Consider the following 114676-nt stretch of genomic DNA (forward strand, 5'->3'; position numbering starts at 1 on the left):
GATGGCGGGACCGGCGATGCCGCCGCCGGCGGCGGCGATACCGGCGGCGGTCAGAACGGTCTTGCGGATCAGATCGGTACGCATGATGAGTGCCTCTCTGTTCAGGATGTTCGCGCGGCACGGGAGGTCGCACGGGTGTCGCACTGGTGAAGTCGTGACGGGGTGCCCAGCGGCGTGGGCCTGCTCGGGCGGTCCGGGGTGCAACGGTGGGGCCGGTGCGGCATTTCGCCTGGGCCCCGGTTTTCCGGGAGTTGCCGCGGCGTGGGAGCTGCGGCGGCCCGAGGGTGTAACGGTCCGGGCCGGCTGGTCATTCCGTCGAGCGTCGGGGTGCTGGCGCGGCCCCATCTTCAACGACCCGGCTCCCGGCGTGATTCCAGAGCCGGGGTGGCCCGGGACGCGGGACGCCCACCCGATAACGGATAACTCATCCTGAACCACCGTGCATCAAGCCGGACAATATGGCCGAATGAGGCTGATCAGTGAGGTGGTCGACCCGGCTGCACTGAAGTCGCGGTAACCGAAGCCTTGGACACCCCGACTTCAATGACCCCGAGTTGACCATGCGCCGCGCCGGGGCGTTTTCCGCCGGGGCGAGGGGGAATGCGGGCGGTGGTTCCCGGGACCGACCGCGGAAGGAGCGCCGGGTGTCGCAGCACGGGTTGCCGACCGTCGCGCTACGGCCCACGCCGGTCGCCGACGCACCGCTTTACTGCGACGCGCGGGAGTGCGGCTTGCAGGGCGACGGGGTGACCAACGACCAGCCGGCACTCTCCGCGCTCGTCGACCGCCTCGGCGCCGGGTACGCCTCCGACGGCCGGCCCCGGGTCATCTACTGTCCGCCGGGCATCTACTCGATTCGTGACGCGGGCACCATCTGGCGCAGCGGGGTGTCACTGATCGGGGCGGGCCCGGCGGCGACCCGCTTCGTACTCAGTAACGAGGGGAATCGGGCCGATCCGACGCCGCTGGCGTACTGGACCACGGTCCAGCACGGCGCGGGTCGGGACCGGCACATCGCCGACTGCACCTTCGCCGATTTCCAGATCGACGGCTCCGGCGTGGCGATGGCCGAGTACAGCTACCTCGCCAAGGGGCTCGGCCTCCAGTACGTGGTGCGGGGAGTGTTCCGCAACCTCTACATCCACCACACCGGAGCGACCGGCCTCGGCTGCGACTTCCTCCAGGACAGCCTCATCGAGGCCTGCGTCGTGGTCGGCTGCGGTCGGCTGGACAACGGCGAGGAGATCGGCGGCGCCGGAATCGGCGTCGGCATCGGGGGCTGGGGTGAGGTGGAGCGGCTGACCATCGCCAACTGCACCACCGTCGGCAACGGCACCAACGGCATCTTCCTCGAGCTGCAGAAGGACTACTGGCCACCGCCGCGCGGGTTTCGCATCATCGGCTGCCACAGCCAGGCGAACCGGTTCGGCATCTCGGACTGGGGCGCGGACGGTCTGATCGTGTCGGCCTGCACACTGACCGGCAACCTGGAGGCCGGCTTCGACGTCTCCGGCAACGGCACCGCCGGGGCCGCCGGTCGCGGCGGGCTGGTGACCGACTGCGTCATCGACCGCAACGTCGGCGACGGGGTCAGCATCGGCAACACGCCGGGTCCGTACACCGTGCGGGGCAACCGGATCAGTGGCAACGGGGCGTACGGCCACCACCAGCACGCTCTCGGCCGGGTCTACCCGGGTCGCGCCGAGCACGTGGTCATCGACAGCAACGAGATCTGGGACAACGGCCTCGACGGGATCCGGATCGACCGTCCGATGGCCGACGCCGTCGTCGTCAACAACCGCATCCGCAACAACGGCCGGCGGCGCGCCCCGGCCGGTTCCGGCAGCGGCGAGGCGGTGCGGTACGGCCTGCGGGCCGTGACGGACCGGTCGGCGCGCTGGCCCGCCGACGGTCACCGGGGAAAGGTGGTACGGGTCGGCCCCCGTACGGCGGTGGTGGCGGGCAACACCGACACGGAGCTCGCCCTCGCCGAGGTGCGGCCGGACGCCAGCAGCGGCTGGAGCGCGGACGTTCCCGCCCCCGGGGCGAGGTACGAGCTGCCGGGGCCGCCGCCCGTCCGGGCCGGCATCACGGTCAACGCCGCCTTCGACTCGGCCACGGTGCGCGGTAACCGGATCTGGGACCACCGCGACGAGCAGGGCCAGACGTACGGGCTCTGGATCACCTCGGAGGGCAGTTGCGTGGACTGCCGGGTTCAGGACAACGACTTCGCCGGCAACGCCGAAGGCCCCCTGCGGCTGGACACTCCGCCGATCGGGGGCCGCTGGGAGGGCAACCACCACGACGAGGGGTGAGCCGGCTCGTTCAGCGGAGCTCGTCGCCCTGGGCCGTGGCGTCCGCGTGCCGGGCGAGCAGCCGCGCCCGGATATCCTCCGGCGTGTACGCGCGGCGGCGCCGCTCGGCGCGGGCGATCACCACCCCGGTGGCCGCCACGCCGGCGAGACCGGCCAGCCCGAGCACCTTCCACCACCGCATCCGTCGCCGCATCGATCTAGGGTAGACGGTTATGAGCGTCAGCCTCGACGAGGCGGTGGAGCTGACCCGCACCGGTGACCTGTGGGTCTTCCGCGGCCGCAGCGTGCCGGACCGGGCCATCCAGCTCACCACCAACAGCCCGGTCAACCATGTCGGCATGGCGGTGGTGCTGGACGACATGCCGCCGCTGATGTGGCACGCGGAGCTGGGCAGGTCCCTGCCGGACCTGTGGTCCGGCGGTCACCAACGCGGTGTGCAGCTGCACGACCTGGCCGAGGCGGTGCGCGTCTGGGCCAACCGCTACGGGCAGCGCGCCTGGCTGCGCCAGCTCGACCCGCCGGCGGACGCCGAGATGGAGAACGCGGTGCTGCGTACGGTCGCCCGGCTCGACGGCACGCCGTTCCCGTCGACCGCGCAGCTGGCCTGGCGGTGGCTGCGTGGCCGGCTGCCGCAGCTGCCCCGGGCCGGCCGTGACCTGCTGCCGCGCGCCGATGGCGGCAGGACGCCCCGACCGGCGACGGTCCCCGACCGGGCGCTGGAGACGGCGTACTGCGCCGAGGTGGTGGCGGTGACCTACGAGGCGATGGGTCTGCTGCCGGCGGGTCGGCGTCCGAACTGGTACGACCCGGGCCGGTTCTGGAGCGGCGACGACCTCGGTCTCTCCGGGGCCGCCCGCCTCGGCGCCGAGATCGAGGTGCGGGTGCCGCCGCGCTGAGGTTTGACGGCAGCGGCGACGGGCAACTGCTTCCGCCGTGAGAGCCTCCACCGATCTCGGTACGCTGAGCGACTTCTTCGACCGGTACGGAGCGGCGCTGACCGCCGGCGACGTGCCGGCCCTCGCCGGCTGCTACCGGAATGCGGGCCAGTGCTCCGGCCTTCAGGCCGGGGGTGAAGGCCCGCGCTGGGAGGGCCGTCGGGCTCGAGCAGTGCCTTAAGTGGGACGGTTCTGCTGCTCGATGTACTGCTTCACGACGCTCAACGGTGCCCCGTCGACGGAGCCCGCAAAGTACGAACCCGACCAGAGCTTGTTTGCCCGGTAGTAGTGCCGCGCCAGGTCGGGGAACTCCTGTCGCAGCCGGCGTGAGGAGACGCCTTTGAGGCTGTTGACCAGCCGGGCCACGGCGACCTTGGGCGGGTAGTTGACGAGCAGGTGGACGTGGTTGTTTGCGCCGTTGAACTCGACCAGTTCGGCTTCGAAGTCTCGGCACACGTCCCGCAGGATCTCTTCCATGCGGGACAGGTGCCGGTCGGCGAACACTTTGTGCCGGAACTTCGTGACGAAAACCAAGTGAACGTGCATCGCGAAAACACAGTGTCTACCGGTACGGATATCGTCGATGTCAGTCATAGACCAACATGATACTGTGCTTATTGTGCAGCTCCGGTACCAGTTCCGCGTCTACCCGACGCACGGCCAGCAGATCGAGCTGGCCAGGGCGTTCGGGTGCGCGCGGGTGGTGTTCAACGATGGGCTGCGCCTGCGGCAGGAGGCCCGCGAGCAGGGCTTGCCGTACGTCTCGGACGCCGAGCTGTCGAAGCGGATCATCACGCAGGCCAAGGGCACGCCGGAGAGGGCGTGGCTGGGCGAGGTGTCCAGCGTGGTGTTGCAGCAGGCCCTCGCGGACCTGAACACCGCGTACCGTAACTTCTTCGCCTCGATCACGGGCAAGCGCAAGGGCCGTAAGGTGGCCCCGCCCCGGTTCCGGTCGCGTAAGGACAACCGGCAGGCCATCCGGTTCACCAAGAACAGCCGGTTCCGCGTGCTAGACAACGGCCGGCTCAGGTTGCCGAAGATCGGCGACCTGCAGGTGCGCTGGTTCGGATCTTTGCCGTCGGACCCGTCGAGTGTGGCGATCATCCGGGATGCGGCAGGCCGGTACTTCGCTTCGTTCGTCGTGCAGACTACGGAGGACGAGTCGTTGCCGCCGGTCGCCTTCGAGGTGGGCATCGACCTGGGTTTGACGCACTTCGCGGTCATGTCGGACGGCACGAAGGTCGCGGCACCGAAGTTCCTGCGCCGCGCGGCCCGCAAGCTCAAGCGGCTGCAACAGGACTTGTCCCGCAAGCAGCGCGGGAGTCAGAACCGTAAGAAGGCCGTGGTCAAGGTCGCGCGGGCGCACGCCCGGGTGGCCGACACCCGGCGGGACTGGCAGCACAAGCTGTCCACGACATTGATCCGCGAGAACCAAGCGATCTATGTCGAGGACCTGTGCGTCGTCGGTCTCGGCCGGACCCGGCTCGCCAAGTCTGTGCACGATGCGGGGTGGACCAGTTTCACCGGCATGCTGGAGTACAAGGCCGCCCGGTACGGGCGCGCCTTCGGCCGGGTGGACCGGTTCTTCCCGTCCACCCGCATGTGCTCGGTGTGTGGCCGGATCAACGAGAAGATGGCGCTCAACGTCCGAGCGTGGGACTGCCCTTGCGGAGCAGCCCACGACCGGGACGTGAACGCGGCCATCAATGTCAGGGCCGCTGGACAGGCGGACCTCAACGCCCGTGGAGCGCACGTAAGACCGGGACTCATCCCGGCGGCGCGCAACGAAGCGGGAACCCACCCGGACGCCGCGTGTTCCACGCGCAGCGTTGCGGGAATCTCCGTCCTTTAGGGCGGAGAGGATGTCAACTGCTGCGCGGCACCGACAGCGGCCCGCTCATCTGTACCGTCGTGCGCACCGGCTGACCGGAGCGCATCCGCCGTCCGGACGGTTGGTCGCTCGCACCGAGCTGCCGTTCCCCTCCCCTCTGAGGCTGACTACGCTGGCGGGTCGGTTCAGGGGAGGGGACACATGCCTGTGCGGCCTGCCGGCGCGCCGGAACCAGGGAACGCGCCCAAGCTGGTGGCATCGGTGCCGTGGGTCGTCGTGCTGCTCGGCGTGCTCACGTTGGCGGTCCTCCTGCTCGTCGCGTCCCTCTCCTTCCGGGTCCGTGAGCCGGAACCGGCCGCGGCCTCGGTGCCTCCGCTGGTGCCACCGGTCTCCCCGGCTGCGACAGCCCCCTCCGCCTCGGTCTCGCCCACGCCGAAGGCGAGCCGCTCCCGCAGCGACGTGCGTCCGTCCCGGAGTGAGCGTCCCCCGGCCACCGTCACGTCGCCGTCCCGAACTTCGTCCGCGCCGCGGTCGAACCAACCGGAGTCGGTCGACGGCGGGGCGTTGACCGCCACCTACCGGGTGCGGGACGCCGATCGCGACGACGTCGCCGCGGAGTTGGTGCTGCGCAACGGCACCGGCCGGGCCGAGCCGTGGCGGGTCGAGCTGACCTTCACCGGCCGGGTCCGGAACCTGCGGGTCGTCGGCGCGCCGGTCTGGGTGGTGCCCCGGGGTGACGGACGGTACGTGCTGCGTGGCGTCGGGCCGCTCGCGCAGGGGCGCAGCGTCGAGTTGGGCCTGCGGTTCAGCCGGGACGACCGCGACGACCAGCTCAGCGGTTGCAGGGTGAACGGCGGCGACTGCGCCCTCGACTGACCCGTTACGCTCCCCCGGGCGACCACCAGAGGGAGAGACATGTCCGGCACGGGTCAGGGCGCACGACACAGACATGGCAGGGCCGTGGCGTCCTCGCCCTGGATCGTGGTCTTCGCCGGGGTGGTGGTCATGGTGGTGCTGCTGGTCATAGTGCTCGGCACCTACCGGGGCCGTTCGGACGCGGAGGTGCCGCGGGGGCTGGAGGTCGGCGCGCCGATGCCGACGCCGCCCTGGCTCTCCGCGTCGCCGACCGGTTCGGCCTCTGCCGACTCGACCGGCGGCACGCGTTCGCCTTCGTCGTCGCCTTCGTCGTCGCCGACGCTCTCGTCGACCCCGTCCGCGCCGGCGTCCCCGCCGAGCCCGTCGTCGGTGCTCCCCGGCTCGCCGTCGGTTCCCGCGAGTCCGCGGGTCTCCACCGCGCCGCCGGCCCCGCCGGCGCCTCCGGCCCAGCCCGAGCTGACCGGCCGGTACCGGGTCACCAGCACCTTCAGCGGCGGCTTCATCGCCGAGGTGCAGGTCAGCAACGAGTCCGGGGCGGGTCAGGAGTGGCAGGTCCGGCTGGGCTTCTCCGGTGGTCGGGTGACCACCGCCTGGGTGGTGAACGCTCCACAGGGGAGATTGCGCGAGAACGACGACATCTACACGTACAGCGGCGGGGCGGATCTCGCGCCGGGCCAATCGGCGCGCCTCATGTTCCATGTGGAGCGGGCGGAGACCCGTCCCGCCGAGTGCGCCGTCAACGGCGTCACCTGCGGCGGTCTCTGATCCCGGTTGCCGGAAGGGGTCGGTGGCGTGCGCCGCCGGCCCCTTTCGCCGTTCTTACGCAAGGCTGCTGCCATGTTCCGGCGGTGCTTGCAAGGTCTTGCAATGCCTTTCAGTGGGGGCTAGCGTGCGGGCCAATCCACGACCAGAGGAAGGCCGTCGATGGAATCCCCGCCACCACCGCGCAGGGCCCTGCTCGCCCTCGTCGCCCTGCTCGCCCTCACCCTCGTCGGTACGCCCGTCGCTCTCCGCCAACTCGGGCCGACCCTCTCCGCCGGGGCGACCCGCGTCGACGAGACCGCCGCCGGCGCGGTGCAGTGGCGCGGCGAGCCCTCCGCCGAGGCCCTCCTCGCCGCCGGGGCCGACGACGCCCGCGCCGAGCAGTTCTACTTCGTGCTGCCGGACCGCTTCGCCAACGGCGACCCGCGCAACGACCAGGGCGGACTCGCGGGCGACCGGCTGCGCACCGGGTACGACCCGAAGGACAAGGGCTTCTACCACGGCGGTGACCTCAAGGGCGTGCTGCGGAAGCTCGACTACATCCAGGGGCTGGGCACCACGGCGATCTGGCTCGCCCCGGTCTTCAAGAACCGTCCGGTGCAGGGCAGCGGAGCCGACGTCTCGGCCGGCTACCACGGCTACTGGATCACCGACTTCACCCAGGTCGACCCGCACTTCGGCACCGACGAGGAGCTGAGGACGCTGGTCCGCCTCGCGCACCAGCGCGGCATCAAGATCTACCTCGACGTCATCGTCAACCACACCGCCGACGTGATCAAGTACGCGGAGGATCGGTACGCCTACGTCGACAAGGCGACCACCCCGTACGCCGACGCGCAGGGCCGCGCCTTCGAGGACCGCAACCACGCCGACGGCAGCCGCGACTTCCCCCCGGTCGACCAGAGCTCCTTCCCGTACACCCCGACCTTCGCCACCCCGGCGGACGCGGCGGTGAAGGTGCCGGCGTGGCTGAACGACGCCACCATGTACCACAACCGGGGTGACTCCACCTTCACCGGCGAGAACAGCGAGTACGGCGACTTCTTCGGCCTCGACGACCTCTGGACCGAGCGCCCCGAGGTGGTGCAGGGCCTCACGAAGGTCTACGGCGACTGGATCGGCAAGACCGGTGTGGACGGCTTCCGGCTCGACACCGTCAAGCACGTCAACCTGGACTTCTGGCCGCAGTTCAGCCAGGGCGTCGAGCGGGCCGCCGAGCGCGCCGGCAAGAAGGACTTCTTCATGTTCGGCGAGGTGTACAGCGCCGACCCGGAGATCACCTCCGAGTACGTGCGGCGCGGCGGCCTGCCGGCCACCCTCGACTTCGCCTTCCAGGAGGCGGCGCGCGGCTACACCGCCGGCGCCGGCTCCGCGAAGGCGCTCGCCGACGTGTACGCCCGCGACGACCTCTATGCCGCCCGGGACACCGACGCCAACCGGCTGACCACCTTCCTCGGCAACCACGACATGGGGCGGATCGGCTCGTTCATCGCCGCCGGTGGCACCGACCCCGCCACCCACCTGCGCCGCGACCAGCTCGCCCACCAGCTGATGTTCCTCACCCGCGGCCAACCGGTCGTCTACTCCGGCGACGAGCAGGGCTTCACCGGACCGGGCGGGGACAAGGACGCCCGCCAGGACATGTTCGCCTCGGCGACGGCCGACTACCTCGACGACGACCTGCTCGGCACCGACCGCACCCACGCCGACGACCAGTACGAGCCGAACCACCCGCTCTACCGCACCATCGCCGAGCTGGGCGCGCTGCGCCGCACGCACCCGGCCCTGCGCGACGGCGTCCAGGTCACCCGGTACGCGGCCGAAGGACCCGGCGTCCTCGCGTTCTCCCGGATCGCCCCGAGCGAGCGCATCGAGTACGTGGTGGCGGTGAACAACGCGGACACCGCGCAGACTGTCACCGTGGACACCTGGTCGGCCGGCACCACCTTCACCGGCGTCTACGGCGCCTCCGGCACGGCCACGGCGGGCGCGGACGGCAGGCTGACCGTGACCGTCCCGCCGCTCGCCGCGGTGGTGCACCGAGCCGGTATGCCGATCCCGCAGCCCGGCCGTGCGCCGTCGGTCACCATCACCACGCCCGCGCCGGACGAGGCGGTCGCCACCCGGGCCGCCGTCACCGCCCAGGTCACCGGCGACCCGCTGGCCACCGTCACGATCGCCGCCCGGGTGGGCGACGGAAAGTGGACGCTGCTCGGCACCGCCCGGCGGGCGCCGTACACCGTCCACCACGATCTGACCGGGCTGGCCGGTGGAACGCGGCTCGAGTACAAGGCGGTGGTCCGCGACGGGCGGGGCCGCACCGCCACGGCCCGGTCCACCGCCGCCGTGGGCACCCCGGCGCAGGACGCCTCGCGGGACTGGGCGGTGGTGCACTACCAGCGCCCCGCCGGCGGGTACGACGACTGGCGTCTCCACGCCTGGGGCGACATCGACCCGGCGTACGTCACCGAGTGGCCGCAGGGGCAGCCGTTCGCCGGCGAGGACTCCTACGGACGCTTCGCCTGGGTGAAGCTCAAGCCGGGCGCGAGGTCGGTCGGCTTCCTCGTGGTCGACGAGGACGGGAACAAGGACGTCGCCCAGGACCGGACCATCGACGTGACCCGGACCGGCGAGATCTGGGTCAAGCAGGGCGATCCGGCGATCTACCCGACGCGGCAGGCGGCCACCGGTGAACCCGATCCACCGGTGGAGGAGGGCACCGCGGTCATCCACTACCGGCGGGCCGACGGCAACTACGACGGCTGGGGGCTGCACCTCTGGGACGGCGCGGCGCACCCGACCGAGTGGTCCGACCCGATGGAGCCGACCGGCTTCGACGCCTTCGGCGCGCTCTTCCGGGTACCGCTCGCGGCCGGTGCGACCGGACTCAACTACATCCTCCACAAGGGAGACGAGAAGGACCTCCCCGACGACCAGCGGCTCGACCTCACCGGTGCCGGACGGGAGTTCTGGCTGCTCGCCGCCGTTCCGGGCCGGCTGCTGCCGCCGACCTCCACCGCCGGCGGCGGGGAGCTGGACGTCACCAAGCAGCGGGCGCACTGGATCGACAGGTCCACCGTCGCCTGGCAGACCGGGCCCACCGACGGCAAGCGGTACGCCCTGGTGGCCGCCCCGGCCGGCGGCGTGCGGGTGGTCGACGGCGAGCTGGTCGGGACGTACACGACGCTGCCACTCGACGCGCGGCGCAACGGGCTGACCGAGGCCCAGCGGGCGGCGTTCCCGCATTTGTGGGCGTACCGGAGCTTCGCCCTCGACCGCAAGGACCTGGCAAAGGTGCCGGCCGCGCTGCGCGGCCAGCTGCTGGTCACCGAGCGGGACGCCGAAGGGCGGCTGCTCTCGGCCACCGGCGTGCAGCTCCCCGGCGTGCTCGACGACGTGTACGCGCCGGCCACCGAGGCGCGCCTCGGTCCGACGTACGCCGGCCGGACACCGACCCTCTCGGTCTGGGCCCCGACCGCCCGGACGGTGGCGTTGCAGCTCTTCGAGACGCCCACGGCCCAGCCGCGAACGGTGGCGATGAAGCGGGACGACCGCACCGGCGTCTGGTCCGTGCGCGGCGCTCGGGAGTGGACCGGGGAGTTCTACCGCTACCAGGTGCAGGCCTGGCAGCCGGCGACCCAGCAGATGGTCACCGCCTCGGTCACCGACCCGTACTCGGTGGCGCTGGCGCCGGACTCCACGCACAGCCAGCTCGTGGACCTCGCCGATCCGGCGCTCGCCCCGCCCGGCTGGTCCGGGCTGCGCAAGCCGGCGGCCGTGCCGCCGAGCCGGGCGCAGATCTCCGAGCTGTCGGTGCGGGACTTCTCGGTGGCCGACCCGACCGTGCCGGCCGAGCGGCGGGGCACCTTCCTCGCCTTCACCGAACCGTCGAGCAGCGGAATGACGCACCTGCGGGCCCTCGGCGACGCCGGGGTGACCCACCTGCACCTGCTTCCGGCGTTCGACTTCGCCACCATCCCCGAGCGCCGCGCCGACCAGGCGCAGCCCCCCTGCGATTTGGCGGCGCTGCCACCGGACTCGGAGGAGCAGCAGCGCTGCGTCGCGGCGGTGGCCGGCTCCGACGGCTACAACTGGGGGTACGACCCGCTGCACTACACGGTCCCGGAGGGCGGCTACGCCGTCGACCCGGCCGGGGCGGCCCGGACCACCGAGTTCCGCCGGATGGTCGCCGGCGTCAACGGCGCGGGCCTGCGGCTGGTGCTGGACGTGGTCTACAACCACACCTCGGCCGCCGGCGTGGACCCGAGGTCGGTGCTCGACCAGATCGTGCCCGGCTACTACCACCGGTTGCTCGACGACGGCACGATCGCCACCTCCACCTGCTGCGCCAACACCGCCCCGGAGCACGCGATGATGGGCAAGCTGGTGGTGGACTCGGTGGTCACCTGGGCGAAGGCGTACAAGGTGGACGGCTTCCGCTTCGACCTGATGGGCCACCACCCGAAGGCGAACATCCTGGCCGTACGGGCGGCGCTGGACCGGCTGACCCCGGCCCGCGACGGGGTGGACGGCAAGTCGGTCCTGCTCTACGGCGAGGGATGGAACTTCGGCGAGGTCGCCGACGACGCCCGTTTCGTCCAGGCCACCCAGGCGAACATGGCCGGCACCGGGGTCGGCACCTTCAACGACCGGCTCCGGGACGCGGTGCGCGGCGGCGGCCCGTTCGACGCCAACCCACGGTCGCAGGGCTTCGCGTCCGGCCTCTTCACCGACCCCAACGGCGACCCGGTCAACGGCAGCGCGGAGGAGCAGCGCGCCCGGCTGCTGCACCAGCACGACCTGATCAAGGTGGGGCTGACAGGAAACCTGCGCGGCTACCGGTTCACCGACTCGGCGGGGGAGCGGGTCACCGGCGCCCAGGTCGACTACAACGGTGCGCCGGCCGGCTACACGGCGGCCCCCGGGGAGGCGGTCACCTACGTCGACGCGCACGACAACGAGATCCTGTACGACGCGCTGGCGTACAAGCTGCCGCAGGGCACCTCGGCCGCGGACCGGTCCCGGATGCAGGTGCTGGCGTTGAGCACCGTGGTGTTCAGCCAGGGCACCGGGTTCGTCACCGCGGGCTCCGAGCGGCTGCGCTCGAAGTCGCTGGACCGCAACTCGTACGACTCGGGTGACTGGTTCAACCAGATCCGCTGGGACTGCGCCCAGGGCAACGGGTTCGGTGCCGGCCTGCCGCCGGCGGCGGACAACCAGGACAAGTGGTCGTACGCCCGACCGCTCCTGGCCGATCCGGCGCTGGTGCCGGACTGCGCGGCGATCGGCGTCACCGACGCCCGCTACGCCGAGCTGCTCCGGATCCGAGCCTCGTCGCCGGTCTTCGGGCTCGCCACTGCGGAGCAGGTCCAGCGGCGGGTGGCGTTCCCGCTCTCCGGCGCCGCGGAGACGCCCGGCGTGCTCACCATGACGCTGGACGGCCGCGGGCTGGATCCGCATTGGTCGTCGGTGACCGTGGTCTTCAACAGCACCCCGCAGACCGCGACGCAACGGTTGCCGGGACTGCAGGGTGCGGACGTGTCACTGCACCCCGTGCTGCGCGCCTCGGCGGACCCGGCGCTGCGGACCGCATCGTTCGATCGGGCGAGCGGCACGTTCACCGTGCCGGCTCGCAGCGTGACGGTCTTCGTGCAGCGATAGGGCCTGTGTCGAAGTCCCTGGCCGGCCTGCGGCGGGCCCAGACGACGACCGGCGGCGTCGGGGATTCGTCCGGATACAACACCGGTATCCGAACGAATCCCCGCCTTGCCGGACCGCCGCCTGGACTCCGCCTCGGCTCGACCGACGACTTTGACACACGCCCTGGTTCGCACGGGTCGGCCCCCCGCCACCTCCGGTGGCAGGGGGCCGACCTTCTCCGTCGCTGTCTCGCTGTCGTGTTGCTCAGTCGAAGCAGTCTTCGACGGTGTTGGCGCAGTTGGTGGGGTCGTTGTCGGAGATGGTCGAGTCGTCGTCGAGCTTGACCTTTCCATCTTCGTTGAAGATGCCGCCGGCGATCCCCTTGTGGTGCTTGTCATCCTTGTCGTTGCCGTTGTCGGCCTTGTTCTTGGTGACCTTGGTGTTGGTCAGGGTCACCTTGCCTTCGTTGTTGTAGATGCCGCCGCCGTTCTTGCCGGCGAAGTTCTCCTTGATCTTGGTGTCGCGCAGGACCAGGGTGGCGCCGAGGTCCTTGTGGTCCTCGCCGTCCTCGTGGTCCTTGTCCTTCCACCAAGAGCCCTCCCAAGAGGTCGGGCCGGCCATGCTGGCGCCGTTCTGCCAGTCCTTGTTCTCCTTGTCCTCGAACGGCTTGCCGTTGAAGACGCCGCCACCGAAGCGGCCCGCGCTGTTCTCGAAGATCTCACTGTCGGTGACGGTGGCGGAGGCGCGGTTCTCCTCGTCCTTGTCCTTGCCGTTCCAGGAGTTGCGCTTCTTGTCGTCGCTGCTGACGTTGTAGATGCCGCCGCCGTCCTTGTGGGCCTTGTTCTTCTCGACGACGCTGTTCTTGACCGTCAGGACGGTGTCGACAGCGGCGATGCCACCACCGTTCTCGCCGGCGGTGTTGTTCTTGATGAACGTCCAGCGGACCTCGACGAAGCCGTCGTTGCTGGACAGGCCGCCGCCGTTCTTCTTGGCGGTGTTGCCCTCGATCAGGGTCTTCTCGATCGTGACGGTGCCGGCCTTGTCGTCCTTGCGGTCCTCGTCGTGCTTGTCCTTGCCGGACTCCTCGCCGTGCCAGCCGCCACTGGTGAGGTTCGTGCTGTCGTGCTCGTCCTTCTTCTTGTCGTGCTCGTCCTTCTTCTTGTCGCTGTGGCCGTTGGCGATACCGCCGCCGTCCTTGCCCGCGGTGTTGTTGCTGATGCGGGACTCGGGGCCCTTGCCGTCGCCGGAGCCCTTGACGTCGAGAACTCCGGCGTTGAAGATGGCGCCGCCGTCCTCTCCGGCGTGGTTGTTGTCGAAGGTGCTGCCCTCGGCCTTGACCCGGCCGAAGTTCGCGACAGCGCCGCCGTTGTTCTTGGCGCTGTTGAGGACGAACTTCGCGTTCACCAGGTGAGCCTCGCCGCCGCGTTCGACCAGCATTCCACCGCCGTCGCCCTCGTGCTCCTTGCGGTCCTCGTCGTGCTTGTCCTTGTCCTCGTCCTTCTTGTCCTTGCCCTCCCACTCCTTCTTGTCCTTGCCCTCCCACTCCTTCTTGTCCTTGCCGTCCCACTCCTTCTTGTCCTCGGCCGGCTTGGTGGACGTGGCGGCCGGAGCAGCAGCCTCGGCCGGAGCCGCAGCCTCGGCCGGAGCCGCAGCGGGAGCGGCGGGCGCCTTCACGGCCGCAGCGGGTGCCGCAGCCTCGACCGCGGCCGGAGCCGCAACCTCGGCCGGAGCCGCAGCGGGAGCGGGAGCGGCGGGCGCCTTGACGGCCGCAGCCGGAGCCGCAGCCTCGACCGCGGCCTCGACCGCAGCCGGAGCGGCAGCCTTGGCCGGTGCGGCGGCCGGTGCCGCGGCCTGGGCCGGAACGGCAGCCTTGGCCGGTGCGGCGGCCGGTGCCGCGGCCTCGACCGCAGCCGGAGCGGCAGCCTTGGCCGGTGCGGCAGCCTTGGCCGGAGCGGCCGCCGGAGCAGCCGCCGGAGCCGCGGCCTGGGCCGGAGCGGCAGCCTTGGCCGGAGCCGCGGCGGGAGCGGCCGGCGCGGCCGGAGCCCCACCCCAGCTCCCGGACTGGTCGCCGGGAACCCACTTCTTCGGCGGCTCCTTGTCCTTGTCGTGCTTGTCCTTGTCCTTGTCGTCCTTGCGGTCTTCGCCGGCGGCACCGTTGCGGACCGTGACGTCCTTCAGGGTCAGGTTGCCGCCGTCGGCGACCCGGAAGATCCGGAAGCCTTCCTCGGCTTCCCGCTTGATCGTCGAGCCGTTGCCCTCGATGGTGATGTCCTGCTTGATCGTCGGCAGGCCCGCCTCGGACTTCTTGTCGTTCTTGTCGAGTTCGTAGGTGCAGTCCTTGGCCAGCTTCAGCGTCCCGCCGTCGTCACGGTTGGCGAGGTCGAGGGCCTCGATGAGGTCATCGTCGTCGCACTTCACCTCCCGTACCTCGTCGCGGTCGTCCTTGTCCCTGCCCTTGTCGTCCTTGTCCTTGTCATCCTTGGCCTTGTCCTGGCCGTCGTCGCTCAGCTGGGACGTCGACCACTTGACGTCGGCCAGTCGGTGCGCGCCGGTCACCCCGGTGGTGGCGTACGCGACGCCGGTGAGGCCGACCGCTCCCGCGAGGCCCGCAACGCCTGTGACGAGCCAGAGCCGGCGCCGGCGGAACGGCGAGTTCTTCTCGCCGGTCGCGTCATCGTTCTTGCGAAGGTGGTTGGACATCGGAGCTCTCTGCCCTCTCCTTGTACCCAGACAAGGTCGCTTCGCCATGGCGAGGCGGCCTTCGCTACAAATCGGTTGTAGCTGCTGAATAAGACCGTATGGGAGAGTTGTTCACGATGCGGGCGAACCTGAGATAAGCCCACATTCGGTATGCACAGCGCGGACGACACCAGTCGGGACGTCCAAGCCCTGCTCGGCATGACTGGTGCTCGGAACGCGCCGGTAGCGAAAAGCTCCTGGATGCCGTCAGGGCGTGGCCGGTGGCGGAAAGCTCGTGGCGGATACCCCGGAGGGGCAAGGGTGATGGTCGGGCACGCTCGCCGCAGTGCCGGGCAGATGGCATCTCGCGGGTCGAGCGGACCGCCGGCCGGGCAGGTCCGGCGTGGAAGGGGCGGGATCAGGCCACTACGCCAACGGGCCCCACCGCCGGCGTCGTAACGACGAGATGCGTCGCAGACGTCGGCGGGGGGCCCGCTGTGGTCGTAGGTGCGGGGTCAGCTCGGCAGGCGCGGACCCGCCTCCCGCTGCTCGGCCAGCCAGGTCTCCACCTCGTCGGCCGCCCGGGGCAGGCCCGCCGACAGGTTCACCGCGCCGGACGCCGTGACCAGTACGTCGTCCTCGATGCGGATGCCGATGCCGCGCAGCTCCTCGGGGACCAGCTCGTCCTCGGGCTGGAAGTAGAGCCCCGGCTCCACGGTGAGCACGTAGCCCTCGTCGAGCGTGCCCTCGCGGTACTTCTCCTTCGAGGCGTTGGAGCAGTCGTGCACGTCGATGCCGAGCATGTGCCCGAAGCCGTGCAGCGTCCAGCGCCGGTAGACCGTCGAGTTCTCGTCCATCGCCTCGTCCACGCTCACCGGCAGCAGGCCCAGGTCGGCCAGGCCCTCGGCGAGCACCCGCATGCAGGTCCGGTGGACCTCGCGGAACTCCACCCCCGGCTTGATGAAGTCGATGCCGGCCTGCTGCGAGGCGTGGACGATGTCGTAGACCTGGCGCTGCAGCGCCGTGAACCGGCCGTTGACCGGGAGCACCCGGGTGACGTCGGCGGTGTAGAGGTTGCGGTTCTCCACGCCCATGTCCATCAGCAGCAGGTCACCCGGGCGGGTGGTGCCGTGGTTGTGCACCCAGTGCAGTGTCGTGGCGTGCTCCCCGGCGCCGACGATCGAGCCGTAGCCGACGTCGTTGCCGTCGTGCCGGGCGCGCAGCGCGAAGACACCCTCCAGCAGCCGCTCGGAGACCCCCCGGTCGGCCGGGAGCACCCGCGCGACGTCCTCGAAGCCCCGTACGGTGGCGTCGATCGCCTCCTGGAGCTGGGCGATCTCCCACTCGTCCTTGACCAGCTTCAGCTCGGAGATCGCGATCGCCAGCTCGCGGTCGCGGGCCGGCTGACCGTCGGCGCGCGGGCCGTCGTAGGGGCGCACGGCCGCGTCGACGCGGGGGTCGAAGCCGCGCAGCACCCGGGTACGCCGGGGCGCCAGGTCGGCGAGGGTCACCTCGAGCTCGGCGAGGTCGGCGGTCGGCAGACCCAGCTCGGTCGACTTCTCCGCCAGCGTCGGCCGGCGGCCCACCCACAGCTCACCGTGACGGCTGCGGAAGAACTCGTCGTTCTGCCGGGACGAGCGGGGGCGCATGTACAGCGTCGCGTCGTGCCCCGAGCCGTTCGGCCGCATCACCAGCACACTGTCCGGTTCGAGATCGCCGGTCAGGTAGGCGAAGTCGCTGCCCGGGCGGAACGGGTAGGCCGTGTCGTTGGCGCGTACCTTCTCGTTCCCGGTGGGGACCACCAGGGTCTCGCCGGGGAAGGCCGCGGAGAGGGCGGCTCGGCGCGCGGCGTGGTTGGCCGACGCCGGGAGGGCGGAGACCGCCAGCTCGCTGTCCCGCCAGCCCTGCCGCATGAAGGACAGAAACGCCTCAGGGAAGGCCGGATCGTGTGATTCGGTACCGTCCGTCGGCTTACCGGCGGCGCGCTCCTCGGTCATGCTGCGGTTCCTCTCGCGTCGATGCTGGTGCCGACGGTACCTGCGCGTCGGGGCCCTCGTGAACCCGCGGGCAGGGGCGCCCGCCCGGGCCGTCGCGGCGCCCGGCCGCGGCCGTCCGGATCGCCGGACGGCCGCGACGGCCGTTCGCCGCGCGTGAAAAGATGGCGACCATGTGCGGACTCCTGGCCTTCTTCAGCGCGCGCGGTGACGCCGGCGCGCACCGCGACCACATTGCCGGCGCGTTGGAGTGCCTGCACCACCGCGGCCCCGACGAGACAGGGGTCGAGCTGGTGGGCGACGCGTCCGGCCGGTACGCCGACGCGGTCTTCGCGCACAAGCGCCTGGCGATCATCGATGTGGCGTCCAGCCACGAGCCGCTGCCATACGCGAACGGCCGCTACCTGCTGACCTTCAACGGTGAGATCTACAACTACATCGAGCTCCGCGAGGAGCTGGTGCGGGACTTCGGGGCGCAGTTCGCCACGGCCGGTGACGGCGAGGTGATCGTGGCCGGCTACCACTACTGGGGCGAGCAGGTGCTCACCCGGCTGCGCGGCATGTTCGCCTTCGTCATCTGGGACCGGCAGGAGCGCAAGGCGTTCGGCGGTCGCGACTACTTCGGGATCAAGCCGCTGCACTTCCTGGAGACGGCGGACGGGCTCTACCTCGCCTCGGAGAAGAAGGCGCTGCTGCCCTTCGCGCACTCGAACTACGAGGGCGACGCGGGCGTCGACGCGGCCAACCTCAGCCACTACCTGACCCTCCAGTACGTTCCCGAGCCCGGGACGCTGCACAAGGGGATCCACCGGGTCGGGTCGGGGGAGTACCTCACCTGGACCCCGGGTGGCCGGATCGAGGTGCGCCGCTGGTACCGGCCGGTGTTCCGGCCCGCCCCGGTGCCCGACGAGCAGAAGCTCTTCCACGAGATCCGGGAGACGCTGCGGGAGAGCGTCCGGATGCACATGCGCTCGGACGTGCCGGTCGGCTCGTTCCTCTCCAGCGGCATCGACTCCACGGCGGTCGTGGCGCTGGCCCGGGAGTTCAACCCGAACATCCTCACCTTCACGGTCGGCTACGACGTGCCCGGGTACTCGGAGATCGACGTCGCCCAGGAGTCGGCGCGGCACCTCGACGTCACGACGATCCCGACCAAGATCGGGCCGCAGGACATGATCGAGGCGCTGCCGAAGATCGTCTGGCACCTCGACGACCCGGTCGCCGATCCGGCCCTGGTACCGCTCTACTTCGTGGCGAAGAAGGCCGCCGAGCACGTCACCGTGGTGCTCTCCGGTGAGGGCGCGGACGAGTTCTTCGGCGGTTACACGATCTACCGGGAGCCGCTCTCGCTCAGCTCGGTCAACGGCCTGCCGGGCGGGGTGCAGAAGGGGCTGCGGGCGGTCTCCAAGGCCATCCCGCAGGGGGTGAAGGGTAAGAGCTTCCTCGAGCGCGGCACCACTCCGCTGGAGGAGCGTTACTACGGCAACGCCCGGATGTTCACCGAGGAGGAGAAGCAGCATCTGCTGCGCCGGTACGACCCCTCGGTGCGCTACACCGACGTCACCGCGCCGATCTACGCCGAGAGCACCGAGCTCGACGACGTCACCCGGATGCAGTACATCGACCTCTACACCTGGCTGCGCGGCGACATCCTGGTGAAGGCCGACCGGATCTCGATGGCGCACTCGCTCGAGGTGCGGGTGCCCTTCCTCGACCGTGCGGTCTTCGACGTGGCGGCGAAGATCCCGGTGGACCTGAAGCTGCCGCCGCGCTCCGACGCCACGAAGTACGCGATGCGCCAGGCGTTGCAGGGCGTGGTGCCGCCGGCGATCGTCAACCGGAAGAAGCTGGGCTTCCCGACCCCGACGCGGGTCTGGCTGCGCGGCGAGATGTACGAGTGGGCGCGGCACGTGCTCTCCACCTCGGGCGCCGGTGACCTGCTCGACCTGTCGTACGCGCTGCGGCTGCTCGACGAGCACAAGCGGGAGGTGGCGGACCACTCCCGCAAGGTGTGGACCGTGTTGATCTTCTGCATCTGGCACGCCATCTTCGTGGCGAAGACCCTCGACCCGGGCATCCAGCGCAACCAGTCTGCGCTGCTCACGAAGCCCGTGGTCGGTTCGATGGTGCGCTGACCGGCCGCGTTCACCAGGACAGTCGAGAGGTTCGGGTCCCTGCGGACTCGAACCTCTCGACCGTCCACGGTCGGATCACGCCGGTCAGAGCAGCTTCTCCAGGGTGATCGGCAGCTCGTACATGCGGCGACCGGTCGCGTGGTGGACGGCGTTGGCTATGGCGGCGGCGGCGCCCACCACGCCGATCTCGCCGACTCCCTTGATCCCGATCGGGTTCACCACGTCGTCGTGCTGCTCGATGGTGTCCACCACCACGTCCGGCGCGTCGGCGTTCACCGGCACCAGGTAGTCGGCGAGGCTGGAGTTGGCCCAGCGCCCGAGCCGCGGGTCCATCCGGGTGGCCTCGAGCAGCGCCTGCCCCAGCCCCCAGAGCATCCCGCCCATGAGCTGGCTGTGCGCCAGCTTGCGGTTGAGCACCCGCCCCGGTGCGAAGACACCGACCATCCGTCGGACGCGGACCACACCCAGCTCCGCGTCCACCACCACCTCGGCCATCTGCGCCCCGAAGGTGTGGATGCCGTACCCGGCGTCCTGCGGGGGCGGGTTCCAGGTGCCGAGCACCTCCACGTCCGGGGTCATCGTGCGGTGCAGCAGGTCGGCGTAGGTCTCGCCGACGTCGGGGCGGTCGGAGAGCACCATCTTGCCGTCGCGCACCTGCACTCTGGCCGGATCCGCGCCGTGCAGCGGAGAGTGGTCGTCGGCGACCGCGCGGCGGATCAGCTGGTCGCGCAGCTCGCAGACCGTCACGTGGACGGCGGAGCCGACCGCGCTGGTGCCGGCCGAGCCCACGGCGGCGGTGATGTTCGGCAGGTCGCTGCTGCCGCCCACGAACCGCACCCGCTCGGGCGGGAGGCCCAGCGCGTCCGCGGCGACCTGGGTCATCGCGGTGAAGACTCCGGTGCCGAACTCCGAGACGCCCGCCTCGACCACGGCCGTGCCGTCGTTGTAGAGCCGGGCCTTGGCGCGCTGCGGGTTGACCGGCTGGGTCACCGGGTAGAGCGCGCTGGCCATGCCCGTGCCGACCAGCCACTGCCCCTCCCGCCGGGACCTGGGCTGCGGGTCCCGGTCGTGCCATCCGAAGAGCTCGGCCGCCCGCTGGTAGCACTCCCGTAGCCCGCTGCTGGACCACGGGTTCCCGCTCGACGGGTCGGTGTCGGAGACGTTGCGCATCCGCAGCTCCAGCGGGTCGACTCCGACCCGTTCCGCCAGTTCGTCCATCGCGCACTCGAGCGCGAACATGCCGCTCGCCTCGCCGGGCGCGCGCATGAAGGTGGGGGTGATGGTGTTGCCCCGGACGAGGTGGTAGACGCCCTCGTAGTTCGGGTTGGTGTACGCCACCGCCGCGCTCTGCAACGACGGCTCGGCCCAGTCGTCGAAGCGCGAGGTCAGCGAGTACTTGTGGTGCCGCAGCGCGCTGATCCGCCCGTCGGCTGCCGCGCCGATGGTGATCTGCTGCTCCTGCTCCTCGCGGTGCCCGCAGGAGGTGAACATCTGCTCCCGGGTGAGCGCCAGCCGGACCGGGCGGCCCACGTGCCGGGCGGCGAGCGCCGCGAGGGTCGGGTGGTGCCAGACCATCGCCTTCGAGCCGAAGCTGCCGCCCACGGCGTGGCTGACCACCCGGATCGAGATCGGTGGCAGGCCGAGCAGTTCGGCGACGGTGAGCTGGACGGAGTTCGGCCCCTGGGTGGAGTCGTAGATGGTCAGCCGGTCGACGTCGTCCCAGACCGCGGTGCTCGCCGACGGCTCGATCGGGTTGTGGTGGTTGGGCGCGAAGCGGTAGGTCGCCTGCACGCACACCTCCGCCGCGGCGAGCGCCTTCGCGACGTCGCCGCGGGAGTTCTGCCCCGGCAGCAGGCCGCCGAAGATCCGTTCCGGCACGTACGCCCGGTCGCGGTCCTGGTCGAGCAGGGTGGTCGCCGGTGTGGTCTCGTACTCGACCCGGATCAGCGTGGCGGCGTGGTCGGCGCGTTCGATGGTGTCGGCGACCACGACGGCGATCGGTTGGCCGCCGTAGTGGATGCTCTCGTCCTGCATCGGGAAGAAGCTCTGCCCGGGTGCCGCCAACCCCGCGAGGGAGGGGAGCAGGCGCGGCACGGTGGCGACCCGGCCCATGTTGCGGTGGGTGAGCACGGCCAGCACGCCCGCCGCCCGCTCCGCCTCGCTGGTGTCGATCGCGCTGATCCGGCCGCTGGCGATCTTCGAGTTCACCACCACGGCGTGCGTCAGGTTGGTCACCTGGACCTCGGCCGAGTACCGCGACTCGCCGCGTACCTTGAAGCGGCCGTCCACCCGGTTGAGGGTGGCGCCGATAGCCGGGCTCATGCCGATCCCTCCCGCTGCGTCATCTCCGTCAGGGCGCGCACGATGGTGCGCTTGGCAAGCTCGATCTTGAAGGCGTTCATTCCGTGCGGCACCGCCGTCGCCAGCTCCGCCTCGGCCGCGCGCGTGAAGGAGTCGGTGGTGGCCGGCGCACCGTCGAGCGCCGCTTCGGCGGCGCGTGCCCGCCACGGCTTGGTGGCCACCCCGCCCAGGGCGAGCCGGATCTCCGTGATCCGGCCGTCGACGACCGACATGGCGACCGCGACCGCCGCGAGCGCGAACTCGTACGACTCCCGGTCGCGGATCTTGATGTACCGGGAGTGGGCCGCGACGGGCAGCGGTGGCAGGTCGATGCCGGTCACCAGCTCGCCGTGGCTGAGGGGGTGTTCCCGCTCCGGGGTCTTGCCCGGCAGCAGGTAGAAGTCGTCGATCGGGATGCTGCGCTGCCCGGCCGGACTCTCGGTCTGCACCACCGCGTCGAGCGCCATCAGGGCGACTCCGAGGTCGGACGGGTGGGTGGCGATGCAGCACTCGCTGGTGCCGAGCACCGCGTGGCCCCGGTTGACCCCTTCCATGGCGCTGCACCCGGTGCCGGGGGAGCGTTTGTTGCAGGCCACCTCGGTGTCCCGGAAGTAGGTGCAGCGGGTCCGTTGCATGAGGTTGCCGGCGACGCTCGCCATGTGGCGTAGCTGCGGTGAGGCGCCCAGCACCAGTGACTCGCTCACCATCGGGTAGCGCCGGCGCACCGTGGGGTGCTCGGCCACGTCGCTCATCCGGGCCAGCCCGCCGAGTCGCAGGCCGCCGCCGGGTAGCTCCTCGACCTGCTTCAGCGGCAGGTCGTTGATGTCGACGAGGCGGCGGGGCTGCTCGACGTAGATGCGGAGCAGGTCGACCTGGTTGGTGCCGCCGGCCAGGAAGGCGCTCGTGGGGTCGGCGGCGACGGTGCCGATGGCGGTTCGGACGTCCGAGACGCGGGAGTAGCTAATGGGCCGCACGATCGCCTCCCTGCTCGTCCCGGACCCGCCGGATCGCGGCCCGGATGTGCGGGTACGCGGCGCAGCGGCAGAGGTTGCCGCTCATCCACTCCTTGATCTCGTCGTCGTCGCCGGCGTGCCCCTCGGTGAGCAGCGCGACGGCGGACATGATCTGGCCGGGGGTGCAGTAGCCGCACTGGAAGGCGTCCAGGTCCAGGAACGCCTCCTGCATCGGGTGCAGCGCGTCGCCGTCGGCCAACCCCTCGATGGTGGTGATCTCGCGGTTCTCGCAGCTGATCGCGAGCGTCAGGCAGGCCAGGACCCGGCGCCGGTCCACCCAGACGGTGCAGGCTCCGCACGCGCCCTGATTGCAGCCCTTCTTGGTGCCGTGCAGGTCGAGCCGGTCCCGGAGCGCGTCGAGCAGGCTGACCCGGGGCTCGATCGACATCCTCCGGTTCTCTCCGTTGACCCGCAGGCGGACCTCGACCTCGTCCGGGCCCCGGACCACCGCGCTGTCCGGGGTCGGCGTGGTCTGGACAGCCTGTTGAGACTTCACCAACTCGCACCCCCTCGTCGTCGTTGCGACCATATATTCCGGATAGGACTGATTTAGTGGGCATAGTCGGACTTAACCCGTCCGGCGGTGCCGGGCAGGCGACGCCCCGAGGGTGAGGTGGTGCGGGTGCGGGATGCCTTCGACGAGCTGCACCGGCGTTGGCGGGCCGGGGAGGCGGTGGCGCTCGCCACGGTCGTGGCCACCTGGCGCTCGGCCCCGCAGCCGCCCGGCGCCGCGATGCTCGTAACCGCCGACGGCGCGGTCACCGGCAGCGTCTCCGGCGGCTGCGTCGAGGCGGACCTCTACGAGCGGGCACGCGAGGTGCTCGCCGGTGGTACGCCCGAACTCATCCGTTACGGCGTCAGCGACGACGACGCGTTCGCCGTCGGCCTGACCTGCGGCGGAGTGCTGGAGGTCTTCGTCGAGCGGATCGAGCCCATCGGCTTCCCGCAGCTCGGCACGGTCGCCGGGGCGCGCCGGAGCGGGGCGCCGACCGCCGTCGTCACCTGCGTCGGGGCCGACGCCGGCGACGAACCCGGCACGGCTCCCGCCGATCCGGCGGGGCGGCTGGGCCGACGGCTGGTGCTCGCCGGGGAGCGGGTCCTCGGCTCGCTCGGCAGCGAGCGGCTGGACGCCGCGGCCGCCGCGGACGCGCTCGGACTGCTCACCGCCGGCCGCAGCGGAATGCTCCGGTACGGCTACGACGGGCAGCGCCGCGGCAGCGGGGTCAGTCTCTTCGTCGCGGCGTACACCACCCCACCCCGGATGATCGTCTTCGGTGCCATCGACTTCGCCGCGGCGGTGACCCGGATCGGGGCGTTCCTCGGCTATCGGGTGACGGTCTGCGACGCGCGGTCGGTCTTCGCCACCGCCCGGCGCTTCCCGGAGGCGGACGAGGTGGTGGTCGACTGGCCGCACCGCTACCTGCAGGCGGAGCTCGACGCGGGCCGGATCGACGGGCGCACGGCGATCTGTGTGCTGACCCACGACCCGAAGTACGACGTGCCGGTGCTCGCGTTGGCGCTGCGCCGGCCGATGGCGTACGTCGGGGCGATGGGCTCCCGGCGTACCCACGACGAGCGGCGCAAGCGCCTACGCGAGGCGGGGGTGACCGTTGAACAGCTCGCCCGGCTCGCCTCGCCGATCGGGCTGGACCTCGGTGGTCGTACCCCCGAGGAGACCGCGGTCAGCGTGGCGGCGCAGATCGTCGCGGACCGTTGGCGGGGCAGTGGACGGCCGTTGGCCGAGCTGGCCGGACCGATCCACGGCCCCGGTCAGGCGGATCGCGCCGTGGCGGCCGGGTAGCGCTCGACGAGGTGCTCGCGCCCCGGTGGCGGCTCGTAGGGCTCCGGCCAGAACTCGGTGATGACGCTGATCAGGCCCGCCTCGTCCAGGTCGAAGAAGGTCACCGCCGGCAGCTCCTCGGCGTCGGAGGTGGCGGTGATCCAGCTGGCGACCCGCGCGCCGGCGCCGGTCACCCGGGTCACCGAGAACCGCCACCGGCCCGGGTACTCCCGGTTGAACTGGAGGTACGCGTCGCGGCCCCGGATCCGCTCCCGGCTCTGCGGCAGGTGGTAGACCACGTCGTCGGCGAGCAGCGCGCCCATCCGCGCCCAGTCCCGGCTCTCGCACGCGGCCCAGTACGTCAATACCGTCTCTTCGACATTCGCCACGGTGCGCACTGTGCCAGCCTGGTACGACAAGATCTCTCCGAGCGTGACGTCGGGCGCGGGTGACCCCGTTCCGTCGGGCGGCGCGGCGGCCTGCGACAACGGGAGGGACCGGAATGGGATACGCGATGGTGCTCGGTGAGGCACTCGTCGACCTGATCGAGACCGAGTACGACGGGGCGCCGGTCTACCGGCAGGCGATCGGCGGCGGGCCGCTGAACGTCGCGGTCGGGGTGGCCCGGCTCGGCGGCGCGGCGCAGTTCGTCGGCTCGCTCGGCGACGACGCCCTGGCCGGCCGCATCCGTGACTTCCTCGCCTCGGCCGGCGTCGGGCTCGACGGGGTGGTCACCGTGCCCGCGTCGACCGCGCTCGCGGTGATCACGCACTCGGGCGCGGAGCCGGACTTCCGCTTCTACGGCGAGCCGCCCTCGTACGGGCTGCTCGACGTCGACGACCTCGACGTGGCCCTGGTGGAGGGGGCCGACGTGCTCTACTGCGGGTCCGTGGTGCTGCTCCGGCCGACGGTGCTGGCCGCGGCCCGACGGGCCTGGTCGCTCGCCTCCGGCCTGCGGGTCTTCGACCCGAACGTGCGCCCGCGGCTGCTCGACGGCACGGCCGCGCTGACCGAGCTGCGCGAGGTGGTGGCCGAGTTCGCCGCCGGCGCGCACGTGGTCAAGCTCAGCGAGGCCGACGCCGCGCTGCTCTATCCCGGCGAACCGACCGAGGGCGTCGCCGCGTACCTGCGGGAACTCGGTGCGGCGACGGTGGTGGTGACCCTCGGGGCCGACGGCGCCCTGCTCGCCGCCGCCGACGCGGACCCGGTCCGGGTGCCGGCGCCCCGGATCGACCCGGTGGACACCACCGGCGCGGGCGACTCGGTGATGGCGGCGATCATCGCCGACCTGCTCGTGGGCGGTGAACCGGCGGAGCCTGCGGAGTGGATCGAGCGGGTGGTGTTCGCGCTGCGCGTCGCCGGGCTGGTCTGCGAGTCGCCCGGTGGGGCCACGTCGATGCCGACCCGCGACGCCGTCCTGGCCCGCTTCGCCGACTGAGTCGCGCCCTCCCGGCGGCTGGGCACGCGAGCGGGTCGCGGCCGGATCGGTGTGGTGCGGGCGCGACCCGGTGGACGGTGGCCTCAGTCGGACGCGCGGCGGGTCAGGGTCAGGACGGTGCCGAGGGAGAGCACGACGGCGCCCGCGACCACCGCGGCCATCGGCACGCCGCTGCCCTCGCCGCCGAGACCGACCAGCGGGGCGGCGAGCGCCCCGATCACCGACTGGACCGTGCCGAGCAGCGCTGCCGCGCTGCCGGCGTGCCGGGGATGGCGGTCCAGCCCGAGCGCGGTGCTGTTCGGCGCCACCATGCCCAGCGAGGCGACGAAGACGAAGAGACAGGCCGCCACCGTCCACGGGCTGCCGACCACCGCACCCGCGAGCAGCCCGGCGGCGGCCACGGTGCCGACCATCAGGGTGCGCGTCAGCAGTGTCCGTGGGCCCGAGTGGTCGAGCAGCCGCGCGTTGGCCTGGCCGAGGGCGACCAGGCCCAGCGCGTTGAGCCCGAAGATCAGGCTGAAGGTGGTGTCGGAGACGCCGAAGACGTCCTGGAAGACGAAGGACGAGCCGGAGATGTAGGCGTACAGCCCGGCGAAGGCGAGCGCCTGGGTGAGCACGTAGCCGACGTAGATCCGGTCCGTGGCGAGCATGCGCATCGTCCGCACGGTGCTGGCCAGGCCGGCGCCGTTGCGCCGCTCGACCGGGAGGGTCTCGGGCAACCGCCGGGCGACCGCCACGGCGAGCAGCAGGCCGATCACCGCGAGGACGACGAAGACCGCCCGCCACGAGCCGAACCGCAGCACCAGGCTGCCGATGCCGGGTGCGGCGACCGGGGCGACGCCGAAGATCAGCGTGAGCTGGGAGAAGTACTTCGCCGCGGCCCGGCCGGAGTGCAGGTCGCGGACCACCGCCCGCGCCACCACGACGCCCATCCCGCCGGCGAAGCCCTGCGCGAAGCGCGCCACGGCCAGTGCCGAGGCGTTCGGTGAGACCGCGCAGACCAGGGAGAACAGGGCGTACGCGAGCACCCCGGCGAGCACCAGCCGGCGCCGCCCCAACCGGTCGCTGAGCGGGCCCGTCACGAACTGTCCGACGGCGGTGCCGACCAGGCAGGCGGTGAGCGAGAGCTGGATGTGCGCCTGATCCGCCCCGAGGTCGCGAGCCATGGCGGGAAACGCCGGCAGGTACATGTCCAGGGAGAGCGGCCCGAACGCGGTCAAGAGGCCGAGCAGCGCCACCAGGCCCGCACCGCCGCGCGCCGGCCCGGCGTTCGCCTCGCGGCCGCCCGACGGCGGTGGTACGGGTGTGTGCGCGACCTGGACCACGGTTCTCCCCCCAGCACGGCGACTCCAGCGGGTAACCTTAGCTCTGTAGTCAGAGGTATTTCCCCGTGAGGAAGGTCATGTCGAGCGAGAGCATGGCGCGGCTGGGCGCGCTCGTGGGCGATCTGCACCGGTTGCTGCGCCGCTCGGCGACCCGGCGGGCGAACCGCGCCGAGCTGCCCGACGCGCAGGCGGAGCTGATGCTGCTGGTCCACGCGCACCCGGGCGTGAGCGTCAAGGAGGCGGCCGCCCGGATGCGTACCGCGCCGAACACCGTCAGCACGCTGGTCCGCGACCTGGTCGCGGCCGGACTGGTGCTCCGCGAGCGCGACCCGGTGGACGGCCGGGTGGCGCGGCTGCGGAGCACCGAGGCCGCGCGGCAGCGGATCGCCGACCACCACCGGCACCGGGTGGCCCTGCTCACCGACGCGCTGAACCAGCTCGACCCCGAGGCGCGGGACGCGCTGACCGCCGCCGTGCCGCACCTGGAGCGCCTCGCCGAGCTGCTCCGCGAATCCGGCTGACCGCCCGCTCAGCCGCCGGTGGCGTCGAGTTCGGCGTAGCCCCGGCGGATCGCCGTCAGCGCGGCCTCCGGGCCGAACGGGGCGTCGACCGCGAGCCGTTCCGGGGCGACCCCGTCGCGATACCCCTCCCGGATCAGCCCGGCCAACTCCGTGAGCTGCCGGTGCTGGCTCCGGACGAACTCCACGCCCACCGGCCGGCCGTGCCCGGGGATCACCACCGTCGCCGCTGTGCACAACCGCAACAGGTCGGCCACCGCGTCCGGCCAGCGCAGCGGGTACGCGTCCTCGAACGCGGGCGGCCCGCTCTCCTCGACCAGGTCCCCGGCGACCAGCACCGCCGCGTCGGGCACGTGCACCACCAGATCGCCGTCGGTGTGGCCGGGGCCGGGGTGACGCAACAGCACCCGCCGGCCGCCCACGTCCAACACCGTCTCCACGCGCACCGAGTGGGTCGGGGCGAGCAGCACGGTGTCGGCCAGCCCGGGGGCGAGCGCCGGCCAGTCGGCCGACACCTCGTCGTACGCCTCCCGGCGCAGCCGGTCCGGGTGCTCCCGCAGCGCGGTGGTCACCCGCTCGTGCGCGTAGACCGGGCGGGGCGGGGCCGCCGCGAGGACCGCGTTGCCGAAGCAGTGGTCGAAGTGGCGGTGGGTGTTCACCACCGTCCACCCGGCGGTCGTCACCGCCCGGGCGGCGGCGGCGAGTTCGGCGGCCTGACCGGCGGTGGAGAGCGTGTCGACGAGCAGGGCGGCGCCGTCGCCGACGACGAGCGTGACGTTGACGTCGAGCACCGGCTCGTTGAGGACGTGCACCCCGTCGGCGACCTCGACGAAGCTGCCGGTCATGCGGTGCGGGTCACCCGCTCCACGAAGCGCCGGCGGTCGACGAGCATCCGCTCCACGCGCCCGTCGGCCACCACCTCCTCGCCGTCGGTCACCCGCACCTCGAACACCAGCCGCCGCCCGTCGACCTCGGCGAGCCGGGCCTGCGCCTGCACCCGCCCCCCGACCGGGGTGGCGGCCCGATGGTCGAGCTCGACGCGGATCCCCACGGTCGTCATGCCGGCCGGCAGGCTCCGGGCGGTCGCGGCCACCGTCGCCGCCTCGGCGAGCGCCAGGACGCGGGGCGTGCCCAGCACCGGCACGTCCCCCGAGCCGACCGCCTGCGCGGTGTCCGCGTCGGTGACGGTCAACTCCACCCGGGCGCTCAGCCCCGGCGCGATACCGGGCTCGGGCTGTTCCTGCATGGCCCACAGCCTAGGTGCCGGGCGGCTCGGGGGCCATGCCCGCGACGGGCGGACGGCCCCGGAGGCCGACGCCCTCCGCCCGGGTCCGGCGACCGGCTGCGCCGACGCGCTGGTGGCTGGCGTCGGTCGATGTCCCGCCCGCCGTTAACCTTGACCGCGATGGCCGTCGTGACTGACCCCCAGCCCCCCGCCCGGACCGACCCGTCCCCGCCGCCGGACGGCGGGCGTCGCCGCCTGGTCGCCATGACGATCTGGGCGGTGGCCTTCGTCGCCGGCTGGCTCCTGATCGGGCTCCCCACCGACCCGGCGTACGCGTTCCTCTGGATCTGGGCGGCCACGATCGCCTGGCACTCGTCCCGGCCCTGGCGCAGCCACCTGCGGTTCGCCCGGGACTGGGTGCCGGTGGTGCTGCTCTTCGCCGTGTACAACCTCTCCCGCGGCTTCGCGGACAACGGCGCCACCCCACACGCGTACGAGCTGGTCGCCGCCGACCGCTTCATGTTCGGCTGGGCGACGGGCGGGCAGGTGCCCACCATCTGGCTCCAGCAGCACCTGTACCGGCCCGAGGTGCAGTGGTGGGACGTCGCGGCCAGCTGGGTCTACTTCTCCCACTTCGTGGTCGCGCTCAGCGCCGCCGCGGTGCTCTGGCTGCGCAACCGGGCGCGTTGGGGGGCGTACATGCGGCGCTGGGGCTTCCTCTGCGCCGCGGGGCTGGTCACCTACTTCCTCTACCCGGCGGCCCCGCCGTGGTGGGCCGCGCAGAACGGCCTGATCGAGGAGGTGGCCCGCATCTCCACCCGGGGGTGGAAGGAGTTCGGCATGCACGGCGCCGGCAACCTGCTCAACGCCGGCCAGATCGCCTCGAACCCGGTGGCCGCGATGCCGTCGCTGCACACCGCCTGGGCGCTCTTCGTGGTGCTGTTCTTCCTGACGTCCACCCGCAAGCGCTGGTGGCCGCTGCTGCTGGCCTACCCGCTGGCGATGACCTTCACCCTGGTCTACTCGGGCGAGCACTACGTGATCGACGTGCTGGTCGGCTGGGCGTACGTCGGGGTGACGTTCCTCGTCGTCGGTCTGGCCGAGCGATGGTGGGCCGCCCGACGGGCCCGCCGGGGACCGGCCGATGCTCCGGCGACGGGCGGTGGCCCGACGCCGACCGACGACCGTCCGGCCGCTGGGAAGCCGCCGGCCGGCGACGCCGCGCCGGCCGCCGACCCGGCCCAGGTCCGGATCACCGGCTGAGCCGGTTTCCGGTCAGCCGGTGACCCGGCGGGCGGCGTGCGTGCGCGCGGCCAGCTCGGCGGCGAGCGCCCACGCCTCGGCGACGTCACGGGACTCGGCCGCCGCACCCGAACCGCCGGCGGTGTCCGCGTGCACGGTGGCGAGCCGCAACCAGCGCTGCAGCGGCCCCTGCACCACGCGCACGCTCTGGATCCGGGCGTACGGCACGACGGTCAGCTGCCGAGTGAGCAGCCCGGAGCGGACCACCACGACCCGTTCGTGCAGCCCGGCGCCGAGGGCGTTGCGCCCGAGGGGGTGCAGCCAGCGGGCCCGCGACGGCGGTGGGGTGAGCGGCAGCCCGGTCAGGCGTACCCCGGGCAGCACCTCGCCCACGATCAACTCGGCGGTGCGCAGGTCGCCGACGGGCAGCAGCCGGTCCGGACGGTTGCGTTCGTCGCCCTCGCCGACCGAGTAGCCGGCCACCTCCAACCGCAGCCGCAGCCAGCCCTTCATCCGCCAGAGCAGCGGCCAGGTGGCCCGTACGGTCTGCACCCGGTGCAGCGGGACGGTCTGCGCCCGGGTCTCCAGTAGGCCGTTGCGTACCCGCAGCGTCCCGTCGTCGCGCGCGATCCGGAAGTTCCAGTCGTCGAGGACCCGGCGGACGGGTTGCAGCACCACCCCGGCCATCGCGGTGAGCGTGCTCGCCACCGCGATGAACGACCAGGAGTCCTCGGAGAGGAACTGCACCACCACGAACGCCACGCCGAACGGCAGCAGGAACGCCTGCGGGGTGAGCAGCTGGCTGACCAGCAGATCGTTGTTGCGCACGGTGTGCAGCGCCCGGCCGGGCGGCACCTGGGTCGCCGTGGTGACCGGCTCGGCCGGAGCGGCTACCGCTTCGCCGGGGGTCGGCGCGACCGCGGGCTGCCCGGCCTGGCCGGCGAGGGCCAGCAGTCGGGCCCGCAGCCCGGCCGCGTCGGCCACGGTGAGGTACGCCAGCGGCGCCTCGGTCTTGCCGCCGCCGACCACCTCCAGTCGTAGCTCGGCCAGCCCGGTCAGCTGGGCGAGCAGCGGCCGGACCACCTCGACGGCCTGCAACCGCTCCAGCGGGATCGCGCGGGTACGCCGCCAGAGCAACCCCTCGTACACCCGCAGCTCCCGGCCGACCACGTGGTAGCCGGTGTTGTACCAGCTGATGATCGAGAGCACGGTCGCCCCGAGGGCCAGCGCGACCACCAGCGCGGCGAACCAGCCGAAGCCCACCCGGGACAGGGTCGACCAGGAGAGGCCGGCGATCACCACGACGAGCGACTTGGCGCCGTGCAGGGCGGGGCTCAGCGGGTGCAGTCGCTGCCGGGGCTCCACCGGGTTGCTCCAGGCCGGCGGACCGGGTCGGACGTACCCGCCCGGCCCGGCCGGCTGCGGCGGGCCGTAGGGCCCCGCGGGCCAGGTTCCGCCGGGGTACGGCGCCGACCCGGGGTACGACGGCGCGCCCGGGTACTGCGGCGCGCCCGGGTACTGCGGACCACCGGGGTACTGCGGCGCGCCCGGGTACTGCGGAGCGCCCGGGTGGGGCGGGGGACCGGGGTAGGGCGGGGCATCCGGGTACGGCGCAGCGCCGGGGTACGGCGCGCTCGGGTATGGCGGGGCGGCGGGGTATGTCGTCGGCGGAGCTGCGGGTGCGGATGCCGGTGGTGCCGTCGGCACCGGCGGGGCCGGCGTGCCGGCGGGCGGCGGCTCGGGGGGCGGCGCGGGTGGGCGGGCGGCCGGCTCGGCCGGTCCGTCGCTCATCGGGCGCGCTCCGGGGCGACCGGCCACGGGCCGGAGTGGACGATCACAGCCCCTCCGCCCGATCCTCGCCCAGGGCGGTGAGCCGGTCGCGCAGCCGGGACGCCTCGGCCGGCCGCAACCCCGGCACCCGTGCGTCGCTCGCCGCCGCGGCGGTGTGCAGCTGGACGGTGGCGAGGTCGAAGGCGCGCTCCAGCGGCCCGGCGCTGACGTCGACGAACTGCATCCGGGCGTACGGGACGATGGAGAGCCGCCGGACCAGCAGCCCGTGCCGCACCAGCAGATCGTCGGAGCGCTCGGCGTAGCCCCAGGCCCCGACCGCGCGGACGATCGAGACGGCGCGACCCACCCCCAGCAGCAGGACGACCGCGAGGGCGAGCCCGAAGATCCAGTGCCCGCTGAGGACCCAGCCGATCACCACGCCCACCCCGACGACCGCCAGCACGGCGGCGAGCCGGAGCAACTCGACCCAGATCAGGTCCCGGGAGATCGGCTGCCAGCGGACGGTCTCCGGCCACGGCTCCAGCGGTCCCGCCGACGGTCGGCCCGGCCCGGACGGGAGGGGGCCCGGCACGGCCGGCGGCTGGTGGGACTCCGCGGCGCTCACCGGGGTGTTCCGTTCTGCGCGCTCACGCTTCGAGCGTAGGCGATCCGGCCAGTGGTACGACCGCACGCAGGAAGCCGCGTGCGTCGAGAAAGTCGCCGAGCGTCTCGCGGTGCGCGGGGCAGGCGAGCCACGTCTTGCGCCGGTCGGGGTCGTGCAGTCGGGGATTGTTCCACCGCAGCTCCCACGTCGCGGGCGCGTGGCATCCCTTGGCCGAGCAGATCAGCGGCTCGTCGGTGGGGAAGGGAGTGCTCATCCCGGCCAGTCTAGGGTGGCGACGGGAGAGAGAGGTTGAGCGCCGGGCGGCCACGGGGGGAGCCGCCCGGCGACGGGTGAATCGTACACGCGCCGGTGCCCTTTCTGTCCACCCCGAAGGTGGCGATCCGGTCGCTCAGGACGCGGTGGCGGAAATCGCCTTCTCCCCACCTCGGTACTCAGCCGGGCATGCGAGTCTTGACACGCACCACGCCGCGACAACCGATCATGCTGTGGAGGACCGGTGGCCCAGCCGACCACGCCCGACGCCCCGACGCCGAACGGAACAGCACCGCAGGCGCCCGCGCCGGTGACCACCCCCGCCGAGGACGCGACCCTGCTCGAACGGGCGCTCTTCGAGATCAAGCGGGTGATCGTCGGGCAGGACCGGATGGTGGAGCGGATGGTCGTCGCGCTCCTCGCCCGCGGTCACTGCCTGCTCGAAGGGGTGCCCGGGGTGGCCAAGACCCTCGCCGTGGAGACCCTCGCCAAGGTCGTCGGAGGTTCGTTCGCGCGGGTGCAGTTCACCCCCGACCTGGTGCCGGCCGACATCATGGGCACCCGCATCTACCGGCAGTCGAGCGAGAAGTTCGACACCGAACTCGGTCCGGTCTTCGTGAACTTCCTGCTCGCCGACGAGATCAACCGGGCGCCGGCCAAGGTGCAGTCGGCGCTGCTCGAGGTGATGAGCGAGCGGCAGGTCTCGATCGGTGGGGAGACCCACCGGGTGCCGGACCCGTTCCTGGTGATGGCCACCCAGAACCCGATCGAGCAGGAGGGTGTCTACCCGCTGCCGGAGGCGCAGCGGGACCGCTTCCTCATGAAGATCGTGGTCGGCTACCCCACCGACGCCGAGGAACGGGAGATCGTCTACCGGATGGGGGTGGCCGCGCCGGAACCGACGCCGGTGTTCAGCGCCACCGACCTCGTCACGCTGCAACGCAAGGCGGACCAGGTCTTCGTGCACAACGCCCTGGTCGACTACGCGGTCCGGCTGGTGCTCGCCACCCGAACCCCGGCCGAGCACGGCATGCCGGACGTCGCGCAGCTCATCCAGTACGGTGCCAGCCCGCGCGCCTCGCTCGGGCTGGTCCGGGCCAGCCGGGCGCTGGCGCTGCTCCGCGGCCGGGACTACGCGCTGCCCCAGGACGTGCAGGACATCGCGCCGGACATCCTGCGCCACCGGCTGGTCCTCAGCTACGACGCGCTCGCCGACGACGTACCGGCCGACCACATCGTCCACCGCGTGATGGCCACCATCCCGCTGCCCTCGGTGGCGCCGAGACAGCAGGCGACGCCGACGCCCGTCGCGCCGCCCCCGGCCGCCGGATGGCCCGGGCAGCACCCGTGACCTCAGCCACCCCTCGTCCCGCCCCCGCCGACCGGTCGGAGGCCGTCCTCTCCCGCCTCCAACTGCTGGTCACCCGCAAGCTCGACGGGCTCCTGCAGGGCGACTACGTGGGACTGCTGCCCGGCCCCGGCAGCGAGGCGGGGGAGTCGCGTGAGTACCGCCCCGGCGACGACGTACGCCGGATGGACTGGCCGGTGACCGCGCGTACCACCACCGCGCACGTCCGACGGACCGTCGCCGACCGGGAGCTGGAGACGTGGCTGGCGGTGGACCTCTCCGCGAGCCTCGACTTCGGCACCGGGAGGTGGCTGAAGCGGGACGTGGTGGTGGCCACCGTGGCCGCGATGGCCCACCTGACCGTGCGCGGCGGCAACCGGGTCGGCGCGGTGATCGGCACCGGAGCCGGGGCGGCGCCCGCCGGTCGACGTCGCGGCGGTCCACCACCCGCCGGTCCCGGTGTACTGACCCGGATGCCCGCCCGGTCCGGGCGCCGGGAGGCCCAGGGCCTGCTCCGCGCGGTCGCCGGCACCGAACTGAGGCCGGGCCGCAGCGACCTGGGCGCCCTGATCGAGATGCTGAACCGGCCGCCCCGCCGGCGTGGTCTGGCGGTGGTCGTCTCCGACTTCCTCGCCCCGCCCGCGCAGTGGAGCCGGCCGCTGCGCAAGCTGCGGGTACGTCACGACGTGCTGGCCGTCGAGGTGGTCGACCCGCGTGAGCTGGAGCTGCCCGACGTGGGTGTACTGCCGGTGGTCGACCCGGAGAGCGGCGAGCTGCACGAGGTGCAGACGGCCGACCCGCGGCTGCGCCACCGTTACGCCGAGGCGGCCGCCGCCCAGCGCGCGGAGATCTCCGCCGCGCTACGGGGCGCCGGGGCGGCGCATCTTCGCCTGCGTACCGACCGAGACTGGCTGCTGGACATGGTGCGTTTCGTGGCCGCGCAGCGGCACACCCGCACCCGAGGGACGACACGATGATCCGTTTTGTGCAACCGTGGTGGCTGCTGGCTGTGCTGCCGGTGCTCGCCCTCGCCGCGTTCTACGTGTGGCGGCAGCTGAACCGCCGCGCGTACGCGATGCGCTTCACCAACGTGGAGCTGCTGCGCACCCTCGCGCCGAAGGGCCTCGGCTGGCGTCGGCACGTGCCGGCGACCGCGTTCCTGCTCTGCCTGCTCGTACTCGCCACCGCGCTGGCCCGGCCGGCCGTGGACACCAAGGAGCCGCTGGAGCGGGCGACCGTCATGCTCGCCATCGACGTGTCGCTGTCGATGCAGGCCGACGACGTGGCGCCGAACCGGCTGGAGGCCGCCCAGGAGGCGGCGAAGCAGTTCGTCGACGAGCTGCCGGAGAGCTACAACCTGGGGCTGGTCTCCTTCGCGAAGTCGGCGAACGTGCTGGTGCCGCCGACCAAGGACCGGGGCGCGGTGACCGGCGCGATCGACGGGCTGGTGCTCGCCGAGGCGACCGCCACCGGGGAGGCCGTCTTCACCAGCCTGGAGGCGATCCGCTCGGTGCCCGCCGACGGTGCCGCCGGCATCCCGCCGGCCCGGATCGTGCTGCTCTCCGACGGCTACCGCACCGCGGGGCGCGCCGTGGAGGAGGCGGCCGCGGCCGCGCAGGCGGCGAACGTGCCGGTCTCCACCATCGCCTTCGGCACCGACGGCGGGCAGGTGGACATCGGCGGGCAGCTGCAACGGGTGCCGGTGGACCGGTTGGCCCTGGCGGAGCTGGCCGAGACGACCGAGGGCTACTTCTACGAGGCGGCCTCGGTGACCGAACTGAAGCAGGTCTACCAGGACATGGGCAGCTCGATCGGGTTCCGGACGGAGCCTCGGGAGATCACCCAGTGGTACGCGGGTGTCGCGCTGCTGCTCGCGCTCTGCGCCGGGGCGCTGAGCCTGCTCTGGTCGTCCCGGATGCTGTGACGGCCGGCCGCCCTCGTGATCGGCCGGGACGGTTGTGTCTCGGCCGACCACGAGCACGGCGGGTCGAGGAGCGGTGCGCGAACGCCGACGTGATCGGTCGGTGCCCGGCGAGCGTGATCGATCAGCGCCCGGCGAGGACGAAGAGGACCGCCACCCAGACGGCGGCGAGGGTGAACCCCAGCGGGGCGACGTAACGGCTCATGGTCGACTCCGAGTGGCGACTGGACAGCCTCGGGCGCGCCGGGGCGGTCGGGTGGGTCAGGACGCGCACACGAACTCGTGACCGGGGGGCTCCCGGCCGCCTCGGACGACGGGCGGCACACGACGTCACCCCGACCGGAGAGCCGGGTGTGTGACGTGCGGGAGCGAAGCTGGGTCAGCTCACCTGCTGAAGCCGTGGCTCAGCGGGGCTGACGATCGGCCCGGCCACGACTGGGAGGATCGCTATCTCGCACAGCGATCACCTCCTGCGGTCGGCGGGGCTCGGAACGATGAACATCATATACCCGGGCGGAGAGAGGCTCACATCCGGCGGGTGCCTCCGGCCGGCCCACCGGCCGGGCCGAGGTGGCGGGGCCCGCCGGGCGCCGGGAGCCGCCCGGAGAGGTCGAGGTGGCGGGGTCTACCGAGCGCCGACGGCCCCCCGGCCGGGTCGAGGTGGCCGGGCCCACCGAGCGCCGGTGGACGAGCGCCGCCAGCACCAGGACGAGCAGCGGCAGCCAACCCGCGCGGGCCAGTAACCAGCGCGGGCCGTCCGGGGCGGTGTGCAGCCCGGGCAGCGCTCCGCCGACGTGCGCCGCGAGCGCGGTGACCCCGACCAGGACGGGCTGGTGGCAGAGGTAGATCCGCAGCGCGTACCGGTTCACCACCTCGACCGCCCGGGCGGGCCGCGGCCGGCGGGCGAGTCGCAGCAGTACCGGGCGGGCGAGCAGCCCCAGCCCGATCTGGGTGACCGCCAGGCCGACCGCGAACAGCGAGGGCGGGTTCAAATTGGACATCGCCGCCCCGGGCACCCCGACGGCGCTGGCCGGGTATCCGGCCGAGATCAGGGCGGCGACCGTCCCCACGCCGCAGGCCGCCAGCGCGGCCGCCGGTCTGCGGCCGGTGAGCCGCCCGTCGGCGTACGCCAGGCCGAGCAGGTAGGGCACCGCCCAGGCGGCCAACAGACGCACCGGCAGCAGACCGTCGACCGCCGGCAGCAGTCGGTCGGCCAGGTCGGCGCCGGCCACCGCGGCGACCGCCGGCACGACGCACCACCACGGCCCCCACCGGCGTACGGCCGCCCGCAGCGGGCCGGTCAGCGCCACCAGGGCGCAGAGTGGCAGCAGGAACCACAGGGGACTCACCGCGAGGGTCAGCGCGACGGCGAGCGTGCGGTCCGGGACACCGGCCACGGTCGCCGCCAGCAGCACCGCGGCACCGCTGCCGAGCAGCGCGACGGCGGGCAGCACCAGCCGGCGCAGGCGGCGGGCGAGCCAGCGGCCCTGGCCGCCCCGGTACCGGGCGGCCGACCGCGCGGAGGCGTACCCGGCGGTGAAGTAGAAGAGGCCGAGCGCCTGCAGCACCCAGGTCGCCGGTGCGAGGGCGGGCATCGCGGCGAGCGGGCTGGCCTGTCCGAGGGACCCGTCGTCGGTGAGCACCAGACCGGTCACCAGCCAGTGCCCGAGCACCACGGCGGCCACGGCGTACCCGCGCAGCGCGTCGACGGGCCAGTCCCGGGTCATCGGGCCACCCCGGTCGGGCCGGCGGCGGCTCCGGTGAGCACGACCGCCGCCACCGCGGCCAGCGTGCTGGTGCCCGGGACGAGGTAACCGTCGTGCCCGTGCACGTCGGCGGCGGGCAGGGCACGGGCGCCGAAGTCCGGGTCGGCGGGGCGTCGGCCGTGTCCGAGGCCGGGCAGCCGCACCGGTGGTACCCGACGAATCCAGTCGTCCGGGGCCTCCGCCGCCCAGATCCGTCGGCCCGGGCCGAGCCCGGCGGCCCGATCCACTCCGGTGCCGACCCCGCCGAGGGTGACCACGTCGGTGACCTGGGCCGGCGCGTGGTCGACGGCCAGCCCGGCGACGAGCGCGCCGTAGCTGTGCCCCACCACCGTCACCGTGGCCGACGGGTGCTGTGCGGCCAGCCCGCGTAGCGTCGCCCGCAGCGCGGCGGCGCCCCGGTGGGCGGGGGCCGGGCCGGCAGCGGCGAGCACACCGTCCGGCGCGTCGTAGCCGAGCCAGGCCAGTACCGCCACCCGGGCGCCCGGATCCGCTGCCCGCACCGCTTCGTGCAGCGCACGGGCCTGCCCGGCGAGGGCGCGTCGGGCGATCCCGCCCAGTCCCCGATCGAAGTCGGGCAGCGTGGTGCCCACTCCCGGCACCAGCACCGCGATGCGGTCGGCCGTGTCCAGGTCGCCCAGGACCTCGACGGCGCGGCCGTCACCACGGGGGTCGAAGACCAGGAACCGCCGTCCCTGGGCCGCCCAGTCGGCGTACGGCGGGCCGGCGGCGCGCATCGCCGCCGCGGTGACCGGGTACGCCTCGACGAAGCCCGCCGCCGTGCCGGGCGCCGGTCGGCCGAGGAGCAGGCCGGCGCCGAGCAGGACGGCGAGCGCGGCTCGGGTGGGGTCGGTCCAACGCATCGTGTTCTCCCTCCGGTTGTCGGAGGGGAGAGTGCACGGGGGAGAGCGGGGCGAGCGTCAGCCTGGGGTGGGATTCCCGCCCCGATACTGCGGGGCTACTCGCCGGCGGCGACCAGACCGGTCTCGTACGCCAGCACCACCGCCTGCGCCCGGTCCCGCAGGTGCAGCTTCATGAGGATGCGGCCCACGTGCGTCTTCACGGTCTGCTCGGCGACGACCAGGTCGGTGGCGATCTCCTGATTGGACCGGCCGCGGGCGATCAGCCGCAGCACCTCGGTCTCGCGCGGCGTCAACGCGGCCAGCTCGGTGGGGCGGGGCCGGTGTCGCTCCGGGCGGGCCGCGAACTCGGCGATCAGCCGGCGGGTCACCGCCGGGGCGAGCAGGGCGTCTCCGCCGGCCACCACCCGCACCGCGTGCACCAGGTCGGCGGCCGGCGCGTCCTTGAGCAGGAAGCCGCTCGCCCCGGCGCGGAGCGCCTCGTAGACGTAGTCGTCCAGGTCGAAGGTGGTGAGGATGAGCACCCGGGGCCGCTGCGCGGGCCCGTCGCCGAGCAGTTTGCGGGTGGCGGCCAGCCCGTCCAGCACCGGCATCCGGACGTCCATCAGCACCACGTCGGGGTCGAGCCGCCGGGTGGCGGCGACCGCCTGCGCGCCGTCCGCCGCGTCGCCGACCACCAGCAGATCCGGCTGGGCGGCGAGCAGCGCGCCGAAGCCCTGCCGCACCATCGCCTGGTCGTCGGCGATCAGCACCCGGATCATGACGTCTCCTCCTCGTCGGCGTACGGCAGCACCGCCTCGACCGCGTAGCCGCCGTCGTCGAGGGGCCCGGCGGTGAACGTACCGCCGAGGGCGACGGCGCGTTCCCGCATGCCGGTCAGCCCGTGCCCGCCGCCCGCCCGGTCCGCTGCGGCCGGCGCGCCGCCGGCGGCGTTCGACACCCGTACCGTCAACCGTCCGTCGTGGGCGCGCAGCGTGACGCGCACCGCTGCGCCGGCGGCGTGCCGGGCCGCGTTGGCCAGCCCCTCCTGCGCGATCCGGTACGCGGCCAGCCCGACCGGTGCCGGCAGGTCGGCCGGCGCGCCGTCGTCGAGGGTGACCGTCATGCCGGCGCGCTGGGCGGCCGCCACCAGGGCGGGCAGCTCCGGGAGGTCGGGTTGTGGCGCGGTGCCGGCCTGCTCCGTCTCGCTGCGCAGCACGCCGAGCAGCCGCCGCATGTCGGTCAGCGCGGCGCGGGCGGAGTCGGCGATGGCGGCGAACTCGTCGCGTGCCGGGCCGGGCACCGCGTCGAGCCGGTACGGAGCGGTCTCGGCCTGCACGGCGATCATCGACATGTGGTGGGCGACCACGTCGTGCATCTCCCGGGCGATCCGGGTGCGCTCCTCCAGCACCGCCCGCCGGGCCTTCTCCAGCTCGCTCAGCTCGGCCTGCTCGGCCAGCGCCCGCCGGGCGTGCGTGTTGTGCCGCACCAGGTCGCCGACGATGAGCAGCACGACGAAGAGCAGGATGATGGCGACCTGGTTGGCCGGTGGGACGAAGATCCAGACCGGGATGAGGCTGAACAGGCCGATCCAGACCAGCACGGCGCGGTCGACCCGGGCGGCCACGACGATCAACACGACGAGGATGACGAGGACCTGGGTGGGGTTCCACGGCCAGGCCTCCGTCGACTTCCGGTTGAAGGTGCCGAACAGCTGCCCGACGAACATGACCCGCCAGGCCCAGAGCGGACGGGTCCGCAGCAGCGGCAGCGGCGCGACGGTGAGGATCGCGATCAGCCAGGCGGTGCCGACGGTCAGCTTCCGCGATTCGAGCAGGAACAACACGGTGATCAGCGCCAACCCGACCAGCGCCAGCAGCCCGACGGTCCGCGCGACGGCGGCCACGCGGGGCCAGCGCCGCAGCGGCGGGCGGAGCGCGGGGTAGTCCGGCCCGGCCACGGCGCGGCGGAGGGCCGCCACGGCGGTGCGGACGGGACTGCGATCCATCCCACGCAGCGTAGTTCGACGGGGTGTTCCGGTCGTGCCCCCACGGAGCCACTCCGTGGGTCGTACCCAGGTGTGACACGGCACTCCGGTTAGCGCTTACCTGCCGGTAACGCCTAGGCTCCGTCCCGTCCGCGCTCGCGACGTCGCAAGGGGGAATCGTGGCCCGTACCGTGCTGGTGACCGGTGGTAACCGGGGGATCGGACTGGCCGTCGCGCAGGCCTTCGCCAAGCAGGGCGACAGGGTGGCGGTGACCTACCGCAGCGGGGAGGCCCCCGCGGGCTTCTTCGGTGTGCGCTGCGACGTCACCGACGCCGAGTCGGTGGAGGCCGCCTTCACCGCGATCGAGGCGGAGCTCGGGCCGGTCGAGGTGCTGGTCGCCAACGCCGGCATGACCGACGACACGCTGCTCCTGCGGATGTCCGAGGAGCAGTTCACCAAGGTGCTCGACACCAACCTGACCGGTGCCTTCCGCTGCGCGAAGCGCGCCTCGACCAAGATGCTCCGCGCCCGGTGGGGCCGCATGATCTTCGTCTCCTCGGTGGTCGCCCTCGCCGGCGGCGCCGGTCAGGTGAACTACGCGGCCAGCAAGGCCGGCCTGGTCGGGGTGGCCCGCTCGATCACCCGCGAGCTGGGCAGCCGCAACATCACCGCGAACGTGGTGGCGCCGGGCTTCATCGACACGGACATGACGGCCGTGCTCTCCGACGAGCGCAAGGCGGAGATCCGCAAGTCGATCCCGGCCGGCCGGATGGCCCACCCGGACGAGGTCGCGTCCGTGGTCACCTGGCTCGCCGGGGACGGCGCCGGCTACGTGTCCGGCGCCGTGATCCCGGTCGACGGTGGCCTGGGCATGGGCCACTGACCCCGATCACCACACAGGACGGAGGAACCCGGCATGTCCGGACTGCTGGCCGGTAAGCGGCTGCTGGTCACCGGCGTCATCACCGACGCCTCGATCGCCTTCTCGGTGGCGAAGCTCGCGCAGGAGAACGGGGCCCAGGTCGTGCTGACCGGCTTCGGACGGCTCTCCCTGGTGGAGCGGATCGCCAAGCGGCTGCCCGAGCCGGCCCCGGTGATCGAACTCGACGTGACGAACACCGAGCACCTCGCCGGACTCGCCGACAAGGTGCGCGAGCACGTCGACGGCCTGGACGGGGTGGTTCACTCGATCGGCTTCGCCCCGCAGAGCTGCCTCGGTGGCGGCTTCCTCGACGCGCCGTGGGAGGACGTGGCCACCGCGGTCCACGTCTCGACGTACTCCTACAAGTCCCTGGCGGTGGCGGCGCTGCCGCTGATGTCCCCGGGCGGCGCGGTGGTCGGCCTCACCTTCGACGCGACGAAGGCCTGGCCGGTCTACGACTGGATGGGCGTGGCCAAGGCCGGGCTGGAGTCCGCCTCCCGTTACCTGGCGATGCACCTCGGTAAGCAGGGCATCCGCAGCAACCTCGTCTCGGCCGGCCCGCTGCGCACCATGGCCGCGAAGTCGATCCCCGGCTTCGAGCAGTTCGAGGACGCCTGGACCGAGCGCGCCCCGCTGGGCTGGAGCCTCACCGACCAGGAGCCGGCCGCCCGCGCGTGCCTGGCGCTGCTCTCGGACTGGTTCCCGGCCACCACGGGCGAGATCGTGCACGTCGACGGTGGCTACCACGCCCTCGGCGCCTGACCGGGCGTAGGGTGCCCCCGCCGCGACCGGGGGCACCCGTTGGCGGGGCCGTCGTCGTCGGCGTCGGGCCGCGGGGAAGAATGGGAGCCATGGCGTACGACGCGGTGCTACTTGTCGGTTTCGGGGGGCCGGAGCGGCCCGAGGATGTGCTGCCGTTCCTGCAGAACGTCACCCGGGGTCGTAACGTGCCGCCGGAGCGGCTGGCCGAGGTCGCCGAGCACTACCAGCACTTCGGCGGGGTCTCCCCGATCAACCAGCAGAACCGCGACCTGCTCGCGGCGATCCGTGCCGACTTCGTCGCGAATGGTGTGGATCTTCCGGTCTACTGGGGCAACCGCAACTGGCACCCGATGCTCGCCGACACCGTGACGCAGATGCGCGACGACGGGATCACCAACGCCCTCGCCTTCGTCACCAGCGCGTACGGCGGCTACTCCTCCTGCCGCCAGTACCAGGAGGACCTCGCCGCGGCCCGCGCCGCGGTTGGCCCGGACGCGCCCATGATCGAGAAGCTGCGCCAGTTCTGGGACCACCCGGGCTTCGTCGAGCCGCACACCGACGCGGTACGTGCCGCGCTCGGCCAGCTCGACCCGGCGAAGCGGGAGAGCACCCGGCTGGTCTTCACCGCGCACTCGGTGCCCATCTCCATGGCGGCCAGCGCCGGTCCGCACGGCGGCCGCTACGAGGCGCAGCTGCGCGAGACGGCCCGGCTGGTGGCCGCGGCCGCCGCGCCCGACCTTCCGTACGACCTGGTCTGGCAGAGCCGCTCGGGCCCGCCCCAGGTGCCGTGGCTGGAGCCGGACGTCAACGATCACCTGGCCGCGCTCGCCGAGGCGGGCACCACGAGTGTGGTGGTCAGCCCGATCGGCTTCGTCTCCGATCACCTCGAGGTGGTCTGGGACCTGGACACGGAGGCGCGGCAGACGGCGAAGCGGCTCGGGCTGGACTTCGCCCGGGCGGCCACTCCCGGTGTCGATCCGCGCTTCGTCGCCATGGTCCGGGAACTCGTCGCCGAGCGGACCGACCCGGACGGGGCGAAGCTGCGCCGACGCCTCGGCGAACTGCCGCTCTGGGACACCTGCCCGGCGGTCTGCTGCGTACCGCCGCGCCGCCCCTGACCTCGATCCGCCCCCGACCGATCCCCTGGGAGCACCTGATGCTTGACCGTAAGCCCGTGGAGAGCTGGCTCACCGACATGGACGGTGTGCTGGTGCACGAAGGCCAGCCCGTGCCCGGCGCGCCCGAGTTCGTCAAGCGGCTGCGCACCTCCGGCAAGCCGTTCCTGGTGCTCACCAACAACTCGATCTACACCCCGCGCGACCTGCAGGCCCGGCTCAGTCGGATGGGGCTGGACGTGCCGGAGGAGGCGATCTGGTCGTCGGCGCTGGCCACCGCCCAGTTCCTCGGCGAGCAGCGCCCGGGCGGCACCGCGTACGTCATCGGGGAGGCGGGGCTCACCACGGCGCTGCACGCGGTCGGGTACGTGCTGACCGACTTCGCCCCGGACTACGTGGTGCTGGGGGAGACCCGCACCTACAGCTTCGAGGCGATCACCAAGGCGATCCGTCTGATCAACGACGGGGCGCGGTTCATCTGCACGAACCCCGACGTGACCGGTCCGTCGGTCGAGGGCGCGCTGCCCGCCGCCGGCTCGGTCGCGGCGATGATCTCCAAGGCGACCGGCATCGAGCCCTACTTCGTCGGCAAGCCGAACCCGATGATGATGCGCTCGGCGTTGAACACGATCAACGCGCACTCGGAGAGCACCGCGATGATCGGCGACCGGATGGACACCGACATCCTGTGCGGCCTGGAGGCCGGTCTGGAGACGATCCTCGTGCTGAGCGGGATCAGCACCCGGGCCGAGACGGAGCGCTACCCGTACCGCCCGTCGCGCATCGTCGACTCGGTGGCGGACCTGATCGACGAGATCTGACCGGGCCGGTCAGCACCGGCCCCGGCGGATCCTGATCACGTCTTCTGCGGCAGAGTCCGTCGCCGTCGCTCAGGGACGCAGCGGGGCGTTGCAGGCGGCCACCAGGGCCTGCCGGCACGCCGTGGTCAGCGGGCGCAGCGCGGCGTCGCGCTGCTGGGCCTCGTAGTTGTTGATCGCGCCGCCCGGAGCCGCGTGACCGGCCAGGGCGAGCACCCGGTCCAGGACGGCGGCCCGAGCGAAGAGCCGGCGGGCGCGCGGGTCGAAGCCGGGCGGCAGGTCGGTGGCGCCGTCGGGGCGGCGCAACGCCTCCAGCGCGCCGGCCAGTTCGGGCCGCCACTGCGCCACGTCGAGGCGGGTCAGCGCGGCGGTCGTCTCGGCCAGCGCCGCGGCGAGTTCGGCCTCCGCCTCGGCAGCGCCGGGGAGGGTCAGCGAGGCCGCCGGCGCGTTGGCCGGCAGCGGGTAGACCTGCCAGAGCACGGTCTCGAAGGTGTCGCCGGAGCCCGAGGTGTGCGAGCGCACCTGCGGGATCAGCCCGAGGCTGCCGGCCACCACCGCCTCGCCGACGACGAGCGCAGCGCCGGTGAAGTCGCCCGGACCGGGCAGCCCACGCGGATCGCCGGGGGCGGGCAGCACCAGACGGATCTCGTCAGGCGACATCTTGGCCAGGACGGGCAGCGCCTCGCCCAGCGGGACGTCGGTCCAGGTGCCGGGGGCGTCCGCGACCAGGTGCTCCTCGACACCGGCGATCGCGTCCGCGACCTCGTCGAAGGGCACCAACCCGGCGCGCCACGCGCGTACCCAGGCAACGAACCGGCTCGACCGGCGGGGCGTCAGCGTAGCCGCGCCCGTTGCGGGGGTGGACATGCCGAAAGGGTACGTGGTGACGACCGGCTGTGTCTCGGCTGCCGGTGCGGCGGCGTGGCCTGCGCCGAACTGCCCGCTTCGCCGCCTCCGTGCCGACCCGTCAGGTCCCGTCGATCATGCGCTGATGCCGGACCGTCGGGACCGTTTCGTCCCTGTCGTCCGGTGCTACGGCGCGCCGGGAACGGTGTGGTGCCGGCCGGTGGCGTGCGCCGGGGCCGGTGTGTCGGCGTGTCGAGCGCCGGGGCGGCGGCTAGCGTGATCCACATGGCGCGGCGGTACGAGAGCGACGTGTTGGCGGGGAACTGGCGGCGGCGCAAGGTCGTACCGGAGGTCGACGCGGAGCCCGACCTGGTGGTCGAGGACGCCGACTCCGGGTTCTGCGGCGCGGTGGTGGGCTTCGAGTCCGGTGCGGTGGTGCTGGAGGACCGGCACGGTCGCCGACGCAACTTCCCGCTGTTGCCGGCCGCGTTCCTGCTCGACGGGGAGGCGGTGACCCTGCGGCGCCCGGTCCGGACGCCGGCCCCCGCGCCGCGCCGCCGTACCGCGTCCGGCTCGATCGCCCTGGAGAACGTGCAGGCGCAGGTGGCGAAGGCGAGCCGGATCTGGGTCGAGGGTGTGCACGACGCCGCGTTGGTCGAGCGGATCTGGGGCGACGACCTGCGCATCGAAGGGGTGGTGGTCGAGCCGCTGGACGGCATCGACGCCCTCGACGCGGAGGTGCGCGCGTTCGCCCCGGGGCCGGGTCGACGGCTCGGTGTGCTCGTCGATCACCTGGTGCCGGGTTCGAAGGAGAGCCGGATCGTGGCGAAGGTGACCTCGCCGCACGTGCTCGTGACCGGCCACCCGTACGTCGACGTGTGGCAGGCGGTGAAGCCGGCCGCGCTCGGTATCGCGGCGTGGCCGGTGGTGCCGCCGGGCCGGCCCTGGAAGGAAGGGGTCTGCGCCGCGTTGGGCGTGGCCGAACCGGCCGACATGTGGCGGCACATCCTGTCCCGGGTCGACAGCTTCGCCGACGTGGAGACGCCCCTCATCAACGCGATGGAGCGTCTGATCGACTTCGTCACGGAGCCCGCGACCGACTGAGCCGCCGGCCTCGGCTGCGCCGGTCACTGGAGCCCCGGCGCCGCCTGCGGTGCGACCGTCCGCGCGGCTGAGGCCCGCGGTCAGGGCTCCTGGTCGGGCGTGCGGGTGAAGACGAAGGTGGCGATGTCGAGCGCCACCACGGCGCCGGTGTCGTCCCGCAGCACCGAGAGGACCTCCCCGTGCTCCGGGCCGGCGCAGCCCCGCCACCGGTCCGGCCCCTCGGCGACGAACCGGTTCTTCCGCTCGCCGCGCATGAGCACCTCCAGCTCGCCGGCGGCCTCGTCCCAGCGGACGTCGAGGGGCACGCCCATCCACCACCAGCGGCCGGTCACCTCGATGACCCCGGTCGCCGGGGCCACGGCGGTCGGCTGCCAGGGGGGCGGGAGCGGCGGTTCGCTGTCGAGCACGGTGGTGAGGATCCGCCGCCCGAGGCTGCCGATCCCGAAGCCGTACGCGTTGGCGTAGCCCACCACGGCGGTACGGCTCGGCCGGTGCACCGCCAGGGCGGAGACGTAGCCGGGCATCGAGCCGCCGTGGCCGACGTAGACGCGATCCCCGTCGCGGTAGAGCTCCAGCCCGAGGCCGTGCCCGCCGGTCCACGAGTCGAGGTCGCTCATCACCACCGGTGCGCACATCTCGGTCAGGGTGGCCGGGGCGAGCACCTCGGGCGCCGGATCGGCGAGGAACGCCGCCCAGCGGGCGAGATCCTCCACGGTGGACCAAAGCTGCCCGGCGGGGGCCATCGCGCCGGTGTCGGTACGCGGCTCCTCGCGCAGGGTGCCGTGCCACGGGTGCACCACGTACCCGCGCGCGAACGGCTCGGTCGCCGAGTAGGTGGTGCGCCGCAGCCCCAGCGGGTCGAGGATCCGCCGGCGGAGCAGCTCGGCCCAGGGCGTTCCCGTGCTCCGCTCCAGCACCCCGCCGAGCAGCCCGTACGCCAGGTTCGAGTAGTGGTACGCGCGGTGCGGCGGGTACGCGATCTTGGCAGCGTCCACCCCGGTCAGCAGGGTCGCGAGGTCGGCGCCCTCGGCCCGCTCCCACCACTGGCCCTCCGGCTCCCGTTGCAGGCCGCCGGCGTGCCCGAGGAGCTGGCGCAGGGTGAGCGCGCCAACGCCGGTGCCGGGCAGGTGCTTCTCCAGCGGGTCGTCGAGGCTGAGCCGACCCGCGTCGCGCTCCTGCATGGCGAGCGTGGCGGTCATCGTCTTGCTGATCGAACCGATCCGGTACTGCAGGTCCGGGTGGGCGGCGGGGTTCCCGCCGGCGGTGGCGACGTGCGCCAGCGACCCGTCGCGGACCACGCCCATCACCAGCGACGGCGTACGCCCCGTCGACTGCGCCTGCGCGACCAGGAGGTCGACCTGACGGGCGGTGCCGGGCAGCAGGGTCACGGGTTCTCCTCGCTCGCGGGGGGGTGTGGGCGCGGCCGGGTGGCCCGGCGCGGACGCCGCCGAGCTTACTGATCATCGCGGGGCAGCCGCGCGTGCATTTGCGTGTCACGATCGAGGGGTGGACGCCGTGCTCTGGATCGTGTTGGGTGTGCTGCTGGCGGTCGCCGAGGTCTTCACGACGACGCTGTTCCTGATCATGTTCGCGGCCGGTGCGTTCGCCGCGGCCGGTGCTGCGGCGCTCGGCGCGCCGACACCCGTGCAGGCGCTGGTGTTCGCCGGGGTCTCCGCGCTCACCTTGACGGTGGTCCGGCCGGTGATCCGGCGGCACCGACGCTCGGCGCTGGAGAGCGGCGAGCAGCCCTTCGGGGTCGAGGCGATCGAGGGGGCCACCGCGCTGGTGCTGGAGCGGGTGGACGCCGAGCACGGCCTGGTCAAGATCGACGGCGAGTTGTGGACCGCGCGGTCGTACGACGCGACGCAGTCGTTCGACCCCGGTCGGCGGGTGCGGGTGATCAAGGTCCGGGGCGCGACCGCCCTGGTGTGGCAGGACGATGACGTTACGTCCGGCGAATCGCCGGAAGCGGGAGGGTGACGGGAATGACAGCGATAACCGTGCTGGTGATCGCCGTGGCGTTGATCGCCGTGGTGACGCTGGCCAAGGCGGTGCGGATCGTGCCGCAGCAGCGCCAGGACGTGGTCGAGCGGCTGGGGAAGTACAAGCGGACCCTCAACCCGGGCCTCAACCTGCTGGTGCCGTTCATCGACGCGGTGCGCACCAAGGTCGACATGCGGGAGCAGGTGGTCAGCTTCCCGCCGCAGCCGGTGATCACCTCCGACAACCTGGTCGTCTCGATCGACACGGTCCTCTACTACAAGGTCATCGACTCGGTCCGCGCGACCTACGAGATCTCCAACTTCATCCAGGCCATCGAGCAGCTGACGGTCACCACGCTGCGTAACGTCATCGGCTCGCTGGACCTGGAGCGCGCGCTGACCAGCCGCGAGGAGATCAACCGGCACCTCTCCGGGGTGCTGGACGAGACGACCGGCCGCTGGGGGATCAAGGTCACCCGGGTCGAGATCAAGGCGATCGAGCCGCCGCCCAGCATCCGCGACTCGATGGAGAAGCAGATGCGCGCCGAGCGGGACCGCCGGGCCGCCATCCTCAACGCCGAGGGGCACAAGCAGGCGCAGATCCTCACCGCCGAGGGTGAGAAGCAGGCCGCGGTGTTGCGCGCCGACGGTGACCGGCAGGCCCGGATCCTCCAGGCCGAGGGTCAGGCCAAGGCGATCCGTACCGTCTTCGACGCCATCCACCAGGCGAACCCGAGCCAGAAGGTGCTCGCCTACCAGTACCTCCAGGCCCTGCCGCAGATCGCGAACGGCACCGCCAACAAGGTCTGGATCGTGCCGGCCGAGCTGACCAAGGCCCTGGAAGGGATGGGCGGCGCGCTCGGCGGGTTGAGCCGGATGGTGGGGGACGAGCCCGTGCCGGAGGCGGCTGAGCACGCGAGCGCCGTGGAGCGCGAGGCGGCCGAGGCCGCGCAGGCCGCGGCGGCCGCGGCCCAGGAGATCCACGACGAGGTACGTGTCGCCGAGGCGCAGGCCACCGGTGGCACCCCGCAGGGGCTGCCCGCGCCGGAGCCGGTCACGCCGGCGAACCTGGTGAACGACCCGGCCGACCAGCGCGAGCGCGGCTGAGCGAACACCTCGCACGCGGGCCGCCGGGCTGATTCCCTCGGGAAGCAGCCCGGCGGCCCGCTCTTTTGGGCCGCCTCTCCTCGGCTCGTTCGGCCGGGGCTCTTCGGCTTGATCGACTCGACCTCGGTGAAGTCGGGGTGTCGACGTGTCTGGGACACCCCGACATCCGGAAAGCCGAGTTGATCAAAGCCGGTCGCGGACCCGGTGTGCCCGGCTCGAGGAATAACGCGAAAACCCCTCATTCCTGCCCGGATCGCTGCCACGATCGGTCCGAGGACGGGTGGTGACCAGGCATCGGGGCGCCCCGGCGTGTCCCGCACCGCTCGTGGGAGCGAGGTGGCGCATGAAGGACCCGGCGAAGCGGATATGGTCCTCGGCCCCGGTGCGCGGCGCGCACGACCCGACCGGACCGCTCGGTACCCGGCGTACCGGCGGTGGGTTCGGGGTGCTGCCCTTCGCCGGTGAGCCGACCCCGGCGGGACCGGCGACCAACGCGAGCTGGGCCTGGTCGGTACGCCGGTTCGCCCGCGCCGCGGTCTGGCTGCTGCCCGCCTACGCCGTCCTGTACGGCGTGGTCGCGATGGCCAGCGACGGCGGGGTGGGCAACGACCCTTACCCGGCCGACGGCCGGCCGCTCTACCTGGTCGGCTGGGTGGCCGCGATCTGGCTCGGACTGCTCGCCCTGCTGGCCCTCACCGGGCTCCTCGCCGCGACCCGCAGCCGCCGGGGCGCCGCGGCGGGACTGCTGGTGAGCATCGCCGGCACGGTCCTGATGCTCCCCTTCGCCGGGCTGGAGGAGCAGACGCCCGTCTTCGGCACCACCGCCCGGATGCTGGTGCTGATCGGCGCGACCTTCTACAGCATCGGTTGGTTCCTCACCGGCTGGGCGGTGTCCCGGTCCGGCACGTTCAGCATGGGCGACGGGGTGATGCTGATGATCGCCGCACCGCTGCTGGGCCTCGGCGGCGCGCTGGTCGGCTCCCTGCAGACCTTCGGCGCGATCTTCGTACTGATCGCCGGGATCGGCATCGGCTACCGCTCGGGCCGGCTCGTGCCGCGGGAGATCGTCCGTGACGCCGCCTCCGCGAGCGTCGCCACCGCGACCCCACCCCCCACCGCCCCCGGCGGCGGCCCCCTCTCACCCGCCTAACCCCCCGGCCCCCTGTCCCCGGTGATCATGAGGTTGACGGGGGATTCGATCTCCAGGAGGCCCGTCAACCTCATGATCACCGCGCAAGGTGGGGTGGGAGGTTGCTGGGGGGAGGCGGTGAAGTTCCTGACAAACCGACCCGCAGGGTGGTCGGTTGATGGCTTTCGTGGCAATCCTGGGGACCATGGCCCCTCTCCGTTCGCCGCTCTCCCGGCTGTTCACCGTGCTGCTCGCCGGGGTGCTGGCCGGCCTCGTCCTCGCGGTGGCCGCGCTCCCCGGCAACCTGCTGTTCGGGCTCGTCACCCGGTCGGCGCTCGGGGCGTACGCCGCGCTGCCGGACGCGCTGCGCACCCCGGCCACGCCGCAGCGCTCCTACCTCTACGCGAACGACGGCAAGACGTTGATCACCACGTTCTACGACGTGAACCGCACCGACGTCCCGCTGGCGGAAATCGCCCCGGTGATGCGGCAGGCGATCGTGGCGGCCGAGGACCGGCGGTTCTACGAGCACGGCGGCGCCGACCTGCGCGGCCTCTTCCGCGCGGTGGTGGCGAACGTCAAGGGCGGCGGTACCGAGCAGGGCGGCTCCACGTTGACCATGCAGTACGTCCGCAACGTGCTGAAGACGGACCCGACCCGCACCGCCGAGGAGCGCGCGGAGGCCACCGAGCAGACCGTGGGCCGCAAGCTCCAGGAGATCCGGTACGCCTCGGCGCTGGAGGAGACGCTCAGCAAGGACGAGATCCTCAACCGGTACCTGAACATCGCCTACTTCGGCTCCGGCGCGTACGGGATCGCGGCCGCCAGCCAGCGGTACTTCGGCAAGGATCCGGGGCAGCTGACCCTCGCCGAGTCGGCCCTGCTCGCCGGTCTCGTGCAGTCGCCGGACGCGTACAGCCCGATCGACGGTGACCGGGACACGGCGCTGACCCGCCGGTCGTACGTGCTCGACTCGATGGTGCAGACCAAGGCGATCACCGCCGAGCAGGCAGCCCAGGCGAAGGCCGAGAAGCTCGTCCTGCACCCGACCGCGCAGTCCAACGGCTGCACGGCCACCGCGCAGGGGCACGACGACTGGGGCTTCTTCTGCGACTACCTGCGCCGCTGGTGGCTGACCCAGCCGGCGTTCGGCGCGACCACCGAGGAGCGGGAGCAGGCGCTGCGTCGCGGCGGCTACACGGTCGTCACCTCGCTGGACCCGAAGATCCAGGCGACCGCCCAGAAGCAGGCCACCGACGTTTACGGGTACGACAACAAGAACGCCCTGCCGATCGCCGCGGTCGAGCCGGGCACCGGCCGGGTGCTGGCGATGGCGGTGAACCGGCACTACAGCCTCGCCGCGAACCCGCAGGGGCAGGAGAACCACCCGAACACCGTGAACCCGCTGGTCTCCGGCGGCGGCGGGGTCGAGGGTTACCAGGCCGGCTCCACCTTCAAGCTCTTCACGATGCTCGCGGCGCTGGAGGCGGGCAAGACGCTCTCCACCGGCTTCGACGCGCCCGCGAAGCTGCCCACCCGGTACCCGGACAACGGCGAGGGCAACTGCGACGGCCACTGGTGCCCGGCCAACGCCAACCCGGACTGGATGGACGGCTACCGGATGATGTGGGACGGCTTCGGCCGCTCCGTCAACACGTACTTCGTGTGGCTGGCCGAGCAGGTCGGCCAGGACAAGGTCGTCGAGATGGCGCAGCGGCTCGGCATCACCTTCCGCGCCGACGCGGATGCCCGGTTCGCCGAGGAGAACGCGGCCAGCTGGGGGTCGTTCACCCTCGGCGTCGCCGCGACCACGCCGCTCGACCTGGCCAACGCGTACGCCACAGTGGCCTCCGAGGGGATGTACTGCAAGCCGCTGCCGGTGATGTCGGTGACCGCACCGAACGGCGAGCGGGTCGCGGTCGCCGACCCGTCCTGCAAGCGGGTGCTGGACGCCGACGTGGCGCGGGCCGCCACGGACGCGGCGCGGTGCCCGGTCGGGCAGCAGTCCGCGTTCGGGCAGTGCAACGGGGGTACGGCCACCTCGGTGAACGACATCCTGGGCGGCCGTCCGGTCGCCGGCAAGACCGGTAGCTCGGAGGAGAACGCGACCGAGACCTTCGTCGGCTTCACCCCGCAGGTCGCCGTCGCCGGTATCGCCGCGAACCCCGACGACGCGACCGTCTCGGTGGGCTCCGCCGTGCAGGGCAAGGTGATCGACGCGGTCGCGCACGTGATCTCGACCGCGGTCAAGGGCAAGCCGGAGAAGGACTTCACCGCGCCCAGCCAGGAGCTGGCCGGCGATCCGCACCGGCCGGCGGACCGGCCGCCGGCGCGGCGGGAACGCACCGACGACCGCCAGCGCGCGAACGACCCCGGCTCGCTGCTGGAGCGGTGGCTCGCCGGCCGCGGCTGACGAAGAGAACTCGGCCGGATTCGGGTGCGGTCGCCCTCGCCACGGGGCGGCGACCGCACCCGAAGCCGTATCCGGGCGACCTGGCGTGCGTGATCGCCACGGCCCTGACGAACACACCAGAAGCCGTCCCGGCGAAATCTTGGAAGAAAGTTCGGCGGGGGTTGTCGGATCCGCCTCGGCGGCTCCGACCACTCGGTGAGCACGCCCGTCGGGGGCGTACGCACCGAGGGAGCACCAACATGCGCGAGATCGTCTACTACGTGCACCAGTCCGTCGACGGCTACATCCACGGCCCGAACGGTGAGTTCGACTGGGCGCAGATGGGGCCGGAGCTGTCGGCGTACTCGTCCGAGCTGAACGAGCGGGCGGGCGCCTTCCTCTACGGCCGCAAGGTGTGGGAGCTGATGTCCTACTACTGGCCGCGGGTCGAGTCGATGTCGCAGGACCCGCACGACCTTGCCTTCGCGCCGGTGTGGCGGAAGATGCCGAAGATCGTGGTGTCCCGGACGCTCACCGAGGCGGCCGAGGGGGCCCGGGTGGTGGGCGCCGGGGACCTCGCTGCCGAGATCGGCGCGCTCAAGGCGGAGCCCGGCAAGGACCTCCTGCTCAGCGGCGGCTCGAAGCTCGCCGCGGCGCTGACCGGGCTCGGCCTGATCGACGAGTACGCGATCGTGGTGCATCCGGTGGTGCTCGGCGGCGGCCAGCCGGTCTTCGTGGACGTCGAGCGGCTCGGCCTGCGCCTGGCGGAGAGCCGTATCCTCGATGCCCGTTCGGTGCTGCTGCGCTACCGGCGTGGGGAGTGACGCGACGGGCGACCCGTGGCGGGGGCACGAGTGGCGGCGGGCGGCGTGAGGTGCGCCGCGCCGCGCCGGTCGCCGTCGGGTGGCCCGGCGGGCGTCCGGCAGAATCGTCGGGTGCCCGTCCACGAGATCACCGACCCTGACGACGAGCGGATCGCCGACTACCGGGCGCTGACCGACGTCGAGCTGCGTACCCGCTGGGAGCCCCCGCACGGGCTCTTCATCGCCGAGGGGGAGCTGGTGCTGCGCCGGGCGCTGCGGGCCGGCTACCCGGCGCGGTCGTACCTGGTCGACGCCAAGCGGGTCGATCAGCTCGCGGACCTGGACGTCGGGGACGCCCCGGTCTACGCGGCGAGCCAGCAGGTGCTGGAGAAGGCGACCGGCTTCCACGTCCACCGGGGCGTGCTGGCGTCCTTCCGGCGCCGGCCGCTGCCCACGGTGGCGGAGGTGCTGGCCCAGGCGCGCCGGATCGCGATCCTCGAGGACGTCAACAACCACACGAACCTCGGCGCGATCTTCCGGGGCGCGGCGGCGCTCGGCATCGACGCGGTGCTGCTCTCGCCGACCTGCGCCGACCCGCTCTACCGGCGCAGTGTCCGGGTCAGCATGGGCGAGGTGTTCGCGGTGCCCTACGCCAAGTTCGAGCGGTGGCCGGCCGGCCTGGAGCAGGCTCGGGAGGCGGGCTTCACTGTGCTCGCCATGACGCCGGCGCCGGACGCGGTACCGATCCAGCGGCTCAGCCCGGCGCAGCGGGAGCGGGCGGCGCTGCTGCTGGGCGCCGAAGGCCCCGGCCTCACCGCGGCGGCCCAGCGCGCCTCCGACGTACGGGTGGTCGTCCCGATGCGCCGGCGCGTGGACTCGTTGAACGTGGCGGCCGCCGCCGCCGTCGCCTTCTGGGAACTGGGCCGCGACGACCCGCTGTGAGCGGCCGCCGTCAGCGTTCGTCGCCGGTCAGCAACCGGTGCCGGCCGAGGGTCCAGCCGAGCAGTGGCCCGCTCGCGCCGTCGCCGCCCTCCTCGGGCGCGCCGGGCGGACGCGCCGGGCCTCGGCGTTCGCCGGCGGCGATCCGGGCCAGGTCCGCGAGCGCGGGGCTCAGCCGGTCCCGGACGTCCGGCGCGACCTCGTCCAGCTTCCGGCGCAGCCCCTCGACGGCGAGGGCCGGATCGCCGGCGCCCGGTACGGAGAGGAAGAAGACCAGCTGCCGCCAGGCGTACGCCACGTCCTTGACCGTGCGCAGCGGACGCGGGTTGTGCCGGAGCCGGGCGGTCAGGTGGGTCACCACCGTGAACGTGCGGTCTGCCAGCGCGGTCCAGCCGGCGGCCGGTCGTACCCCCACCGGCCCGACGAGGGTGGCGAGGTTGTGCGTGGTGAGGATCTGGGCCTGTTCGATGATCATGCCGTTCGCCGCCACCCGGTGCCAGCTCGGCCCGGTGCCCGCCCGGATGGCGCAGAGCGCGTCGAAGCCGGGAGAGGTGGCCGTGCCCCGGCCCTCCTGACGCCGTACGTCGTCCGCTCCCGGCAGCGCCGCGTAGTCGATGTCGTAGTAGCGCGCGTAGAGGCTGTCGGCCAGCAGGTCGCCGGCGAGCCGGGCCGCGGCGGCGTACTTCGCCGAGAAGGTCCCCTCGAAGATGTCGGTGGCCAGCTCCTCGACCCACGGCAGGCGTCCGCCGGCCTCCCGGTCCAGCGCGACCAGTTCGCGGACGAGGGGGTTGGGCAGCAGGGTGGCCGGGAAGCCGTCCAGCGCCAGCTCGCCGAGGCGCCGCAGCGCGCTCGTCGCCGACGCGTGGGTGCCGGCCAGGGCTGAGCGGTGACCGGCGACCGCACGGACCCAGGGCAGCTCGTCGAGGCGTACCTGGTGCTCGAGGTTGGTCAGGAGCAGCGACCGGCGGTTGCGGAACGCCCGGTAGGTGGCGGCCGTCAGCGATCGGAGCGCCTCGTCCGGGTATGACGCGGCGGTCGCCGTGGCGGCGATCTGCGGTACGAGCCGGGCGAGCACCTCGGCCGACGGCACCACACCGGCGGCGATCAGCTCGGCGACCGTGCCGGCGAGCGCCCGCCGGACCACCCGGCGGATCGGCTCGGCGATCCGCGCGCCCGCCGGTACGCCCGACCACGCGGCCTCCTCGGGGGTGATCGGGCCGGTCACCGCCTCGACCGACCGGATGCCGCAACCCGGCGGGAAGACCGCCAGTCGGTTGACCACCACCCGGGCCAGCGTGTGCAGCATCGGTCCGGCGGCGTCGGCGGACTGGCGTTCGCGCAGGGCGGCGTGCTCCGGTGAGCCGGGCCGTCCGCGTCGGCGCACCATCGAGTCGACCGCGTGCTGAAGCAGCCCGCGGGCCCGGGGGGAGAGCGGCCGGCCGGCCACCGCCTCCTCGGTCGCCGCCCGGAGGATGGCCAGGTTCTCCTTGGGCCGGCGGTGCTTGCCGCAGTGCGGGTGCGCGGCGGCGAGCCGGTGGTAGCGCTCGACGAGTGCGGCGGCCCGGTCGCTCCAACCGGCGGGAGTCCGCGCACCGACCTGGCCGTCCCGGGCCGTCTCCAGCCAGAGTTCGAGCAGTTGGTCCGCGAACGGGTTCCAGACCGTCAGCGCCTCTTGCATCGCCGCGACCCGGCCGTTCGGCTTGCGCCGGGCGAGACGCTCGCGTGCCGCACCGGCGGTCTCCCGCCAGACCACCTCCGGGCCGTACGCCGGAGCGTCGTCGGGCGCCGGCGTGAAGCGCAGCCGGTGGGCGTGCGGGCGCAGCTCGTCGACGAGTCCGACCGCCGCCGTCTCGTCGCCGGCGCGGAGCAGCCACGCCACGGTCAGCAGGGCGGCCTCCTCCGGCGTCTCCACCCGGTAGGCGCCGCTCTCCAATAGCACCGACAGCTCGGCGAGTCCCGCCTCGGTGAGGTGGTACGCGAAGAGGGCGTCACGCTGGGCCGGTACACCGGCGCGTCGGGCCAGCTCGGCCTCGTACGGCCGCAGCGGCCCACCGGCCACCGCCTCGCCGGTGGCGAAGCCGCCCCGCACGACCTGCGGCGTCGCCCAGAACGGCAGGTCCGCCACCGGCTGCCGGGAGCCCACCGATACGCTGCCGCCGGCGATCCGGCGCAGCACCGCGGACCATCGCGCGAAGCGCTCCCGGGCGCGCTGCCGCGTCTGTGCGTCGGGGTGGCTGCCGGCCGTCTCGGCCGCCCGCGCCAGCTCTGCAGCGGGGTAGCCCACGCCGATCCTAAACTTGTTCTCGTCCATCGCCAGCGTGGCGGGTTCCGCCCCCGCGCCCTCCGGGTCCCGAGCCCGGCGCTCTCCTCATTGAGCTACACGCTGTCGCCGCCACGCGGCACGGTACCCGAACCAAGATCGTCCGGGACGCGACGATCGTACCGGTGCCGCTGCCCCGTGGGCTGCCCGATTTCCCGCCCGGCCGGCTCCGACCCGGGCGGGAACGGCAGCGGTGGTTACCGTCCTCGGCGTCACGGACGGTAGCGTGACGCCCGTGTTCCCTACCGTCCGTGAGGTTCTCGCCCTCGACCCGGTCCGCCACGGCGCCCCACGCCTGGTGGCGGGGGAGGCCGGACTCGACCGGCCGGTGCGCTGGGTGCACGTGGCCGAGGTGCCGGACATCGCCTCGCTGCTCGGCGGCGGCGAGCTGGTGCTCACCACCGGGATCGGGCTGCCCGCCGACGACGCGGGCCTGCGCGCGTTCATCGGCGACCTGGCCGACGTGGGCGTCTCCGGCCTCGTCGTCGAGCTGGGCCGCCGGTACCTCGACGGGGTGCCCCGGGTGATGGCCGCCGCCGCCGAACGGCGTGGACTGCCCCTGGCCGAGCTGCGGCGGGCCACCCCGTTCGTCCGGATCACCGAGGCGGTGCACGGGCTGATCGTGGACGCCCAGCTCACCGAGCTGCGCGCCACTGAGGAGATCCATCAGCGGTTCACCGAGCTGTCGGTCGAGGGAGCCGGGCCGGGCGAGGTGGTCCGGCAGGCGGCGGAGCTCTCCGGCTGTCCGGTGGTGCTGGAGAACCTGTCCCGGCAGGTGCTCGCGTACGACCCGGCGGGGGAGAGCGCCGAGCTGCTGCTCGACGGCTGGGAGCAGCACTCCCGCCGGATCCGGCCGGCCGGGCGGACCGCGTACGACGCGGACAGCGGCTGGCTGGTCACCGAGGTCGGGGCCCGGGGGCAGGACTGGGGTCGCCTGCTGCTGCGTTGGCCGGCCGGCGGCGACCTGGCGACCGTCCGCCCGCGGCGCAGCGCCGCCACCCCGGAGGCCCTGCTGGGGCGCCCGTCGCCGCAGTTCGTCCCACCGACCCGGCTCACCATCCTGGTCGAGCGGGCGGCCTCCACGCTGGCGTTGGGCCGGTTGATCCGCCGGGACGCCGAAGGGCTGGAGCGGCAGATGCACCGCACGCTGCTCACGGCGCTGCTCGACCACTCCTGGCCGGTCGACGAGGTGGCGCTGCGGGCCAAGGCGCTCGGCGTGCCGCTGGAGCGGAGACATCTCGTCGGAGTCATGATCCGGTTCCGGGTCGACGGCGCAGCCGGGGAGAGCACGCCGGCAGGTGAGCCGGGCCCGCCGACCGCGCCGGCCCGGTTGCGTGATCTCGCCGAGGCGGTGGAGCACGCGCTGCGTGAGGCGCGGCTCGCCGCCCTCTCCAGCGCGGTCGACGACCACGCGGTCGGCGCGCTGGTCGCCCTGCCGGACGCCGCGTCGGAGGAGAAGGCGCTGGGTGCTTTCGCGGCCGCGCTGCGCCGGGCCCGCCTCGACGGGTCGACCGGGGCCCGCGTGGAGGGGGCGGCTCGTCCCGACGGGGCGGGCCGCGGCGACGGGGTGAGGTCGGAGGCGGGGTCCCGGATCGACGGGCCGTCCCGGGCCGACCTGCCCCGCCAGGCTGGGCGGAGTCCGGTCCCCACTCCGGCCTACCCGGTGATCATCGCGGCCGGGTCGTGCGTGGGCAGTCTCCGGGAGGCTCGACGCTCGCTGATCGAGGCCCGGCAGATCGCCGACGCGGCCCGGCGGGACCGCCGTGATCTGTCCATCTTCCGGCTGCCGCAGGTCGGACTCGCCGGGCTGCTGCACCTGCTCCGGGACGAGCCGCGGGTGCAGACCTTCGTCGAGCGGGAGCTCGGCCCGCTGCTCGGCTACGACGCCCAGCACCCTCGGGAGCAGCTGCTCGACACGCTGCGCGCGTACCTCGAACAGGGCCGCAACAAGTCGGCGGCGGCCGCCGCGGCGCACCTGTCCCGACCGGCCTTCTACGAGCGGCTGGCCCGCATCGGGCGCATCCTCGACGTCGACCTGGACTCGGTCGACGCCTGTCTCAGCCTGCACGTCGCCCTGCTGGCCCTGGACGCCGTCCGCACCCCCTAACCCACCCCCACCCCCACCCTCACCCGGCCCGGCCCGCCCGGCGGCCTGCCCGGTTGATCATGAAGTTGTTGCCCTTCGGTCCGGCGTGTCCGGGCAATAACTTCATGATCAACGCGGCGAGGCGGAGGGGGCGCGGGAGGGGGGGCGGGGTCAGGAGAGGGTGGTCAGGGCCTTGGCGTAGGCGGGGGGGATGTGGTTGGGGCCGCCGCCGGGGGTGAAGACGTCCGAGGTGGCGACCACCGACCAGGCCGTGTCCGGTACGGCGTCCACCAGGGCGCGTACCACCGGGGCGTCGCGCCACTGCTCCTGCTCGGCGAGCAGGCCCAACGCCACCACCGACTCCTCCACCTCGCCGACGCACTCGAACGGCTTGTGCCCGTCCACCCCGAGCAGCTCGCGGTAGCCGGGGATCTGCGTCTCGTCGGCGAGCAGATCGCCGCCGAAGATGTGGGTGATCCGCTCCCGAGGCATGAACGGGGCGAGAGCCAGGAAGACGAATCGGCACTTCGGGCAGTCCCGGCACCAACGGTCGCTCGGGTCACGCAGCTTGAACGCCGCGTTGCAGCTGGTCACCACATCGTCGTAGCGGTCGATCCCGGCGAAGAGCCGGGCGATGTGCAGCTCCGACAGCGGCCGCAGCAGGGAGAAGTAGGGCTCGGCGAGCCCGGCGTGCTCGGTGAGCGCGGCGCGCAGTAGCCCCTCGGCCTCGACCCCCTTGGACCACTGGTGGTTGATCTCGTGACCGTTCCAGATCAGGTTCGGATCTGACGCGGAGCGCTCGTTGGACATCACCACCGGCCCCAGCCCGTGCAGCACCGACGTCGCGACGGCGATCAGCGAGTTGATCGCGGTGACGGGGATGTGCCCGTTGCGGGCGCCGGCGGCGTTCAGCTCGAAGAGCACCGGGTCGATCCGGCGGCGGGCGGCCAGCGGGGCCAGCCCCGACGCCTCGTTCACCGAGACGATCACGTGGTTCGGGTTGACCGAGAACGGCACCGGGTCGAAGCCGGCCCGGCGTAGCGCCTCCAGGCTGACGATCGAGTCCTTGCCGCCGCCGACCGCCGACAACGGTCGCCGGTCCGAGTTGTCCAGCGGCGCAGCCGGCTTGACCGACCCGTCCGGGACCTCCGGCGTGAGCTGCAGCACGTGCCGCAGCTGGTTGCGGTACGCGTACTCCCCGAGGCCCTTGGTGTAGACGGCCGTGACCAGCTCGACGGCGGCCGGCCCGAGCGGCGCCGGCAGCACCAGCCGGCCGGGGGCGGCCGTCTTGTAGTAGCTGACTCCGGCGACGACGTGCAGGAGTTCGAGCACCCGACCGAGCGCGGCGACCGTCTCGTCGGACGGCGGCGCCTCCGGCAGCGGGAGCGTGACCACCTCGGTGAAGCGTTGCTCGCCGGCCGGACCTGTCAGAGCGTAGTCGAACAACACCTCGCCGGTGGAGAGGTCGATCGAGTAGGACGGGAATGCGAAGGCGTCCATCCGCCGCAGTTGCTCGTAGCGCACACGCCATACTAGGCCCTGGTTCGTCCGGCCGTGCCCGGCTGTGCCGGACCCGTGCCGCGACACCCGGCCCGTCCGGTACCGCCGACACCCCGGAGGAGATCACCTGTGCGCCTGTCTGACCTGCGCGGACGTTCCGTAGCCGTCTGGGGGACCGGCCGGGAGGGCCGGGCGGCGGTGACCGCGATCGCCGCGCACGGCCCGGCCGCGCTGGTCGCCGTCGACGACAGCGCCAACTTCCTCTCCCTGCCCTGGGACGGGCCGCTGGCCGAGGCCGCGCCGCTCGTCACCGGCGAGGAGGGCTTCGCCCGGCTCGCCGCCGCGGACGTCGTGGTCCGCTCACCGGGCGTGCCGCAGACCCACCCGTGGCTGGTCGAGCTGCGCCGCCAGGGCGTGACGGTCACCCAGGGCACCGCGCTCTGGATGGCCGACCACGGCGACCGGACGGTCGGGGTCACCGGCAGCAAGGGCAAGAGCACCACGTCGAGCCTGATCAGCCACCTGCTGAACGCGGTGGACCGGCCGAACGTCTTCGGCGGCAACATCGGCGTGCCCACCCTGGACCTGCCCGAGGCCGACCTCTACGTGCTGGAGCTCTCCAGCTACCAGTGCAGCGACCTGACGGACTCGCCCCGGGTGGCGGTGGTCACCGCGCTCTTCCCCGAGCACCTCGACGCGCACGGCGGCGAGGCCGAGTACTACCGGGACAAGCTCAACCTGATCGCGTACGGGCCGCGGACCGTGGTGGTCAACGGCAACGACCCGCGCCTCGCCGTCGAGCTGGGTGACCGGGCGGCCATTCGCGCCGGCCGGTCCGACACCGTGCACGTGGCCGCCGGTCCGGACGGCGCGCCCTGGTTCCACCTCCGGGACCAGCCGCTCTTCCCGCGCGCCGTGCTGCCGCTGGTCGGTCGGCACAACGAGGGCAACCTCTGCGTCGCGCTCGCGGTGCTCGACGCGCTCGGGGTGGACGTCGTCGCCCGTAAGGACACGCTCGCCGTGGCGGTGGCCGAGTTCCAGGGGTTGGCCCACCGGCTCACCGAGATCGTCGACCCGTCCGGGCTCACCTTCGTCGACGACACCCTCGCCACCAGCCCGTACGCCGCCATGCACGCGATCGACGCGTACGAGGGGCGCCCGCTCACGGTGATCGTCGGCGGCGCCGACCGGGGACTCGACTTCAGCCCGCTGCGCGAGCACCTGGCCGAGCGCGAGATCACCGTGATCGGGATTCCGGACAGCGGTCCCCGGATCGTCGAGGCGCTCGCCGGGTTGCCGAAGGTGCGCACCGAGACGGTCGACGAGCTGGCGGACGCCGTCCGGCTGGCCCGGGAGGTGACCCCGGTGGGCGGCGTCGTGCTGCTCTCGCCCGCTGCGCCGAGCTACGGCCGGTTCCGCAACTTCGAGCACCGTTCCGAGGTCTTCGCCGAGGCGGTACGCGACACCGCGCGGTGACGGTAGGCGGCAACACGCGGTGACAGTAGGCGAGATCGCGCGGTGACGGTGTGCGACACCGCGCGGTGGTGCCGAGCCGATCGGTCAGGCCTCCAGCACGGTGAGCCACTCGCCTGTCCTCGGGCGGTAACCGTGCCGCTCGAAGAGTCCACGCAGGATCGCCGGAGCGTGTCCGGCGCCGTAGACGATCGCCACGTCGATCGGCTCCGCGGCGCGGGTACGGACCAGTTCGGAGAGGGCGGCGAGCAGTCGCTCGTCCCGGGTGCCGCCGAGCGTGCGCTCGAGCCGCTCGGTGAAGTCGTCGTCGGCGTACAGCTCGTCCCGGGCGCTCGGCAGGTCGTTCATCTCGACCTCCGGTGACAGCAGCATCTTCCGGCCGCCGACGAACTGGGCGACCGCCACGAACGGAACGGCACACCAGAGCAGGATCCGGTAGCGCAGCGGCATGGCCCGCCAGTCCTGGGCGAACTCGGCGGCCGTCAGGTCCGGGTTGATCAGCTCGACGCCGAGCGACCGGTACGGGATGTTGTCGACCACCAGCCCGGAGCGCTTGTTGGCGGGCATGACCCGGTACGAGAGCGTGATCGCCCAGCCGAGGACCGATCGTCCGCTGACGCCCTCGACGACGAGCACGTCACAGCGCCGCAGCCGCTCGGTCACCGCCGCGTAGAAGTGCGGGCTCGCCACGTGCAGCATGGGGAAGAGTACGAACTGCAACTCGCTGCCGGGGCGCCGGAGACGCACCACCGCCGAGCGGGTACCGATGATGCTGTGCTCGATGATCTGCATCCGCGCCCACCTCGCCAGCTCCGAGGGCTGTCCACCGTAGGCCGGACGAGCAATCGGCCACCGTGGGCCGGACGAGCAATCGGCCACCGTGGGCCGGACGCGCAATCGGCCACCGTGGGCCGGACGCGCAATCGGCCACCGTGGGCCGGACGCGCAATCCGGCCGCCGTCCCGGGTGGCGTCCCCCGGCTCGCGGAGCGCGGATCCTCGGGCCGGTCAGAGGGCGGTGTGCAGGGCGCGCATCGAGCGGATGGCCGAGCGGATTTCCTGGAGGTAGCGCCCGGGCGTGAGCGTGGGTTCGGGCAGCCGGGCCGGGTCGGGCAGGGCGGGGTCGACGCCGATCGTGTCGATCCCGGCGCCGTACGGCACCGCGAGGGTGCGCAGCGCGTCGCAGTGCTGGAACGGCACGTAGTTCGGGTGGGTGACCAGCAGCAGTTGGTCGCCGGGGGAGAGCCGGGCGTGGCCGGCCCAGAAGCGTTGGGTGTCGGCGGTGTGCGCGCGGCGACGCTGTGGTTCGCTGGACGGGGCGGCCAGTACCCGCACGGGTGGGGCGCCGGCCGGGTGGTACGTCCGTGACGACCAGGAGTGGTGCGGGTGCCCCGCGTCCACGCCGTCTTCCTCGGCCGGCCGGGTGACTCCGAACGCGAGCCGCACGGCCGCGTCGAGCGCGTCGACCTCGGTGTCGGCTCCGACCACGCTGGCATCGGCGAGGATGCTCCGCTCCGCTTCGGAGAGTGGGCGGAAGCTGCCCAGCACCGCCACCTCGCCGGCCACCCCGACGCCGTGGCGGAGCAGGTGCGCCGCGTACGCCACCCGCCGCAGGCAGGCGTGCGCCAGACCGCCGAGCACGAGCAGGTGGGCGTACCGGGGCAGGGCGGGTCGGGCGGCCCGCACCAGGCCGAGCGCGGTCGCCGCGTCCCGCACGAGCCGCGCGGTCGACGGATCGAGGGCCGGCTCGCGGGCGTCGGGCCGCTCCCGGCCGCCCCGGAAGTCCCAGTGCGCGGCGGAGAAGTCGTCCAGGCCGGCGAGGACAGCGGCGAGGTCGCCGGTCGGCCAGCGGCCGCCGAACCGCCCGACCAGTCCACGCAACGGTGCGGAGCCGATCCACGCCGCGATGCCGTCGACGATCGCGCCGGGGTCGGCCGGCGGAGTTCCGAAGGCCAGCGGCAGCGGCACCGTCTCGGTGCCGACCAGGGTGGACCGGGACGGGAGGGCGGGCCCGGGCGACGGTGGGACGGGCGGCTCGGGCACGGCCCGAATCGTACCGGCCGGCGCGCCGCCATCGGCCCCTACGCGGCCGCCCCGGTGGGGGCGCGATCCGCGAGCACGGGGTGGCGCGAGGACCGGCCCGTCAACCGGCCCCGGCCATCCCCGCGAGGCGGCGGGCGAGCAGCGCGGCGGCCTCCCGCAGCTCCGGAGGCTCCAGCACCTCGGCCTCGAAGCCCAGTTGGGCGATGTGCGCGGCGAGCCAGTTCAGGTTCTCCCCGCCGACGACGAGCAGGCACCACCCGTCGCGGTCGTCCTCGACCCGCCCCACCTGCGGCGGCACCATCTCCCGCACCCGCTCGGGCGGCGCGTGCACCCGGACCCGGGCGAGATGCCGGTACGGCGAACCGGTCACCGACCGCTGCACGTAGGCGACCGGGTCCGGATGCTCCCGCGGCCGGAAGCGCCAGGTCGTGGCCACCGCCTCGCGCATCCGGTCCAGCCGGAAGGTGCGCCAGTCGTCGCGGTCGACGTCCCAGGCCATCAGGTACCAGCGGCGGCCGGTGGTGACCATCCGCACCGGTTCGACAGTGCGCTCGCGTTCGTCGCCGTCGCGCCCGGCGTAGCGGAACCGCACCCGTACGGCGTCGCGGCAGGCCCGCGCGAGCGTCACCAGCAGCTCCGCGTCGATCTCGACTCCGGGGCCGACGAGGGTCTCGGTGGCGCCGTGGACCGCCCGCACCTCCGCCCGCAGCCGGGACGGCATCACCTGGTCGAGCTTCGTGAGCGCCCGCAGCGCCGCCTCGCCCGCCCCGGCGACGGTTCCGCCCGACGCCAGCCGTAGGGAGACGGCGGTCGCGATCGCCTCCTCGTCGTCGAGGAGGAGCGGCGGCAGCCGAGTGCCCGCGCCGAGCTGGTAGCCGCCGCCGACACCGGACGTCGCGTGCACGGGGTAGCCGAGCGCGCGTAACCGCTCCACGTCGCGGCGCACGGACCGGTCGGTGACCCTCAGCTCGGCGGCGAGTTCGGCGGCGGTCCAGGAGGGGCGCCGCTGCAGCAGCGCCAGCAACCGCAGCACCCGCTCGGTCGTTGCCTCAACGGTCACGCGGTCATCGTTCCACGGATCACGGAACGTTCCTGTCCGCAATCTGGCGGAGGCTGCAACCATGACCGACCAGACCTGGAATTCCAGGGTCCGGGACCAGCTCGCCTGGCACTGGACCAACCAGCTGAGAGAGCGCCTCGACGGACTCACCGACGACGAGTACCTGTGGGAGCCGGTGCCGAGCTGCTGGAGCGTGCGCCCGCGCCGCGCAGGCGTCGGGCCGGTGCCGGTCGGGTCCGGCGCGACGACCATCGACTTCGCGATGCCGCAGCCCGACCCGGCACCGTTCACGACGATCGCCTGGCGGCTCGGGCACGTGATCGTCGGCGTACTCGCGGTGCGCAACGCCGCGCACTTCGGTCGCGCGCCCACCGACTACCAGTCGTTCGAGTACGCCGCGACCGCGTCCACGGCGCTGGCCCAGCTCGACACCGAGTACGCCACCTGGCGCACCGGGGTCGAATCGCTCGGCGAGACCGGCCTCGACCGCCCGTGCGGAACGGCGGAGGGACCGTACGCCGAGCGGCCCCTGGCGGAGCTGGTGCTGCACGTCAACCGCGAGGTGATCCACCACCTCGCCGAGGTGTGCCTGCTCCGCGACCTGTATCTGCACACCCACCGACCGACCCGGCAGGAGGCGAGCTGAGATGGCCCGCGACATTCAGATCACGTTCGACTGCGCCGACCCGGCCGCGCTGGCGGCGTTCTGGGCCGAGGCCCTCGGCTACCGGGTGCAGGAGCCGCCCGCGGGCTTCGAGTCGTGGGAGCAGGCGCTGGAGGCGATGGGTGTGCCACCGGAGCGCCGCAACGACGCGTCGGCGTTGGTCGACCCCGAGGGCGTCGCGCCGCGGCTGTTCTTCCAGCGCGTGCCGGAGCGCAAGCAGGCCAAGAACCGCGTGCACCTCGACGTGCGAGCCGCCCCGGGGCTCGAGGGCGAGGCGCGGATGGCGGCCCTGGAGGCGGCGGCCGAGCGGCTCGTCTCCCACGGTGCGACCCGGCTCGAGCGCCACGAGCCCGCGCCCCCGCTCGGCGCCGGTCACATCGTGCTGGCCGACCCGGAGGGCAACGAGTTCTGCCTCGACTGATCGGCCGCGCCTCGGGGCCCCCGCCGGTGAACTCTGCGGCGGGGGCACCGCTGTCCCGAGCTGTAGGCGTCCGGCGTGGGCCGGGGGCGGTGCTGGTGCTGTCGTATGACGTGGCGAGTCAACCCGTGGTCCGATGTGCGGGCCGACGGTGGGGCGCAGCATGACTCCGGGAGTGACATCGACGTTGGTGATCGGAGTGGGACGTGCGGAAGACAGCCTCGGTTCTCGGTCTGGTTCTCGGCCTCTACCTGGTGGTGCGGGCGATCGCCGAGCCTTTCGTGATCGACATGGGTGATCCCGCCACCTACCGGCACGACTGGGGTGGACCCAGCCTGGCCGGGGTTCTGCTGGTCCACTGCGGCCCCGGTGTGGTCGCGGCCGTCGTCATCGCGGTGGTGCTGCTACGGCGTGGCAGGGCCGGCCGGATCCGGGGGTGAGCGAGGCTCGTCGTGGGTTCGCCGCGGTGGGCGCGCGGCGCGTCGGCGGGGCGAGGGCCGCCCGCATCGTGCGCCTGGATAACGGTTCGGTGCCCAGGTATTGCAGTACGCGCCCGGCTGTCGTAGAAATTCTTCAGCAACAATCTGTGAACTGAAGACAATCAACAGCCCCCCCGCCCTCGTACGGCGGCCGCCCACCCCCACCCACCGACGGCCGCCCGGCCCGAACCGAGGAGAGAGCATGAACAGGCGTGACATCCTGCGGCGGACCGCCGCCGCCGGCCTGCTGGCCACTCCCGCCGCCGGTCTGCTCGCCGGCTGCGCCACCGGTGGCGGTGGCGGCGACAGCGACGCGGAGACGTACAAGGGCACGAAGAGTGACCAGAACCCGCTCGGCGTCAAGGAGGACGCCCCGCTCGAGGTCGTGATCTTCAACGGCGGCTTCGGCGAGGAGTACGCCAAGTCCCACGAGGCGATGTACAAGGAGAAGTACCCGAAGGCGGAGATCAAGCACTCGGCGACGCAGGAGATCAACAAGACTCTCCAGCCGCGCTTCGTCGACGGCACCCCGCCCGACGTGGTGAACAACTCCGGCGCCGGCCAGATCGACTTCAACGGCCTGGTCTCCCAGAACGCCATCGCCGACCTGGGCGACGTGCTCAACGCGCCGAGCCTCGACATCCCCGGCAAGACGGTCAAGGACACGCTGCTGCCGGGCGCGGTCGAGGTCGGGTCGTACGACGGCAGGTTCCTGGTGCTGAACTACACCTACACCGCGTACGGCATCTGGCACTCCACCAAGCTCTTCGGCGACCGCGGCTGGCAGTATGCGAAGACCTGGGACGAGCACATCGCGCTCTGCCGGCAGATCAAGGCGGCGGGCATCGCCCCCTGGACGTACGCCGGCAAGCACCCCCGCTACATGAGCTGGCCGCTGATCGCCACCGCGATCAAGTTCGGCGGTCCCTCCGTCGCCACCGCGATCGACAACCTGGAGCCGAACGCCTGGAAGTCGGACGCGATGAAGGCGGCGGCCGACGCCTGGCACCAGATCGTCAAGGACAAGTACATCCTGGACGGCTCGCCCGGCCTGGACCACGTGCAGTCGCAGACCGCGTGGTGCCAGGGCAAGGCCGCCTTCATCTCCTGCGGCTCGTGGCTGGAGAGCGAGCAGAAGAAGGTGACCCCCGAGGGCTTCAACATGACCGTCCAGCCGACGCCGAGCCTCGGCAGCAGCGACAAGCTGCCGTACGAGGCGATCCGCGGCACCGCCGGCGAGCCGTTCATGGTGCCGGCCAAGGCGAAGAACCTGCCCGGCGGCCTGGAGTACTTCCGGGTCATGCTCTCCAAGAAGGGCGCGCAGGACTTCACCCGCAAGGTCGCCAGCCTCACCATCGTGGCCGGCTCCACCGAGGGCATCGAGCTGCCGTTCGGTCTCGACACCGTGGTCAAGGCGCTCGACGCCTCCGGCAGCAACGGCTTCAACTGGGTCTACAACAACTACTACCGCAAGCTGGAGCGGGAGCTCGTCGACGCGGCGTGCGGCGAGTTCTTCAGCGGCCGGATCGGCCCGGCGGAGTTCCTCGACCAGTGCCAGCGGGGCGCCGACTCGATCGCCCAGGACAGCTCGATCAAGAAGTACAAGCGGGCCGCGTGACGTCCGACCGGTGGGGACCGACGGTCCCCACCGGTCACCGCTTCCGGGAGTAGGTCCAACTCGTGAGACATGGCAAGTACCCGCTGATCGTGACGTTCCTGGTGCCGCCGCTGCTGCTGTACCTCGTCTTCGTCGTGTCGCCGTACCTGCAGGCCTTCCAGATCTCGACCACCGACTGGCTCGGCTACTCCGCCGAGGCCGACCCGGTCGGCCTGGCCAACTTCGAGGCGCTGCTGCACGACGGGCGGGTCTGGAACGCGCTCAAGAACAACGCGTGGCTGCTCGCCGTGGTGCCGGTGTTGACGATCGGGCTCGGTCTCTTCTTCGCCACCATGCTCAACATGGGCGGCCGCAAGGGCCGGGCCGGCGTGACCGGCGTACGCGGTACGGCGGTCTACCGGATGGTCTACTTCTTCCCGCAGGTGCTCTCGGTGGTCATCATCGCCCTGCTCTGGAAGGAGGTCTACCACCCGAACAGCGGCCTGCTCAACGGCACCCTCCGCGCCGTCGGCCTGCCCGCGCCGACCTGGCTCGGCGACCCCCGTACGGCCTTCTGGTGCGTGCTGGCGGTGATGGTCTGGGCCAACGTGGGCTTCTACGTGGTCCTCTTCGGCGCGGCCATGTCGGCGATTCCCCGCGACATCTACGAGGCCGTGCTGCTCGACGGCGCGTCCCGGTGGACGACCCTGCGCCGGGTCACCATCCCGCTGCTCTGGGACACCGTGCAGGTCGCCTGGATCTACCTGGCGATCGCGGCGCTGGACGGGTTCATCCTGATCCAGCAGATGACCAACGGCGGCCCCAACTTCTCCTCCGACGTCATCGGCCTGCGGATGTACGAGACGGCCTTCGGCAGCGAGAGCAAGTTCGGGTACGCCTCGGCGATCGGCGTGGTGCTGTTCTTCCTGACCCTGTCGGTGGCGGTACTGGCCCTGCGGGCCGCCCGGCGTGATCGGATCGAGTACTCGTGACCATTCTCGACAAGCCCGCCTCCGAGGGCGCCGCCGCCGACGAGCGGCGGGTGCCGCGAGACCGGGCGTTGCGCGGCGAGTCCGGCGCGGCGAACGTCTTCTCGCACGGCTTCCTGCTGCTGTGGGGTCTGCTCACCGTACTGCCGCTGCTCTGGATGTTCATCAGCTCGTTCAAGAGCGACGTCGAGATCTTGGCCGACCCGTGGGGGCTGCCCGGGGCGCTGCGCTTCGAGAACTGGGCCCGGGCGTGGACCGAGGCGCACATCGGCCGCTACTTCCTGAACAGCGCCATCGTGGTGGCCGGCTCGCTCACCCTGACCATGCTGCTGGGTGCCGCGGCGGCGTACGTCTTCGCCCGGTACGAGTTCCGGGGCCGGCAGATCGCCTACTACCTCTTCGTCGGCGGGATGATGTTCCCCGTCTTCCTGGCCCTCGTGCCGCTCTTCTTCGTGGTGCGCAACGCCGGTCTCTTCGGCACCTGGACGGGTCTCATCCTGGTGTACGCGGCCTACTCGCTGCCGTTCACGGTCTTCTTCCTGACCGCGTTCTTCCGGACTCTGCCGACCACGGTCGCGGAGGCGGCGCTGATCGACGGGTGTGGCCACTTCCGGCTCTTCTTCCGGGTGATGTTGCCGATGGCTCGACCGGGAATGATCAGCATCGCGATCTTCAACTTTCTGAGCCAGTGGAACCAGTTCATCCTGCCCCAGGTGCTCATGCAGGGCGACGACTCGAAGTGGGTGCTGGCCCAGGGGCTCACCGCGCTGGCGGTCAGCCAGGGCTACCAGGGCGACTACAGCGGGCTCTTCGCCGGTCTCACCATCGCCACCCTGCCGGTGCTGGTGGTGTACGTGATCTTCCAGCGTCAGGTGCAGTCCGGCCTGACCGCCGGCCAGCTCAAGTGAGCGCGGGGCCCGCTCGCACCACGAGCGGGCGTCCTCTCGCCCGCCGTCGAGCGGCGTCGGCCGACAATGTGGACGCGAGCTGACCGAATCCGATCCTCCGTGCCGGCGCGGGCGCCCGGCGGAAGGTCAGGGGGTCGGGGCGATCATCAGAGCGTGCAGCGCGGCCGGGTCGGCGACCTCGGGCAGGTCCCGGGCGGCGAGCCAGGCCGCGGCGGCAGCCCCGTCGCCGGCGGGGCGCAGTGGCGCGTGCGGCCAGCGCCGGGCGGCCTCGGCCCGTACGGCGGCGGCGAGCGGCGTGTCCCCGGTCAGCAGCCCCCCGCCCAGCACGAGCGGGGTGCGGATGCCGGTCGGCCGGATCCGCTCCACGCTGCCGATCAGGTGGGTGGCGGCCGTGGCGATCAGCTCGGCCGCCGCCGGCTCGCCCACGGCCGCGGCGGCGACCACGGCCGGCGCCAGCCGGGCCAGCTCCACCGGGGGACGGCGGGTCACCACCTGGATGAGCGTGTCGACCGTGTCGCGGGGGCGGGCCGCCACCTCGGTCGAGCCGAGCAGTTCGGTGAGCACCTGCCGGCCCAGCGCGTCCGGCGGGTGGCCGCGATCCAGGTCGGCGAGCAGCCCGCGGACCGCCTCCCGGCCCAGCCAGAAACCGGAGCCGGCGTCGCCGAGTAGCCAGCCGTGCCCGTCCGCGACGCGGTCCAGCCGCAGGTCGTGGACCTCGGCGGCGATCGCGCCGGTGCCGGCGATGAGCACGGTTCCGTCGGGTTCGGCGGTGCCCGAGGCGTACGCCACCAGCGCGTCGCCGTGCACCGCGTACGGGCAGCGCAGCCCGGCCTCGTGCCAGGCCCGGTCGAAGGCCGCCCGCCCGGCCGCGTCGGCGAGCAGCCGGCCGGCGCCGGCGAGCCCGATGGCGCCGGCGCGTACCCGGGCCGGATCGACGTTCGCGAGCGCGCCACGCAGCGCGGCCAGCACTTCGGCGGCCGCCCGTTCGGCGCCGTGGCTGGTGGGGTTGCCGCCGCCGGCCCGACCGGTGCCGAGCTGTCGTCCGTCCAGGTGGAGGGCGGTGGCCCGAGTGGACGTACCTCCGACGTCGAGGCCCACCACCACGGTTCCGGACATCCGCACCCACCCCTTGATCGATGTGGCATTCATGCTGGTCGTCGAAGCGGGCGGGGGCAAGCGCCGGAGGGTGCCCCTGACCGGCGCAGGAGGTAACAGTTTGAAAACTTCGCCCACAGTCTTGACATGGAGGGGCCTTCAGTAAGAACTTTTACCACTATCAGTTAACAGTCTTTTCGAAAGGCGTCCCATGGTTGATCACGAGGTGGACACCTCCGCGGGGACCGCGGTGGTCGACGCCGACGCGTTCGACCGACGGGGCGTACGCGCCGCCGCCAGCGACGGCGTGCTCGCCCGGGTCCGCACCGGCCTCGCCGAGTTGACCGGGGCGCTGCGCCGGGTCGCCGAGCACGTGCTGAGCGACCCGGAGGCCGCCGCCCGGTCCACCATCGTGGAGCTGGCCGAGCGGAGCGGCACCTCACCGGCGACCGTCACCCGGTTCTGCCGCGCCATGGGCTTCGAGGGCTACGCCGACCTGCGCCTGGGCATCGCCGCGGAGACCGGGCGGGCGCGCTCGGCCGGTTGGACCGTCGACATCGGCCGGGAGATCCAGCCCGGCGACCCGCTCACCCGGGTGCTCGACCAGGTCATCGCCGCGGACACCCGGGCCATGCACGACACCGCCGCGCTGCTCGACCTCGCCGAGGTGGAGCGGGCCGCGGTCGCCATCGCCGGCGCCTCCCGGGTGAACATCTTCGGCGCCAGCGGCAGCGCCCTGGTCGGCGAGGAGATGCAGTTCAGCCTGCATCGCATCGGCGTCGCGGCGTGGGCCTGGAACGACGTGCACGAGGGCCTGGCCAGCGCCGCGCTGCTGCGCCCCGCCGACGTGGCGCTCGGCATCTCGCACACCGGGCAGACCCGGGAGACCATCGAGATGCTCGCCGAGGCGGGCAGCCGAGGCGCCACCACCGTGGCGCTGACCGGCTTCCCCCGCTCGCCGCTGGCCGAGCTGGCCGACATCGTCCTGATCACCGCCAGCCAGGCCACCACCTTCCGGCCGGACGCGCTCAGCGCCCGCCACCCCCAGCTGGTCGTGCTCGACCTGCTCTACATCGCCGTGGCGCAGCGGACCCACGACCGGGCCCACGCGGCCTTCCGGCGTACCGCCCAGGCGGTCGACGGCCACAAGGCGAGAGGAGCCGCGTCGTGATCAGCGCACAGACGTACGCGGACGCCGTCCGCCCGGTCCTCGACCGGCTGGTCGACACCCAGTCCGACGGGCTCGACCGGGCCGCCGACCTCATCGCCACCAGCCTGCGCGACGGCGGCGTGCTCCAGGCCTTCGGCGCCGGCCACTCGGAGGCGTTCGCCGCCGAACTCGTGGCCCGGGCCGGCGGGCTGGTGCCCACCAACCGGCTCTCGGTGCACGACCTGGTGCTGCACGGCGGCGACTCACGCGACGTGCTCGCCGACCCGAAGCTGGAACGCGACCCCTCCATCGCCCACCGGATCTACGCGCTCGCGGCACCCGAACCGCGGGACGTGTTCGTGGTGGCGTCCCAGTCCGGCATCAACGGCTCGGTCGTCGAGCTCGCGACGCTGGTCACCGACCGCGGTCATCCGCTGATCGCGGTCACCTCGGTAGAGCACACCGCGCGAGTCGCCCCCCGGCACCCGTCCGGCCGGCGGCTGGCCGACCTCGCCGACGTGGTGCTGGACAACGGCGCACCGTACGGCGACGCACTGCTGCCGCTCGAGGGCGGCGGCGCGGTCTGTGCGGTCTCCTCGGTCACCACCGCGCTGCTGGCGCAGCTGCTGACCGCGGAGGTCGTACGACGGTTCCACCAGGCCGGAGAGGCACCCCCTATCTACCTCTCCGCCAACGTCCCCGGCGGGGACGAGCACAACCTCGCCCTCGAGTCGCGGTACGCCGGGCGTCTCCGGCGCACCGCCTGACTCGAATCCCACAAGGAGAGACGACGATGTCGATTACCCCCGAGCACCCGACAGCGCTCGACCGTCGCACGGTGCTCCGTCGTGCCGCCGCCGTCGGCCTGGCCGTCCCAGCCGCCGGCCTGCTCGGCGCCTGCGCCACCAGCGGCGGCGAGGAGACCGAGCAGGTCTCCGGTGGCACCAAGAGCGCCACCAACCCGCTCGGCATCAAGGAGGACGCGCCGATCGAGGTGATCATCTTCAACGGCGGCTACGGCGAGAAGTACGCCACCGACGTGCACGAGCCGCTGTACAAGAAGGCGTTCCCCAAGTCCGAGGTCAAGCACCAGGCGACCCAGGCGGTCTCCACCGTCCTCCAGCCCCGGTTCGCCGGCGGCAACCCGCCGGAGTTCGTCAACAACTCCGGCGAGAAGTTCCTCGACTTCGGTGCGCTGGTCAACGACGGCCAGCTGCAGGACCTGACCGAGCTCTGGGACGCGCCGTCGGTCCACGACCCGAGCAAGAAGGTCCGGGACACGGTCATCCCGGGCATCGTCGAGCAGGGCATGTTCGACACCGCCGACGGGCAGCGCAAGCCGTACGTCCTGTACTACGTCTCGACGGTCTACGGCATCTGGTACTCCGGGAAGCTCTTCAAGGACAACGGCTGGACCGCGCCCACCACCTGGGAGCAGTTCACGGCGCTCTGCGACCAGATCAAGGCCAAGGGCATCACCCCGTACGGGTACGCCGGAGCGAACGCGGCCTACTACCAGTGGAACGTGATCCTCACCCAGGCCGCGAAGATCGGCGGCCCCGACGTGCTGAAGAACATCGACAACCTGGAGGACGGCGCCTGGCAGCAGGACGCCGTCAAGCAGGCCGCCGCCGCGTGGGCCGAGATCGGCGCGAAGTACTCGGACAAGAGCTTCGAGGGGCTCAAGCACACCGACGTGCAGCTGCGCCAGAACCAGGGCAAGCTCGCCTTCTACCCGTCCGGCGACTGGCTGGAGAACGAGCAGAAGAAGGACACGCCCGCCGGCTTCACCTACCAGCTCATGCCGGTGCCGAGCCTCACCGCGTCGGACAAGCTGCCGGCGACGGCTATCCGGGCGGCCGGAGGCGAGGGATACTTCGTCTCGTCGAAGAGCAAGAACCCGCGCGGCGGGATGGAGTACATGCGCCAGATGCTCTCGCAGGAGGGTGCCCGGGGCTTCACCGAGACCGTCGGTGCGGCCACGGTGGTGCCGGCCGGCAGCGACGGCTACCAGTTCCCGCCGGGCGTGGCCAGCTCGCAGGCCGCGCTGAAGGCGGCCGGGGCGAACGTGTTCAACATGCTCTTCGACAACTGGTACAAGGAGCTCGACACGGAGGCGCGGACCGCCACCAACGAGCTGATGTTCGGCCGGATCAACGCGGACGCGTTCGCTGAGCGGATCCAGAAGCGCGCCGACGCGATCAAGAAGGACACCTCCGTCACCAAGTTCAAGCGCTGATCGGAGCGTAGGGTCATGCGGCACGGCAAGTATCCGTTCGTGATCGGGTTCCTGTTCGTCCCGGTCACGCTGTACGTGGTCTTCGTCATCGCGCCGTACGCGCAGGCGTTCCAGATCTCGATGACCAACTGGCGGGGCCTGTCGGCTCCACAGTGGGTGGGCTTCGAGAACTACCGGAGGCTGCTGGACGACGGCAACTTCTGGAAGGCGATCCAGCACCACGCCGTACTGCTGCTTGCCCTGCCGCTGATCACCATCGCCATCGCCCTCTTCTTCGCCTTCCTGCTCAACGTGGGCGGGCGGAGCGTCGGCGGGCAACGCCAGGGGGTCTGGGGGTCGAAGTTCTACCGGGTGGTGTTCTTCTTCCCCCAGGTCCTCGCGGTGGCGATCATCGCGGTGCTGTTCCAGATGGTCTACCGGCCCAACGAGTCCGGCCTGATCAACGGCGTGCTGATGAAGCTCGGCCTGGATCCGGTGCTCTTCCTCATCAAGCCGAACCTGGCCCTCTGGTCCATCCTCGCGGTGCTGGTCTGGCAGGCGGTCGGCTTCTACGTGGTGCTCTTCTCCGCGGGGATGGCCTCCATTCCGACCGAGATCTACGAGGCCGCCGAGATGGACGGCGCGACCCGGGTGACGCTCTTCTTCCGGGTCACCCTGCCGCTGCTCTGGGACACCCTCCAGGTCGCCTGGGTCTACCTCGGCATCGCCGCGTTCGACGCGTTCGCCATCGTGGCGGTGCTCTCGGTGGACGGCGGCGGCCCGGACGGGGCCACCACGGTCCTGGCCATGGAGATCTACCGCAACGCCTTCGTCTACTCGAAGTACGGCTACGCCTCGGCGATGGGCGTGGCGCTGTTCTTCCTGACCATCACGTTCGCGGCGCTGACGCTGCGGCTCAGCAAGCGGGAAAGCGTGGAGTACTGATGAACCCGCAGTCGACGCTGCCGCCGACACCGGCGGCGCTGCCCCAGACCGGGGCCCGGAAAGGCGCCGGGCGGCGCGGGAAGGGCCGACGTTCCGAGGTGGGGCTCTTCGCCGGTCTCGGTCACATAGCGCTCGCCGTCTGGGCGGTGATCGTGATCGTGCCGATCCTCTGGACGTTCCTGGCCTCGTTCAAGAACACCACCGAGATCTTCAGCAGCCCGTGGACCCTGCCGGGGGAGCTGCGCTGGGAGAACTACGCCCGGGCCTGGACCAAGGCGAACGTCGGCCGGTACTTCCTGAACAGCGTGATCGTGGTCGGGCTCGGCACCTTCGGCACGATGCTCTTCGGCTCGATGGCGGCGTACGTGCTGGCCCGGTACAAGTTCTGGGGCAACCGGGTGATCTATTACCTCTTCGTCTCCGGTCTGGCCTTCCCGGTGTTCCTGGCCCTGGTGCCGCTCTTCTTCGTGGTGAAGAACCTCGGCCTGCTGAACACCCACACCGGGCTGGTGCTGGTCTACATCGCGTACTCGCTGCCGTTCACGATCTTCTTCCTGGCCGCGTTCTTCAAGACGCTGCCCTCGTCGGTGGCCGAGGCGGGGATGATCGACGGCTGCTCGCACACCCGGCTCTTCTTCCAGGTGATGCTGCCGATGGCGAAGCCGGGTCTGATCAGCCTCACGATCTTCAACGTCATCGGTCAGTGGGCGCAGTACCAGTTGCCGTTGGTGCTGCTCTCCAACGCGAAGGACAAGTGGGTGCTCACCCAGGGCATCGCCGACATCTCCGTGAACGCCGGCTACGAGGCCGACTGGTCCGGCCTCTTCGCCGCCCTCACCATCGCGATCCTGCCGATGATCATCGTGTACGCGATTTTCCAGCGCCAGATCCAGTCCGGCCTCACCTCCGGCGCCGTCAAGTAACCCCACCGCCCGCCGGGGTCCGCCCGCGCCCGGCGGGGGAGCACGTTCACGGAAAGAGTGGCTGTTACACGGGGGATAGCCACTCTTTCCGTGAACGAGGCCGTCCACGACGGGGGTGTGCACGACGGGGGTGTCAGACGGGCGAGGCAGAATCGCGTTCGTGCTGGTGGCGGTGGTGGGTGGCGAGAGCGGCGGCGGTGGGGTGCTGCAGGCGCTCGACGACGGCGGGCGGCCTGCCGGTCCACCCGAGGCGGTGGCCGACCTCGCCGCAGCGGTGGCCGCGCGCGAGCGGGCCGAGCACCCGCGCTGGGTCTGGGCGTCCGGCGCGGCCGTCTACCCCGGCCTGCTGCGCGCCGGGGTGCGGGTGGAGCGCTGTCACGACGTCGAGTTGACCGAGGCGCTGCTGCTCGGCCACGCCGGCCGCTGGGGCGAGCCCCGCTCGCCGGCCGCCGCGTGGGCCCGGCTCACGGGCGCGCCCGTGCCCGCCGATCCGCCGCCGCGTCCGGCCGCGCCGCCCGGCCTCGGGCAGGTCGCGCTCTTCGACACGCCCGCCGGCCAGCCGGGGCCGGGCATCGACGCGCTGGTGCGGGTCTACGCCGACCAGCTCGCCCGGATCGCCGCCACCGAGCACCCCGGCCGGTTCCGGCTGCTGGTGGCCGCCGAGTCGGCCGGCGCGCTGATCGCCGTGGAGATGGGGGTCGCCGGGCTGCCCTGGCGCGCCGAGGTGCACGACGAGATCCTCGCCGAGCTGCTCGGTGAGCCCTCCCCGGTCGGCGGGCCGCCGCGCCGGCTGGCCGAGCTGGCCGCCCGGATCGCCGACGCGTTCGGCGTACGCCAGGTGCACGCCGACTCCCCGGCGGAGCTGTTGCGCGCCTTCGCCCGCGCCGGGGTGGAGCTGCCCAACACCCGGGCCTGGGTGCTGCGCGAGGTCGACCACCCGGCGGTGCCGCTCGTCCTGGAGTACAAGGAGCTCTACCGGATCTGGACGGCGCACGGCTGGTCGTGGCGCGAGCAGTGGGTGCGCGACGGCCGGTTCCAGCCGGAGTACGTCCCCGGCGGGGTGGTCTCCGGCCGGTGGGCGACGCGCGGCGGCGGGGCGCTGCAGATCCCCAAGGTGATCCGGCGGGCGGTGGTGGCCGACCCGGGCTGGCGGCTCGTGGTCGCCGACGCCGGTCAGCTCGAACCCCGGGTGCTCGCCGCGGTCTCCGGCGACGGCCGGCTCGCGGCGGCAGGCGGCGCCGGCGACCTCTACGCGGCTCTCGCCCAGGACGCGTTCGGCGGCGATCGGGCCCGGGCCAAGGTGGCGCTGCTCGGCGCGATGTACGGCCAGACCGGGGGAGCGGCGGTGCCCGCGTTGGCGGTGCTTCGGCGCAGCTACCCGACGGCGTTCGGCTACGTCGAGGCGGCGGCCCGCACCGGCGAGGCCGGCGGCCTGGTGCGCTCCTGGCTGGGGCGGACCTGCCCACCCGGCTCGGTCGGGTTCTCGGAGGCGGGGGAGGGTGCGCCCGATCCGGACGACGACGATCCGCGCGGCTCCCGGGCCCGCGCGGCCCGATCCCGGGGACGCTTCACCCGCAACTTCGTCATCCAGGCCACCGCCGCCGAGTGGGCGTCGACGCTGCTGGCGACGCTGCGGGCCGACCTCGCGGGCACCGGGGCGGAGTTGGTCTTCTTCCAGCACGACGAGGTGATCGTGCACGCCCCCGCCGAACAGGCAGACGAGGTCGCCGCGGCGGTGACCCGCTCCGGCGAGCGGGCGTCGAGGTTGTTGTTCGGCGACACTCCGGTCCGGTTCCCGCTGGATCTCTCCGTCGTCGACTGCTACGCCGACGCCGCCTGACCTCCCCGGCCGGCCGCTCCAGACGCATCCGACGGCCGGCCGGAGCGGCATCGGCCGCCCGCGAGGCGCCGGTCGGCTGGAGCGGCATCGGCCGGCCGCCGGAGCGGCGCCGGTCGCCCGCCCGCGAGGCATCGGAGCGGCCGCCGGCCCAGCGGAGCGGGTAGATTGCGGCGAATGGTAGCGATTCCTCGCGGCGGCGGCCCCACCGACGCCGATCTTGTGCGCGCCGCGCAGGTCGGTGAGGTGAGCGCCCTGGGGTTGCTGCTCGCCCGGCACCGGTCCACCATGCTCGCGGTCGCGATCACCCTGCTCGGCTACGGTCCCGACGCCGAGGACGCCGTGCAGGACGCGACGGTGGTGGCGCTGCGCCGCGTCGGCGACGTCCGGGATCCGGAGGCGGTCGGCCCCTGGCTTCGGGCGGTGGTCCGGAACGTCTGCCGGGCGCGACGGGCCCGCCACGACCTGCCGCTCGACGACCCGCTCGCGGCGGCGCTGCGCTCGCCGGAACCCGATCCGGCGGAGGCGCTGGAGCGGCACGCGCTGCGGGACTGGGTCTGGCATGCGCTGGAGCAGTTGTCGCCACCGCTGCGGCTGGTGCTCGTGCTGCGGTACTTCACCGGTGTCACGACCTACCAGGACATCGCCGACGCCTGCGGGGTGCCGATCGGCACGGTGCGCAGCCGGCTCGCCGAGGCCCGGGACCGGTTGGCCCGGGCCGTGCTGGCGACGGCGGAGGCCGCCCATGACGACTCGGCGTCGCTGACCTCGGCGCGGTGGCGGCGGGCCGAGGAGACGCTGTCGGCCGCCCGCCGAGGGGACCTGGGCACCTTCGCGGCGTACTGGTCGCCGACGCTGGAGGGGCACTGGCCGCGTGGCGACCGGTCGTTCGGTCGCCGACGCGTCCTCGGTGTGCTGGAACGGGACCTCGACGCGGGTGTGCATCACCACCTCGCGAACGTGGTGGCGGGGCGGGACCTCACCATCTGGGAGATCGAACTGGTCAACCCGGCCGACGACCCCTTCCACTGCCCGCCGAGGGCGGTGTGGATCCACCACCTCGAGAGCGGGCGGGCGCAGCGTTGCCGCCTCTTCCACGCCCGTCGACCCGTGGAGCAGTCGGCCGCCGCGGCGTGACCGAGGCCACCGCGTCCGTTCCGAACTATCCGCCCCCGTACCCCCATCTTGTTCAGGTGAGCATGACGAACGAAGAGTTGACCACCGCGATGGCCGAGGCGGCCGAGGCGGACTTCATGTACGCGTACGAGGCGGGGACGCCGGCGGCCGCCCAGGAGCGGCTCGGGATCGCCGTCGAGCGGATCGGTGGCGGCGTGGTCCTGTCCATGCGCAACGACCCCGTCTCTTACTGGAGCAAGGCGCTCGGGTTCGGCTTCACCGAGCCGGTCGCCCGGGAACTGGTGGACCGGATCGTCTCGTTCTACCGCGCCCAGGGCACCGCGGGGGCGGTGATCCAGGTCGCGCCGTCGGTCCTGCCGGCGGAGTGGGACGAGATCCGCCTCGCGCACGGGCTCGAGCCGGCGACGTCCTGGGTGAAGCTCGCTGCCCCGATCGAGCAGGTCCGGCCCGGTGCCGGCACCCGGCTGCGGGTCGCGCCGGTGGGCGAGAGCGACGCCGTCGAGTGGGCGCAGGTCGTACTGCGGGGCTTCGGCATGCCGATCGAGGGGCTCGCCGAGATGCTGGCCGCGAGCGTCGACCATCCCCAGTTCCATCCGTACGGCGTCTGGGACGGCGCCGACCTGGTGGGCGGGGCGAACCTCTTCGTGCGGGGCCCGGTCGGCGCGCTGAACGCCGGGTCGACCCTGCCGAGCCACCGGAACCTGGGGGTGCAGTCGGCCCTGATCGCGGCCCGTGCGGAGGCGGCTCGGGCGGCCGGCTGCCGGTGGCTGATCGCGGAGACGGGGCAGCCGGCGGAGGGTACGAAGAACCAGTCGCTGGCGAATCTGGAGCGCGCGGGCCTGCGCGTGCGGTACGCCCGGCAGAACTGGCGGTGGCAGGCGGACACCGATCCGTCGCCGGCCGCCTGACGAGGGGCGGTCCGGGCCGGTGGGACGCTGTCGTCCTGGCGGCCCGCCGCCCGATCGCCTGCTCCGGTGCATAACGGCTGCACCATTTTTCTCATTTGCCCCGCCACCCGTGGTCGGCCGTGCTCGTTGCAGTCTCCGTAGGACGGGACCGGCTGGTCCCATGCTCGAGGGGGCGCAGCTGAAGCGGATCGCAGGAATGATCATCGCCGCGGGCGGCGGCCGCCGGATCGGCGGACCGGAGGCGCTGCTGCACCAGGGGGAGAAGCCCCTGGTCAACAGGATGATCGACACGATGACCGAGGCGGGCTGCGAGCGGCTCGTGGTGGTGCTCGGCGCCGCCGCCGACCAGGTGCGCGAGACGGCCGACCTGACCGGGGCGACCGTGGTGGTCAACCGGGCGTGGGGGACCGGCGTGGGCTCCTCCATCCGCGCCGGGCTGGCCGCGATCGACGACGAGCTGGTCGAGGCGGTGGTCGTCGTACCCGTCGACATGCCGGGGCTGACCTCGGCCGCGGTGCGCCGGGTCGCCGCCCTGCCGTACCCGGACGTGCTGGTCTGCGCCACCTACGACGGGCTGCGCGGCTACCCGATGCTCTTCGGCCGCCGGCACTGGGCCGGCATTGCGACCCTGGCCAGCGCCGATGTCGGCGCGCGGCCGTACCTGCTGGCGCACAAGGACCAGATCGTCGACATCGCCTGTGACCGGGTGGCCGACGGCAGCCGGGTGGACACGCCCGAGCTGATGGCGCTCTACGGGCTGACCGTCCCGCCGCAGCGCGTCGGCGTCTGACTTCGCGAATACGTGCCCCCACGGTCACGGCCCGTTGCGATAGCGTCTCTCCGCCGGCCGACCGGACGTGTCAGCGGCACGGGGGTGCGCGGTGGGAACGATTGCTCGACATGTCGCCGGAGCCGTGGTCGCCTGGCTCGTCTTTACGTCGGAAGGGCTGGTGGGCTACCTCGGCCTGCTCGGCTACGCCGTGATCACGAACGGCGATCCGGGCGGGCCGCTCGCCGGGCCCGTCTTCGTGGTGGTCGCCGCGCTGATCGGCTTCGTTGCGGTGCCGCTGCTGGTGGCGCCCGCCGTCTTGGTCGCCGAGGCGACGGGGCGACGAAGGGGACGGTTCGTGGGCGCCCTGATCGGCGGTGGCGGCGCGATGCTCGCCGCCGCGCTCTGCGCGGCGGCGGTAGCCCTGGTCACCGACGTCTCGCCGGGCGGGGCCGTCCTGGCCGGTCTGGTCGCCGCGCTCGCCGTCGTCGGGCCGGTGGCGGCGTACGCCGCGACGGCCGGAGCGGTACGCGGCCTGGCTCGGCGGCCGCAGCCCGCCCCGGTCGACGAGGAGCAGTTCGCCCGCCTCCCCTCCTAACGCCTGATTCGTACGGGTCGCCCGAGCGGAACGAGCCCCAGCGGCAGCGGACGCGGGCGGGCAGGTGTACGTCGACGGGGCGGTCCGGCAGCGTGGAGGTCACCGCCGCCGGTCGCCCGGCCCGGACGACGGCGGTCAGCCGGTGGGGAGCTCCGCCTCGCCGTTCAGCCAGCGCCGGAGCAGCTCCTTGCGGACCTTGCCGGCCGAGTTCCGGGGCAACGTGTCGACCAGCTCCAGCCGGGTCGGCTGGTACCACTGCGTCATGCCGCGCTGGGCGAGGTGTTCGCGCAGCTCGGTCAGGGTGGGTGGCGGGGTGCTCCGGGCGACGAGCACGGCGCAGGGGTCCTCGTATCCGTCGTCGGCCCGGTAACCGACCACGGCCACGTCGCCGACGGCGGGGTGGTTGAGCAGCTCGGTCTCGACGTCGTTGACAGGGATCATGGCTCGGCCCCGACTGGAGATCCGGTCGGCGACCCGGCCCATGATCCGGATTCCGCCGGCCCCGTCGGCGATGGCGAGGTCGCCCGTGTCGTACCAGCCGTCGTCCTGCTCCGCCAGCACCCGTAGCTCCCCGCTGTCGCGGCCCATCGTCGCCAGGCAGACGCCGGCGCCGCGGACGAAGAGCCGGGCGGGCCGCTCGCGGGTGATCTCCTCCACGGAGCGCAGGTCGACCTCCAGGCCCGGACCGGGCCGGCCGTCGCTGCGGGTGCCCCAGTCCGCCGGCTGGTCGGCGCGGGTCCAGGTCTGGGCCGTCACCTCGGTCATTCCCCAGAGCGTCCGCATCGGCACGCCGAGCGCGCCCGGCGTCTCGGTGACGAGTCGACCCGGGATGGTGGTCGCTCCGGTGACCGCGAGGCGCAGCGCGGGCAGCGTCCGGGAGCCTTCGCGCGCCGCGGCGATCAGGTCGAAGAAGTACGTCGGCGCCGCGAACATGGCGGTGGTGCCCGTCTCGGCGAGCAGCGGCAGCGCCACCTCCCTGCTCCAGGCGTCCAGCACCACCGAGGCGGCTCCCGCGAGCAACGGCATGGTGACGCCGTACAACACGCCCCCGACGAAGGCGAACGCGTGCGGGATGAAGAGCACGTCGTCCGGACCGATCCGCTCCTCGGCGATGATGGCGGAGATGCCGGCGTAGATGGTGTTGAAGCTGTGCAGGATGCCCTTCGGCTCGCCCGACGTGCCGGAGGTGAAGAGCACCAGCGCGGCCCGGTAGGGGTCCTCGGTCGCCTCGTCCAGCGCCACCGGGTGTCGGCGCTCCCACGGGGTCTCCTGGAAGTGGCGGACGAAGTCGACCTCGCCGTCCCGGACCGACTCTCCGAGCACCACCCGATGCCGCAGGGCGGGCAGCCGGGGCGCCAGCTCCGCCAGGGCGGTGGCGTGGTCGTACCCGGCCCAGCTGTCGACGGTCACGCAGACGACGGCGCCGACGCGGGCCAGGATGCGTTCCAGTTCACGGGCGCGGATGGTGGTGAGCACCGGCGCGATCGTCGCACCGAGCCGGGCGCAGGCCAGCATCAGTGCGTTGATCTGCCAGAGGTTCGGCAGCTGGATCGCCACCACGTCGCCGGGCCGCACCCCGAGTTCGTACAGCGCTCCCGCGAACCGCTCGACGTGGTGGGCGTACTCGGCGTAGGTGAGCCGCCGGGCCGGCGCGCCGTCGCGGTACGGGATGAGCGCGACCGCGTCGGGGGTGTCGTCGCGCCATCGGCGTAGGTCACCGAGCGGGCCGCCGTCGCGCCACACCCCCGACTCGCGGTGTCTTCTGATCGTCTCCTCGGCGGGGCGCAAGTGCGAGATCATCACTTGTTGACCACGCTCCGGGCCGGCGGCTGGTTCAATCCGGTGACCGTTGTCTCATGTGGACGGTCGAGGTCAGTCGCCGGCCGCCGCCATGAAGTCCCGCACGGCGGCTCGGGGGTCGCCCGAACGCACCAGCGCCTCCCCCACCAGTACGACGTCGGCGCCCCACCGCCGGTACTGCGCGACGTCCTCCGGCCCGGCGACCCCGGACTCGGCCACCGCGACCGCCGTGGCCGGGATGGCCGGGGCCAGCCGCTCGAAGACCGTCCGGTCCACTTCCAGCGTGGTCAGGTCGCGTGCGTTGATGCCGATCAGGTCCGCGCCCGCCTCGGCGGCCCGGGCGAGTTCCTCGGCGGTGTGCGCCTCCACCAGTGCGGTCAATCCGAGCTCGCGGGCCAGACCGAGCAGGTCGGCGAGGAGCCCGCCGTCGAGCGAGACCACCATGAGCAGGACCAGGTCCGCGCCGTGGGCCCGGGTCTCCCACACCTGGTACGGCGTGACGATGAAGTCCTTGCGCAGGATCGGGACGTCCACGGCCCGGCGGACGGAGTCCAGGTCGGCGAGGGAGCCGGCGAAGCGGCGCTGCTCGGTCAGTACGCTGATCGCCGCCGCGCCGCCCGCGGCGTACTGCTGGGCGAGGGCTGCCGGGTCCGGGATGTCGGCGAGCGCGCCCTTGCTGGGGCTGCTCCGCTTGACCTCCGCGATGATCGAGACGCCGGGTGCGCGGAACCGGGGGAGTGCCGCCAGGGCCGGCGGCGTGTCGGCGACCCGTGCCTTCAGCTCGACCAGCGAGACGGCGCTCTGCCGGGTCGCCAGGTCGGCACGGACACCCTCAAGAATCCCGTCCAGCACGCTCACAGTTCCCCCAGATGACGCCGGCTCACCGGGAAACGTACCCCTGCCTGGTCTTCTTCGACCAACGGCGATTCAAGCTTGGCGGGGGTCGGCGCGGGATGCCGTGCGCGCCGCACGGCATCCCGCGCCGTGGTCAGGACGTCGCCGGCTCCAGGCTGCTGCCGCCGGCGGCGAGCCGCTTGTACCAGTGCGCGCTCTGCTTCCAGGTCCGGACCTGGGTGTCGTAGTCGACCCGGATGATCCCGAACCGGCGGTCGTAGCCGTAGCCCCACTCGAAGTTGTCCAGCAGCGACCAGACGAAGTAGCCCCGCACGTCCGCGCCCTGCGCCCGGGCGTCGGCCACCGCGGCGATGTGCCGGTGCAGGTAGTCGATGCGCCGGTCGTCGGAGATGGTGCCGTCGGCCGACACGACGTCGTCGAAGGCGGCGCCGTTCTCGGTGATCATCAGCGGCTGGGCCGGGTACTCCCGGTGCAGCCGCAGCAGCAGCTCGGTGAAGGCCGGCGGGTCGATGTTCCAACCCATCGCGGTGTACGGGCCGGGCTGCGGCAGGAAGTCGACGTCGTCGGCGGCCACCCACGGCGTGGCCTCCGACGCGCCGTGCCCGTCCGCGTCGGAGCGGGGCGACACCCCGTCCCAGGCCCGGACCAGGGTGCTGGAGTAGTAGTTGACCCCGAGCACGTCCAGCGGCACCGCGATGAGCTTCTCGTCGCCGTCGCGGACGAACGACCAGTCGGTGACGGCCGCCGTGTCGGTCAGCAGGTCGGCCGGGTACGCCCCGTCCAGCATCGGGCCGAGGAAGGCCCGGTTCGCCAGCGCGTCGATCCGACGTACCGCGTCCCGGTCGGCCTCCGAGTCGGAGGCGCCGCGCACGACGTGCAGGTTCAACGTCACGGAGAGGTCCGCCGCCGGGGCGACCTCCCGCACCACCCGCCCGGCCAGGCCGTGCGCGAGGTTCAGGTGGTGCACCGCGGCCAGCGCCGCCGCCGGCTCGGTACGCCCGGGCGCGTGCACGCCGGAGGCGTAGCCCAGGTACGCCGAGCACCACGGCTCGTTCAACGTGGTCCAGGTGTGCACCCGGTCGCCCAGCGCCTTGACGATGCCGGCCGCGTACTCCTCGAAGCGCAGCGCCGTCTCCCGCGACGCCCAGCCCCCGGCGTCCTCCAGCTCCTGCGGCAGGTCCCAGTGGTACATGGTCGCCACCGGGCGGACGCCCCGCTCCAGCAGCCCGTCGACGAGCCGGGAGTAGAAGTCGATGCCGGCCTGGTTGAACTTGCCGGAGCCGCCCGGCCGCACCCGCGGCCAGGAGATCGAGAAGCGGTACGCGCCCAGGCCGAGGTCGGCGATGTGCCCGAGGTCCTCCTGCCAGCGGTGGTAGTGGTCGGCCGCCACGTCACCGGTGTCGCCGTTCAGCGTCCGGCCCGGGGTGTGGCTGTAGGTGTCCCAGATGGACCTGCCCCGGCCGTCCTCGTCGGCCGCCCCCTCGATCTGGTACGAGGCCGTGGCCGACCCCCAGACGAAGCTCTCCGGAAAGACGTAGCCCGTCATCGCTGCACTCCCTGGATCTCGCAGTGGTATCCCGTCGATGCCCCGGCGACCAGTTCGGCGCCGGCCGCGCCGTCCGCGTAGCGCACCTCGAACTCGGCGCCCGGCCCGTTGCCGGGCGACGGCACCCGCACCCGGGTCCGCTGCCCCTCGGTGGGTGCGAAGAGACGAAGCCGCACGCCGTCGGCCCACTCGTAGTCCGGCCGGTCCGCGCGGTCCCCGAACGGGATCACCGCACCGGGACGGGCCAGCACGGGCAGGCTGTCGAACGCGTGCCGTTCAGTGAACCAGGCCGGTCCGGTGAGCTGCTCGCCGGTCACCAGGTGCGTCCAGGTGCCGGCCGGCACGTAGAAGGTGACCTCCCCGTCGGCGCTCATCACCGGCGCCACCAGGACGTCGGGGCCGAGCATGTACTGCCGGTCCAGGTACGCCGCGGTCGGGTCGTCGGGGAACTCCAGCACCATCGGGCGCATCATCGGCACCCCGTCGCGGTGCGCCTCCTCGGCGACCGTGGCGAGGTACGGCATCAGGCGCATCTTGAGCCGCGTGAAGTGCCGCAGCACGTCCACGGCCTCCTCGTCGAAGGCCCACGGCACCCGGTACGAGCCGGAGCCGTGCAGCCGGGAGTGCGAGGAGAGCAGGCCGAACGCGATCCACCGCTTGAACACCGCCGGATCCGGGGTGCCCTCGAAGCCGCCGATGTCGTGGCTCCAGTAGCCGAAGCCGGACGCGGCCAGCGACAGCCCGCCGCGCAGGGACTCGGCCATCGCCACGAAGGTGGACTCGCAGTCGCCGCCCCAGTGCACCGGGAACTGCTGCCCGCCGGCGGTGGCCGACCGGGCGAAGAGCACCGCCTCGCCCTCCCCGCGCTCGGCCTCCAGCAGTTCGAAGACCGCCTTGTTGTAGAGGTGGGTGTAGTAGTTGTGCATCCGCTGCGGGTCGGAGCCGTCGTGCCAGACCACGTCGGTGGGGATGCGCTCGCCGAAGTCGGTCTTGAAGCTGTCGACGCCCATGTCGAGCAGCGCCTTGAGCTTGCCGGTGAACCAGGCGACCGCGTCCGGGTTGGTGAAGTCCACCAGCGCCATGCCGGCCTGCCACTTGTCCCACTGCCAGATCGACCCGTCCGGCCGGCGGACCAGGTAGCCGTGGCGGCGACCCTCCTCGAAGAGGTACGAGCGCTGCGCGATGTACGGGTTGATCCAGACGCAGACCTTCAGGTCGCGCTCGTGCAGCCGGCGCAGCATGCCCTCCGGATCCGGGAAGGTCGCCGGGTCCCAGACGAAGTCGACCCAGTGGAACTGCCGCATCCAGAAGCAGTCGAAGTGGAAGACCGAGAGCGGCAGGTCCCGCTCGGCCATCCCGTCGATGAACTCGGTGACGGTCTTCTCGTCGTACGAGGTGGTGAACGACGTCGACAGCCACAGCCCGTACGACCAGGCCGGTACCCGCGCCGGACGACCGGTCAGCGCCGTGTAGCGACGCAGCACGTCCTTCGGGGTGGGGCCGTCGATCAGGTAGTAGGTGAGCGTCTGACCCTCGACGCTGAACTGCGTCTGCGACACCACCTCCGAGCCGATCTCGAACGAGACGTGCTCCGGGTGGTCGACGAAGACGCCGTAGCCGCGGTTGCTGAGGTAGAACGGCACGTTCTTGTACGCCTGCTCGCTGGCGGTGCCGCCGTCGGCGTTCCAGACGTCGACGACCTGGCCGTTCTTCACGAACGTGCCGAACCGCTCGCCCAGCCCGTAGAGGTTCTCGCCCACGTCGAGCCCGAGCCGCTCGTGCACGTACTCCCGCCCGTCGGCGTCGGTGACGACGCCGATGCTGCGCTCGGTGGAGGAGGTCAGCAGCCGGTCGCCGTGCAGGAAGTCGACCCGCCAGCCGTCGACCAGCGCGATCCGGGCGGTCAGGTCGCCGCTGGTCAGCGTGGCGTTGAGGCCGGTGACGTCGACCTTCACCGGGTGGTCGTCGCCGGCGGCCAGCTCGAACCTGGGCAGCTTCGGTGACCCGCCGAGGTGGTGGGCGATGGTGACGCCGATGACCCCGTCGGCGGGGGAGAAGAGCCGCACGGTGACGAGGGGGCGGTTCAGGGTGTCGCCGCGGCCGGTGATCCGGCCGGTGGGGGCGAAGACGGTGAGACCGCGCTCCTCCGGCTCGACCGACTCCACCGCGCCGGGGCGCAGCACGGTGACCCCCGGTCGCAGTTGCCAGTACCCGTCGGTGAACTTCACTTCTCGGCTCCTGCCGTGATGCCGCGCGAGAGGGTGCGCTGGAAGATGAGGAAGAAGAGGATGGCCGGCACCAGGCTGATCAGTGCGCCCGCGTTGGTGGTCGGGGCGTCCATGAGCCGGTCGCCCTGCAACGACGCCAACGCGACCGGAATGGTCTGCGTGGAGTTGTCGATGAGCATGACCAGCGGGATCAGGAACTCGTTCCAGGTCCAGATGAAGAAGAAGATGAGCAGCACCGCGAGGGTCGGGCGCAGGTTGGGGAAGACCACCCGCCAGAGGATCTTCCACTTGCCCGCGCCGTCCAGGGCCGCCGCCTCGAGCAGCGAGCGGGGGAAGGTGCCGAGCACCGAGGCGAGCAGGTAGGTGCCGAACGCGCTCTGGATGACGGTGAAGATGATGATCACCGAGAGCTGGGTGTTGTAGAGGCCGATCTGCTTCGCGACGTAGTAGAGCGGGTAGATCAGCGACTCCTGCGGCAGCATGTTGGCCAGCAGGAAGAGCCCCACGATCCAGAGTCGGCCGCGGACCCGGCCGATGCCCAGGGCGTACGCGTTGAGCAGCGACACGATCACGCCGAGCACCGCGACGGAGCCGGCGATGAGCGCCGAGTTCCACAGCTTCAGCGGGAAGTCGACCTGGGTCCAGTAGTTGCGCAGGCCCTTGGTGTAGAACTCCGTCGGCCAGCTCAGCGGGCCGCCCGTCGAGTAGTCGCCGGGCGACTTGAACGCGTTGAGCAGCATGAACACGAACGGCACCAGCATGGCGAGCGCGCCGAGGGTGACCAGGACGAGGACGATCCAGCGGCTCGCGCCGCGGTGGTGCCGGTCGCGGGCCGGCTGCGGCCGGCGCGGGGTCACCGCGTTCTCGGCCGGTGTGAGCGTGACGGTCATGTCAGACCCCCCGGTCCTGGCGCTCGTTGCGGTACTGCAGCCAGATGAAGACCACGGCCACCACGATGATGATCAGGGTGAGCACTGTGGAGATCGCGGAGCCGTAGCCGACCTGGAGCTTCTTGAAGAAGGTGTAGTAGGCGAAGTACGACGGCACGTTCGTCGTGTTCTCCGGCCCGCCCCGGGTCAGTGCGAAGACCGGGCCGAACACCTTCAGCGCCGCGATGGTGCAGGTCAGCGCCACCACGAAGGTCTCCGGCCGGATCTGCGCCAGGGTGATGGCCCGGAACCGGCGGAACCAGTTGGCGCCGTCGACCTCGGCGGCCTCGTACAGCTCGGGGTCGACCCGTTGCAGCGCCGCCATGAAGACGACGACCGGGTAGCCGATCTGCACCCAGATCATCACCGCCATCACGCTGGGCATGGCGGTGTTCGGGTCGCCGAGCCAGTCGTGACGCAGGGCGCCGAGGCCGACCGCGTCGAGCAGGCTGTTGAACGCGCCGTCGGGGCGCAGGATCCAGCCCCAGACGATGCCGGCCACCACGACCGGCAGCACCTGCGGCAGGTAGAAGGCGGCGCGCAGCGCCGCGGCGGTGCGTGGCTTGAACTTGCGTCCGATGACGTCGAAGAGCGCGGCGGCGAGCACCAGCCCGAGCAGGGTCGGCACCACGACCATCGCGACGATCATCGCGAGCGTGTTCTTGAACGACGTCCAGAAGATCTCGTCCTGGAACAGGTTGCGGTAGTTCTCCAGGCCGATGAAGGTGGGGTCGCCGACGCCGGACCACTTGGTCAGCGAGAGGTAGACGGTGCCGACCAGCGGCGCGCCGATGACCAGGATGAAGAGCACCGCGCCGGGCAGCAGGTAGAGCCAGTATCCGGCGTTGCCGCTACGGCGCTTCCGGCCGGTCGGGGTGGGTTCGGTGGAGGTGGCGGGCCGTTCGGGGCCGGCCACGGTCTCGGAGAGTGCCATGGGAGATCCTTCCCGGCGGGGTGGGCGCGCCGGGCGCGCCCACCCCTCGCCGTGTCACTTGCCGGTGATCTCCTTGACGCCTTCGGCGTACGGCTTGGCGATCGTGTCGAGCACCTGGTCGGGCTTCTTGGAGCCGTTGATCAGGCCCTGGAAGCCGGAGACCAGCACGTCGTAGTAGCCGGGCACCGGCCAGTCCGGGTAGAAGGCCAGACCGTCCTGCTGGCTGATCACGTTGAAGTTCTCGATCAGCTTCTTGTTCTTCGGGTCGGTGATCTTCGACGGGTCGGCCGCGACGGGCACGCCGCCGTTGTTGCCGATCAGCTCCTGGATCTCCGGGCGCAGGGTGATGTCGACGAAGTCGTAGGCGAGGCTCTTGGCCTTGCTGTTGGTCGGGACCACCCAGAGGTTGCCGGACGAGCCGGCGTGGAACTTGTTACCGGGGAAGAGGAAGGAGTCCCAGTTGAACTTGATCTCGTCCTTGAACCGGCCGTACCACCAGCTGCCGGAGACGATCATCGGGGCCTTGCCGGAGATGAACGCGGTGCCCATGTCCTCGGCCTTGAGGCTGGCGGAGTCCTTGGCGACGTAGCCCTTGTTCACCCACTCGGCGAAGGTCTCCGCGCCGTACTTCAGCGGGTCGGCCTTGAAGTCCACCGGGTTCTTGTAGAGCTGGTAGTCGTCGACGAACTTCCGGTCGGCCTTCGCGAGCGCCAGCTGGTAGAAGAGCTGGCCGGCCGGGTACTCGGCGCCCGCCTCGGCCAGCGGGGTGACGCCCTTGCCGACGAAGGTGTCCATCGCCGCGGTCATCTCGTCGTACGTGGTCGGCACCTTGATGCCGTACTTGTCGAAGAGGTCCTTGTTGAAGTAGACCATCACGTACTCGCCGTAGTTCGGCACGCCGTACCAGTTGCCCGAGCCCATCACGCCCTTGTCGCTGTAGCGGGCGGTGGTCTGCAGGCTGGGGCTGAGCTCCTTGTCCCAGCCGCGCTTGGTCGCCTCCTCGCTCAGGTCGGTGAGCAGCCCCTGGGAGGAGAGCAGGCCGGCGGTGGCGTTGCCCTTGTTGTACTCCATCAGGTCCGGACCCTCGGACGAGTTGATGATCATGCCGGCGTTCTGCTGGATCTGCTCGAACGCCTTGCGCTCGAACTGCACCTCGACGCCCGGGTGCTCGTCCTTGAAGATCTGGATGGCGCGGTCCCAGGCGATCCCCATCGCGCTGTTCTCGCTCTCGTAATGCCAGAGCTTGAGGGTCTTGGCGTCGCCCCCGTCACCGCCCTCGTCGCTGCCGCAAGCGGCGAGCGTCGTGGCGGCCGTAGCGGCCAGCGCCACTGCGGCGATCACCCTACGGAATTGCCTCATTGCTATCCTCCTGGTGAGTATCGTGCCGGTACTTACCTGGCCCGTCGTCGCGTTGCAGCGCGGCGGCGGGCCGACGTGTGTCAGGTCCCCGGTGGGCCGGAGCCGGTCGGATCGCTGCCGTCGCTGACGCTCACGGCGAGCGTCGCCGGGGCCGGGCAGGTCGAGCCCCGGACCTCCAACGCGCACGGCAGCAGCTGCTGGTGGTTGTCGTCGCCGGTGCCGGTCACGTGGCGCAGCAGTGCCTCCACCGCGATCCGTCCCAGCGCCGAGCCGGGGGAGGTCATCGCGGTGAGCGCCGGGGTGGCCAGCTCGGCGACCTGGGGTGAGGTCACCATCGAGACCACCGAGACGTCGCGCGGGACCGCGAGGCCCCGGTTGGTCAGTTCGCCGAGGATCCCGAAGATCGCATTCTCGTTCATGACCAGCACGGCGGTGAGGTCGGGCGCCTGCGCGAGGGCCGCGGTCAGGGCGGCGCGTCCGCCGGCCGCGCTGTCCTCCGCCGTGATCATCACCGGCTCCAGCCCGTGCCCGGTCATCGCCGCCACGAAGGCGTCGCGGGTGCGTACGGCGGGCCCGTAGCCGGCGGCGATGGCCGCCGCCGAGTGGTTCACGTAGACGATGCGGTCGTGCCCGAGGCTGACCAGGTGCGCGACCGCCTCCCGGACGGTCTGGTCGAAGTCGATGTCCACGTACGAGAGGCCGGTGGTGTCGCCGGTACGGCCGATCAGCACCAGCGGCACGCCGGCCTCCTGGAGCGCGCCCACCCGCTCGTCCTCGACCTGCACCTCCATCAGCACGGCACCGTCGAGCATCCGCTGGCTGGCCAGCCGCCGCAGGTCGTCGAGGTCGCCGACGGGGGAGAGGACGAGGTGGTAGCCGGCGACGCTGGCGGCGGCGGCCGCGCCGGTGACGAAGGCCGTCTCGGTGGCGCCGAGCCCGCGCTCGTCCATCGGCATCAGCAGGCCGACGATCCGGCTGCGCCGGCTGGCCAGGCCGCGGGCCATGGCGTTGGGCTGGTAGCCGAGTTCGGTCATGGCCGCGAGCACCTTGTCGCGGGTGGCCTGGGAGATGGGGCGCGCTCCGGTCAACACGTACGACACGGTGCTGACCGAGACCCGGGCGAGGCGCGCGACGTCATGCATCGTTGCCACCGCGCACCTCCTTTGGTCACGCTCCCACGCGGCTGTCGAAGCGTTTCGACTAACCGTTTCGACGGAACCGTAGGACACGTTCACGACGCCGTCAATAGTTGTTTTCCAGCCGTGGCCTGCCCGGATGCGCCGGCCCCCGGCCGGACCTGCCGGCCGGACCCTCGGCCGGGCCCGCCGGCCGGACCTTCGGCCGGACCTTCGGCCGGGCCTGCCGACCGGGCCCGTCGGCCGGATCCGTCGGTCGGGCTGCCGACGCCGGCCGGGCCGCGCGGGGTGGGGGTCGCCGGGTGAGGTGTGCGGCGTTCGGGACGCTCCGGGTCTGGGGCGCTCGGTGGGGTGTGCGGCGTTCGGGGGTGCTCGGTGGCGGTGTGCGGCCTTCGGGGCGTGCGGCGTTCGGGGGCGCTTGCTCGATCAACTCGACTTCATTGAGGTCGGGCCGTCTCGGACGTCCGGATGGCCCGACCTCAGGGATCCCGAGTCGATCATGGCCTCGGTCGGGGTGGCCGGGCCGAAAGGGTCCGGCGTCGGCCGGCGGAACACCGAGCTGTCCCGCCGCCCGCTGCCCGCCGGCCGCTGCCCGCCGGCCGGTGTCCGGTGTTCGGTTACGCCGGAATCTCGGCGAAGAACTGCCGCAGGGCGTCCGCCACGAGGTCGGGCGCGGTATGGGTCACGAAGTGCGACTGTCCCTGCCAGATGATTCGGCGTACGCGCGGAAGCGCCGCTGCGAGGGCGTCCATCGTGGTGGGCATCGGCTCCCAGGTGTCGGCGCCCTGCAGCAGCAGGGTCGGTGCGCCCACCGCGGACCAGCGTCCGATCTCCGGGTCGTCCTCGGCGAGCGCCTCGAGATCGTGCAGCCAGCCCAGCGCGGAGCGCTTCGCCTCGACCGGGTCGGGGGTCCGGTCACCCATCGCTGCGGCGAGTGCCGCGACGACCTCGGCGGGGACCTGGGTCACCTCGTTGAGCGTCGCGGCCATCGCCGGCTGGTCGTTGTGCGCGAAGGCTACCCGGTACCGGTCGAGCAAGGGCGCGATCCTCGGCCCGGCCGCGAAGAGCGGAGGCTCGAAGAGGGCGAGTGAACGCAGCCGGCCCGGCGACGCCACGGCGGTGTGCAGCGCGACGGTCGCTCCGTAGGAGGCTCCGATGAGGTGTACCGGCCGATCCGAGGCTCCGCCCGCCGTCTGGATCACGGCCGTCAGGTCGGCGACATCGTCCTCGAAGGACTTGATTCCGGCGGGAACCTCGCTCGGCCCGTATCCGCGCCGGGCCGGCAGCCACACCTCGTGCTCCTTCGCGAGCTGGTCGGCGACCGTGGCCCAGGAGTGCAGTCCACCTCCCGAGCCGTGCACCAGGACGACCGGATCACCGGTGCCCGTGCGCCGGACCACCAGGCGGGTGCCGTCCGTCGACCGGACGGTTTGATCGTGGCTCTCGGGGGTTGTCACTGCCGCTCCCTGTTTCTGCTCGGCCAGTTGCTCAAGGTGTTGTGCATCGCGTCGGTGATGCTGCTCCAGGAGCCGTCGACGTCGCGCGGATGCCCGAATCCCTCGGTGTTCTCGAGGCTCACGAAACCGTGGATGGTGCTGCGCACGAAACGGAGGGCGTCGGTCAGCTCCGGCTCGTCGAGCCCGTAACCGCGAAGCATCGCGTAGCTCAGTTCGATGAGGCGGAGATGGCCCGCCGAATTCGTGCCGACCGCGGGCGGCAGCGGCAATTGTGTGGCGGCGTACTGCCCGGGGTGGGCGCGGGCGAAGGCGCGCCAGGCCGCGCCGAAGCCGACCAGGGCCTCCCGGCCGGATCGGCCGGCCACGGCCAGCGCGAGCCGGTCCGCGAACGCGGCGGCAGCCCGCACCGCGACCTGCTCGACCAGCGCGTCGCGGCTGCGGACATGCGTGTACAAGGCGGCGTCCGTCACCCCGAAGTGTCGCGCGACCGCCGCGACGGTCAGTCGGGGCAAGCCGACCGTGTCGGCCAACTCGGCCGCGGCGGCCGAGACGCGGTCGCTGGTCAAACCCTGCCGTGGCATCCGGCCTTCCCTCACTAAGCAACAACTTAGGGTCCCTAAGATAGCAGCCGGCCGCGGCTCGGGCCGAGAGGGTGGCTGGTGGCCCGGCGGAAGTCTGTTCGGCGCGTTCCAGGTGGGCGCTGGCTGCGGGTCGAGGCCCGGACCCGCCGGGGCGATCATCCGACCGGAGCGCGAGCGCGCGATCGGCTCGGGTTCCTCGCGGTCGGGCGGACCCACCGCCCTTGACGCTTCAACGTCCCCCAGGTCGAGCCATCCCCGACGCGAGGAGGTTTCATCCGCAGTGGGAGACGAACACATTGGGGAGGCAAGAAAAAAGGGGGGACTGCCCCCCGCCACTTCTAACTTATAGCGCACCCCGGGGCTTGCGGCAAGACCCGGGTCGTGCCGCAGAATCGCTCACCGATACCAGGACCTGCGGAAAAACGCAGTGCGGAGATCTTGCCGCGTTCAATCGGACGACAAGCGAACCAGATCGGGAGCAACGAATTGAATTCGCAGACCGCCGGCGTATTCGACCTTCCCGGCCGCCTCTCGGCCAAGGACGACCCGACGTTGATCGCCCGCGACGAACAGCACTTCGCGGCCCTGGCCGAGAGCATCGCCCAGGTCTCCGCCGACCTGTCCGAGCGCCTCGACACCGCCCGCAGGGCGCCCGGCGGCAAGGGTCGGCAGGCGCTCGACCGGGACCAGGAGGTCCGCCGGCTGGCCGCTCGCCTGCGCGCCCTGCGCCGCTTCGGCGTGGACCTGTGCCTCGGGCGCATGGTCAGCGCCGACGATCCCGAGCCGGTCTACATCGGACGACACGGCCTCACGGACAGCTCGGGGCGTCGGCTGCTGCTCGACTGGCGTTCACCCGCGGCCGAACCGTTCTTCGGCGCCACCCACGCCAACCCGATGGGGCTCGCGAGTCGCCGCAGGTATCGCTGGGCCCGCGGCCGGATCACCGACTACTGGGACGAGGTCTTCACCCCGGACGGGTTCGAGGGGCACGCCGCCGCACTCGACGACCAGTCCGCCTTCATCGCCAGCCTGGGCGGCAGCCGGTCGAACCGGATGCGGGACGTGCTCGGCACGATCCAGGCCGACCAGGACGCCATCATCCGCGCCGGATCGAGCGGCGCGCTCGTGGTCGACGGCGGCCCGGGTACGGGGAAGACAGTGGTGGCCCTGCACCGCACCGCGTACCTCCGCTACTCCGATCCCCGGCTCGGCCACCGCCGGGGTGGCGTCCTCTTCGTCGGCCCGCACCAGCCCTACCTGTCCTACGTCGCCGACGTCCTGCCCAGCCTCGGTGAGGAGGACGTGCAGACCTGCACCCTTCGCGACCTCGTTCCCGAGGGCGCCACGGCGACCGCGGAGACCGACCCGGAGGTGGCCCGGCTCAAGTCCTCCGCCGACCTGGTGAAGGCGATCGAGGCGGCCGTCAGGTTCTACGAGGAGCCGCCGACGAAGGGGATGACGGTTACGACCGTCGACGCCGACCTCCGGCTGAGCGCCGCCGACTGGGCCGAGGCGTTCGAGGCTCCCGGACCCGGCACCCCGCACAACGAGGCGCGCGACGAGATCTGGGCGGAGCTGCTCACGATCCTGCTGGACAGGTACGACGGCGACGAGCCGCCGGACGTGGTCCGCCGGTCGCTGCAGCGCGACCATGAGCTGCGAACGGCGTTCAACCGCGCCTGGCCGCTGCTCGACCCGGCTGAACTCGTCGGCGACCTATGGTCGGTCCCCGCCTACCTGCGCAGGTGCGCCCCCTGGCTCACCACCGACGAGGTGCGCACGCTGCAGCGCGCGGACGCCCAGGCCTGGACGGTCTCCGACCTGCCGCTGCTCGACGCGGCCCGGCATCGGCTCGGCGATGCGGAGGCGTCCGGGCGTCAGCGTCGGCAGGAGGCCGCCGTCGCCGTCGAACGGGAGCGCCGGGCGCTGGTCGTCGACGAGCTGATCGAGGCCCACGCCTACGACGACGGCGAAGGGGTGCTGTCGAGCCTGCGCCAACTGGATCTTCAGGATGCGCTGATCGACGAGAGCGTGCTGCCCGGCGCAGAACCGGACCTGCTCGCCGGCCCGTTCGCGCACATCGTCGTGGACGAGGCGCAGGAGCTGACCGACGCGGAGTGGCAGATGCTGCTGCTGCGCTGCCCGTCGCGAAGCTTCACCATCGTGGGAGATCGCGCCCAGGCCCGGCACGGGTTCACCGAGTCCTGGCGGGAACGGCTCGACCGCGTCGGGTTCGACCGGATCAACCTGGCGTCGTTGAGCGTCAACTACCGGACGCCGCGAGAGGTCATGGCGGAGGCCGAGCCGGTCATCCGGGCCGTGCTGCCGGACGCCAACGTGCCGACCTCCATCCGCAGCGGCGACGTCCCCGTCGTACACGGCTCCACCGTCGAGCTCGGCTTGATCCTCGACACCTGGCTCGCCGCGCACGGCGACGGCATCGCCTGCGTCATCGGCGATCCCACGTTCCCGGGCACGTCGCGGGTCCGGTCGCTGACCCCGCAGCTGGCGAAGGGGCTCGAGTTCGACCTGGTGGTCCTCGTCGACCCGGAGCGATTCGGGGCGGGCATCGAAGGCGCCGTCGACCGTTACGTCGCGATGACCCGGGCGACCCGGCAACTCGTCATCCTCACCAGCCCCTGACGTCGCCGTGGCAGATGATCGCGGTGGCGCAGCGTGCCCGCCCCGGTCAGTCACGCACACGAGATGCCGAGGGTCTCATTCAGGCGCCTCGCCGTCTTGGTCGCCTCGACGAACGACTGTGCCGTCTGGTCAAGGCTGGTCGCGGCGGGCAAGTCTCTTAGACCGGGCTCGTCCGTGAAAAGCCTCACCTGCTCCACGAAGGTCGCCAACCGGTCGAGCCGGACACCGTGCACGTCGAGCCACTCCTTCGCCCTGTCCCTGTCGTCCGGCGCCGAAGGCGGGGAGAGGGCGCTGACCGCCTTGTAGAGGTCCGAATGAGCGGCCTCCAGATCTTGCAAGGCTGGAACCCGTTCCTGATAGGGCTGCGTCGCATCGTCGCGCTCGCCGGCCGCGTCCACCCGCTGCTGCGCTGCCGCGCAGCGATCGTTCACGTCCGACACCCAGTCCGCCAACGGCCGCTGGTCGAGCGCCTGCTGCCTCCCCTCCGCCACCAGACCGAGGACCGCGCTCACCAGCACCACCCCGGCCAGGCCGGCCAGCACCCAACGGGTCCGCATCGTCGTCGGGCGAGGGATCCAGTTCGCCAGAACTGCGCCGACCATCGTGACCACACCCAGAATCACGATCAGGAACAGTCCCCGCGCGGCAGTCATGCATGTCATTGTCCCAGAGCGGATAGCCAGTGGGTCGCGCCGGCGGCCGGGCGGGTGGCTCAGTCCAGGTCGAAGAGGGCGGCGGCGTTTCCCCAGCAGACGGCGCGCAGCCAGTCGTCGCCGAGGTCGAGCCGGGCCAGCCCGGCAAGCTGCTCGGCGTACGGGTACGGGATGTTCGGGAAGTCGCTGCCGAGCAGCACCTTGCCGGCGAGCCCCAGCTCCCGGAGCCGGGGCAGCTCCTCGGGCGGAAACGACACGAACCTGTCGAAGAACGGGGTGAACGCCATCGTGGTGTCCAGCCGGACCCGTTCGTACTCGGTGGCGAGGTCGAGGAAGGCCCGGTAGTCGGGTGCGCCGAGATGCGCCACCACCGCGGTCAGCGTCGGGTGCCGCGCGAGCAGAGCGGCGAAGGGAGCCGGCCCGGTGTGCGCGGTGCCCACCGGGGCGTGCCCCGCGTGCACCACCACCGGTACGCCGGCCTCGGCGAGCAGCCCCCAGACGTCGTCGAGCGCGGGGTCGGTGGGCGCGAACCCGCCGACCTGGAGGTGCACCTTGAACACCCGCGCGCCGGCCGCCAACGCCTCCCCGACGTAGCGGGCGACGTCCGGCTCGGGGAAGAAGGTCGCCGAGGGCAGGCAGTCCGGCGTGGCCCGGGCGAAGTCGAGGGTCCACCGGTTCAGGTCGGCGGCCATGCCGGGCCGGTGCGCGTACGCCAGCGCGCTGAACGCCCGTACCCCGAGTCGGCGCAGGTGCGCGACCCGTTCGGCGTCGCTCCACCGATAGCGGATCGGCCATTCGGTGCCGACCAGCGGCCCGGCCGCGTCGAAGTACGCCCAGACCCGGCGCAGCATCCGCGGCGGCAGGAAGTGCACGTGCACGTCGGCGAGGCCGGGCAGGCCGAGCACCTGCCAGAAGGCGGGAACGCCCTCGTCGTCGGCGACGACCTCCGGGGTGACCCGGTCGCCGCCGTGCCAGCCGTCGGCCGGAGCGGACTCCACCGCCCGGCGTTGACCTGCGGTCACGGCGCCGGGCGGTGAGGAGCCGGGACCGGTCAAATCTCGATGTCGAAGCGCTGCAGCACCGGGCGTGCCACCAGCCCGGTCGCGGCGAGCAGAGCGACGACGGTCATCACCACCCGGAGCACGACCGTCTCGGCCTTGCTGCCGGTGCGCAGCGCGATCTTGTTGGGCAGACCGATCATGGTCCACATCCGACGCTTGATCGGGATCGGCCAGAGGATCGGTACGCCGGCGCGGGTGATCATGTCGCCGAGGATGTGCACGAAGCAGCCCACGCCCAGAGCCACGCCGATCAGCGGGTAACCCCGGCCGCCCGGCAGGTTGGCGTAGGTGAACCAGGCCGCCGCGAGCGACACCAGGGTCACGATCACCCAACCGGCCCGCTCCGCCCACCGGTCGAAGAGGCCGCGCAGGGCCAGACCGATGGTGAAGAAGAGGACCCCGATCACGGCCCACTTGCCGTACGCGGCGCAGAGGGCGGTGGTGCCCCAGCCGACCAGCACCGTGAACGGAATGGTGTGGGTCAGCGTCCGGTGACCGTTGCTGCGCTTCGGATCCCTGCTGAGCTTCGTCGCGTAGTAGACGCCGAGGGAGACCTTCTCCATCACCTCGGCGAAGAAGAGGCTGACCACGCCGAAGGTGCGGGCCACCGTGGCGCCACCCTGGTTGGTGGTCACCTTGCCGGAGAGGTCGAGGTCCGGAAAGAGCGCGCCGCCCGCGCAGACGGCGGTGCCGACGGCGAGCGCTAGCGGCGACTGGTGGTAGTCGGCGAACTGGTCCAGCGCCCAGGAGCCGGCCAGCCACACCGTCGCGCCGGAAAGCGCATGTGAGGGACCCATCATGTCGGCTCACCCTCCCCAGGGTTCTTGAGCGCCAGAGCGAGATCACTTTAGTCAACGGCCCGGGCGGCACGGCAGCCCCCCGTACGTCCACAGAGGAACCATCAGGTGAGGGGTGCGAAGCTCTGCCGGATCATCGCGAAGTATGTCGCGTTGACCTGCCAGTCGAATTCTTTTGTCAACCATGAGACGGTGTACGCGCGCTCCGCCGAGGTGTTCGCGAAGAGCCGCGCGGTGTGCATCCGCTCGCCGGCGGCGTTGAGCCAGACGCACTCCCAGATCGCCCCGCCCGCGAAGATGTCCATCGGGGAGATGTCGACCCGGAGGTAACCCGGCAGCGACCCGCCTCCGGTGAGCCGCCGCTCCTCGGTCCGCCACCAGTGGGCCGGGTCGGCTCGGGCTGCGCTCCACTCGACGCTGAGGACCCGGGTGCCGCCGGGCTCACGGAAGCAGGTGACCGAGTCCTCGGTCCAGTTGAGCCAGTCGACCGGCGCGGCGATCCGGAAGCCGCCCGGATCGGTGTGCCAGGTCCAGCCGGGCACCAGGCGGAAGCGGGCACCGGGTGGCGGCGGCATCGACACCACGGGGCGGGCCGCCGGTGGTGGGGCGGACGCGCAGGCGAAGGCGGCCGCCGGGGCGGTGGGGCTGGCGGCGGCGCCGCCTCCCGACGGCTCCGCCGGTCGCCTCGCCCGGTCGGTCAGGGCCACGGCGGCACCGACCGTGGAGAGCAGTACGACCATCGCCGTCAGGCCGAGCGCGACACGTCGCCCGCGTCCGGCCCGCCGCACCGCTGCGAGCCGTCCCGGTGCTGCCGGCGCGGCGTCCGGAGCCGGCCGTGGCGGCTCCTCCACCGTCGGCGCGACGGGTCCAGGCGATTCGACCGGCCCGGCCGGGGCGTTCGCGGCGGCCCGCAGCAGCGGCTCGGCCTCGGCGGCGGTCAGCCGTCGCCACGGGTCGCGCTGCAACAGGCCGGTGAGAACCGGACGCAGCGGCCCGGCCCGGCGCATCGGGTCCGGCGGTTCGGTGGCCAGCGCGGTCAGCGTCGCCATCGCGCTGTCCCGCGCGTACGGCGGATGGCCTTCCACGGCCGCGTAGAGCGTGGCGCCGAGCGACCAGAGGTCGGTGCGCGGGTCGGACACGCCGTCGCGAGCGCGTTCGGGCGCCACGAAGTGCGGCGAGCCGAGGATCATGCCGGGGCCGGTCATGGCGGCGTCCCCGCCGGTGAAGGTGGCCAGCCCGAAGTCGGTGAGCACCACGCGGCCGTCGGCGGCGACCAGCACGTTGTGCGGCTTGACGTCGCGGTGCAGCACCCCGGCGGAGTGCGCGGCGCGCAGCGCGGCCAGCACCGCGAGCCCGATCCGGGCCGTGATCGCCGGGCTCAGGGGACCGTCGGCGGCGAGCATCTGCTCCACCGAACGGGACTGCACGTACTCCATCACGATCCAGGGGCTCTCCCGGTCGTGCACGACGTCGTAGATCCGGACCACGTTCGGGTGGTTGAGCCGGGCGGCGGTACGCGCCTCGCGCAGCGTACGTCGCCGCAGGTCCTCACGTTCGGCCTCGGCCAGCCAGGCCGGCGGCACGATCTCCTTGACCGCCACGTCCCGGTGCAGCATCTCGTCGCGGGCCTGCCAGACCCGGCCCATTCCGCCGGTGCCGACCAGGTCGACCAGCCGGTACCGGCCCGCGATCAGCAGCTGCCGCACAACCGCTTCCCCCTCGGTCACCCCCGGTTACACCTTAGCCACCGACGGCGGCTTTCCTCGATCGCCGTCTCGGTCAGCGTGGTGGGCGCGCAGCTCGCCACGTCGCTGCGGCATCTCGTCGTGGGCGCGCAGCCGAGGCGGACCACGTGGGGACGGGCGAGCCGAGCAGCCGGTACCGACCGCCGATCAGCACCTGCCGCACGCTCCTTCCCACGGCTGTCCGGAGCACACGGTAGCGAGCGGATCGGAGTCGGCCTATCGGTCGTACGCTCCTATCAGCAGGCCGCTCCGCCGGCGGCGAGCAGGTTGCCCTCGGGGATGGTGATGCGGGGTCGGGGGATGCCCACCCGGGCGGTGGCGTGCCGGGCCTGGAGCGGCAGGTGTTCGCGGCGCGCGCCCAGGTAGCTGCCGACGGTGCGGGCGGCGATGGCGGCCCAGCTGTAGCGGCGGCCGACCATGCTCCGGGCCTCCCGCGCGACCCGCCGGGCGAAGACCTCGTCGCCGAGGAGACGGTCGACCGCCCCGGCGAGCGCGTCCGGGTCGCTGTGCGGGAAGGTCACCCCGGTGACGCCCGGCTCGACGATCTCGGCGAGCCCGCCGGTGGCCGCGACCGCGAGCGGCGCCCCGGCGGCCGCCGCCTCCAGGGCCACCATGCCGAACGGCTCGTAGAGGCTCGGCACGACTGTCGCGTCGGTCGCGCCCAACATGGCGGGTAGCTGGGTGGTGTCCAGGAAGCCGGTGAACCGGACGGTGGACCCGAGCGCCAGGCGACGGGTCTCCTCCTCCAGCTCGTCGCGGTACGGCCCGTCGCCGGCGATCACCACCCGTAGCCCCGGGTGCCGCTCCCGCAGGTACGGCACGGCGTGCACCAGGTGCTGCACGCCCTTCTCGTAGACGAGCCGGCCGGCGTACCCGACCAGGGGACCGTCGGCGGCGAACCGGGCCCGGGCCGAGGCGACCGCCCGCGGCCGGGCCCGCCAGGCGCGGTCGTCGACCCCGTTGGGCACCACGTCGATCTGCCCGGTCGGCACGTCGAAGAGGGTGGCGACCTGGTCGCGCATGTACCCGGAGCAGGCGATCACCCGGGTCGAGGAGTTGCTGAGCCAGTGTTCGACGCCGTGGATGGTGCGGTTCATCTCCTCGGGGAGCCAGCCCTGGTGTCGGCCGGCTTCGGTGGCGTGGATGGTGGTGACCAGGGGCAGGGCCAGGTGCTCGGCGAGGGTGACCGCGGTGTGGGCGACGAGCCAGTCGTGGGCGTGGATGACGTCGTAGTCGCCGGCTTCGGTGGCGCGTAGGGCGGCGCGGGTGAGGGTGTGGTTGAAGGCCATGGTCCAGGCGAGGAGGCTGTTGGTGGCGAGGGGGAAGGTGACGGGGTCTTCGGCGGCGCGGATGATGCGGACGCCGTCGGCGTACTCCTCGAGTGGGGCGCCGTCGGCGTGGCGGGTGACTACGGTGACGTCGTGGCCGGCGGCGGCGAGGGCGACGGAGAGGGCGTGTACGTGTCGGCCGAGGCCACCGACGAGAACGGGCGGGTACTCCCAGGAGAGCATGAGCACCCGCTGGTGCCGGGCGGGCAGGATGTCGATCACTTCGGCGTCAGCTGACACGCGGCCCCCTTGAGTTGTCTCCGGGCACGCGCCGACCGACACCGATTCCGGTGTCTCCGTCGCGTGTGGGATCGACTCCCATCCTGCCGGTACTGGGATAACCAGCGGAGACACACTCGTTGCGCTCGTGTAAAGCGCTATCGACCCGGGCGTCGTACCCGCAGCAGCTCGGCCACCGACCAGGCCTGGAACGGGCAGCCCGTCGCCGCGTGCGGTGGCAGCCCGTCGGCCGTCTCGCTCACCGAGCCGAGCCCGTACTCGCCCAGATGGGCTTCCAGGCCGACGAAGTTGTCATCGACGGGAATCCCAGCCCGGCGGGCGGCGTCCACGTACGGCCCCAGCAGCCACGGCCAGACGGTGCCCTGGTGGTAGGCGCCGTCCCGCTCGGCCGGCCCACCCCGGTGCCGCCCGGTGAACTCCGGCGCGTCCGGGGCGAGGCTACGCGGACCGAGCGGGGTGAGCAGCGCGGCCGCGATCCGGCGCAGCGCCGGCTCGTCCGGCTCCAGTGGCCCGTACGGCAGGGACCAGGCCAGCAGCTGATTGGGGCGCAGCGAGTCGTCGTCGTGGTACGTCGCCCCGCCCAGCGGGTACGCCGGCGCGGGCGCGTCGACCACGTCGTGCAGCCAGCCACCCGGCGCGGGATAGCGCTTACGGAAGGAGGTGACCGCCTGCGCGTGCAGCCGCCGCAGCTCCCCGGCGTCCCCACCGGTCGCCTCGGTCAGCTCGGCGAGCCCGCCCAGCCCGTTGGCCCAGAGCGCGTTGACCTCGACCGGCTTACCCGTGCGGGGCGTCACCGGCACCCCGTAGACGCGGGCGTCCATCCAGGTCAGCGCTGTGTCGGTGGTGCCCTGGGTGAGCAGGCCGTCGGCCGGGTCGACGACGATGCCGTACCGCGTGCCGGCCAGGTGCGCGTCGACGACCCCGCGCAGCGCCGGCAGCAGCTCGGCGGCGAGGTCGGTGTCCCCGGTGACCGTCACGTGCCGGTCGACCGCGTGCAGGAACCAGAGCGTCGCGTCGACGGTGTTGTGCTCCACCCGGCCCGTGTCGGCGGTGTTCGCCAGCATCCCCTCCGAGAGGGTCGCCGCGTACGAGCGCAGCAGCGCCCGGCCCAGCTCCGCGCGGCCGGTGCGGAGAAAGAGCCCCTCGTACGAGATCATCGTGTCCCGCGACCAGGCGCCGAACCACGGGTAACCGGCCACCACGTCCGCGGCCGACGCGTCGGTGCGCACCACGAACGCGTCGGCGGCGAGCACCAGCGTCGCCTCGACGTCGTCGGCGGGTGACGCCTGCGCCACCACCTGCCGGGTGCGTCGGCGCGCCACCTCGATCACCTCGGTCGCCGGCATCGGATCGAACTCCAGCGGCGCGGCCCAGGCCAGCACCGACACCGTGTCGCCGGGCCGGTCCAGCGCGCCGGAGAAGCCGCCCGCGTACCAGAGGTCCTCCGTCGCGGCGAGCCCGCGCGCCGCCTCCTCCCGGTGGTGCACCCCGAACCACCACTGCCCGGCGGGCGCCCAGTTCGGGCCGGCGAGCCGGAACGCGCCCTCCACCACCGCCCCGCCCGCCACCGGCTCGACCCGCAGCGCGGGGCCGTCGGCCCGGCGCTCACCGTGCGCGTCGCGCCAGGTGCAGGCGGCGGCCAGCTCCAGCCGTACCGGGCCGCCGGAGACGAGCCGGTGCACCACAGCCACGCAGGAGCGCCCCGGCAGCATCGCCAGCTCCCGCTCGATCACCACGTCGCCGATCCGCCACCGCCACCGCGGCACCCCGTCGACCAGCTCGAAGCGCTCCAGCAGCTCGAAGCCGCGCGGATCCACCGCGCCGGAGGCCCACTCGTGCGCGCCGAGGCGCACCCGCGCGCCGGAGGGGAGCAGCACCGCCGGGTCGAGGCTGACCAGCCCCACCCGCCGGGACGCGGGCCGCTCGCCGGCCACCACCAGCAGGCCGTGGTAGCGGCGGGTCCGCACACCGCTGACCGTGCCCATGGCGTACCCGCCGACGCCGTCGGGCACCAGCCACTCCCGGCTCGCGCCGCTGGTCAGGTCGGTGCAGATCTGAGGGCCGAAACGAATGTCGATCAACTTTCCTCCACCGGCAGCGGCGTGCCACACGCCACGACGAAAATGGCTCCTGTGGTCAAGTTCCCGGGCGGCGTCGAAGATGTGCAGGTGATCACTGACCGTTCGCCCTCCGACGCGCCGCCCTCCGACGCCGAGCGGACCCGGCTCGCCAGAGCCGACGCCGGCGAGCAGGACTGGCGCGCATGGGGCCCCTATCTGTCCGAACGGGCCTGGGGGACGGTGCGGGAGGACTACAGCGAGCACGGTACGGCCTGGGACTACTTCCCGCACGACCACGCGCGGTCCCGAGCGTATCGCTGGAACGAGGACGGCATGGCCGGCGTCTGCGACGACCGGCAGACCTTCTGCTTCGCGCTGGCGCTCTGGAACGGTGCGGACCCGATCCTCAAGGAGCGGATGTTCGGGCTCGGCGGTGACGGCGGCAACCACGGCGAGGACGTCAAGGAGTACTGGTGGTACGAGGACTCCACGCCGACGCACTCCTTCATGCGGTGGCGCTACCACTACCCGCAGGCCGCCTTCCCCTACGACGAGCTGGTCGCCGTCAACGCGCTGCGCGGCCGGGACGACACCGAGTACGAGCTGGTCGACACCGGGGTCTTCGACGACGACCGGTACTGGGCGGTGACCGTCGACTACGCCAAGGCCTCGCCCACGGACATGTGCATCGTCGTCACCGTGGCGAACCGGGGGGACCGGGCCGCCAGCCTGCACGTGCTGCCCACCCTCTGGTTCCGTAACACCTGGGCCTGGGGGCTGCCCGGCGCCGACCGGGTGCCGAGGCTCACCGGGGAGGGGGCACGGCTGGTCGGCGAGCACCGGGTGCTCGGCCAGCTGCTGCTGGAGGGCGACGGCGCGCCGACCCCGCTGCTCTGCGACAACGAGACCAACTCCGAGCGGCTCTGGGGGCTGCCGGCCCGCTCCCGCTACCCGAAGGACGGCATCAACGACCACGTGGTCGACGGGGCGGAGACCGTCAACCCGGCGCGGGAGGGCACCAAGGGGGCGCTGCACTACGTGCTCGACGTACCGGCGGGCGGGCAGCGGCAGATCCGGCTGCGGCTCACCCGCACCGCCCCGCCGCCGGTCGGCGATCCACCCCCGGCGGCCGACCTCGGCGCGGGCTTCGACGCGGTGCTCTGGGCGCGGCGGGCCGAGGCCAACCACTTCTTCGCCGGCGTGATCCCGGCCGCGGCGACCGCCGACGAGGCGCTGGTGGCGCGGCAGGCCATCGCCGGCCTGCTCTGGAGCAAGCAGTTCTACCACTTCGACGTCAAGCGGTGGCTGGAGGGCGACCCGGCGTCGTCGGCGCCGCCGGCCGGGCGCCGGCACGGGCGCAACAGCCAGTGGTGGCACATGAACAGCTTCGACGTGATCTCCATGCCGGATCCGTGGGAGTACCCCTGGTACGCGGCGTGGGACCTGGCCTTCCACTGCGTCAGCCTCGCCCGGGTCGACCCGGGCTTCGCGAAGTCCCAGCTGCTGCTCCTGCTCCGGGAGTGGTACCTGCACCCCAACGGGCAGATCCCGGCGTACGAGTGGGCGTTCGGCGACGTGAACCCGCCGGTGCACGCCTGGGCGGCGCTGAAGGTGTTCGAGATCGACGGCGGCCGGGACCACGAGTTCCTGGCCCGGGTGATGCAGAAGCTGCTGCTGAACTTCACCTGGTGGGTCAACCGCAAGGACGTCGGCGGCGACAACGTCTTCGAGGGCGGCTTCCTCGGGTTGGACAACGTCGGACCGTTCGATCGCTCCGCCGCGCTGCCGGTGGCCGGGGTGCTCGAACAGTCCGACGGCACGGCCTGGATGGCGATGTACGCGCTGAACCTGCTCGACATCGCGATCATCCTGGCCGAGCACGACCGGACCTGGGTGGAGACCGCCACGAAGTTCTTCGAGCACTTCGTCTACATCGCCGCCGCCGCGTACGAGCAGGGGCTCTGGGACGACGAGGATGCCTTCTTCTACGACGTGCTGCGGCTCGCCGACGGCACCAAGGTGCCGTTGAAGGTCCGCTCCGTCGTCGGGCTGCTGCCGCTGGCCGCCGTCACCCGGCTGACCGCCCGTACGCTGCACCACCTGCCGGAGCTCGGTGACCGGCTGCGCTGGCTGCTCACCAACCGGCCCGAGTACGCCGGGGTGATCGGCGCCCGTCGGCTGGGACCGGACGGGCGGCAGCAGCGGCTGCTCTCCATGGTCGGCCCGGAGCAGATCGTTCCGCTGCTCGCGCGGATGCTGGACGGCGACGAGTTCCTCTCCGAGTACGGTCTGCGCACCCTCTCCCGGGCGCACCTGGCGGAGCCGTTCTCGGTCACCCTCGGTGGCCAGGAGTTCCGGGTCGGCTACGAGCCGGCCGAGTCCACCAGCGGACTCTTCGGCGGCAACTCGAACTGGCGCGGCCCGATCTGGATGCCGACCAACTTCCTGCTGGTCAGCGCGCTGCGCGACTACGCGGCCTTCTACGGTGACGACCTCCGGATCGAGTACCCGACCGGCTCCGGGGAGAAGCGGACGCTCGACGAGATCGCCGACGACCTCTCCACCCGGCTGATCTCGCTCTTCACCCGGGACGGCTGGGGGCGGCGACCGATCTACGGGGCGGCGCAGCTCTTCCAGACGCATCCGGACTGGCGGGACCTGCTCTGCTTCCCGGAGTACTTCCACGGCGACAACGGCGCGGGGCTCGGCGCCTGGCACCAGACGGGCTGGACGGCGCTGGTCGCCGACCTGATCCTCACCCTGCGTAGCTGACGCCTCGATGGTGCCGGTTCGCGCGCTCAGGCCGCGAGGCTGCGCGTACGGCGTTGCCGCCAGGCGAGACTGATCGCCTGCAGGACGAAGAACGTGCCACCGGCGGCGGTGTAGAGGATCAACATGTCGAGGCTCGGGCCGGTGCCGACAGCCGCCGGGAGGTAGGTCGCGCCGGCGATCACGGAGAGGACGCCGGCGGTGAGCATCGGCCACTGCCGGCCCAGCTCGCGCGTGCGGCGACGGAGGGCGACGGTGAACTGCGCCACGCCGGAGACGATGGCCCAGGCGCCGAAGGTGAACAGCACCGCACCGACACCGCCGACCGCGCTGAGACCGAGACCGAGGGCGGCCAGGGCGCTGAGCCCGATGTTGAAGATCTGGAGCTTGCGAGCCGGGGTGCCCGGATCCTCGCGTGCGTCGAGCAGCGAGGCAACCACGTCGATGAGCGGGTAGGCGATCAGCAGGATGACCGTGGCGGCCGAGAGCGAGTCGTGCACGGCGGCGAAGCCTGCGGCCCAGCCGATCGCGATGAGGCCACGGATCAAATAGATGCGGAGCAGGGCGGGCATGTGTGTTCCAACTTTCTCTGCGGTCCGGGTTACGCCGACCACTCTCACCGCCGGGAGCGTCATCCGTACCCGGGTACGACCCTGGCCCGATCCCTGGTCCCGCACCGGCCGCCCCGGCCGGGGCGGGTCCGGCGGGTACGGATGTCGTGCCGCCCGCGACCCTGGTCCCGTGGGACCAGGGAGACCCCCGGGGGCGACCGGCCGGCCGGGTGGACGAGGATCCGGGCATGCTCAGTTTCGACGTGGTGGTGATCGGCGCCGGGCCCGGCGGCGAGGTGGCGGCCGGCCGGCTGGCCGAGACCGGCCTGGACGTGGCGATCGTGGAGGCCGACAAGGTCGGCGGCGAGTGCTCCTACTACGCCTGCATACCGTCGAAGGCGCTGATCCGCCCCGGCGCGCTGCTCGCCGAGGCGAGCCGGGTACCGGGAGCCGCCGCCGCGGTGGGTTCGCTGGACGTGCCGGCGGTGCTGCGCCGCCGGGACGAGCTCATCGGCGACCTGGACGACAGCGGGCAGCTGCCGTGGCTGACCGACCGTGGCGTCCAGCTGATCCGCGGCTGGGGTCGGCTGGCGGGGGAGAAGCAGGTCGCGGTCGGCGACGAGATCCTGGAGGCGCGCCTCGCCGTCGTCCTCGCCGGGGGCACCCGTCCGGCCCTTCCGCCGATCGACGGTCTCGCCGAGGCGAAGCCGTGGACCAACCGGGAGGCGACGACCTCCGGCGAGATCCCGGAGTCGCTGATCGTGATCGGCGGCGGCGTGGTCGGCGTGGAGATGAGCCAGGCCTACAACTCGCTCGGCGCCCGCGTCACCCTCCTGGTCGGCGGGCGTGGGCTGCTGCCCCGGGAGGAGGACTTCGTCGGCGCCGAGGTCGGCAGGTCCCTCACCGAGCAGGGCGTGGACGTGCGCGGCGGGCGGCGGGCGACTGCCGTCCGCCGTACCGACGACACGCGGGTGACCGTCACGTTGGACGACGGCAGCACGGTGACCGCCGACGAGGTGCTGGTCGCGGTGGGGCGCGAGCCGCAGGCCGACGACCTCGGCCTGGCGAGCGTCGGTGTGGAGTCCCGCGGCTACGTCACGGTCGACGAGCGGATGCGGATCCCGGGCGTGAACTGGCTGTACGTGGTGGGTGACCTGAACGGGCGCGCCCTGTTCACGCACATGGCGAAGTACCAGGCCGCGATCGCGGCCGACGACATCCTGGGCCGGGACATGGTCGCCACCCACCTGGCCGACGGCCTCGGCTCGCCCCGCGTGATCTTCACCGAGCCGCAGGTCGCCGCGGTGGGACACACCACCGCGACCGCCGAGGCGGCCGGACTGCGGGTACGCGTCGTCGACGTGCCGACCGACGGGAACGCGGGCGGGGCGTACGCCGGCGGGGTCGGCGGCACGAGCCGGTTCCTCATCGACGAGGAGCGTGACCTGCTGGTCGGCGTCACCATCACCGGCACCGCGGTGGCCGATTTCCTTCACGCCGCCACGATCGCGATCGTCGGCGAGGTCCCGGTTCGCCGGCTGCGGCACGCGATCCCGGCGTTCCCGACGCGCAGTGAGATCTGGCTCTACCTCTTCAACGCGCTGGGAATCTAGGCGACCGGGTGGGTCGGTGCGCTCACCGCCCCACCCCTTCGTCGACTATCCGTCACATCTCCGATGCGCTCCGTGGCAGTTACTACGCTCGACGGGGTGTCCGGAGACGACGGCGGGGATGCACTGATTGTCGAGACCGCCTCGCGGCTCGTGGAGATCGAGGGTTGGGCCGCGGTGACCCCACGCCGCGTCGCCGAGCGGGCCGGCGTCGACGTCGGTGACCTCTACCGGCGTTTCCCCGACCCCGACTCGATCATCGCGGCGGTCGCCCTGCGCGGCTTCGCCGACCTCACCACCCGGCTCACCGAGGCCCGCCAGGCCGTCTCCGATCCCTGCCGGGCCTGGGCCGCCGTGGTGAGCGCCTACCTCGACTTCGCGTACGCCAATCCCGAGGTCTACGACGCCATGCTGGCCCACACCCCCGACCTGACGCTCGGCGCCGCCGCGGTTCCGGCCGCTCCGCGCGCCGCCTTCGCCGAGCTGCGAGCGGCGCTCGCCCCGCTGACCGCCGGCCGTGACCAGGACACCCTCGCCGAGGTCGGCTGGAGCGTCCTGCACGGTCTGGTGATGCTGACCCGGGGTGGGCGGCTGTCACCGGGCACGCAGGAGGAGCGGGAGACGCTGATCGCCCAACGGCTCTTCGCCCGGCCCTGAGCAGGCGCGCGGTTACTCGCTGGGCCGGTGCGGGCCGGTGGACTAGAGTCCCCGCCCGGAACGGGCCGACCCGCCGGGTGGCCGGCGTGGTCGGGGCATCGGGTCGAGGGCCGGCCCGGACGGGAGGGAACGCCGATGACGTGGGACGGGAACGATCGCCGCCGGGCGCAGGTGCTGGTCTTCGACGCCGACGACACGCTCTGGGAGAACAACCTCGTCTTCGAGCGGGTGATCGACGACTTCTTCGCCTGGCTCGACCATCCCACCCTCGACCGGGTCCAGATCCGGGCCATCCTCGACGACATCGAGCGGGCCAACACGGTGGCCCACGGCTACGGCAGCAAGGTCTTCCTGCGCAGCCTGGCGGAGTGCCTGGAGCGGTTGCGCGAACGGCCGGCCACCGACACCGAGCAGCGGGAGATCGAAGAGTTGGCCATGGCGCTGGTGGAGCGCCGGATCGAGCTGATGCCCGGGGTGGCCGACGCCCTGGACGAGTTGGCCGGCCGGCACGACCTGCTGCTGCTGACCAAGGGTGACCGCGAGGAGCAGCAGCGCAAGCTCGACGGCTCCGGGTTGCTGCACCACTTCCGGGCCGCGCACATCGTGCGGGAGAAGGACGTCGACACGTACCGGTGGCTCGTCGGTGAGCACGGCTTCGACCCGTCCGACGCATGGATGATCGGCAACTCGCCGCGCTCGGACATCCTCCCCGCCCGCGCGGCCGGCATGAAGGCGGTCTTCATTCCGAACGAGAACACCTGGGTGCTGGAGGACGAGGAGCTGGATCCGACCGACTCCGGGGTCCTGCGTCTGGCCGCCTTCCCCGACCTGCTCCGGCACTTCTGAGCGGCGCGGCCGCCGATGCCGGCAGTCGGCCCGTCCCGAACCGGAACAGCGCCCACGGCGTCGGCCGTGTTACGTCGACATGCCGCTTTTCGATGTTGACAGTAATCACCCCGGCGATCGCCGCGGCGCGCCTTGTCCGGCCCGTCGGGCGGTGCCTAACCTGGTCCGACGTTCGCGGCCCTTCGGGGTGAGCCGTGAGCGCACGAAGTTCGGTGTGGGGCGCATGGAGCTGAGTGCATGCGGGCGGCTCGTGATGGTGAGTCGGCGTGGGCGACGTGCCACGCGCACGCCTTCGCCACGGCGACGCCTGCTGTCCACGCCGGACGGTGGGGTCAGGGTCGGGGAGTTGCGGACCCGGCCCTGACCCGCACAGCAACCGAGGCGACGAGAACGCCGCACCTGAGCTTCCGTTCTACTCGATTCGTGGCGACGTGTCGGTTCTCAGCCAAGATTTCAGGCTGGATGCGCCTGACCTGCGAACGGGAAGCTTGCGCGCCCCTGCTCAGCCAATCGTTGTCCCCAACGATGGTTTCAGTAGGCAAATGGAGCGAGACCCCAGCGCCGGGCCCGAGGACCAACCGGGGTAGCCGCCCGCCCGCCGCTGCACGGCGACTGACGGCAAAGGATGTGATCGAAGGCGGTCGACATCGGCGACACTCTCGTGCTGCAGGGGTTGTTGATAAGAACCGCGACACCAGGCGCCAAATAGTTGCGATCGGCGGCTCCCGTGCACCCGCCGCACCAGCTGAGACCGGAATGATCAGCCAGCATTCTAGCTGTAACCGCGTCGATGGATCGAGGCTGAGAGCAATCGCAGGCGGGTCGGACGGCTGCCAGGGCCAGACACGGCCCCGGCCGATCGTCAGATTGTGCTCATCGCAGCGACGACTGTGGGCAGCAGCGCCATGGCGAACGCCGCGAGTTGAACCAGTCGCCGCGGCCCGGGCCGGCCAAGTTCGCTGATGCCGCCGTTACCGAAAATGACGGCCACCGACAGCGGCAGCAACATCTTGATCACGTTCAGTCATGACCGTTGCTGCCGGTCAACAGCATTGGTCTTGTGGAACCATGGCTTCGGACGGAGGAATGAAGAGAGGACAGGCGCATGGCGCTTGCACCGGGCATTCGTTGGTCGGCAGCGTTGACCGCTGGCTTGCTGCTGGGCGGCTGCAGCAGCAAGCCCCCGGCACCAGTCCCGTCGACCACCGGACCCGGGAGCACTGCACCCAACGGCACTCCGTCTGAGAGTGCCGGACCCACGAGCGATGGACCCGACAGCACCGCGAAGGCGGCCGGAACACTCGCCACACCTCGATCGATCGCCTGCGCCAGCAACGAGGCACACATGCAGTCCAGTGGTCTGCCGACCGATGACGATCTCATCGTCGGCTCCGTTTCCTGGCCGGGCCTGCGGAGCTGGGCCACGGCCGACCCGGCGGGCTTCAACGGCGGTGAGCGCGACAGCTACAAGGTTGGGGCTCTGATCAAGGCTGGCGCCGTGGTGACGGTTGCCGTACCTAATTCGATCAAGCACAAGGTCGGGCTCAAGTACGGGCAGAGTTGGGCCTACGAGCCCGCTCAGTCGGTCACATTCCACGGCTGCCAAGACTTTGACACCGCGTACGTCGGCGGCTTCTACGTGGTCGGCCACCGGTGCGTTCCGCTGGACATCACCGAGCGTGGCAAGCCGCCGGTCCGGGTCACGATTTCATTCTTCGCCGGCCGGTGCTGAGCGGGTGCCTTCCCGCCCCGGTACTTGGCCTTACCTGCTCGAAACGTCAGTCCAGGCTCGCTGCGCGGCGGCGGCCTGTTCGGCGGCCAAGGGTGTTGCAGCATGAGCCCCCTGGCGGGCCGGCCCGCCAGCCGGCCCACCTGCGAAACTGCCCGGCCGTCCATCACACCGCCCGGGACGTGGGTCCCACAGTCCCGTCGACAGCGACGACCTGCCGAGCCAGGGCACGTTGCCATCTCATACGCGCTCGGTGAGGTTGGCCTAGTGTGAGTCGCGTGGTTGCCGAATCGATCAGACGCGGCGAGCTGAGGCGTTCAGCGAGAGCCGACACGACGCCTGACGACGGCCCGCCGGCGACCGGTGCCGACGCGCCGCCGCGATTGTCTCGCCAGTTGGACGAGTACCTCGCTGCCATCGCGCTCCATCCAGCTAACCGCTGGTTGTCGCATCGGCTGGCCGGGAACGAGTAGCAACCGTGGCCGACCCCAGACCTCCCATCCGTTGGACGTGGGGGTGGGATGTCCCGCGTCACACTCCGTAAGCCGAAAGCCGGTGGTGACCTAGCCTGACCAGGTCAGGCCGCTCCGCTCGGGAACTTCGTCGGCCGTGGCGGTCCCGCACGCGGTGGAGAGGATGTCGATGATCAAGATCAAGGTGTCGCGGGTGCGGCCGGAGAAGGTCGACCGGCTCAAGGCCTGGCTCGCCGAGGGCATGCGCCGGGCCGACGAGATCCGGGAGACCTTCGTGAACGAAGGCGTCACCCACGAACAGGGTCTCCTGCTCTCGACAGCGGACGGACCGGTCTTCGTCTACGTCGTGGAGTGTGCCGACTACGAGGCGGCCGCGAAGGCCTTCCGGGATTCGCCCTTCCCGATCGACGCCGAACACAAGGCCGTTCTCGCCGAGGTGCTCGACGGCGAGGTGGAGGCGCCTCTCTTGCTCGACGTGCGTCTCTGAGAAACGGTCATCGGCCCGCCGGCCCGCCGGCCCGCCGGCCCGCCGGCCCCTGTCGAGCCGGCATGCATGTCAATATTGCCTGCATGAAGCGGAGAACCTTCGTGCTCTGCGCGGCCGCCGGTGTGGCGGCTCCGGCCATCCTCGGTCCGACGACCGCCGCCGCGCCACGGGGGACCGCCGCGTCGACCGCCACCGGAAAATCCGCGAAGGACAACGGAGCCTGCGAGGTACGAGCCCGACCACCGTTTGTTGGCCTGGTAATAGTGCCGCACGAGGTCGGGGAATTCCTGCCGCAACCGGCCTGAGGAGACGCCCTCGAGGGAGTTGACCAGCCGGGCCACGGCCACCTTGGGCGGGTGGTTAACGAGCAGGTGGACGTGGTTGTTCTCGCCGTTGAACTCGACCAGCTCGGCCTCGAAGTCGGCGCACACGTCCCGCATCGCGAAAACACACCGTTTACCGGTGCGGATACGTTCAAGCTCTGCCCTAAGGCGTGTTTCATAAGCCCGGTCAGAGCCATTCGCAGATGATGGTGATGGTCAGGACGGCCTGGAACCGGACGGCCAGCTTGTCGTAGCGGGTGGCCACGCCGCGGTGGCGCTTGAGTCGGGCG

General features: G+C 72.4%; 96 protein-coding genes, 1 tRNA gene and 2 pseudogenes (1 of these 99 only partly in view). 50 read left to right on the plus strand and 49 right to left on the minus strand.

The window, feature by feature from the left end:
• Positions 1 to 84: the beginning of a C39 family peptidase gene (locus tag D7147_RS28825; RefSeq protein ID WP_120683276.1), read on the minus strand. Its footprint begins 570 nt before the window's first position; the window shows 84 of its 654 coding nt (coding positions 1–84); the start codon lies at positions 82 to 84; the stop codon falls past the left edge of the window.
• Between the two features lie 560 nt (positions 85 to 644).
• On the opposite strand from D7147_RS28825, the gene D7147_RS28830 reads away from it, so the two are divergent.
• Positions 645 to 2315, plus strand: a complete 1671-nt coding sequence (locus tag D7147_RS28830) for a right-handed parallel beta-helix repeat-containing protein (RefSeq protein WP_120683278.1) — start codon at positions 645 to 647, stop codon at positions 2313 to 2315.
• Positions 2316 to 2325: 10 nt separating this feature from the next.
• Here D7147_RS28830 and D7147_RS28835 read toward each other — a convergent pair whose 3' ends face one another.
• A complete protein-coding gene (locus D7147_RS28835; RefSeq protein WP_120683280.1) occupies positions 2326 to 2508 on the minus strand; it encodes a hypothetical protein in 183 nt (60 codons plus the stop codon).
• A gap of 19 nt (positions 2509 to 2527) precedes the next feature.
• On the opposite strand from D7147_RS28835, the gene D7147_RS28840 reads away from it, so the two are divergent.
• Entirely contained in the window at positions 2528 to 3211 is a 684-nt protein-coding gene (locus D7147_RS28840) for a hypothetical protein (RefSeq protein ID WP_120683282.1), read from the plus strand.
• 216 nt (positions 3212 to 3427) lie between these two features.
• On the opposite strand, the gene tnpA (D7147_RS28850) is transcribed toward D7147_RS28840, so the two are convergent.
• Positions 3428 to 3844: an IS200/IS605 family transposase gene (gene tnpA, locus D7147_RS28850; RefSeq protein ID WP_120683286.1), complete on the minus strand. Its 417-nt coding sequence runs from the start codon at positions 3842 to 3844 to the stop codon at positions 3428 to 3430.
• Positions 3845 to 3869: 25 nt separating this feature from the next.
• Here tnpA (D7147_RS28850) and D7147_RS28855 point away from each other — a divergent pair, with 25 nt between their 5' ends.
• From D7147_RS28855 to pulA, 4 genes are all read left to right on the plus strand, one after another.
• Complete coding sequence (locus D7147_RS28855) at positions 3870 to 5102, plus strand: RNA-guided endonuclease InsQ/TnpB family protein (protein ID WP_120683466.1); 1233 nt, start codon at positions 3870 to 3872, stop codon at positions 5100 to 5102.
• Between the two features lie 180 nt (positions 5103 to 5282).
• Positions 5283 to 5957: a hypothetical protein gene (locus D7147_RS28860; RefSeq protein WP_147434598.1), complete on the plus strand. Its 675-nt coding sequence runs from the start codon at positions 5283 to 5285 to the stop codon at positions 5955 to 5957.
• Positions 5958 to 6041: 84 nt separating this feature from the next.
• Complete coding sequence (locus D7147_RS32220) at positions 6042 to 6722, plus strand: cellulose binding domain-containing protein (RefSeq protein WP_147434597.1); 681 nt, start codon at positions 6042 to 6044, stop codon at positions 6720 to 6722.
• 159 nt (positions 6723 to 6881) lie between these two features.
• Positions 6882 to 12380 (plus strand): pullulanase-type alpha-1,6-glucosidase, encoded by a 5499-nt coding sequence (pulA, locus tag D7147_RS28875; RefSeq protein ID WP_120683294.1) that lies wholly within the window; start codon positions 6882 to 6884, stop codon positions 12378 to 12380.
• Positions 12381 to 12623: 243 nt separating this feature from the next.
• Here the strand turns inward: pulA and D7147_RS28880 are convergent, their stop codons facing one another.
• Together D7147_RS28880 and D7147_RS28885 are read right to left on the minus strand one after the other, a co-directional pair.
• The gene (locus tag D7147_RS28880) at positions 12624 to 15107 is read right to left on the minus strand and encodes a hypothetical protein (protein WP_147437463.1); all 2484 of its coding nucleotides are present in this window, start codon (positions 15105 to 15107) and stop codon (positions 12624 to 12626) included.
• Positions 15108 to 15553: 446 nt separating this feature from the next.
• Positions 15554 to 17035 (minus strand): aminopeptidase P family protein, encoded by a 1482-nt coding sequence (locus tag D7147_RS28885; RefSeq protein ID WP_120683298.1) that lies wholly within the window; start codon positions 17033 to 17035, stop codon positions 15554 to 15556.
• Positions 17036 to 17205: 170 nt separating this feature from the next.
• Between D7147_RS28885 and asnB the strand changes: the two genes are divergently transcribed.
• Positions 17206 to 19167, plus strand: coding sequence for an asparagine synthase (glutamine-hydrolyzing) (gene asnB / locus D7147_RS28890; RefSeq protein WP_120683468.1), 1962 nt, complete (start codon positions 17206 to 17208; stop codon positions 19165 to 19167).
• Between the two features lie 84 nt (positions 19168 to 19251).
• Here asnB and D7147_RS28895 read toward each other — a convergent pair whose 3' ends face one another.
• Genes D7147_RS28895 through D7147_RS28905 form a run of 3 tightly spaced genes read right to left on the minus strand, consistent with a single transcriptional unit; the run spans position 19252 to position 22908 of the window.
• Positions 19252 to 21489, minus strand: a complete 2238-nt coding sequence (locus D7147_RS28895; protein ID WP_120683300.1) for a xanthine dehydrogenase family protein molybdopterin-binding subunit — start codon at positions 21487 to 21489, stop codon at positions 19252 to 19254.
• Positions 21486 to 22481: an FAD binding domain-containing protein gene (locus tag D7147_RS28900; protein ID WP_120683302.1), complete on the minus strand. Its 996-nt coding sequence runs from the start codon at positions 22479 to 22481 to the stop codon at positions 21486 to 21488. The genes D7147_RS28895 and D7147_RS28900 overlap by 4 nt, the downstream gene beginning before the upstream one ends.
• Entirely contained in the window at positions 22468 to 22908 is a 441-nt protein-coding gene (locus tag D7147_RS28905) for a (2Fe-2S)-binding protein (RefSeq protein WP_233563561.1), read from the minus strand. Before D7147_RS28905 ends, D7147_RS28900 begins: the two co-directional genes overlap by 14 nt.
• 228 nt (positions 22909 to 23136) lie before the next feature.
• On the opposite strand from D7147_RS28905, the gene D7147_RS28910 reads away from it, so the two are divergent.
• Positions 23137 to 24321, plus strand: coding sequence for an XdhC family protein (locus tag D7147_RS28910; RefSeq protein WP_325050697.1), 1185 nt, complete (start codon positions 23137 to 23139; stop codon positions 24319 to 24321).
• Here D7147_RS28910 and D7147_RS28915 read toward each other — a convergent pair.
• Positions 24291 to 24689, minus strand: a complete 399-nt coding sequence (locus D7147_RS28915; RefSeq protein WP_120683472.1) for a nuclear transport factor 2 family protein — start codon at positions 24687 to 24689, stop codon at positions 24291 to 24293. The genes D7147_RS28910 and D7147_RS28915 overlap by 31 nt on opposite strands.
• A gap of 113 nt (positions 24690 to 24802) precedes the next feature.
• Here D7147_RS28915 and D7147_RS28920 point away from each other — a divergent pair, with 113 nt between their 5' ends.
• On the plus strand, positions 24803 to 25738 hold the full coding sequence (locus tag D7147_RS28920; protein WP_120683306.1) for a carbohydrate kinase family protein: 936 nt from the start codon (positions 24803 to 24805) through the stop codon (positions 25736 to 25738).
• Positions 25739 to 25821: 83 nt separating this feature from the next.
• Here the strand turns inward: D7147_RS28920 and D7147_RS28925 are convergent, their stop codons facing one another.
• Positions 25822 to 27063 (minus strand): multidrug effflux MFS transporter, encoded by a 1242-nt coding sequence (locus D7147_RS28925; RefSeq protein WP_120683308.1) that lies wholly within the window; start codon positions 27061 to 27063, stop codon positions 25822 to 25824.
• Between the two features lie 77 nt (positions 27064 to 27140).
• Between D7147_RS28925 and D7147_RS28930 the strand changes: the two genes are divergently transcribed.
• Entirely contained in the window at positions 27141 to 27584 is a 444-nt protein-coding gene (locus tag D7147_RS28930) for a MarR family winged helix-turn-helix transcriptional regulator (protein WP_120683310.1), read from the plus strand.
• An 8-nt stretch (positions 27585 to 27592) separates the two neighbouring features.
• Here the strand turns inward: D7147_RS28930 and D7147_RS28935 are convergent, their stop codons facing one another.
• On the minus strand, positions 27593 to 28426 hold the full coding sequence (locus D7147_RS28935; RefSeq protein WP_120683312.1) for an MBL fold metallo-hydrolase: 834 nt from the start codon (positions 28424 to 28426) through the stop codon (positions 27593 to 27595).
• Positions 28423 to 28827 carry a thioesterase family protein gene (locus D7147_RS28940; RefSeq protein WP_120683314.1) on the minus strand — a complete coding sequence of 135 codons (405 nt, stop codon included), beginning with the start codon at positions 28825 to 28827 and terminating at the stop codon, positions 28423 to 28425. Before D7147_RS28940 ends, D7147_RS28935 begins: the two co-directional genes overlap by 4 nt.
• Before the next feature lie 159 nt (positions 28828 to 28986).
• On the opposite strand from D7147_RS28940, the gene D7147_RS28945 reads away from it, so the two are divergent.
• Positions 28987 to 30069 (plus strand): phosphatase PAP2 family protein, encoded by a 1083-nt coding sequence (locus tag D7147_RS28945; protein ID WP_120683316.1) that lies wholly within the window; start codon positions 28987 to 28989, stop codon positions 30067 to 30069.
• Positions 30070 to 30081: 12 nt separating this feature from the next.
• Here the strand turns inward: D7147_RS28945 and D7147_RS28950 are convergent, their stop codons facing one another.
• Genes D7147_RS28950 through D7147_RS28960 form a run of 3 tightly spaced genes read right to left on the minus strand, consistent with a single transcriptional unit; the run spans position 30082 to position 32696 of the window.
• Positions 30082 to 31839 (minus strand): PH domain-containing protein, encoded by a 1758-nt coding sequence (locus tag D7147_RS28950; protein ID WP_407663397.1) that lies wholly within the window; start codon positions 31837 to 31839, stop codon positions 30082 to 30084.
• A gap of 43 nt (positions 31840 to 31882) precedes the next feature.
• Positions 31883 to 32443: a PH domain-containing protein gene (locus D7147_RS28955; RefSeq protein ID WP_199716512.1), complete on the minus strand. Its 561-nt coding sequence runs from the start codon at positions 32441 to 32443 to the stop codon at positions 31883 to 31885.
• Between the two features lie 22 nt (positions 32444 to 32465).
• Positions 32466 to 32696 (minus strand): hypothetical protein, encoded by a 231-nt coding sequence (locus tag D7147_RS28960; protein ID WP_120683320.1) that lies wholly within the window; start codon positions 32694 to 32696, stop codon positions 32466 to 32468.
• 243 nt (positions 32697 to 32939) lie between these two features.
• On the opposite strand from D7147_RS28960, the gene D7147_RS28970 reads away from it, so the two are divergent.
• Genes D7147_RS28970 through D7147_RS28980 form a run of 3 tightly spaced genes read left to right on the plus strand, consistent with a single transcriptional unit; the run spans position 32940 to position 35967 of the window.
• Positions 32940 to 34046, plus strand: a complete 1107-nt coding sequence (locus D7147_RS28970) for an AAA family ATPase (RefSeq protein WP_120683322.1) — start codon at positions 32940 to 32942, stop codon at positions 34044 to 34046.
• On the plus strand, positions 34025 to 35020 hold the full coding sequence (locus tag D7147_RS28975) for a DUF58 domain-containing protein (RefSeq protein ID WP_120683324.1): 996 nt from the start codon (positions 34025 to 34027) through the stop codon (positions 35018 to 35020). The genes D7147_RS28970 and D7147_RS28975 overlap by 22 nt, the downstream gene beginning before the upstream one ends.
• On the plus strand, positions 35017 to 35967 hold the full coding sequence (locus D7147_RS28980) for a VWA domain-containing protein (protein WP_120683326.1): 951 nt from the start codon (positions 35017 to 35019) through the stop codon (positions 35965 to 35967). Before D7147_RS28975 ends, D7147_RS28980 begins: the two co-directional genes overlap by 4 nt.
• A gap of 121 nt (positions 35968 to 36088) precedes the next feature.
• Here the strand turns inward: D7147_RS28980 and D7147_RS32535 are convergent, their stop codons facing one another.
• The 5 genes from D7147_RS32535 to D7147_RS29000 form a co-directional block, all read right to left on the minus strand.
• Positions 36089 to 36238 carry a hypothetical protein gene (locus tag D7147_RS32535; protein ID WP_158609406.1) on the minus strand — a complete coding sequence of 50 codons (150 nt, stop codon included), beginning with the start codon at positions 36236 to 36238 and terminating at the stop codon, positions 36089 to 36091.
• A gap of 130 nt (positions 36239 to 36368) precedes the next feature.
• Positions 36369 to 37691 (minus strand): acyltransferase family protein, encoded by a 1323-nt coding sequence (locus tag D7147_RS28985; protein ID WP_120683328.1) that lies wholly within the window; start codon positions 37689 to 37691, stop codon positions 36369 to 36371.
• On the minus strand, positions 37688 to 38590 hold the full coding sequence (locus tag D7147_RS28990; RefSeq protein WP_120683330.1) for an alpha/beta hydrolase: 903 nt from the start codon (positions 38588 to 38590) through the stop codon (positions 37688 to 37690). The genes D7147_RS28985 and D7147_RS28990 overlap by 4 nt, the downstream gene beginning before the upstream one ends.
• Positions 38591 to 38685: 95 nt before the next feature.
• Positions 38686 to 39348, minus strand: coding sequence for a response regulator (locus D7147_RS28995; protein ID WP_120683332.1), 663 nt, complete (start codon positions 39346 to 39348; stop codon positions 38686 to 38688).
• Positions 39345 to 40574 (minus strand): sensor histidine kinase, encoded by a 1230-nt coding sequence (locus D7147_RS29000; protein ID WP_120683334.1) that lies wholly within the window; start codon positions 40572 to 40574, stop codon positions 39345 to 39347. Before D7147_RS29000 ends, D7147_RS28995 begins: the two co-directional genes overlap by 4 nt.
• Before the next feature lie 158 nt (positions 40575 to 40732).
• On the opposite strand from D7147_RS29000, the gene fabG reads away from it, so the two are divergent.
• From fabG to D7147_RS29020, 4 genes are all read left to right on the plus strand, one after another.
• Positions 40733 to 41437 (plus strand): 3-oxoacyl-ACP reductase FabG, encoded by a 705-nt coding sequence (gene fabG / locus D7147_RS29005; protein ID WP_120683336.1) that lies wholly within the window; start codon positions 40733 to 40735, stop codon positions 41435 to 41437.
• A gap of 33 nt (positions 41438 to 41470) precedes the next feature.
• A complete protein-coding gene (gene fabI / locus D7147_RS29010; RefSeq protein WP_120683338.1) occupies positions 41471 to 42238 on the plus strand; it encodes an enoyl-ACP reductase FabI in 768 nt (255 codons plus the stop codon).
• Between the two features lie 89 nt (positions 42239 to 42327).
• Entirely contained in the window at positions 42328 to 43356 is a 1029-nt protein-coding gene (locus D7147_RS29015; protein WP_120683341.1) for a ferrochelatase, read from the plus strand.
• Positions 43308 to 44174: an HAD-IIA family hydrolase gene (locus tag D7147_RS29020; protein ID WP_199716527.1), complete on the plus strand. Its 867-nt coding sequence runs from the start codon at positions 43308 to 43310 to the stop codon at positions 44172 to 44174. The genes D7147_RS29015 and D7147_RS29020 overlap by 49 nt, the downstream gene beginning before the upstream one ends.
• 69 nt (positions 44175 to 44243) lie before the next feature.
• Here D7147_RS29020 and D7147_RS29025 read toward each other — a convergent pair whose 3' ends face one another.
• Positions 44244 to 45038 (minus strand): hypothetical protein, encoded by a 795-nt coding sequence (locus tag D7147_RS29025; RefSeq protein WP_120683345.1) that lies wholly within the window; start codon positions 45036 to 45038, stop codon positions 44244 to 44246.
• A 264-nt stretch (positions 45039 to 45302) separates the two neighbouring features.
• Here D7147_RS29025 and D7147_RS29030 point away from each other — a divergent pair, with 264 nt between their 5' ends.
• Positions 45303 to 46121: a DUF3097 domain-containing protein gene (locus D7147_RS29030; RefSeq protein ID WP_120683347.1), complete on the plus strand. Its 819-nt coding sequence runs from the start codon at positions 45303 to 45305 to the stop codon at positions 46119 to 46121.
• A gap of 80 nt (positions 46122 to 46201) precedes the next feature.
• On the opposite strand, the gene D7147_RS29035 is transcribed toward D7147_RS29030, so the two are convergent.
• Positions 46202 to 47509, minus strand: a complete 1308-nt coding sequence (locus D7147_RS29035) for a serine hydrolase domain-containing protein (protein WP_120683349.1) — start codon at positions 47507 to 47509, stop codon at positions 46202 to 46204.
• A 118-nt stretch (positions 47510 to 47627) separates the two neighbouring features.
• Here D7147_RS29035 and D7147_RS29040 point away from each other — a divergent pair, with 118 nt between their 5' ends.
• The 6 genes from D7147_RS29040 to D7147_RS29065 all read left to right on the plus strand — a co-directional run bounded on the left by D7147_RS29040 (position 47628) and on the right by D7147_RS29065 (position 54476).
• Positions 47628 to 48101 (plus strand): NfeD family protein, encoded by a 474-nt coding sequence (locus D7147_RS29040; RefSeq protein ID WP_120683351.1) that lies wholly within the window; start codon positions 47628 to 47630, stop codon positions 48099 to 48101.
• Positions 48102 to 48106: 5 nt separating this feature from the next.
• Positions 48107 to 49210: an SPFH domain-containing protein gene (locus D7147_RS29045; RefSeq protein ID WP_120683353.1), complete on the plus strand. Its 1104-nt coding sequence runs from the start codon at positions 48107 to 48109 to the stop codon at positions 49208 to 49210.
• A 343-nt stretch (positions 49211 to 49553) separates the two neighbouring features.
• Positions 49554 to 50360, plus strand: a complete 807-nt coding sequence (locus D7147_RS29050) for a hypothetical protein (protein WP_120683355.1) — start codon at positions 49554 to 49556, stop codon at positions 50358 to 50360.
• Positions 50361 to 50544: 184 nt separating this feature from the next.
• Positions 50545 to 52752: a transglycosylase domain-containing protein gene (locus tag D7147_RS29055; RefSeq protein ID WP_120683357.1), complete on the plus strand. Its 2208-nt coding sequence runs from the start codon at positions 50545 to 50547 to the stop codon at positions 52750 to 52752.
• 239 nt (positions 52753 to 52991) lie between these two features.
• Positions 52992 to 53555: a dihydrofolate reductase family protein gene (locus D7147_RS29060; protein ID WP_120683359.1), complete on the plus strand. Its 564-nt coding sequence runs from the start codon at positions 52992 to 52994 to the stop codon at positions 53553 to 53555.
• Positions 53556 to 53585: 30 nt separating this feature from the next.
• The gene (locus tag D7147_RS29065) at positions 53586 to 54476 is read left to right on the plus strand and encodes a TrmH family RNA methyltransferase (RefSeq protein ID WP_407663400.1); all 891 of its coding nucleotides are present in this window, start codon (positions 53586 to 53588) and stop codon (positions 54474 to 54476) included.
• Positions 54477 to 54486: 10 nt separating this feature from the next.
• Here the strand turns inward: D7147_RS29065 and D7147_RS29070 are convergent, their stop codons facing one another.
• Both D7147_RS29070 and D7147_RS29075 read right to left on the minus strand, forming a co-directional pair.
• Positions 54487 to 56757 (minus strand): hypothetical protein, encoded by a 2271-nt coding sequence (locus tag D7147_RS29070; protein ID WP_120683362.1) that lies wholly within the window; start codon positions 56755 to 56757, stop codon positions 54487 to 54489.
• A gap of 29 nt (positions 56758 to 56786) precedes the next feature.
• Positions 56787 to 56859, minus strand: a tRNA-Pro gene (locus D7147_RS29075).
• A 169-nt stretch (positions 56860 to 57028) separates the two neighbouring features.
• Between D7147_RS29075 and D7147_RS29080 the strand changes: the two genes are divergently transcribed.
• On the plus strand, positions 57029 to 58900 hold the full coding sequence (locus D7147_RS29080) for a PucR family transcriptional regulator (protein WP_120683364.1): 1872 nt from the start codon (positions 57029 to 57031) through the stop codon (positions 58898 to 58900).
• Between the two features lie 150 nt (positions 58901 to 59050).
• Here D7147_RS29080 and D7147_RS29085 read toward each other — a convergent pair whose 3' ends face one another.
• Positions 59051 to 60403 carry a hypothetical protein gene (locus D7147_RS29085; RefSeq protein WP_120683366.1) on the minus strand — a complete coding sequence of 451 codons (1353 nt, stop codon included), beginning with the start codon at positions 60401 to 60403 and terminating at the stop codon, positions 59051 to 59053.
• 105 nt (positions 60404 to 60508) lie between these two features.
• Here D7147_RS29085 and murD point away from each other — a divergent pair, with 105 nt between their 5' ends.
• Positions 60509 to 61855 (plus strand): UDP-N-acetylmuramoyl-L-alanine--D-glutamate ligase, encoded by a 1347-nt coding sequence (gene murD / locus D7147_RS29090; RefSeq protein WP_120683368.1) that lies wholly within the window; start codon positions 60509 to 60511, stop codon positions 61853 to 61855.
• Positions 61856 to 61939: 84 nt separating this feature from the next.
• Here murD and D7147_RS29095 read toward each other — a convergent pair whose 3' ends face one another.
• From D7147_RS29095 to D7147_RS29105, 3 genes are all read right to left on the minus strand, one after another.
• A complete protein-coding gene (locus D7147_RS29095; protein ID WP_120683370.1) occupies positions 61940 to 62644 on the minus strand; it encodes a hypothetical protein in 705 nt (234 codons plus the stop codon).
• 215 nt (positions 62645 to 62859) lie between these two features.
• Positions 62860 to 63894 carry a hypothetical protein gene (locus D7147_RS29100; RefSeq protein ID WP_233563550.1) on the minus strand — a complete coding sequence of 345 codons (1035 nt, stop codon included), beginning with the start codon at positions 63892 to 63894 and terminating at the stop codon, positions 62860 to 62862.
• Between the two features lie 100 nt (positions 63895 to 63994).
• Positions 63995 to 64954 (minus strand): helix-turn-helix transcriptional regulator, encoded by a 960-nt coding sequence (locus D7147_RS29105; protein WP_120683372.1) that lies wholly within the window; start codon positions 64952 to 64954, stop codon positions 63995 to 63997.
• A 61-nt stretch (positions 64955 to 65015) separates the two neighbouring features.
• Between D7147_RS29105 and D7147_RS29110 the strand changes: the two genes are divergently transcribed.
• The 6 genes from D7147_RS29110 to D7147_RS29135 all read left to right on the plus strand — a co-directional run bounded on the left by D7147_RS29110 (position 65016) and on the right by D7147_RS29135 (position 70009).
• Positions 65016 to 65600: a DinB family protein gene (locus D7147_RS29110; RefSeq protein ID WP_120683374.1), complete on the plus strand. Its 585-nt coding sequence runs from the start codon at positions 65016 to 65018 to the stop codon at positions 65598 to 65600.
• Position 65601: 1 nt separating this feature from the next.
• Complete coding sequence (locus tag D7147_RS29115) at positions 65602 to 66039, plus strand: VOC family protein (RefSeq protein ID WP_120683376.1); 438 nt, start codon at positions 65602 to 65604, stop codon at positions 66037 to 66039.
• Positions 66040 to 66242: 203 nt separating this feature from the next.
• The gene (locus D7147_RS29120; RefSeq protein ID WP_120683378.1) at positions 66243 to 66476 is read left to right on the plus strand and encodes a hypothetical protein; all 234 of its coding nucleotides are present in this window, start codon (positions 66243 to 66245) and stop codon (positions 66474 to 66476) included.
• A gap of 241 nt (positions 66477 to 66717) precedes the next feature.
• On the plus strand, positions 66718 to 68133 hold the full coding sequence (gene ngcE / locus D7147_RS29125; protein ID WP_120683380.1) for an N-acetylglucosamine/diacetylchitobiose ABC transporter substrate-binding protein: 1416 nt from the start codon (positions 66718 to 66720) through the stop codon (positions 68131 to 68133).
• Between the two features lie 62 nt (positions 68134 to 68195).
• Positions 68196 to 69104, plus strand: a complete 909-nt coding sequence (locus D7147_RS29130; protein WP_120683382.1) for a carbohydrate ABC transporter permease — start codon at positions 68196 to 68198, stop codon at positions 69102 to 69104.
• The gene (locus D7147_RS29135; RefSeq protein WP_120683384.1) at positions 69101 to 70009 is read left to right on the plus strand and encodes a carbohydrate ABC transporter permease; all 909 of its coding nucleotides are present in this window, start codon (positions 69101 to 69103) and stop codon (positions 70007 to 70009) included. The genes D7147_RS29130 and D7147_RS29135 overlap by 4 nt, the downstream gene beginning before the upstream one ends.
• Before the next feature lie 126 nt (positions 70010 to 70135).
• Here D7147_RS29135 and D7147_RS29140 read toward each other — a convergent pair whose 3' ends face one another.
• Positions 70136 to 71125: an N-acetylglucosamine kinase gene (locus D7147_RS29140; protein ID WP_120683386.1), complete on the minus strand. Its 990-nt coding sequence runs from the start codon at positions 71123 to 71125 to the stop codon at positions 70136 to 70138.
• A gap of 190 nt (positions 71126 to 71315) precedes the next feature.
• Here D7147_RS29140 and D7147_RS29145 point away from each other — a divergent pair, with 190 nt between their 5' ends.
• From D7147_RS29145 to D7147_RS29190, 10 genes are all read left to right on the plus strand, one after another.
• Positions 71316 to 72275 (plus strand): MurR/RpiR family transcriptional regulator, encoded by a 960-nt coding sequence (locus D7147_RS29145; protein ID WP_120683388.1) that lies wholly within the window; start codon positions 71316 to 71318, stop codon positions 72273 to 72275.
• On the plus strand, positions 72272 to 73021 hold the full coding sequence (locus D7147_RS29150; protein WP_120683390.1) for a sugar isomerase domain-containing protein: 750 nt from the start codon (positions 72272 to 72274) through the stop codon (positions 73019 to 73021). Before D7147_RS29145 ends, D7147_RS29150 begins: the two co-directional genes overlap by 4 nt.
• A gap of 26 nt (positions 73022 to 73047) precedes the next feature.
• The gene (gene ngcE / locus D7147_RS29155) at positions 73048 to 74493 is read left to right on the plus strand and encodes an N-acetylglucosamine/diacetylchitobiose ABC transporter substrate-binding protein (protein WP_120683392.1); all 1446 of its coding nucleotides are present in this window, start codon (positions 73048 to 73050) and stop codon (positions 74491 to 74493) included.
• A gap of 15 nt (positions 74494 to 74508) precedes the next feature.
• Positions 74509 to 75417, plus strand: coding sequence for a carbohydrate ABC transporter permease (locus D7147_RS29160; RefSeq protein ID WP_120683394.1), 909 nt, complete (start codon positions 74509 to 74511; stop codon positions 75415 to 75417).
• Positions 75417 to 76340, plus strand: a complete 924-nt coding sequence (locus D7147_RS29165; protein WP_120683397.1) for a carbohydrate ABC transporter permease — start codon at positions 75417 to 75419, stop codon at positions 76338 to 76340. The genes D7147_RS29160 and D7147_RS29165 overlap by 1 nt, the downstream gene beginning before the upstream one ends.
• A 160-nt stretch (positions 76341 to 76500) precedes the next feature.
• Positions 76501 to 78180: a bifunctional 3'-5' exonuclease/DNA polymerase gene (locus D7147_RS29170; RefSeq protein WP_407663398.1), complete on the plus strand. Its 1680-nt coding sequence runs from the start codon at positions 76501 to 76503 to the stop codon at positions 78178 to 78180.
• A 174-nt stretch (positions 78181 to 78354) separates the two neighbouring features.
• Positions 78355 to 79314: an RNA polymerase sigma factor gene (locus tag D7147_RS29175; protein ID WP_120683400.1), complete on the plus strand. Its 960-nt coding sequence runs from the start codon at positions 78355 to 78357 to the stop codon at positions 79312 to 79314.
• Between the two features lie 62 nt (positions 79315 to 79376).
• The gene (locus D7147_RS29180; protein WP_325050700.1) at positions 79377 to 80222 is read left to right on the plus strand and encodes a GNAT family N-acetyltransferase; all 846 of its coding nucleotides are present in this window, start codon (positions 79377 to 79379) and stop codon (positions 80220 to 80222) included.
• Between the two features lie 196 nt (positions 80223 to 80418).
• Positions 80419 to 81012, plus strand: a complete 594-nt coding sequence (locus tag D7147_RS29185) for a nucleotidyltransferase family protein (protein ID WP_120683480.1) — start codon at positions 80419 to 80421, stop codon at positions 81010 to 81012.
• 91 nt (positions 81013 to 81103) lie between these two features.
• Positions 81104 to 81589 carry a hypothetical protein gene (locus tag D7147_RS29190; protein ID WP_147437465.1) on the plus strand — a complete coding sequence of 162 codons (486 nt, stop codon included), beginning with the start codon at positions 81104 to 81106 and terminating at the stop codon, positions 81587 to 81589.
• Between the two features lie 135 nt (positions 81590 to 81724).
• On the opposite strand, the gene D7147_RS29195 is transcribed toward D7147_RS29190, so the two are convergent.
• The 10 genes from D7147_RS29195 to D7147_RS29240 form a co-directional block, all read right to left on the minus strand.
• Entirely contained in the window at positions 81725 to 83389 is a 1665-nt protein-coding gene (locus D7147_RS29195; protein ID WP_120683404.1) for an AMP-binding protein, read from the minus strand.
• A 72-nt stretch (positions 83390 to 83461) separates the two neighbouring features.
• A complete protein-coding gene (trpC, locus tag D7147_RS29200; protein WP_233563551.1) occupies positions 83462 to 84241 on the minus strand; it encodes an indole-3-glycerol phosphate synthase TrpC in 780 nt (259 codons plus the stop codon).
• A 136-nt stretch (positions 84242 to 84377) separates the two neighbouring features.
• Positions 84378 to 85790, minus strand: coding sequence for a GH1 family beta-glucosidase (locus D7147_RS29205; RefSeq protein WP_120683409.1), 1413 nt, complete (start codon positions 85788 to 85790; stop codon positions 84378 to 84380).
• Complete coding sequence (gene yicI / locus D7147_RS29210) at positions 85787 to 88018, minus strand: alpha-xylosidase (RefSeq protein WP_120683411.1); 2232 nt, start codon at positions 88016 to 88018, stop codon at positions 85787 to 85789. Before yicI ends, D7147_RS29205 begins: the two co-directional genes overlap by 4 nt.
• Complete coding sequence (locus D7147_RS29215; protein ID WP_120683413.1) at positions 88015 to 88908, minus strand: carbohydrate ABC transporter permease; 894 nt, start codon at positions 88906 to 88908, stop codon at positions 88015 to 88017. The genes yicI and D7147_RS29215 overlap by 4 nt, the downstream gene beginning before the upstream one ends.
• Position 88909: 1 nt before the next feature.
• Entirely contained in the window at positions 88910 to 89881 is a 972-nt protein-coding gene (locus tag D7147_RS29220) for a carbohydrate ABC transporter permease (RefSeq protein ID WP_120683415.1), read from the minus strand.
• Positions 89882 to 89935: 54 nt separating this feature from the next.
• Positions 89936 to 91240 carry an ABC transporter substrate-binding protein gene (locus tag D7147_RS29225; protein ID WP_120683417.1) on the minus strand — a complete coding sequence of 435 codons (1305 nt, stop codon included), beginning with the start codon at positions 91238 to 91240 and terminating at the stop codon, positions 89936 to 89938.
• Between the two features lie 80 nt (positions 91241 to 91320).
• Entirely contained in the window at positions 91321 to 92382 is a 1062-nt protein-coding gene (locus D7147_RS29230) for a LacI family DNA-binding transcriptional regulator (RefSeq protein WP_233563562.1), read from the minus strand.
• A 611-nt stretch (positions 92383 to 92993) separates the two neighbouring features.
• Complete coding sequence (locus D7147_RS29235; RefSeq protein ID WP_158609407.1) at positions 92994 to 93833, minus strand: alpha/beta fold hydrolase; 840 nt, start codon at positions 93831 to 93833, stop codon at positions 92994 to 92996.
• Positions 93830 to 94414 carry a TetR/AcrR family transcriptional regulator gene (locus D7147_RS29240; protein WP_120683421.1) on the minus strand — a complete coding sequence of 195 codons (585 nt, stop codon included), beginning with the start codon at positions 94412 to 94414 and terminating at the stop codon, positions 93830 to 93832. The genes D7147_RS29235 and D7147_RS29240 overlap by 4 nt, the downstream gene beginning before the upstream one ends.
• A gap of 486 nt (positions 94415 to 94900) precedes the next feature.
• Between D7147_RS29240 and helR the strand changes: the two genes are divergently transcribed.
• Positions 94901 to 97057, plus strand: coding sequence for an RNA polymerase recycling motor ATPase HelR (helR, locus tag D7147_RS29245; protein ID WP_120683423.1), 2157 nt, complete (start codon positions 94901 to 94903; stop codon positions 97055 to 97057).
• Between the two features lie 50 nt (positions 97058 to 97107).
• On the opposite strand, the gene D7147_RS29250 is transcribed toward helR, so the two are convergent.
• The 6 genes from D7147_RS29250 to D7147_RS29275 all read right to left on the minus strand — a co-directional run bounded on the left by D7147_RS29250 (position 97108) and on the right by D7147_RS29275 (position 104962).
• On the minus strand, positions 97108 to 97710 hold the full coding sequence (locus tag D7147_RS29250) for a hypothetical protein (protein ID WP_120683425.1): 603 nt from the start codon (positions 97708 to 97710) through the stop codon (positions 97108 to 97110).
• A gap of 59 nt (positions 97711 to 97769) precedes the next feature.
• Positions 97770 to 98708 carry an amidohydrolase family protein gene (locus tag D7147_RS29255; protein WP_120683427.1) on the minus strand — a complete coding sequence of 313 codons (939 nt, stop codon included), beginning with the start codon at positions 98706 to 98708 and terminating at the stop codon, positions 97770 to 97772.
• Between the two features lie 53 nt (positions 98709 to 98761).
• Positions 98762 to 99571 (minus strand): metal-dependent hydrolase, encoded by an 810-nt coding sequence (locus D7147_RS29260; RefSeq protein ID WP_120683428.1) that lies wholly within the window; start codon positions 99569 to 99571, stop codon positions 98762 to 98764.
• 101 nt (positions 99572 to 99672) lie between these two features.
• Positions 99673 to 101214 (minus strand): serine/threonine-protein kinase, encoded by a 1542-nt coding sequence (locus D7147_RS33280; protein ID WP_120683484.1) that lies wholly within the window; start codon positions 101212 to 101214, stop codon positions 99673 to 99675.
• A gap of 335 nt (positions 101215 to 101549) precedes the next feature.
• Positions 101550 to 102881 carry a glycosyltransferase family 4 protein gene (locus D7147_RS29270; protein WP_199734297.1) on the minus strand — a complete coding sequence of 444 codons (1332 nt, stop codon included), beginning with the start codon at positions 102879 to 102881 and terminating at the stop codon, positions 101550 to 101552.
• Between the two features lie 137 nt (positions 102882 to 103018).
• Positions 103019 to 104962 carry an amylo-alpha-1,6-glucosidase gene (locus tag D7147_RS29275; protein WP_120683430.1) on the minus strand — a complete coding sequence of 648 codons (1944 nt, stop codon included), beginning with the start codon at positions 104960 to 104962 and terminating at the stop codon, positions 103019 to 103021.
• 42 nt (positions 104963 to 105004) lie between these two features.
• Here D7147_RS29275 and D7147_RS29280 point away from each other — a divergent pair, with 42 nt between their 5' ends.
• Positions 105005 to 107713: an MGH1-like glycoside hydrolase domain-containing protein gene (locus tag D7147_RS29280; protein ID WP_120683432.1), complete on the plus strand. Its 2709-nt coding sequence runs from the start codon at positions 105005 to 105007 to the stop codon at positions 107711 to 107713.
• Positions 107714 to 107739: 26 nt separating this feature from the next.
• Here D7147_RS29280 and D7147_RS29285 read toward each other — a convergent pair whose 3' ends face one another.
• Entirely contained in the window at positions 107740 to 108282 is a 543-nt protein-coding gene (locus D7147_RS29285) for a DUF308 domain-containing protein (RefSeq protein ID WP_120683434.1), read from the minus strand.
• Positions 108283 to 108509: 227 nt separating this feature from the next.
• Between D7147_RS29285 and D7147_RS29290 the strand changes: the two genes are divergently transcribed.
• The 3 genes from D7147_RS29290 to D7147_RS29300 all read left to right on the plus strand — a co-directional run bounded on the left by D7147_RS29290 (position 108510) and on the right by D7147_RS29300 (position 111374).
• Positions 108510 to 109874, plus strand: a complete 1365-nt coding sequence (locus tag D7147_RS29290; RefSeq protein WP_120683488.1) for a dihydrolipoyl dehydrogenase family protein — start codon at positions 108510 to 108512, stop codon at positions 109872 to 109874.
• A gap of 96 nt (positions 109875 to 109970) precedes the next feature.
• Positions 109971 to 110528, plus strand: coding sequence for a TetR/AcrR family transcriptional regulator (locus tag D7147_RS29295; protein ID WP_233563555.1), 558 nt, complete (start codon positions 109971 to 109973; stop codon positions 110526 to 110528).
• Between the two features lie 135 nt (positions 110529 to 110663).
• Positions 110664 to 111374: an HAD family hydrolase gene (locus D7147_RS29300; protein ID WP_120683439.1), complete on the plus strand. Its 711-nt coding sequence runs from the start codon at positions 110664 to 110666 to the stop codon at positions 111372 to 111374.
• A gap of 862 nt (positions 111375 to 112236) precedes the next feature.
• Here D7147_RS29300 and D7147_RS32540 read toward each other — a convergent pair.
• The gene (locus D7147_RS32540) at positions 112237 to 112392 is read right to left on the minus strand and encodes a hypothetical protein (RefSeq protein ID WP_158609408.1); all 156 of its coding nucleotides are present in this window, start codon (positions 112390 to 112392) and stop codon (positions 112237 to 112239) included.
• 327 nt (positions 112393 to 112719) lie between these two features.
• Here D7147_RS32540 and D7147_RS29305 point away from each other — a divergent pair, with 327 nt between their 5' ends.
• Both D7147_RS29305 and D7147_RS29310 read left to right on the plus strand, forming a co-directional pair.
• Positions 112720 to 113106 (plus strand): hypothetical protein, encoded by a 387-nt coding sequence (locus tag D7147_RS29305; protein ID WP_120683441.1) that lies wholly within the window; start codon positions 112720 to 112722, stop codon positions 113104 to 113106.
• 639 nt (positions 113107 to 113745) lie between these two features.
• The gene (locus D7147_RS29310; RefSeq protein WP_120683442.1) at positions 113746 to 114063 is read left to right on the plus strand and encodes a DUF6176 family protein; all 318 of its coding nucleotides are present in this window, start codon (positions 113746 to 113748) and stop codon (positions 114061 to 114063) included.
• A 215-nt stretch (positions 114064 to 114278) separates the two neighbouring features.
• Here the strand turns inward: D7147_RS29310 and tnpA (D7147_RS33750) are convergent.
• Both tnpA (D7147_RS33750) and D7147_RS29320 read right to left on the minus strand, forming a co-directional pair.
• Positions 114279 to 114518, minus strand: a pseudogene (tnpA, locus tag D7147_RS33750) (IS200/IS605 family transposase); the annotation flags it as partial.
• Positions 114519 to 114573: 55 nt separating this feature from the next.
• Positions 114574 to 114676 (minus strand): annotated as a pseudogene (locus D7147_RS29320) (IS5 family transposase); the annotation flags it as partial.

The sequence above is a fragment of the Micromonospora musae genome, from assembly GCF_003626545.1.
Lineage (GTDB): Bacteria > Actinomycetota > Actinomycetes > Mycobacteriales > Micromonosporaceae > Micromonospora > Micromonospora musae.

Excerpts from the sequence above, each read along its gene's own strand:
- D7147_RS28835 (WP_120683280.1), bottom strand. The coding sequence starts at position 2,508 with ATGCGGCGACGGATGCGGTGGTGGAAGGTGCTCGGGCTGGCCGGTCTC.
- D7147_RS28840 (WP_120683282.1), top strand. The coding sequence starts at position 2,528 with ATGAGCGTCAGCCTCGACGAGGCGGTGGAGCTGACCCGCACCGGTGAC.
- tnpA (WP_120683286.1), bottom strand. The coding sequence starts at position 3,844 with ATGACTGACATCGACGATATCCGTACCGGTAGACACTGTGTTTTCGCG.
- D7147_RS28860 (WP_147434598.1), top strand. The coding sequence starts at position 5,283 with ATGCCTGTGCGGCCTGCCGGCGCGCCGGAACCAGGGAACGCGCCCAAG.
- pulA (WP_120683294.1), top strand. The coding sequence starts at position 6,882 with ATGGAATCCCCGCCACCACCGCGCAGGGCCCTGCTCGCCCTCGTCGCC.
- D7147_RS28880 (WP_147437463.1), bottom strand. The coding sequence starts at position 15,107 with ATGGCGAAGCGACCTTGTCTGGGTACAAGGAGAGGGCAGAGAGCTCCG.
- D7147_RS28885 (WP_120683298.1), bottom strand. The coding sequence starts at position 17,035 with ATGACCGAGGAGCGCGCCGCCGGTAAGCCGACGGACGGTACCGAATCA.
- asnB (WP_120683468.1), top strand. The coding sequence starts at position 17,206 with ATGTGCGGACTCCTGGCCTTCTTCAGCGCGCGCGGTGACGCCGGCGCG.
- D7147_RS28895 (WP_120683300.1), bottom strand. The coding sequence starts at position 21,489 with ATGAGCCCGGCTATCGGCGCCACCCTCAACCGGGTGGACGGCCGCTTC.
- D7147_RS28905 (WP_233563561.1), bottom strand. The coding sequence starts at position 22,908 with ATGTCGATCGAGCCCCGGGTCAGCCTGCTCGACGCGCTCCGGGACCGG.
- D7147_RS28920 (WP_120683306.1), top strand. The coding sequence starts at position 24,803 with ATGGGATACGCGATGGTGCTCGGTGAGGCACTCGTCGACCTGATCGAG.
- D7147_RS28930 (WP_120683310.1), top strand. The coding sequence starts at position 27,141 with ATGTCGAGCGAGAGCATGGCGCGGCTGGGCGCGCTCGTGGGCGATCTG.
- D7147_RS28935 (WP_120683312.1), bottom strand. The coding sequence starts at position 28,426 with ATGACCGGCAGCTTCGTCGAGGTCGCCGACGGGGTGCACGTCCTCAAC.
- D7147_RS28940 (WP_120683314.1), bottom strand. The coding sequence starts at position 28,827 with ATGCAGGAACAGCCCGAGCCCGGTATCGCGCCGGGGCTGAGCGCCCGG.
- D7147_RS28945 (WP_120683316.1), top strand. The coding sequence starts at position 28,987 with ATGGCCGTCGTGACTGACCCCCAGCCCCCCGCCCGGACCGACCCGTCC.
- D7147_RS28950 (WP_407663397.1), bottom strand. The coding sequence starts at position 31,839 with ATGAGCGACGGACCGGCCGAGCCGGCCGCCCGCCCACCCGCGCCGCCC.
- D7147_RS28960 (WP_120683320.1), bottom strand. The coding sequence starts at position 32,696 with ATGAGCACTCCCTTCCCCACCGACGAGCCGCTGATCTGCTCGGCCAAG.
- D7147_RS28975 (WP_120683324.1), top strand. The coding sequence starts at position 34,025 with ATGGCCCGGGCAGCACCCGTGACCTCAGCCACCCCTCGTCCCGCCCCC.
- D7147_RS28980 (WP_120683326.1), top strand. The coding sequence starts at position 35,017 with ATGATCCGTTTTGTGCAACCGTGGTGGCTGCTGGCTGTGCTGCCGGTG.
- D7147_RS28985 (WP_120683328.1), bottom strand. The coding sequence starts at position 37,691 with ATGACCCGGGACTGGCCCGTCGACGCGCTGCGCGGGTACGCCGTGGCC.
- D7147_RS28990 (WP_120683330.1), bottom strand. The coding sequence starts at position 38,590 with ATGCGTTGGACCGACCCCACCCGAGCCGCGCTCGCCGTCCTGCTCGGC.
- D7147_RS28995 (WP_120683332.1), bottom strand. The coding sequence starts at position 39,348 with ATGATCCGGGTGCTGATCGCCGACGACCAGGCGATGGTGCGGCAGGGC.
- D7147_RS29000 (WP_120683334.1), bottom strand. The coding sequence starts at position 40,574 with ATGGATCGCAGTCCCGTCCGCACCGCCGTGGCGGCCCTCCGCCGCGCC.
- fabI (WP_120683338.1), top strand. The coding sequence starts at position 41,471 with ATGTCCGGACTGCTGGCCGGTAAGCGGCTGCTGGTCACCGGCGTCATC.
- D7147_RS29015 (WP_120683341.1), top strand. The coding sequence starts at position 42,328 with ATGGCGTACGACGCGGTGCTACTTGTCGGTTTCGGGGGGCCGGAGCGG.
- D7147_RS29025 (WP_120683345.1), bottom strand. The coding sequence starts at position 45,038 with ATGTCCACCCCCGCAACGGGCGCGGCTACGCTGACGCCCCGCCGGTCG.
- D7147_RS29030 (WP_120683347.1), top strand. The coding sequence starts at position 45,303 with ATGGCGCGGCGGTACGAGAGCGACGTGTTGGCGGGGAACTGGCGGCGG.
- D7147_RS29045 (WP_120683353.1), top strand. The coding sequence starts at position 48,107 with ATGACAGCGATAACCGTGCTGGTGATCGCCGTGGCGTTGATCGCCGTG.
- D7147_RS29050 (WP_120683355.1), top strand. The coding sequence starts at position 49,554 with ATGAAGGACCCGGCGAAGCGGATATGGTCCTCGGCCCCGGTGCGCGGC.
- D7147_RS29055 (WP_120683357.1), top strand. The coding sequence starts at position 50,545 with ATGGCCCCTCTCCGTTCGCCGCTCTCCCGGCTGTTCACCGTGCTGCTC.
- D7147_RS29060 (WP_120683359.1), top strand. The coding sequence starts at position 52,992 with ATGCGCGAGATCGTCTACTACGTGCACCAGTCCGTCGACGGCTACATC.
- D7147_RS29095 (WP_120683370.1), bottom strand. The coding sequence starts at position 62,644 with ATGCAGATCATCGAGCACAGCATCATCGGTACCCGCTCGGCGGTGGTG.
- D7147_RS29110 (WP_120683374.1), top strand. The coding sequence starts at position 65,016 with ATGACCGACCAGACCTGGAATTCCAGGGTCCGGGACCAGCTCGCCTGG.
- D7147_RS29115 (WP_120683376.1), top strand. The coding sequence starts at position 65,602 with ATGGCCCGCGACATTCAGATCACGTTCGACTGCGCCGACCCGGCCGCG.
- ngcE (WP_120683380.1), top strand. The coding sequence starts at position 66,718 with ATGAACAGGCGTGACATCCTGCGGCGGACCGCCGCCGCCGGCCTGCTG.
- D7147_RS29140 (WP_120683386.1), bottom strand. The coding sequence starts at position 71,125 with ATGTCCGGAACCGTGGTGGTGGGCCTCGACGTCGGAGGTACGTCCACT.
- D7147_RS29145 (WP_120683388.1), top strand. The coding sequence starts at position 71,316 with ATGGTTGATCACGAGGTGGACACCTCCGCGGGGACCGCGGTGGTCGAC.
- ngcE (WP_120683392.1), top strand. The coding sequence starts at position 73,048 with ATGTCGATTACCCCCGAGCACCCGACAGCGCTCGACCGTCGCACGGTG.
- D7147_RS29160 (WP_120683394.1), top strand. The coding sequence starts at position 74,509 with ATGCGGCACGGCAAGTATCCGTTCGTGATCGGGTTCCTGTTCGTCCCG.
- D7147_RS29165 (WP_120683397.1), top strand. The coding sequence starts at position 75,417 with ATGAACCCGCAGTCGACGCTGCCGCCGACACCGGCGGCGCTGCCCCAG.
- D7147_RS29175 (WP_120683400.1), top strand. The coding sequence starts at position 78,355 with ATGGTAGCGATTCCTCGCGGCGGCGGCCCCACCGACGCCGATCTTGTG.
- D7147_RS29180 (WP_325050700.1), top strand. The coding sequence starts at position 79,377 with ATGACGAACGAAGAGTTGACCACCGCGATGGCCGAGGCGGCCGAGGCG.
- D7147_RS29185 (WP_120683480.1), top strand. The coding sequence starts at position 80,419 with ATGATCATCGCCGCGGGCGGCGGCCGCCGGATCGGCGGACCGGAGGCG.
- D7147_RS29195 (WP_120683404.1), bottom strand. The coding sequence starts at position 83,389 with ATGATCTCGCACTTGCGCCCCGCCGAGGAGACGATCAGAAGACACCGC.
- D7147_RS29205 (WP_120683409.1), bottom strand. The coding sequence starts at position 85,790 with ATGACGGGCTACGTCTTTCCGGAGAGCTTCGTCTGGGGGTCGGCCACG.
- D7147_RS29215 (WP_120683413.1), bottom strand. The coding sequence starts at position 88,908 with ATGACCGTCACGCTCACACCGGCCGAGAACGCGGTGACCCCGCGCCGG.
- D7147_RS29220 (WP_120683415.1), bottom strand. The coding sequence starts at position 89,881 with ATGGCACTCTCCGAGACCGTGGCCGGCCCCGAACGGCCCGCCACCTCC.
- D7147_RS29225 (WP_120683417.1), bottom strand. The coding sequence starts at position 91,240 with ATGAGGCAATTCCGTAGGGTGATCGCCGCAGTGGCGCTGGCCGCTACG.
- D7147_RS29230 (WP_233563562.1), bottom strand. The coding sequence starts at position 92,382 with ATGCATGACGTCGCGCGCCTCGCCCGGGTCTCGGTCAGCACCGTGTCG.
- D7147_RS29240 (WP_120683421.1), bottom strand. The coding sequence starts at position 94,414 with ATGCCACGGCAGGGTTTGACCAGCGACCGCGTCTCGGCCGCCGCGGCC.
- D7147_RS29250 (WP_120683425.1), bottom strand. The coding sequence starts at position 97,710 with ATGACTGCCGCGCGGGGACTGTTCCTGATCGTGATTCTGGGTGTGGTC.
- D7147_RS29260 (WP_120683428.1), bottom strand. The coding sequence starts at position 99,571 with ATGATGGGTCCCTCACATGCGCTTTCCGGCGCGACGGTGTGGCTGGCC.
- D7147_RS33280 (WP_120683484.1), bottom strand. The coding sequence starts at position 101,214 with ATGGGCCGGGTCTGGCAGGCCCGCGACGAGATGCTGCACCGGGACGTG.
- D7147_RS29280 (WP_120683432.1), top strand. The coding sequence starts at position 105,005 with ATGGCTCCTGTGGTCAAGTTCCCGGGCGGCGTCGAAGATGTGCAGGTG.
- D7147_RS29285 (WP_120683434.1), bottom strand. The coding sequence starts at position 108,282 with ATGCCCGCCCTGCTCCGCATCTATTTGATCCGTGGCCTCATCGCGATC.
- D7147_RS29290 (WP_120683488.1), top strand. The coding sequence starts at position 108,510 with ATGCTCAGTTTCGACGTGGTGGTGATCGGCGCCGGGCCCGGCGGCGAG.
- D7147_RS29300 (WP_120683439.1), top strand. The coding sequence starts at position 110,664 with ATGACGTGGGACGGGAACGATCGCCGCCGGGCGCAGGTGCTGGTCTTC.
- D7147_RS29305 (WP_120683441.1), top strand. The coding sequence starts at position 112,720 with ATGCAGTCCAGTGGTCTGCCGACCGATGACGATCTCATCGTCGGCTCC.
- D7147_RS29310 (WP_120683442.1), top strand. The coding sequence starts at position 113,746 with ATGATCAAGATCAAGGTGTCGCGGGTGCGGCCGGAGAAGGTCGACCGG.